Here is a 108,321-nt window from a genome sequence, read left to right as displayed (position 1 = left end):
ATTGCCGCGAGCCTTAAGATGGGGGCGTTGATTGCCAAAGAGTTTAGCAAGACCCCCCACGACTTGGCGCGAATCCTTTTTGATTTAGGGTTGCTTGTGGGGCTGTTTTTCCAAGTACGCGATGACATCATTGACGCGACCCAAAGCCCCGAACAATCGGGCAAAAGCACGCAGGCTGATGGCTTGAAAAACACCTATGTGCGCTTGCTCGGGCTAGAGGGAGCTCAAGGGTATTTGTGCGCCTTGCAAGCGCAATTTTTAGACAGATTAGAAACCCTGCCCCACGCTCTAAGAACTTATTTAACGCATTTGTTGGAGAGTTTGGCATGAAGCCTTATATTTTACTCACAAACGATGATGGCTATGAGGCACGGGGGCTTTTGGTGCTCAAAGAAGCCTTAGAAGCGGTCGCTGAGGTCTTGGTGGTCGCCCCTAAAAATGAAAAATCGGCGTGCGGACACGGCGTTACCACGACCTTGCCCTTGCGTTTGGAGCAAATGGGGGAGGGGTATTACCGCGTGGATGATGGCACACCCACCGATTGCGTGTGTTTGGCCTTATCCATTGCCAAACGCCCCTTTGATTTGTTGGTTTCAGGCATCAACCATGGCTCCAACATGGGCGAAGATGTGCTCTACTCGGGCACAGCCGCCGGGGCCATAGAAGGCACGATCCACAACATCCCCTCCATCGCCCTGTCCCAATACATCAAAGAGCGCAAACTCTTTAGCCAATTTGATTTTGCCCTAGCCAAAGAAATCGCCTTGAAACTTGTGGCGCAGTGCTTAAGGGGCTACCCCTTGAAGGGGCGCAAGTTTTTAAATGTCAATGTCCCCCAAAGTCCGCATTTTAAGGGCGTGAAAATCACGCAACTAGGCAAACGGTTGTATGCCAACAACATCCACTGCAAACAAGACCCCAAGGGCAAGCAGTATTGTTGGATGGGGGTCAATCCCCTGCGCTGGGAGGAGAGAGAGGGGACTATGAGCGATTTTAAAGCCCTAAAAGAGGGGTTTGTGTCCATCAGTCCTATCACGCTCAACATGACAAGTTACGCCGATTTAGAGAGTTTGCAAGGCTGGTTTGTCTAAACTTGTAGTAAAATGGGCTTATGAAAACGAGACACTTTTTTTTGTGGTTGTTGCCTGTGGTCTTTCTCTTCAGTGGTTGCCACCGCTTGAATATGGGCTATTTCTCTGAGGTTAGAGCGGGGTATGTCTTTAATGTCAGCTCGCCCACGGTGGTGGTCTATGACAAAGAGGATATGGTCACCTCCTTTTACATACAGCTCATCATCTACGACTTGCAAGAGTTGGGCTTTTACAATGTCTTTAGCATGCAAGAGTACCCCCCCGCTAAGGCCAAAAATGTCATTTATGCCCAAGTGGTACGCAACATCTCTGCCGTGCCTGTGCTTGCTTACCATTACATTTTGATCGATCGCGCCAAACGCAACCGCTGTTACTGGCATGAGGGGCAGTTTTATTGCGCCAAAGTCCCCACAGACTACTACGCCATCAATGGCTTTTCGGCGTATTCCAAAATGTTGGCTGGGTCGCATTTCATCTTAGATTGGTGGGACAATGTCATCAATAAACGGGTGCTTTACATTGACGGGAGTGTGAGCGGAAACACCTGTGGGTACAACCGCCTGTATGAAGAGCTGATCTCCAACACCATCGGGCGCATAGATTTCACAAGGTCGGAGCATTACCGCTACTACCACCAGCTCCCCATTTACCAGCCCTGTTATAGGCGTTGAATGCAAATCCGCCGTTCGTTTCACTTCTGTGCAAGCCACATCGTGCGTAATTGCACTTCTAGGCGGTGTGCCACCAGCATACACGGGCACAACTACCAAGTGGAGGTGTTTTTAAAGGCACATCGGCTAGACAAGGCGGGCATGACCTTAGATTTTGGGATTTTTAAAAATGAAATCGCCAGCTTCATTGACGCATTTGACCACGCCCACCATTTTTGGGACAAGGAAACCGAAGGTTTCCAAAATTTTATTGTCGGCACCTGTGCCCGTTATGCTAAATTGAGCTTTAATCCGAGTGCCGAGCATTACGCTTTAATGTTCCACCTTTTCATCAGCGCGATTTTAGAGGCGACCGAGCTACACAACAACGAAGCGGTGTCGGTCTGTTCGGTGAGGGTGCATGAAACCTCTTATGGCTACGCCCAAAGCGAGGCAGAGGATTTAGCTAACCCCGACTTAATGGGAGCGATCTCTTTAGAGGGCGTGGTGTTCTCCCCCGAGATTTTAAAGGACATGCCAAACCCCCAACTTTTAGAGCAACTTTTGGCCTACCACAGAGCCAAAGAAAACGCCCTATATCCACTAAAAAAACCCTTTGTAAGTCCCCAGCCTCTAGCCCAAATATGAGCCTGCCCTTAGTAGAAACCTTTTATAGTCTGCAGGGCGAGGGCTCTTGTGTGGGACGACCCAGTGTCTTTATCCGCCTAGGGGGGTGTAATTTTAAATGCGTGGGCTTTGGGGTGAGGGCAAATATTGAGGGGCAAGAGTTTGTGGGCTGTGATAGCATTTATGCCGTGCGTCCTAACGCCAAATGGCAATATCTAAAAAATGCTGAGGATCTTTTAGCCAAACTTCCCCCCCATAACCTAGAGTCCTTGCCTTTAATTGTGCTGACCGGGGGCGAGCCTAGCCTGCACTTCAAAAACCCCATTTTGCTAAAAGCCTTGCAAATCTTGCACGAAAGGGGGCACACCCTATGGGTGGAAAGCAATGGGAGTGTGTTTTTTGACTTTAGCCCTCCCTTAGATTCTCTGCACTTCACCCTAAGCCCCAAGTTGTCCTTTAGTGGCGAGCAAACTCCCCTAAAGCCCTTGCAACATATCTTAGACAATGCCCTAGAGGTGGTGTTTAAATTCGTGCTAAAAAGCCCTACAGACATCCAAGAGGTGCAAGCCCTGTTAAAAAACTTGCGCTTTAAAACCCCCCCCTTGATCTATCTCATGCCCCTAGCCATAGATCAAGAGAGCCTGCAAGAGGGTTTAGAGAGTTTGGCTAGTGTGTGTTTAGCGCATGGCTACTCTTTAGGCCAAAGGCTACACATCCAGCTTTGGGGCAACGCGCCGGGGCGCTAATGTTAGAGGCATTTAGGGCGCACATTGAGAGCATTAGCAAAGAGGATGGCACGCATAAATTTAGTCTAGATAGCGTGCTAGAAATGGGAGAGGGGCACAAGGCCTTAGAGCTTTTAGCCGATGCCATCAAAGAGCAAAGGCAAATCATCATCGGGGGGGATTACGATTGCGATGGTATGAGCGGGACAGCTTTAGCCCTGTACTTCTTTAAAGAGGTGTTGCACTACCCTAACATCAATTACATCATCCCTAGACGCAATATAGACAGCTATGGCATGAGTGAAGAACTCTTACAAGCTTACGCTAGCCAAGAACGCTTAGTGAAAACCCACTACAACTCCAGAGGGGATCTTTTAGGGGGCAAGCCCCTAGACTTTAAAGACAGCCTATTTCTCACCATAGACAATGGGGCAACCATCCCCGATGAGGTGTGCGCCTTTTTGCACGCCCACAACACGCCCCTCATTTTGAGCGACCACCACGAATTTTTAGAGGGGCGCATCCCCGCTTGCGATGCCTTCGTGCACCCGCTTTTAGGTGAAAAGCACCCCTTTAAAGGCATCAGCGGGGCGTGCGTGGGGTATTTACTCTTGCTCGCCTACGCCAAACACACCAAAGTGAAAATGCGCTTAGACCACTTGCACTATTTACAAGTCTTAGCCGGGCTTAGCACCATCGGCGACATGATGGACTTAAGTATGCCCTACAACCGACAACTCGTACAGCGCATGGACCACACTCTAAAAACTGCCATGCCAAATTCGCTCAAAGCCCTATACTTAGCCCAAAAATACCAAAACCCCTATAAACTGAGTGCCCTAGCGTGGGACATCATCCCCTTGATCAACGCCGTGGGGCGACTCGACGGCATTGAGGGCTTTTGCCATTGCAATTTAGTCGTGGATTTACTCGCCACAAGAGAGGCCAACCCCACTTACGCCGCGCTTTTGGTGCAGACCAACCAGAAACGCAAAGAGTGTATCCAAGAGATTAAAAAGAACCTACAACCCACGCAAAAAGGCGCGCTCATCTATGCGGGCGGGCAAATCCCCAGAGGGGTTTTAGGCATGCTGGCCAATCAGTTTTTGGAGAGTGGGGGGGCTGTGGCGCTGTGTTGGCGGTTTGAAAACACAAGCATAGAAGCGTCCTTGCGCTCCAAAGAAGCCGATTTAATGCAAATTTTAAGCCAACTCAAAGAGAGGGGCATTAGCGTGCAAGGCGGGGGACATAAGCAAGCGTGCGGGCTCGTCTTTGAAACCAACAACGACTTCCAGCACGCCCTAAAGATTTTAGGCGCTTACAAATGACCTTTAAAGCCCCCAATTTAGAGGTGTTTTTCAACCCTGAGTTTTTAGAGCTTTATGCTAGGGGCGAACCTTATGGGGTGGGTAACCCCACGCCCTTATTTGAAGTTTGCGCCCCCTTAAAATCATGGCGTTTTTTGGGGCGAACAGAGCAACATATAGAGCTCATCCTCGAGGATGCCACCGCCCTGTTGGTGTGCAAGTGGTGGTTTTGCCCCCAAAAATTGCACCCCCACTTGCGCCCCCCTAATCTCTTAAATCTAGTGGGTGAATTTGACCCCCATAGCAAAGAATTAAAATGCCTAGAGATTAAAGTTTAAACGCTAAAATCCTCCATACAAAAATTTTTAAGGACCAACAAATGTTTTATCTCTTTGCTCTTTTGGCCGGCATGGCCCTAGCCTTGCAAGCCCCCATCAACGCCTCTCTAGCTAGGGACATGGGAGGGGTGAGTGTCTTTGCGGCATTCTTTTCGTTTTTGGTGGGGACTTTATGTCTATTCGTTTTGTCAAGGGTGTTCCACCAAATGGGCAGCGACACCTTAAAACTTTTATCCCATCAAGAGTGGTGGAAGTTTATCGGTGGCCTTTTAGGCTCTTTTGTGGTCTTCACAACCATCATTGGTGCGCCCAAAATCGGGCTAGCCCCCATGCTGGTCTTTTTGCTTGTGGGGCAGTTGTGTATGGGCTTATTCCTAGACTCCATCGGGGCTTTTGGCTTGGCGCAAAAGACCATCAGTCTGTCTAAACTTCTAGGCTTAATGCTTGTCATTTCAGGGATTGTTGTCTTTTTTTATAGGGATATTTTTAAGTAAAGCGTGCAGTGCTTTACTTGAAGCGTGCAGTGCTTTGCCAAAAAACTCTGCACTTTTTAGGTGTCATATTGATGAGACTTATGCAGTGTTTTTACAACCACAAATTGTCTAGAAGCCTTGTGGTGCCGACTTTGATGGCGGTTAAAATGAGGCTGTTGTTGGGTTCAACGCGCTCTAGGGGCTGGAGTTGGCGGTTGACTAGGGCTAAATACTGCACTTCAAGCGGGCTCAACACTTCCTGCCCTAAAGCCAAAAGATTTGTCCCTTGCGTGATGCCCGTCTCATAGGCTTCTTTGATGGTGTTTAGGGCTTTGGGGATTTTTAAGGCAAGTTCGCGCTGCTCGGGGCTTAAATAGGTGTTTCTTGAACTTAAAGCCAAGCCATCACTATCTCTTAAGGTGGGGCAAGCGATGACCTCAACGGGCAAAAATAAATCATTTGCCATGCGCTGGAGGATCAACAGCTGTTGTGCGTCTTTTTGCCCGAAGTAGGCCTTTGTCGGGCGCACGAGGTTAAAGAGTTTTAAGACCACCTGCAAAACCCCGCTAAAATGCCCGGGGCGTAGGTCGGCTTCAAAGCCCAGCAAATCTTTGGGCGGGTTTAGACTAATGGCCTCTTTAAAGGGATAAAGGGTTTGGACTTGTGGGGTGAAGACGGCATTTACGCCCGCTTTGGCGCACAGATCTAGGTCTTTTTCTAAAGGGCGGGGATATTGGCTGAAGTCTTCATTCATGCCAAATTGCGTGGGGTTGACAAAGATAGACACAACAACAAAGGCATTTTCTGCTTTGGCGCGCTCTATCAGGCTCAAATGCCCGGCGTGCAACGCCCCCATTGTGGGGACAAAGCCGATATTTTGTGCGTTTAAGACTTTTAAGTCCGCAGGGGTCTTACAAATTTGCATGCTCTAAACTCTCCATGGTTGCTAGGATTTGGGCGGTGGTGGCTTTGGGGTTTGGGGATTTGTAAATGGGGCGGCCAATCACAATAAAATCCGCTTTGGCCATTTTAGCGTCTTGCAGTGAGCCCACCCGCTTTTGATCCTGCACTTCTTGCAAGTTGGGGCGTATCCCCGGGGTCAAAGTCAAAAAGTGGGGGCTTGTGGCTTGTTTAATGGTTAAACTCTCATGGACGGAACAAACCACGCCATCTAACCCGCTCTCAAAGCACAACATAGCTAGGTGCAGGGCGTGTCGCTCTAAGGGGGCGTTATACAGGCTTTGGCTTTGGGCTTCATCTAGGCTTGTCAGCAGAGTAACGCCTAAAATTTTGGGGCGCTGTTTTAAGCTCTGTATTTGCTCCATGACCGCTAAAAGGGCTGGTTTGCCGCTGCTGGCGTGCAAGGTTAGCATGTCCACGCCCAAATGGGCGCACTCTAAAACGGCACTCGCCATCGTGTTGGGGATGTCGTGCAATTTTAAATCCAAGAAAATTTTAAAGCCCATGTTGTGGATTTCGTGGATCAAACCGGGGCCTTCGCGCACAAACGCCCTCAAGCCCACTTTGACGAGCAACTTTAAGCCCCTTAAGCTTTCAAGCAAATCTAAACACGCCCGCTTGGAGTCCAAGTCCAAAGCCAAACAAAGTTGCATAGCACCCTTTCAGCCAAATATTAAGACAAAACGCTATTATAACACACTCCAAACAAGGGTTATATTTGAAGAAAAGCGTTTTGATTGCCGGTCCATGCGTGATTGAGAGCATGGAAGTCTTAGAAGAGATCGCCTTGAAACTGCGCCCCATCGCCCTAGACCCCAAGGTGGATTTTTATTTTAAAGCCAGCTTTGACAAGGCAAACCGCACAAGTCTAGAGAGTTATAGGGGTCCCGGGCTTGCTAAGGGTTTAGAGATGTTGGCGGGCATTAAATCCAAATTTGGCTATAAAATCCTCACCGACATACACGAGACCCATCAAGCCGCCCCTGTGGCTGAGGTGGCCGATGCTTTGCAAATCCCCGCCTTCTTGTGCCGCCAAACGGATTTGATCGTGGCGGCTGCCAAGACCAAGAGCGCACTGAACATCAAAAAGGGGCAATTCATGCACCCAAAGGACATGCAATACAGTGCCCTAAAAGCCCTAAACACGCGGGCTAAAAGCAAACACGAGAGAGCCACTCACCAAGCGTGTTTGGAACATGGGATTTATTTATGTGAAAGAGGGGCGAGCTTTGGGTATGGCAACTTGGTTGTGGACATGCGCTCTTTGGTGGTGATGCGTGCCTTTGCGCCTGTGGTTTTTGACGCGACCCACAGCGTGCAAATGCCCGGGGCGGCTGGGGGCAAGAGCGGGGGGAGCGGGGCTTTTATACCTTATTTAGCTAAGGCGAGTGCGGTCGTGGGCGTGGATGGGTTTTTCATGGAAACGCACATCAACCCAGAGGAGGCGCTAAGCGATGGGCCCAACATGATACCCATCTCTTCTCTCTTGCCCTTAGTGCAGGATTTATTGGTCTTGCAAGAAATCAACGCTTCACTAAACAACGCATAAAGGACACGAAATGCACCAAATCTTAGAAGGGCAGCTTGTTTTAAGGGGGGGTGAGAGGGTCGCTATTTTAGCCGCCCGTTTTAACCACTTAATCACGGATCGCCTCGTGGAGGGCGCACTAGATAGTTTTAGGCGGCATGGGGGGGATTTAAAGAATCTCACCTTAGTGAAAGTCCCCGGAGCGTATGAGCTGCCCTTTGTGCTAGACAAGCTCTTAAACTCACAAAAATACGATGGGGTCTGTGTGCTAGGAGCGGTGATTAGGGGCAGCACGCCGCATTTTGACTATGTGAGTGCGGAGGCGACCAAGGGCATTGCCAACACAACACTAAAATACGGCTTGCCCGTGAGCTTTGGGTTGCTCACCACAGACAACATAGAGCAAGCACTAGAAAGGGCGGGCACAAAAGCGGGCAATAAAGGGGCAGCGGCGATGGACACACTCATCGAACTCCTCAATCTCTACACTGCATTTTAATGGCAACCAGAAGCCAAGCGAGAGAAGCGGTGGCGGGTTTGCTCTACGCCTTTGATAGCGGCAATACGGATGTCCTCAAAGCCGCTCCCACGCTCTTAGAAGAAAAGAAAATTAGAAACGCCCAACAACGCTTTGCCCTAGAGCTTTTAGGTGGGGTTTTGGATCAGATGCACGCCCTAGATGCTGCCTTGCAACCGCTTTTAAAGGATTGGGATTTAAAGCGCATCGGGTGCATGGAGCGCGCAATTTTGCGCCTAGGGGCGTATGAGATTTTACACACCCAAACAAAGCCGGCGGTGGTGATCAATGAGGCCATTGAGTTGGCTAAAGCCTATGGGGAGGACAATGCCCCAAGATTGGTGAATGCCGTGTTGGATCATTTGTCTAAAAGACAAAGCTAACTCATTTCATCGCGCACAGCACAGGCATACATGCCAAAGAGTAAGAGCAACCACGACACATAAATGTAAGACATTAAAAACCACAGAATCGACACTGAACCATACAGCTCGTGGTAGGTGCGGTTAAACAAGACATAATAGACAAAGCCCCACTTCATCAAGTTCCAACACACACTTGTAATAAAGCTCCAAAATAGGGGGGTGAGGGGGTGTTTAAAGGATTTGTTTGTGGGGATGATGAAAAGCAGGTAAAAGAATAAATAAGTACCTAACCAATGCAACAAAGAGAGCAGCCACCCTTTGGTGAGGTTTTGCACCTGCAGGTCGTAGAATAAAATCAAGGGCAGCACCAAGATAAAAACAATGCCTGTGCCAAAGCCCCAAAAGACAAAGATACGCCGCCCTTTGAAGTTGAAGTAATCTCTAGGTTCGGCGTTGAAAATCTTAGAGGCGATGTAGCGGTAGTTTTCACAGAATAAAAAGAAAGCGATCGCAATGGAGGTGATTTCTATAAAACCTAGAGTGCGGTTATTTTGTGTGAAGGATTTTAAAAACGATCGGGTCATCTTCATAAAGTCTGGACTGTCGGGCAGAAACAACTTTTCTACTGAAAAGGTTTCGGCAAAGGGGCTCACAAACACCAAAGCGACAAATAATAAAATGGGTGAAAGCGATAAAATCGTGTAAAAACTGAGAGAAGAGGCGTAGTAAAAGACCACCGCCATTTCTTCAAAGCGGTGTTTTAGGCGTGGGCTAATGAGATTCTCGCACGCATAGATCAAGCCCAAAACCCCCTCCCATATTTGCGCTAAAACTTCTAAAAACCTTTTAGGCATCGCAACTTGTGGCGATGGCAAACCCATAGTTGGCAAGCATTTCTAAGTCTTTTTTAGGCGCGTCCCCCTTAGCCGTCAAGTAGTCGCCCAGCACAATCGCATCCACCCCGCAATCAAAGATTTCTCTTTGATCTGTGCCAAAGACCACTTCTCTGCCCCCAGCGACCATGAGCTTGGTTTTGGGCAAAAACTCTTTGGCTAGACTCAAGCACTCTAGAGCTTCTTCTGCGCTCATGACTTTTTCTTTAATGGGCAGCGAGGGGCTTGGGATGAAGAAGTTGATGGGCGTGGTGGCAGGGGTCAAGGATTGCAAGGTGCGTAAGAGCTCAATGCGATCGTTAAAACTCTCGCCCAGCCCAAAAATCCCCCCAGAACACAAGAGCAAGCCCGCCTTCAGGGTGTTCTCGCAAGTTTCAAAGCGCTCTTCCCATGTGTGGGTGGTGCAAATTTGGGGGAAGAAGTTTTGCGCAGTTTCTAAATTGTGGTTGTAGCTATCCACCCCGTGTTTTTTGAGGTGCTTTAAACTCTCCACATCTGCGCGCCCACAGCAAGCGATGAGGTGCAAATGGGGGACTTCTTTTTTGATGCTTGCAGCAAGACTAGCGATGTACTCACATTTTTGATCATCAAGCCCCCGCCCGGATGTAACCAAGCAAAAGCCCAAAGCCCCCAAAGAGTGCAAATACTTCGCCTCCTCTAGGACCTCTTCGGGCTTCTTGTACTTGTAACGGCGGATTTTGCCCTGGTGGTGGGCACTTTGCGTGCAGTAGGCGCAATCTTCAGGGCAATCCCCACTGCTGACATTAGAGATGGAACATAAAAAAATTTCTCGCATAGATGACCTTTGTAGTGGCGAGAGAGCCAAAGAATCGAACTTTGCAGCGTCTAGAACACCTAAACGCTCTGTGGGTTTGAAGCCCAAGGCACACACCAGTGTTGCATGCTCTCCACTCATCCCCAAGGGAACCCCCCTACTGGGGGCTTTCTTAAAAGTGATGACCTTTAGAAGCTGATGAGATAACGCCAGTAGAAGACAAAGTTGCGTTGTAAATTGGCCCTGTAAGGCGTACCAGGGTGAACGGAAGAGTAGTAATTTAGAGCGTAGTAGTTCGTGGGGATTGTGGGGACTTTAATCCCAATCTCAAAGCCATTGTGTTTTGTGCCAAAGCGAATCCCGCCATTGAAAAAGAAGTTAAAGCTAGACACCCTAAGATGTCCGCCGTAGTTTTCCACTAAGCTTTGGTAATAGCGGTTCATAGGTCCCCAAGAAGTCCCCCCAATCGCCACGCCCGCAAAAAAGCCAAAGTGGAAGTTCTCTTTATTGAACCTCTTAGGGTTAAAGAGAAAATCCGTACCGACCCCATAGGCGAAAATATTGGTGGGGTTGTAAATGCTTTGCGCCCAATCACCATTGGGATTCAGGGTTTTATAGTAGCGGTAATCCGTACCGGCATAGTCAAAAAACCCGTAGTAACGCAAGCCAACTTCGGGCAATTTTTTAAAGAAGTGTTTGTACCCAACCATGATGCCAAACCCATTGGTTACATGGGAGCGGCTGTTTAAGGCACCCCTAAAGCTCTGGCTACCCATATTGCCCCAGCTAATGCTGGTATCGGTTTCTGAGCGGGCACCATTGCACTGTGCTGAACTTGCACAAGCCTGTTCGTTGGAGGTCATCATACCCAGCTGGTAATCCGCCCCTACAAAAAAGGCGTTCCTTTCCCCATGCTGGGTTGTGCCTACACGCACCCTAGCGGGGATGGTTTTTTGTGCTGTGGGGGTGAGGGGTTTTGCGCCTGCACGGCTTGGGTGGGGGCTGGGGAGGTTGCGGGCTTTTGCATTTGCACCGCTGGGGCGGGTTCGGGGGTGGGGTTTTTGCCGGTTTTGGCTCGTCCGCTGCACTTAACAAAGTTGCCGCTAAAGGGATAGCCACGATCGTTCTTTTCATTTTAGATTCCTCACAATTTTAATTGATTTACAGAGCCACCATTGTAGCATAATGGCGTTAATAAAAAACATAAAAAACAAAGAAATAAGCTGGAAAAAAATAATGTTACAAAAAAAATTTTTATAGCAATGGCAACTTGTGCCATTGCTAGGGCTTGCTAGAGGTGGGCTTTGACCTGTTCGCACAAGGCGGCAAAAGCGGCCACATCGTTCATCGCCATGTCGGCTAGGATTTTGCGGTCCAGCTCGATGTTGGCGCTTTTTAAAGCGTGCATGAAACGGGAGTAGCTCGTGTTGTGTAAGCGGCAGGCGGCGTTGATGCGCACGATCCAAAGGCTTCTAAACTCGCGTTTTTTCTGCTTGCGGTCCCTAAAGGCGTAGCATAAACTGCGCTCGAGTTGCTCTTTGGCTTTTCTAAAATGCTTCCTGCGTCCGCTGTAAAAACCACGGGCTAATTTTAAAATTTTCTTGTGGCGGCGGCGGCGCACCACACCTGTTTTAACTCTCATGAATGTCCTTTTCTCTTTGACCTTTTAGGTGTTTTTGAAACTTGCCCTTTTTGGCATCTAGCCTTGAAGGGGGAAAACTTAAGGGCTACTGGCACAAAAGCCCAGCCACAGAGCGCATATTTGTCGCATGCACATAGTGGGGGGCGTTTAAATTCGCTTTTCTCTGGGGGCTTTTTTTGGTTAAAATGTGGCTTTTAAAAGCACTGCCCCGCTTGATGAGATTTTTTTTCACCTTGAAGCGTTTAGCCGCTCCGCGGTTGGTTTTCATCTTTGGCATGGTTCTCCTTTCTTAAAATTTACTTCTTCTGGGGAACAAAAAGCCACATGACAAAACGCCCCTCAGTTTTAGGCTCTTTGTCAGCGTGGGCGATGTCGCCCATCATCTCGCCCACTTTTTGCAAGACGGCTAGCCCGGCTTTAGGGTCGTTGTTCTCCCGCCCCCTGAGCACGACTTTAAATTTGACATGCTTGCCCGCCTCGATGAACTCTCTAGCGTGCTTGACTTTATAATTGATGTCGTTTTGGGCGATCTGGGTGGAGAGCTTGATCTCTTTGATCTCGATTTGCTTTTGCTTTTTCTTGGCTTCTTTTTGCTTTTTCTCGCTTTGGTAGCAAAACTTGCCATAGTCCATGACTTTGCACACGGGGGGTTTTGCGCCCGCAGAGATCAGCACCAAATCCAACCCTCTGCTGTGGGCGATCTTTAATGCCTCGCTTGAAGAGATGATCCCAAATTGTTCGCCTCCATCGCCCACACAGCGCACTTCTTTAAAGTGGATCGCCTCGTTTAACAGCACATCCTTACTCAAAAACTAACCTCTTGCATTTTAGCCTCCATCTGTTGTTTAAATTCTGCCCTGCTTAGGCTGTATTGTTGCCCTAGGGTGCGATCGCGCACCGCCACGCTCTCTTGTGCCACCTCTTGTTGCCCCAACACCACAATGAAGGGGACTTTCTGTTTTTCAAGGGTGCGGATGCGCTTACTCAAGGTTTCGTTTTTATCAGCCAACTGCACAAAAAAGCCCTTTTCCACCAGCTCGGCTTGCAAGGCTTTAGCATACTCCACTTGCTCGGGCGATACAGGGACTAAGGCGATCTGCACGGGGGCGATGAAGAAGGGGTAATTGCCCCCATAGTGTTCGGTTAAAATGGCGATAAATCGTTCAAAAGAGCCCAAGATCGCCCTGTGGATCATCACGGGCCTCTCCTCTTGGTCTTGCTCGTTTGTGTAGTTTAGGGCAAACCTCTCAGGCAAGTTCATATCCACTTGCACGGTGCCACATTGCCATTTGCGTTTGATCGCATCGGTGATCTTGATGTCGATCTTGGGCCCGTAAAATGCCCCCCCGCCCTCATCGATGCCAAAGGGGATATTCTGCTCCTCTAGGGCTTCTTTTAGGGCGTTTGTGGCTTGCTCCCAAATGTGCGCCTCTCCGATGTGTTTTTCAGGCTTGGTGGAGAGCTCCATTTCATAGCTAAAGCCAAAGACCCCCATGACTTTTTTGGTGAACTCCAAAATCGCCAGCACCTCGGCTTTGATTTGGCTGAAGCGGCAAAAGATATGCGCATCGTCTTGCGTAAATTCCCTCACCCTCAAAAGCCCGTGCAAGACCCCGCTTTTTTCATGGCGGTGCACCACGCCGTATTCATAAAAGCGTAGGGGCAGGTCTTTATAAGAGCGTAGGGCATGCTCGTAGACTTTAATGTGCCCCACGCAGTTCATGGGTTTAATGCCGTACTCCACTTCATCGATCGTGGTGAAGTACATATTTTCTTTGTAGTTTTGGTAATGCCCGCTCGTTTGCCACAAAGAGCTTTTTAAAATCTCGGGCCCACGCACCGGCTCGTAGCCGTATTTTAAAAGGGCTTTAGACAGCAGATTTTCAATCCTCTGGCGTAGGCGCATGCCATTAGGTAGCCAAATAGGTAGCCCTGCCCCCAAATCCTCATTAAAGCAAAACAGCCCCAATTCCTGCCCTAATTTGCGGTGATCGCGTTTTTTCGCCTCTTCTAGCTGGAATAAATATTCTTTTAACGCCTCTTTGGTGGCAAAGGCGATGCCGTAAATCCTTTGCAACATTTCGGCATTTTCATCGCCCCCTAAGTAAGCCCCGGCTAATTTGGTGAGTTTAAAGTGCTGGAGCAATCCCGTGTGGGGCAAGTGTGGGCCTCTGCATAAGTCCTCAAATTCACCCTGAGCATAGACGCTAAAGCTATCCCCCTCAATCCTTGACATGACGGCGTGCTTTAAGGGGTCGTCTTTAAACTTCTCTAAAGCCTCTTTGCGGGTCATGGTGCTCTTGGTGATGGGGTGCTTGTTTTTAGCAATGGTGCGCATACGCTCTTCAATGCGCTCTAAATCCTCTTCGCTGATTTTGCAAGAGGTCTTAAAATCGTAGTAAAAGCCCTCCTGCACCACAGGCCCCACAAAAAACTGCGCATCAGGGTAGAGTTGTTTGATCGCCTGCGCCAACAAGTGGGCGCAAGAGTGCCGAATGATCTCTAGAGCTTGGTCGTTGTCGCCAAAGTAGATCGCCTCGCCCTCGTGGCCTGCCAAACTCTGCAAATCATAAATCTCCCCCTCTTTCCTAACGCCTATCTGTTCTGCCAAATCAATCCTTAACTAGCACCCACTTGAGCCAAAACCGCATTGTACTTGCCGATCCACTTTCTCTGCTTCAGGACCTTTCATGGGTTGCAAACACCCACATAAATACAATGCGAAAATAAAGCTCAAGTAAGCGCGCATACCTGCCTAAAATTTTACAAAAAACTGCCCCGATTCTGCCACATGAAAGTTAAACCTTTGTTTAAAGCCAGCCCCCACTCTAAGTTGACTTTAGCCATTGTTTTGTTAGAATTTGGGCTAAATTTTGGCAAAGGGGTGTTTGTGGACGAGCAAAAACAAAAAGCGATCGAATCTGCCATTAAACAAATTGACAAAGCCTTTGGCAAGGGAGCTTTAATGCGCCTTGGTGATCGGGAGGTCGAGCACATCGAGGGCATTTCTACAGGCTCTTTAGGGCTAGATGTGGCTTTAGGCATCGGGGGCGTGCCTAGAGGGCGCATTGTGGAAATTTATGGGCCTGAATCGAGCGGGAAAACGACCTTAACCTTGCATGTCGTGGCGCAGGCGCAAAAAAATGGGGGGGCTTGCGCTTTCATCGATGCCGAACATGCCTTAGATGTGCAGTACGCCAAAAAATTAGGCGTGGATACTGATAACTTGCTCATCTCTCAGCCCGACACGGGTGAAGAAGCCCTAGAGATTTTAGAAACTTTGGCGCGCACGGGGGCGGTGGATGTGATCGTGGTCGACTCTGTGGCCGCGCTCACGCCCCGTGCTGAGATCGAGGGAGACATGGGCGATCAGCATGTGGGCTTGCAAGCCCGTTTGATGAGCCAAGCTCTGCGTAAAATCACAGGCATTTTGCACAAAATGAACACCACGCTCATTTTCATCAACCAAATCCGCATGAAAATCGGTACGATGGGCTATGGCAGCCCTGAAACCACCACGGGGGGCAATGCTTTAAAATTCTATGCGAGTGTGCGAATCGACATTAGACGGATCGCCACACTCAAACAAAACGAACAGCCCATCGGCAATCGGGTGCGGGTCAAGGTGGTGAAAAACAAGGTCGCCCCGCCTTTTAAAGAAGCCGAATTTGATGTGATGTATGGCAGTGGGATCAGCTTTGAGGGCGAGCTCATCGACTATGGCGTGAAGTTAGACTTTGTGGAAAAATCCGGGGCGTGGTTTAGCTACCAAGATAAAAAGCTAGGGCAAGGCAGAGAGGCGGCCAAACTCACGCTCAAAAACGAGCCCGAACTCGCCCACGAGATCGCCGAAAGGATTAGGGGTAAATTTTTTGAGCGCCCCGCTTTGGCTGAGCCTAGCGTGCCTAGTGCGCCTGAAGAAATAGATTAAGGGTTTTAGTGTGGCGCGTGTGGCAGTGGCTTTATGCGTATCGGGGGCTGTTGGTGATCTTTGGGATCGCTGTGGCTTTGGGGGTGTATGTGGGCTGTTTGCTCTTTGGGGATAATTCTTACGAAGTGTTGACACGCCTAAAAGTACGGCAAGCCAAATTATACGAAAGGGTGCAAAATTTGCAGTACGAAAACGCCAAATTGCAAAAACAACTCTTTGAGCTCAAAGAGTTGGAGCCTTTAAAAAATGGGCGGCCTTGATGTCTAAGTGGTGGGTGTTTTTATTGCTTGGAGCTTTGGTCGCTAGAGAAGACCCCTTTGAGCCACCTAAGAGCATAGAACACATAGGGTTGGGCGATGAAGTGCCCGATTACTTTAGGTATGTGGATGTCAACTTGCCCAGCACCGCTAGGGTGTTGACAAAAGTTACCCTAACTTATGAAAATTTGGACGCTTCCACACACACCCAAAGCATGGACATCAACCAGCGCATAGACTGGCACTACCCCATCAAGGTTACCCAACAGGCGGCGATTTTGGGCCAAGAGGACAAGATTTTCCGCATCGCAGATCGCGATTTTTGGATACACGACAATAAGCTTTATTTGCGCACTTCGGATAAAATCCAACGATCTTTTGTGCTCATCAACCCTTATAGGATCATCATCGACACTGATAGAGATGCAAAGGATTTTAGGCAAAAAATAGAAGTGAATGAAAAATATGTCCATAACATTTCCATAGAGACCCACGATCGTTTTTATCGCTATTTCATTGTCCTAGACGGGCGGTATCAATACAAGATCGAGCAAAAAAATAACTACTTAGTGATCGGCCTACGCTGATTTCACAAAGATTATCAAGGATTAAACATGTCTATTACGACTAAATTTGTTTTCATTACGGGAGGAGTGCTTAGTTCCTTGGGCAAGGGCGTGGCATCCAGCTCTCTGGCGCATTTGCTGAAAATGTGCCATTTTGAAGTGGATATGTTGAAGATCGACCCTTACATCAACATAGATCCGGGTACGCTTAGCCCCTTTGAGCATGGCGAGGTCTTTGTTACAGCTGATGGGAGCGAAACAGACCTAGACATCGGGCACTATGAGCGCTTTTTGAATAAAGACTTCTCTAAGGAAAATAACTTCACCACCGGGCAGATTTACTTAAGCGTGATCGAACAAGAGAGGCAGGGGCAGTATTTAGGCAAAACCATACAGGTCATCCCCCACATTGTGGAGGAGATCAAAGAGCGGATTTTAAAACTCGGACAGGGCAAAGACTTTTTAATCGTGGAAGTGGGGGGCACGGTGGGCGACATTGAGGGCATGGTGTATTTGGAGGCCATAAGAGAGCTGAAAAACGCCCTGGGCTCTAAACAAGTGGCTAATATCCATGTAACTTTAGTCCCCTACATCGCCACTAGCCAGGAGCTTAAAACCAAGCCCACGCAACACTCTATCATTGAGTTGCGCCGCTTGGGCGTGAGTGCCAACATCATTCTTGCCCGCTGCAGCCAAGACTTGGGGGCGGATTTAAAAGCCAAGATCGCCAGCAGTTGTGATGTGCCCGTGCAAAATGTCATCCAAGCCAAAGACGCACCCAGCATTTACGCCTGCCCGGCCAACTACCTACAAGAGGGGCTTTTAGATGCGCTCTTCAAGCACTTCAACATGGAAGCTCAACTCGATCACCGCCAATTTGATTTGTGGGCGGGTTTGGTGCATCACATTTTAAACCCCCAAAGAACTCTAAAAATCGCCTTTGTGGGCAAGTATGTGCATTTGAGCGAATCGTATAAAAGCTTTTTAGAGAGCATGGTTTGCGTGGGGGCGCATTTAAAAGTCAGAGTCGAGCCCGTCTTGATCAACAGCGAGGAATTTGAGTTGCAAGAGGGCGAAAGCGAAACCCAGCTGAAAGAGAGGGTGGCACGCACCTTACAAAGCGTGGATGGACTCTTAGTGCCCGGGGGCTTTGGCTCTAGGGGCATTGAGGGCATGATCAACGCCATCACCTACGCTAGAGAGTCTAAAAAGCCCTTCTTTGGGGTGTGCTTAGGGGCGCAGGTGATGGTGATTGAATTTGCCCGCCATGTGCTAGGCTTAAAAGGGGCACACTCCAGCGAGTTTGACACAAACGCCCCCCATAAGGTCATTGACCTGCTCGAGAGCCAAGCCAACACCACGCATAAAGGCTCGAGCATGCGCCTTGGCACGCATAAAATCAGCTTAAAAGAGGGTTCACTCATCGCCAAGACCTACAACGCTCTAGAGGTCTATGAGCGCCACCGCCACCGCTACACCATCAACCCCGACTATTTAGAGAGCTACGCCAAACATGGCTTAGAGGTCGTGGGGCAGAGCTTTGATCACAGCCAAAATCTCACCGAAGCGATGGCTCTTAAAGACCACCCCTTCTTTTTGGGCGTGCAATACCACCCCGAGTTCACTTCAAGGCTCATCGCTCCTAATCCGCTCTTTAAGGCGTTTGTGCAAGCTTGCATGTAATGCCCTTTGTCGCTGAAGTTTTTGCCCCAACAGCCCCCATCAAGGCGACCAAATTTGTCGCCGAGATTCTTGCCTGTAATTTCAAGCAAGCCCAAAGCTACATCGATCGGGGGCGTTTAACCACTTTGCAAGGCCAAAAGATCCACAAAGCGCAGATCTTAAACGAACCCGTGCGTTTGCTCTTTTTTAAGCCCACTTCTTGCCCAGAATTTGCCCCCATTTTTGCCACCCCCCATTTTGCTCTTTATTTCAAGCCTAAAAACCTTTACAGCCACCCCAAAAACTACACCACGCACAGCCTGTATGAAAGCATTTACGCCAACAACCCACAAGCCCGCTTGATCCACCGCCTAGACTATGAAACCAGCGGGCTTGTTTTAACCAGCCAAGCCAAAGCACACGAAAAGCCTTTAAGGGAGTTGTTTAGCTCTAGGCAAGTCGTGAAGACCTATGCTGCCTTAGTGCAGGGCGATTTAAGGGCATATGCCAGCGGGGCGTTTAGTGTGGTGTTGCCCATTGTGGAACCTGCCAGCATCCGGGGGGATTTGGGCGTGCGCTCAAAAATTGACAAAGCGGGCAAATTCAGCGCCACCACCATAGAGATACAAAGCTACGACCCCCAAACTAACCAAACCCGCTTAAAAGTTATCCCCCTAACGGGGCGTACCCACCAAATCCGCTTGCATTTAAGCTATTTGGGTTACCCCCTTGTGGGCGAACCGCTCTATATAGAGGATATGGACGCTAGGGCGTATTTAGACGCGAAAAAGGCGGATTTTGTCGGGGAGTTTGGGCGTCATAAAACCAAGCTCGCCCTAGAGGCGGTGGGCTTAAGCTTTAGCCTGTATGGCTTACGCTACGCCCTGTATCTAAATTAAGCGCTTTGGGCGCGTTTTTCTAGCCCGCTTAAATGCCAAATGGCAAACGAAATCCCCCACACCAGCACAAACAAGCCCACTAAATAAAAGCCCAAATCCCCAAAATCCAAATGCTGTAAGTAGCCCAAAACCCCCGTAAGCTCCCAGTGGAGTTTTTGGCTAAGCACTTGAAACAACTCAATGAGCCCAATGAGCAACGCCACCAGCACGCCTAAGCTCGTGATGGTGATGTTATAATAAATTTTACGCAAGGGGGTTTTAAACGCCCAGTCATAAGCCTTTACCATAAAGACCCCATCGCAAGTGTCGAACAAACTCATCCCCGCTGCAAACAAGATAGGCAAGGACAGCATCCCCAAAAAGCTCACTTTAATGGCACTGCTAGAGAGGGCGAGCAAAGCAATTTCGCTCGCCGTGTCAAAGCCCAGCCCAAACAACAACCCAATGGGGTAGATGTGCCAGCTTTTGGAGATGAAGGCAAAGAGGGGCTTAAAAAAGCGGTTTAAGAGTCCGCGCTCTTGCAAGAGTTGCTCTAGTGCTTCTTGGTCGTCGTGGGCGTTGTGGCGGGTGCGCTTAAAGACCTTAAACAAGTCGATTAAAATCACGCCATTTAAAATCCCCACCACCAACAAGAAAAAGCCAGACACCAAAGTCCCCACCACACCGCCGATTTGTGCGAGCATGGGCGTGTGCTCTTTTGCCCAATGCAAAGCCAAAGCCGTAACAATCGTCATCACAATCACCACGCTAGAGTGCCCCATTGAGAAGTAAAAGCCCACCCCCATAGGATTTTGCCTTTGTTGTGAGAGTTTACGGATGGTGTTGTCGATGCAAGCGATGTGGTCGGCATCAAAGGCGTGCTTAGTGCCTAAGAAGTAGGCCGTGAGCGCCGCGCCGTAAAAGACGGGGTTGTGTGCCAAGACCAGCAACACCAGCCCCAAAATGTGTAAAAATAAAACTGCCAATGCATAGGGTAGCCACAAACGCATTTTTAAACCTTATTTTTCTAATTTTGGTAATACTGCCATTGTAGCACCAGCCAAATACATTTCAGCTAAATTTTAGAAAATTTAGGATAAAATGCGTGTTTTTAGGTTGAAAGACTTGAGGGCTTATAGCTCAGGTGGTTAGAGCGCACCCCTGATAAGGGTGAGGTCAGAGGTTCAAGTCCTCTTAAGCCCACCATTTTTTAGCTCCACCTTTGGGGGATTAGCTCAGCTGGGAGAGCGCCTGCTTTGCACGCAGGAGGCCAGCGGTTCGAGCCCGCTATCCTCCACCATCAATCAAACAAAAAATGTTTTATCGGTTTTAACTTCAACGCCTCATAAGTCTTTGGCGTGGCGATGCGCCCTTTGGCCGTGCGCTCCAAATAGCCGTTGGCCAACAAAAACGGCTCAATGACTTCTTCAAGCGTGCTTTCATCTTCGTGCATGCTTGCGGCTAAAGTGTTGAGCCCTAAAGGCCGCCCCTTTGCGCCCACCAGCAAATTTAAATAACGCAAATCTAGGCTATCTAGCCCATGCATATCCACGCCCAGGGCTTCTAGGGCGTGCTGTGTGGTCTTTAAATTGATTTGCGCCTCGTTAAAGCTGTCTGCGAAATCGCGCACCCGTTTTAACAAACGCAGGGCAATTCTGGGCGTACCCCGACAGCGTTTGGCGATTTCTAAACTTGCGGGCGGTTCAATGGGTTTTTTGAGTTTTAAACTCGCCTGCGTAATGATGGCTTGCAACTCTTCTATGCTGTAAAACTCCATACGAAAATGCATGCCAAAGCGGTCTCTTAAGGGGTTGCTTAACATCCCCGCCCTTGTGGTCGCCCCGATGAGTGTGAAGGGGGCTAAATCGATCTTGATCGTCTGTGCCGCCGCCTTAGAGCCGATGATGATGTCTAACCTAAAATCCTCCATAGCCGGATAAAGCACCTCTTCAATGGCCGGGCTCAAGCGATGGATTTCATCAATGAATAAAATTTCTTGGGGTTTTAGGTTGGTGAGCAGGGCGGCCAAATCCCCCGTCTTTTCAATCATGGGGGCGGTGGTAACTTTAATGGGGGTGTTTAACTCTTGGGCGATGATGTGGCTTAAAGTGGTTTTGCCAAGGCCCGGGGGTCCAAAGAATAAAATATGGTCTAAGGTGTCGCCCCTTTTCTTTGTGGCGTTGATCGAAACTTGCAAGAGTTTTTTTAAAGGCTCTTGCCCGATGTATTCTTGCCATAAATGCGGTCTTAGGCTGAGGTTCTCTTGCTCTTCAAACTCTAACTTTTCTAAATTGACGACCCGATCCATTTTAGTAACTCTCTTCAGGGCTAGGGAAGTTGCCCCCTTGGATGTCGGCAACATAGCGTTTTAGGGCTTCTTGAATTAAACTAGCCCCCTCTAAGTAGGTACGCACAAATTTGGGCTTAAAGGCACTAAATAGCCCTAGCATGTCGCTAAAAACTAAAATCTGCCCATCGCAACCCGCCCCGCTGCCTATGCCGATGGTGGGGATGTCTAATTTTGCGCTGATCTCTGTGGCTACGCTCGCCACCACACCCTCTAAGACCACTAGGCTTGCCCCCGCTTCTTGCACCGACAAAGCGTCTTCTAGCACCTTTTGCGCACTTTGTGCGTTTTTACCCACGATCTTATAGCCCCCCACGCCCCGCACGCTTTGGGGCAAGAGCCCTACATGCCCTATCACCGCCACGCCCTCACCCACGAGGGCCTTGATGATATGGGCTTTTTGCATCCCGCCTTCTAATTTCACGGCATCGGCTAGGCTCTCTTGGTAAAAACGCATGGCGTTTTTCACGGCTTGTTTGGTTGTGTTGTAGCTACCATAGGGCATGTCCGCCACCACAAACGCCCGCTTTGCCCCTTGACACACTGCTTTGGTGTGGTAAAGCATTAAATCCATATGTGCGCTTAGGGTGTCTGGCTTGCCATTAAAGCTCATGTTCAAGCTATCGCCCACTAAAATGAAGTCAATGATAGGATCAAAAATGGACGCAAACAGGGCATCGTAAGCCGTGATCGCGCTGATCTTTGTGGCTTTATTGCCCTCTTTGGGGTGTTTTTTGGTGTATAAGGTACTCAAGTTGATTTTTTTCACGGATAACCTAGTTTTTAGGACATTTTACCTTTAAAATGCTATGATAGGACTAAAATTGCATGTACGCTTTTGTAGCTGTTTGGAGTGATGATTTGAGGATAAATGGTGGGGCTTTTGCCTCCTTTTTGCTTTTGCCGCTTTTTTTGTGGGGGTCGGAGAGTGTGGATTATGGACATTTAGACCCTAAGTATTACAAATACATTAAGTTTTACGAAACCTACAGCAACAAAGATGTGAAACGACTCATCACCGACATCAAGGATGCTGAGAAAAAGACAGGCCTCATGATCGGGCTTAGCACGGGTTTTTTCTACAACAACCAAATTAGGGAGCGCACGGGCAGTGCGAGCATTACGGGCAATAATCTAAACTACTTATGGGCAATTGGAGTGCGCTTTGGTTACCAGACCTTCCGCCCCTCACTCTTTGCCAAGACCTTCCGCCCTAATGTGGTCGGGCGGCGCATTTACATCGAATACATCGGGGGCGTGCCTAAACAATCGCGTTTTGGGCGCATCGCCTACCAAAGTGCGATGCTCAACGCAGATTTGATGATCGATCCGGTGTTGCCCTTCGTGGGGCGGTATTTGTCTGTGGGTTTTATTTTGGGCGTGGGCGTGGGCGTGATCGCTCAAGGGATCAGCACCAATTCGTTTTTTGGGATGATGGCAAACACGGGGGTGGCGTTTAACTTTTTCGGGCATAACCGCGTGGAGCTGGAGTTTAAATTGCTGGCAAATAAAGACATTTCATGGTGGGGGGGGATTGTGCATGTGGGGTATCAATATGTCTTTTAAGCCCCTTGTTTTATGCATTTGTGTGTGTGCGCTGAGTGCTAGATCAGCCATCCAAGAAAAGCAGTTCATGATTTACATGCTCAAAGGGCAGCTTTACGAAGCCAGACAAGCCAAGTTGGATCAAAAGATGGCAAAAAAAAAGAGCGGGCCGTTTTTGGGCTTTGTGTTGGCAGAAACGAATTTAAAAGTCGATGGAATCACTAATAAGGGCTTTCCCTTGCTCTATGGCGTGCGTGTGGGTTACCAAAAGTATTTGGGCCACAGCGAAGTGGCGGGGTTGCGCTTTTATGGAGAGTATTTGGGCGGGGTGGCGCAAAGTGTGTTGCAAGCGGGTCAAACCAGTACCTACCAAATTGCGACCATGAATTTAGATTTAGTGATGGACAAACCCATAGACAAGTATAAAAAATATGCAGTGGGGGTCTTTGGCGGGCTGGGGGTGGGTTGGAATGGCTATAAGGACTACCCCAACGCTAAGAACAACCCCAATGGTTTTGGTTTGCTCGTCAATTTGGGGGTGGCACTCACCTTAAACACCCGCCATAGAATCGAGCTTGCGCTTAAAATCCCGCCGCTCAAATACAGCCACGCCTTTGCATATTCCTTTGCGGGCGGAAACATCTACTACATCAGCTATAACTTTTTACTCTAAGGGATTTGATGAGAACTTTTTTGGCAATGGGACTTGTGTGGGCTTGGGCGCAAGCCCAACCTTTGCCCGCTTTAGTGGCTGTTTCCGACATGCTTGAAGAAGATCCACACATGGGTGGCCCTGAATACAATTTACAACCCTATCTATTCCCAGAAGGCGAGTTGCAACAACCAGAACAACAGCCCCCACAGCCCCAACAACACCAGCGGCCTAGACAAACCCAGCAACAGGCCATCCAGCCCTCCAAAAGCCCTAAAGCCGTTCCCGTGATTGTCCCCAACAAACCCGCCACACCCCAACAAACCACACAGCCCCCACAGCCCCAGCGCGCCAACAACCAACCTCAAGAAGACCGAGAAAATGCATTGCATGTCTTGCCCTCCAAAGCGCCCGAAAACCCCAACACTGAAAACGCCGAACACTTGGATGCATTAGACAAGCAAATCCAAACCCTCAAAAAGCAAATCACGGACTTGGGTGGCAAACCCCAAACGAAGTTTGAATACGCCAAAGACTATTTGGACAAGCATTTTAAACATGCCAAAAAGGGCGTACGGGCAAAGAAGGCCGCAGGTTATAAAATCGCCAAAGAAAAGAGCGGGTTTTTCTTGGGCGGAGGTTATGGTTGGGGGATCATTGACGAATCCTATCACAGCCAACAAGCCAAAAGTGTGGCGCTGGGAATTCCCGAGCAACAAGAGATTTTTAGCACCTTGCCAAACTTAAGCGGAACGGCGAACATGATGAATGTGGAGCTGGGCTACCAACAATACTTCAACCCCTATTTTGGCACCCGCATTTATGGGGATTTGCTCTTCATCCCCGGGTTTGGCAAATACGCCACTCTCAATGGCAACACCACCTCTCATGGCTTTGGAGGGTTCTTTTATGGGCTGGGTTCTTTAAACATGGACTTGCTCTTTGACGCACCCCTAGAAAAACAAAGAAAGCACTTTTTGGGGGCGTATGCGGGCTTTGGCGTGGGACTTATGGTGTTAAAAGACAAACGCTACAGTGCCTTTAATCAAGTGGTGCAAGCAGGCTTTAGCAGCCCAGACACTCTTTGGCGCACTCTAGTACAGGTGGATTATACGATTAATCTAGGCGTGGCTTTCACCTACAACCGCCATCTGCGTTTTGAAGTGGGGACAAAAATCCCGCTCACTTACTTGCGGCTAGGTTTTGAAACCCCCGCCATTTACACCAGCAAGAGCAATAGCCAGCAACTCATCAGTGAAGACACAGGCTTTAAACGCAGCAGCTTGCTTGTGATGAATGTGTTGTATGCGTTTTAAGGGGGTTTGATGTTGTGGCGTGCAAGTGTAACGGCTTTGTTGGTGGCGGGAGGGTATTTGAGTTATAACTATGCGATCACCAAAAAGGACACTGCCAATATTTCTCTCACCATGCGTGTGGTTGCCCCGCAACCCAGTGTCATAGAAAACCCCACACATTGGAATTTAAAATCCAACATCCAAGTCAATTTAGCCACGCTGGCAAAAATCCGCTCTTACCACATTAAAACCACGACTAGCGACCATTTGGTCGTGTATGAAAAAGACCAAATCGTTTTAGACGAGCCCACAAGCCTAAGCTTTGAGTTGCCTAAGCCCACGATTCAGCTAAACGACCAAACCCACTTGCGCTATGAAGTTAAAGTGGTGGATTGGAGTTATGCCAACTTCTTTAATGGCAATGCCAGCACAAAGGTGTTTGACTTGGTGTTGGACACCACCCCCCCTAAAATCCAAATGATCGCCCAGTCGCACCGCATCACTTATGGCGGGAGCGCACTAGCGATTTTTAAAGTACAAGAGGACGCGTTGGATCGGGTGTGGTTCAACAATGGCTTTGAAGATTTTAAAGTGTTTTCTTTTATGCAAGACGGCTACTACATTGTGATCTTCCCCTGGTCTTTGCGCCACAGAACCTTTAATGGGCAAATTTTGGCTCGAGATAAAGCCTATAATTTCACCAGCTTGCCCCTGAAACTCATCAAAAATACCAAAATCCCCATTCGCGAATACACCACAGACTTAAGCAAGGATTATAAAGACAAACAAGCCGCCCTAGAGAGCCTCAAACACTTGCCCGGCTTGGACCGTTTGAACGCAGAATTGGGAATCCAACAGACAATTCAAGAGGATTTAAAGAAAGTCCTAGCCTATGAGCCCACCACCCTTCAGCCCTTTAAACCTTTAGGCAATAGACCTAGGGTTTTAGCCACTTTTGGTGCGCACAGAACCTACACCTTTGGCAAGCAAAAAATAGGTGAGTTCACGCATTATGGTGTGGATTTCTTTGGCAGACACTCGCCCATTTTAGCGAGCAACCCGGGGCGTGTGGTTTTAGAAGAAGAGATCGAAAGTTATGGCAAGAGCGCCTTGGTCTCGCATGGCTTAGGAATGTATGCGATGTATGGGAGTTTGTCGGACTTTTTAGCCAAAAAAGGGGATACTTTAGAGCCAAACAGCGTTTTAGGCTTTAGTGGCAAAAATAAAACGAGCAAATACGATCATGTGCATTTTAATGTATTGATTCAAGGGGTGCCGGTTTACCCCAATGAATGGATGGATGCCCATTTCATCAATAATTTCAACGACATTATCCAAGAAGCGCAACAAAAAATCCGGGAGAAATGAAGCGATGCTGCGAACAAGACAAAAGCAAATCCGTTGTTTTGAGCTAGAGGGAGCTGAAAGTCAAGACTATTTGAACTTCATTGACAAAAACGCCCCCTTGCTCCAAAATTATTTGCTCTTGTTTAAAAGCCCGATCCCCCCTGAAGTGCAACAAAGCTTGCAAAAACATGAGCTTGCCTACAGCTTCAGCTCCAAGGAGCTCAGGGGCAAGGCGGGTGATCAAGTCGTGTTGTATGAGGCTTTAGGAAAAGAACCCGAATCTTTAAAATCCCCCCAAAGCCCCCAGGTGCAAATCTATGAAAGACATATCCGCAGTGGGGAGGAGATCGACAGCCCTTGTAGCCTGGTGATCCTTGGCAATGTCAATCACGGAGCAAAGATTCACACCGCGCAAAACATCAGCATTTACGGCAAATGTGAGGGGATCATCATTTGCATGGGGGTGTATATGGTGCTTCAAAATATCTACTCTTCCCACCTTGTGTTTCAAGGCGAAATTTTAAGCCAAGCACACTTAGAGCGCATCAATGAAAACACCAAATTAAAACTGATTACCAAAAATGGCGATATAGTCAACATAAAGGATATTGCATGAAACAGCGAACAATTGCTAAACAAATTGACTTGGTCGGGATTGGCTTACACAAGGGTGTGCCGGTCAAAATGGTTTTAGAACCCATGCCAGCGGGCAGCGGGATTGTTTTTAGACGATCAGATTTGGGTGTGGACATCCCTTTAGAGCGGGCCAATGTCATCGACACCACGATGGCGACCACTTTAGGCAACTTGGCTAACCCACAAGCCAAAATCTCCACAGTCGAACACCTCCTATCGGCGATCAGTGCCTATGGGATCGACAATTTAAAAATCTCTGTGGATAATGAGGAGATCCCCATCATGGACGGCTCTGCCATCGCCCATTGCATGCTCTTAGACGAGGCAGGCATTGCCGAACTGGAGGCCCCCAAACCCTTCATGCGAATCACCAAAGAGGTGAAAGTCGAAGAGGGTCCTAAGTTTGTTAAAATCAGCCCCGCCCCTGCATTCTCCCTAGATTTTAACATCGACTTTGCCCATCCAGCGATCGGAAAGCAGCATTATAGTTTCGCCTTCTCCAAACACGCCTACAAGGAACAAATCGCCAAAGCTAGGACCTTTGGCTTTTTGCAAGAGGTGAATTATTTGCGCTCCATAGGATTGGCCAAGGGGGGCAATTTGAACAATTGTATCGTGCTAGACGAGCATGGCATCGTCAATAAAGAAGGTTTGCGCTATGAAGAAGAATTTGTGCGCCACAAAATCCTAGATGCAATGGGCGATTTGGCCTTTTTGGGCATGGGCGTGGTTGGAGCTTACCAAGCGTGCATGGGCAGCCACAAGCTCAACGCTCAGCTTGTGCAAAAGGTGTTGGAGAGCCAAGCTTATGAAATCGTCCATTTGAACTTAACCCCAAGCTTGCAACAAGTCCAATCTTTAGAAATGGTGCGCGCCTACCATTAAACCGCCTAAAAATGCACCCAAAGGGTGTGCTGTGCTCATTCTTTCTTTACAAGAACCTGTTAAAGTTGGGGTTTATGCTCCAAGTGGGGAGTTTCTGCATGCCTTGGTGTCAAACGAGCGCACAAATGTGGCCTTGATTGAAATCTTTGAGAACTTACTAGAGTGGCTGAAAGCGCAAGACTTGGCGATTCAAGTCCTTTACTATGTCAAAGGGCCGGGCAGTTTCATGGCGATGAAGCTCACGCACATTTTCGTGCATGCATGGGTGCTCTTAAACCCCACCCCCCTACACTCCGCCCTAGGCTTTGCCTTCAATGGCGCAAGCCCCATAAAAGCCTTTGGCAAGTCCTTTTATGTGTTCGAAGATGATCAAGTGGTGCTAAAAACCTTTGAAAGCCCGCCCAAATGCCAAGAAATGGCTTTACCCAGCGTTTTAGACCCGCTTTTGTTCACTACAGACAACAAACCGCTGTATTTTTTACCCCCCGTTTAAAGAATTTAGGTTATAATAGAGCCTATATTTGAAAATCAGGAAGTGGATTGGTCGTCAGTGTGCCTGCTACGAGCGCGAATTTAGGTCCGGGCTTTGATTGTTTGGGTTTAAGTTTAGCGTTGAAAAACCGCTTTAGCGTGATCCCTGCTACATTTACCAGCATCCGCATCCAAGGCGAGGGCGAGGGGTTTTCTAAATTCTTAGTGGATAATATTTTTGTCAAAATTTTTAAAGAGTCGCTAGCGCAACAGGGGATTAAGGAGAATTTTGAGTTTTCTTTTTATAACTCTATCCCCATTTCTAGGGGGCTTGGGAGCAGTTCGGCGATCATTGTGGGGGCTTTGAGTGCCCTTAGCCACTACCTACACGGGCAACTTAGGAAAGAAGAGATTTTAGAAGAAAGTTTGGTGTATGAGAACCATCCAGACAATGTTACGCCCGCTGTCTTTGGAGGCTTTAATGTGGCGGTGGTGGAGAAGGTCAATGGGCGACTCAAAGCCTACCATTTGCGTACACAAATCCCCGACTACCTTAAGGCTGTGGTGGTGATCCCCACACATTCGATCTCTACAAAATTTGCCCGCCAAGCCCTGCCCAAGCGCTACAGCAACACGGATGCGATCTACAATCTCTCTCGCTCTAGCTTAATGGCGATGATTTTTATGCAAGAAAAATGGGAGTTGTTGCGGCTAGCTTCTAAGGATCGCTTGCACCAAGATCGGCGTATGCGCCTTTATCCCGTGCTCTATGGGGTGCAAAAGCTCGCTTTAGAGAGTGGGGCACTGATGAGTACGCTCTCAGGCAGTGGGTCGTCTTTTTTTAACCTCTGTTACGCTGGGGATGCGCCCGGTTTACAAGCAAGGTTACAAAAAAAGTATTATAATTTTAAGGTGATGGTTTTAGATTTTGAGAATGAAGGAGTGCAGGTTGAGGGTTAGTGCCTTTTGTTCTAAGAATGCCATGCGTACATGCGTGTGTTGCCGCCAAAGTTTTTCACAAGCGGTGTTGTTGCGCTTTAGCGTGCAGGGGGGGCGCATTCTACCTTTTAGCGGTGTGGGGCGCAGTTTTTATCTATGCCATGCGTGCCTAGATGATAAAAACCTTTTAAAACAGGTGCTTAGGGTTAAAAACACCCCCAAAGACAAAGAATATTTGCAAAGCTGGCTAGAGGAGATTAGGACAAAATGAGCGAAATTACCTTGAAAGACTTTGCCCTAGAGTTAGGGCGCACCGATGTAAAAATGGTGATCGAAGAGGCGAAGGAAATGGGGTTAAGCCTTAAGGCAAACTCTAAATTAGATGAGGAAACCGCAGGCAAGCTCTACGATTTCATCACCAGCAAGAACGCCCCCGTGCGCCCAAAGCCCCCTAAAAAAGAACCAGCCCCCAAAGCCGCGCCTAAAAAAGAGCCCATGCAAGAAGCCCAAGAGAGCACCCCTAAAAAAGAGCCCGCTCCCCAAAAGCCTCAAGTGCAAAAAAAGCGCAGCATTGAGATTGTCAGCACCGGTGAGAAACCCAAACCTGCCCTAAAAAAGAACCAGCCCCCAAAGCCGCGCCTAAAAAGTGGAGGCAAAAGTAGAAAAAAGGTGGAAAAAGTAGAGAAGGTGGACAAGACAAAAGCCCCAGAGCCTAAAGCGCAACCCCAAGTCGCCGCCCCCACGCCCCCACCGCCCCCGCCCACCACAGAACCGCTTTTAAGGCGCACAAGGGGCATTAGAATCGTCAAGCGCACCGACCAAGAAGAAGCCGCTTTGGCTAGAGCCGCCGCCAGAGCGAGTGCCTTAAATGCCGAGCCTAAAGAACAGCTCAAACCCAAAAAATCCACCAAACCCACCAAGAGCACCGCCAAGCCGGGGACAAAGAGCCGTGCACATAAGCTAGACTTCTCCCAAGAGAGGGGCTTTAACGATCTTTACGAGGACGAACAAGATGAGGTCATGCTCTTTGACTTCCATGTCAAAGATCTGGAGGAAGAGGAAGCTCCTGAAGAGATTGCCCCAAAATCTTTAACCGACCGTGTCAAAATCCAGCGCAAAAACCCATGGATGAGCGAGGGGGGGATTCGCCGTTCGACCAAAAAGAAGCGCGTTTATCGCCCCGATAACGCCCAAAAGAGTGTGCAAGGAAGCATCACCATTTCTGAGGAAGTACGGGTGTATGAGTTTGCCGAGAGCGCAAATCTCAATCTAGCCGATGTCATTAAGACCTTGTTTAATCTTGGCATGATGGTCACTAAAAACGACTTCTTAGACAGAGATGCCATTGAGATTTTAGCGGCAGAATTTGGCTTAGAAGTGGTGGTGGAAAGCACACAGGTGTTCGTGGAGGAAGCCACGCAGACCGAGCAAACCGGGCAAGATTTGAGCGAACGCGCCCCTGTTGTAACCATCATGGGGCATGTGGACCATGGCAAAACTTCTTTGCTGGATAAAATCCGCAACCAACGGGTGGCGGGCAGTGAGGCGGGGGGGATCACCCAGCACATCGGAGCTTACATGGTGCAAAGGGGGGGTAAAGAAATCGCCTTCATCGACACCCCCGGGCACGAAGCCTTTAGCCAAATGCGTAAGAGGGGGGCGCAGGTTACCGACATCGCCATCATCGTCATTGCTGCTGATGATGGAGTCAAACCCCAAACGATCGAGGCGTTTAAACAAGCCAAAGAGGCGGGCGTACAAATCATCGTGGCGATGAATAAAATTGACAAAGAAAACGCCAATGTGGATAAACTCAAGGCGGAGTGTGCCGAGCTGGGCTTTAACCCCAGAGATTGGGGCGGAGAGCATGAGTTCATCCCCATTTCGGCTAAAACAGGCGAGGGCATCGATAATCTCTTAGAAACGATCTTGATCCAAGCTGAGATCATGGAACTTAAGGCATCGCCCAGCACCACAGCTAAGGCGGTGGTTTTAGAGGGTAGCGTAGAGAAGGGGCGGGGGGCAGTGGCGACCGTGATCGTGCAAAATGGTACGCTCAAAGTGGGCGATCCGGTGGTGGCTGACATTGCCTTTGGTAAGGTGCGTACCATGACAAGCGATCAGGGCAAGAGCATTAAAGCCCTAGGACCTTCTCAAGTGGCGGTGATCACGGGGCTTAGCGAAGTGCCGATGGCAGGATCGGTTTTGGTGGCGGTGGATAGCGAGAACACCGCAAGAAGTTTGGCGCACAAAAAGGCGACCTATTTACGCCAAAAAGCCCTAAGCAAAAGCACAAAGGTGCATTTAGACGAGCTGGCTTCTATGGTCGCCAATAAAGAGTTGCAAAACATCCCCATTGTGCTCAAAGCCGACACGCAGGGGAGTTTAGAGGCGATCAAACACAGCCTACTTGCCCTAAACAATGCGGAAGTGAGCTTGCAAGTGATCAGCGCTGGGGTGGGCTCGATCAGCGAAAACGATTTGAGTTTGGTGGCAAACAACCCCCACGCTTTGGTGTTGGGCTTTAATATCCGCCCCACAGGCAATGTCCGCATTAAAGCCAAAGAGCTTAGGGTGGAAATCAAAACTTACAGCGTGATTTACGCCTTGCTTGATGACATGAAAGCCCTTGTGGGCGGCTTGATGAGCCCCGTTGTGGAAGAGGAGGACACAGGTCAAGCTGAGGTGAGAGAAACCTTTGTGATCCCCAAAGTCGGCACAATCGCCGGCTGTATGGTGGTCGATGGGGTCATCAACAAGGGCATTAAGGTGCGTTTGATCCGTGAGGGTGTGGTGGTGCATGTGGGTAAAATCGTGTCTTTAAAACGCTTCAAAGACGATGTGAGCGAAGTTTCTAAGGGCTACGAGTGCGGGATCATGCTCGATCACCACAACGATGTACGGGTGGGCGATGTCTTTGAGAGCTTTAAAGAAATCCACAAGACAAGGGTGCTTTAATGGAGAACATCCATGCCAAACGCCTAGATGCGGGACTTTTAGAATATTTACAAGAGGCGTTGAGCGCGCTAGACGACCCCCGCTTGAGTGGGCTAACCTTAACGAAGGTGCATTGCTCTAAGGGCAAATACCACGCCCAAGCCTACATAGATGGGGCGTTTTTGAGCCCAGAGGAAAGGGTGGGGAGTTTAAAAGCCCTCAAAAAGGCGACCCCCTTACTCAAGGCGCATGTCTTGCAGGTGAGTGGCTGGTTTAAATGCCCGAACTTTGCTTTTATGATTGATGAGAGCCTAGAAGAGCAACAAAGGCTCGATGCCCTCTTTGAGCGCATAAGGACCAAGTGATGGACATTTTAGAGCTAGAAAAACTCTTAGAAAAGACTTTGGAGGGCATTAATTGCACCCTTTACGATGTGGCGTTTTTAAAAGAAAACCAAACCGACATTTTGCGTGTCAGCATTAAAGCCTGTGATCGCCCCACGAGCCTAGATGTGTGCCAAGAGGCAAGCCTGCTGATCTCCCCACTTTTAGATGTGAGTGCCCCGAGTCTAAAAGCCTACACCCTAGAGGTGAGCTCTATGGGGCTGGAGCGCACCCTTAGCAAGCCTAGACATTTTGCCCTTTCTATCGGGGATTTAATCGAGTGCAGGCTTAGCGACAACACCCGCATAAGGGGCGTGCTAGAGAGTGCACAAGGGCAGGAGATCGTGCTAAATACTGAGGGGACTTTAACCCCCCTAAGCCTAGACAAAATCAAAAAAGCCAAAACGATCTTTGAATTTGGCAAGGCTAAAAACCCCAAAAAAGCGTAAACTTATCTTGCCCCATTTGGGGCTTTGGCTTCACTTTTTGGTGTTTTGGCGGATTTCTTGTACGCTTTGCCCGCCTATGCCCCAGCTATCGGGGGTGAGTTCTTCAATGAGTACCACCGTTGTGGCGCGGTTTTTATTGAGCACTTTCACCAACAAATCTGTCGCCCCTTCAATGAGAGCTTTCTTTTGCTCGGGGGTTACGGGGGTGTCTTCTTTGGCGAGTTTGATGTTGACAAGAGGCATAGCGATCCTTTATTTTAAATTTGCCCCCTATTTTAGCAAAAACTACCCCTAAAAACTAAGCAAAGATTAGCTATAATCGGCGAAAACTTTGAGGAGAATTTAAGTTGAAAAAAGGTATCCACCCTGAGTATGTGCCATGCAAGGTTACTTGTGTTACTAGCGGCAAAGAGATTGAGGTTTTGAGCACTAAGAGCGAGCTAAGAATCGACATCTCTAGCTTTTGCCACCCCTTTTACACCGGTAGCGACAAAATCGCCGACACCACCGGGCGTGTCGAACGCTTCAAACAAAAATACAAAATACAATAAGTTTTGCTTACGCTCAGCGCAACCCCTATTGGCAATCTAAGGGACATCACCTGGCGGGCTTTAGAAGCCCTTGCTGGCTGTGCCGTGTGCTTGTGTGAGGATGTGCGGGTGGGCAAACGGCTGTTGTTTTTACTCAAGCAACAAGAATGGGCGACTCCCCTAAGAAGTGCCCAAGAAAAGCGGTTTTTGCCCTTCCATTCCCATAATCAAGAGGCTTTTTTACGCCAAACCCCCCCCAACTTCTTCACAGACCAAGAAGTTGTGTTCATCAGCGATGCGGGCATGCCCTGTGTGAGCGACCCGGGGGCTAAATTGGTCGCTTTTGCCCAAGAGCACAATCTCCCTTATGAAATTTTGCCTGGGGCGAGTGCGTGCGTGGGGGCTTACAGCGCAAGCGGGTTTGAAAGTGCGGGGTTTAACTTCGTGGGTTTTTTGCCCCCAAAGGCTAGGGATCGTTGTGCCCTTTTGGCAAACTTAAAGGGGCAAGCGGGGGTGTTTGTGTTTTATGAGAGTCCGCAGCGGCTCTTAGACACGCTTGCAGACTTGAGCGCACTTTTTAGCCACTCTCATTTGTTTGCCATAAAAGAGGTGAGCAAATTACACGAACAGCGCTTTAAAGGCCCTGTGTTAGAAGTCGCCACACAGCTAAGAGCCTTACAGCACTCTAAGGCGTTGCATGGCGAGTGGGTTTTGGTGTTGCAAAACCAAGAGGAGGCTGAGCCTAGCTTGTCCTACACGCAGATTGCCCAAATGTCCTTACCCCCCAAGATCAAGGCAAAGTTACTCGCCCAGCTCACAAACACTGCTCCCAAAGCTCTTTACACCCAAACTTTAGAGGGTTAAATGGTCGTTTTTGGCAAACAAGTGGTCCTACACATGCTTAAAAATCACCCCAATAAATTCCAAGAAATCTATTTAGCTAAAAACATAGATTCCAAGACCTTTAGCCTGCTTAAAAGTGCGCACACCCCCATCGTCTGTTTGGATTTTAAAAAAGCCCAAGCCCTAGCCAAAGGGGGCAACCACCAGGGCTTTTTGGCAAAAGTCGCCCCCCCCACTTTGAGCGAACTAGCCACACTTAAAACCTACGATCGCCTATTAGTGCTGTGTGGTTTAAGCGACATAGGCAATGTGGGGGCGTTGTTTCGGAGCGTGGCAGCACTTGGGTTTGAGGGCGTTGTTTTAGATCGCCCCCTGCCCTATGAGGGTTTGGTTAGAGCGAGTTTGGGTGCGCTCTATGGTGTACCTTTTTGTGTGTGTCCCAATCTTTTGGATGCCATTTGCGAGCTTAAGGGGGCGGGGGTGGTGTGCTATGGGGCGCATTTAGAGGGCGCAGATGTGCGCTTTGTGGACTTTGCGCCCCGTTTGGCGGTGTTTTTAGGGGCTGAGGGGGAGGGCTTAAGCCCAAAAATTCTTAAAAAAATGGATGGCTTGCTGCACATTTGCATGCAAGGGGGTAGCAACTCTTTAAATGTGAGTGTTGCGGGGGCCATTATCATGGATAGGGCAAGGAAATGAACGAAGAAGAAAAAAGCAAGCAATTAAACGAAACTTTGGCGTTTTTGGCCAAAAAGGGTGCAGCAGCGATTGCGCAAGATACCAAGCTGTCAAACCCCAAAATCAAAGCCATTTTGGAAAAAGACTTTGACTCCGTGCAAAGGGTACACGCCGTGGGCTTTGTGCAGATTTTGGAGAAAGAATATGGCGTGGATTTGAGCCAATGGCTTGTGGAGTACGACCAAAACCTTTTTGGGGCTAAAAAAGAAAGTGGACTTTCTAAAGAGCTCCCCAAGCCCCCCAAAGTGCAAGAGTCCTCCAAACAAGAGGGACACCAAGAGGCAATAAAACAAGGGCGGGCTAGAGAAGCAGAGCCGCAAGACAGGCAGGAGAGCCAAGAGTCCCCCAAAGTGCAAGTGCAAGAGCAAGAACAGCCTAAAGGACAACCCAAAGAGCAATGGCAAGAGCAACCCAAAGAGCCTAAAGAGCCCAAAGAATCTAAAAGGGCAGAGAAACCCCAAGAGTCTAAAGAGCCCAAAGAGCAAAAACCTAAAAAAGAGTCTAAAGTTTCTAAAGAGCCCGAGCCCACACAAGAGTACGCGTCTCCCTTTTTAGACAGTAAAAGAGTGGGCGAACCCAAAACCCCCACCCCAGAACCCAAGCAATCCAAAGCATTTTTTGTGCTACCGGTGGTGCTGGTTGTGGGGCTTGGAGTGTTCTTTTATTTAAGCCACCACAAAGCTCCCGACCAAGAGGACACAACCGTCCAAGTGGAAAAACCAAGCCCAGCCCCAGACACCAAAGTCAAAGAGTTTGACACAACCTCAACAAGGGGGAGCAAAGACAATCAAGCTAAAGACTCCCCCACACCCGCTACAAGCGCAAAAGAAACCCAGAAAGACCCCCCTTGCTAAAACAGCGCAAGAGAGTGCCCCCAACCTAAAACCCCTACAACCCCCCACGACCACAGAAACAGCGCAGGCAATAACCCCTCCTGCCAAGGACAACAAACCTAAAGCAACGGAGTACCCCCAAATTGTTATTACCCCCACCAAGGGCGATCTGTGGATGGAGCAAATTGATCTAAAAACCAAGCACAAAAGCCAAACAACCATCACAGAGCCTTTTAGCTTCGACACACAGGGGCACAGCTGGCTCTTGGCCTTTGGCAATGGGCATTTATCCATTGAGGCAGGGGACAAACACCTAGACTTCAACAGAGATCGCCCCGTGCGCTTGCTCTACACCCCTAAAAGGGGCTTTGTCCGTTTGAGCTTAGCCCACTATAAAGAACGCAGCCAGTGAGAATATTTTTCTTAGGCGTTGTTTTATGCGCCCTTTTAAGTGCCGATGCGCTCGATTCTAAAATCAAGAGCCTCATGGATCGCTCGTTCTACCAAACGAACCAAAATTTTATCCACAGGGTTTTTCAAGATCGGGCGGCTTTTTACGATCAAGGGGTGTTGCAAATCCGCAAGGTCCTCACAACCCTTAAAGAAAATGGGCTCTTGCCCTTGAAGTTCAACCATCCTTCTTTGTTGCAGGTGCGTTTTGTGGCCAAAACCTCCCCCTTGCTTTTGCTTAAAACAATCCAAAGCGTGCTCTCTTCTATGGGGTATGCCTATTTTAGTGTGTTGCAAGTGCACCACAAAGGAGACAGCAGCAGCGCAACTTTTAGCTTAAGCACCGAATACGCCCTAGACCCCACGCTCACGGCTAAACTCTTTGCCAAATACGGCTTTGACTTGGTGGATTTGGAGCGCAAGAATTTAAAAGAGTGGAAGTACGCCTTTAGGGTGCAAACCTCCCGCCTAGCCCACGCCACACCTCTAATCCCCACAGGGCACGCCCTAGAGCTCAAAGAGATCAGCGGGGAATATTGGTTAGACATCACCAGTCCGGGGCATTTAGTGGTCTTTGCCCGCAGCACAGAGTGGCAGCCACAAGTGAGCTTGTTCGACTCTTCACTACACATTTTAAAATACATGGCCGCCCCTAACCCCACAGAAAAAATCAGCCTCCACATTGGCGATAAAGTCCGCTTTGTACGGGTGAGCGATGTGAATAATCCCCTCGTACTAAAGGGGGGGATTAAAGTGTTGTTGCAACCCACACAGCGGTGATCCCCCCTTATTTTCTCTTAGGCACTTGTGGGCATGTCGACCATGGCAAAAGCGCGCTCATCAAGGCATTGACAGGTTTTGAGGGCGACACCAGTGTGCATGAAAAAGAGAGAGGGATCACCATTGATTTAAGCTTCAGCCATTTAAAGATTGCAGAACGCACGCTAGGCTTTATTGATGTGCCCGGGCATAAAAGCCTTGTGTCTACCATGGTGGGCGGGAGTTTTGGCTTTGACGCGGGGTTGTTTGTGGTGGATGCACACGAGGGTGTGAAAGAACAGAGCTTAGAGCACGCTTTGGTGCTTTCTTTATTAAAAATCCCCTGTATTTTGGTGCTCTCTAAGGCGGATAAATGCCAAGACATTGAAGCGAGCAAAGAGGCCATTTGCGCCGCCCTAAAGCCCTACCCTTTAGACATTTTAGGGGTGTTGGCATGCAGTGTCTATGATTTAAAAAGCATCCAAGCCTTAAAGAACTTTTTAAGCACCTACCCTTTTAAAAAACGCCAAATGGGCTTAGATTTAGAACAGCTCTTTAGGCTGTATGTGGATCGGGTGTTTGTGTTGCCCGGGCGAGGAGTGGCGGTGAGTGGGAGCGTGTGGGGGGGGATGGTGCGCAAGGGCGATTCGCTTTTGGTGGCTTCCTTAAACCAAGTGGTGGGGGTGAAGACCTTACACCAGCACGGTCAAGAAGTGCAAAAGGCAGGCTTGCACGAGCGAGTCGCTTTGCAACTCCAAGGGGTCAAGGCACAAGATTTAAAAGTGGGCATGCTCTTAAGTTCTAAGGGCTATTTGCGCGGCTTTGACAGATTAGACATCGAGCTTAGCACCTACGATAAAGACCCCTTGAAGCACAACCAAAGCGTGGGCGTGCAAATCGGTACACATAAGCTCAACGCCAAACTTCTCATTTTAGAATACCCCTATGCCACTTTGGTGTTAGACGCACCCGTCTTTGCATGCTATTTAGACACAGCCATCATCAGCATTAACCAGCGGGTGTGGGGGGCGGCAAAAATTTTAAACCCCATTGTAGACTTGCTCAAAAAACCCGTGAAACTGCCCCTATTAAAAGCCCTAGCCCAAAGGGATTTAAAAACAGCCTTTAGCCTACTTGTCAGGGCGCATAAAAAGGGCTTTGGCCTGCTCTCTTCCATGCAACGCTTTGGCTGCACGCACCAGCACGCCCTAGAAATCGCCAACACCTTAGAAGGCGTTTTAGTCGATTCTAAGGACTTTGTGCTTTACCCCAAAGAAACCCTCAAAAGCGTGCTCTACACTCTCAAAAACATTTACGCTAAAAACCCCCAAGCTTTGCTTAGTCCCAAAAGCCTCAACTCCAAGCACAGCTACATCAGCCACCATTTGGCAAATTTAGCCTTCCATGCGCTCGCCAAAGAGGGGTTTTTAAAACAAGAGGGGGGTTTGTGGCTTTTAGCGCATTTAGAGCTAGACAAGCTTCAAGACAAACTACAGGATAAGCTCTACCAAATGCTCTTAGAGGGGGGCTTGACCCCTGAAGCCCCCTACAATCTTTACGACCATTTAGACACCGATCGTCAAATGGGCGATGACGCCCTAAAAGCCTTATGCCAGCAAAAGAAAATTTATAGGCTGTGCCATAATGTCTTCGTCGCTAAGAGTGCCCTAGACAAAGCCATAAATTCGATGCTAGAGATTTTGCGCGTCAGTGGCTACCTAGATGTCCAGCTGCTTAAAGAGAAACTGATTCTTTCGCGTAAATACGCCATCGCCTACTTAGAATACCTAGACAAACGCGGCTACACCCATAACGAACAGGGCAGGCGCACCCTTAAAAATCCTCCCCAAGCCTAAAAACATACAAATTGGAGGCTGAGGTTACAAACAACAAAGCGGGGCTGTCCTCTGCGGCAAAGACTTGGTGTTGTTGCAAGATTTGCAAGGTTTTGGGGCTGAGGCTAAATGCGAGATTACTCACCACTTGGGGCAAAATGATTTCGCCTAGCATTTTGCCCTTGGGGTTAAACACCGAAATTCCATGCCCATTGCCCACCCATAAATTGCCGTGCGGATCAACCTTAATGCCATCGGGAAAGCCCGGCTCGATCATGGCAAAGACACGCGGGTTAGACAAATCCCCATTGGCGTCAATGGTGTAGGCGAGGACTTGGTGTTTGAGGTTTTTGTTTTCAGGGTCGTGCGCCAACTGACTGTCGGCGACATATAAGGTTTGGTTGTCAGGACTTAGGGCGATCCCATTGGGGGTTTTTAAAAGCGGGGTGTTGAGGCGTTTGATCTCATGTGTGGCGGGGTCGTAGCGGTAGACATATTCTTCCCCCTGTTCGCGCATGTCGTGCCAAAATTTGGGATCGGTGAAGTAAATGCGCCCTTTACGGTCGATCGTTAAATCATTGGGGCTGTTGAACTTTTGCCCATTGTAATTGTCCACAAGCACCTTCCAATGCCCCTTTTCCAGCCGCTCGATCCCCCCTTTGCCGTAATTTGTGGCAAGTAGTCGCCCCTGCCAATCTAGGGCATGCCCATTTTGCGGGCCAGAGGGGGTAAACCATGGGCGGACTTTAAAATGCGTGCCATCCCTTTGCACAAGCAAAGCCTCATTAGCCCGTACATCGCTCACCGCCACATCGCCATTTGCCAAGACCTGCGGGCCTTCTAGCCACTTGCCATTGCTGTAGAGCAGTTGGGGCTGTTCTTTGGTGTTGACGAGCCCACTAAAGGCTTTATTATAGACCTTATAAGTGGCTTCTTGTGCTTGCAACAGCCCACACAACAGTCCGACTAGAGGCAAAAACCGCCATTTTTGAAAAGCCATGGTTTTCCTTTATCATTTAAAACCCTTATGATAACACAGATTGCATGAAAGGTGCATGGGCTCTCCTTAGAATCAGGTGTTAAAAGGGCATCGTTTGTTTTGGATCATTCCAACCCCTCTAGAGCTTGCATCGCCTCTTCATTGCCAAACTCCACGGCTTTTTCTAAGAATTTTTTAGCCTTTCCCCGTTTTTTGCCCGTGCCAATCCCCATTTGATAAGCCATCCCAATTTGGTAAAGGGTCTTGCCAGTGTACTCCTTAGCAACCATGTTTTTGTTAAATTTTGTTACTTGTAAGAGTTTAAGATTAATGACATGTTTAAAGGCTGAACCCACGATGAGATTAGAAATTGGATCGATGCCTAAGCCTCCATGATTCAAAAATGTTGCCATCCCATTAGCTCCCGATTCAATAATGATCTGCCTATACATTTTGAAGGCTTTCTTTGGGTCTTTAGGCACACATAGACCTTTTTGAGCCATGGTGGCTAGACCGTAATCAGTGAGCATGTAAGCAGTTGCAGCTTTTACTGGGCTAAGTCCTCCAGCAGCCAGATCTTCTGTATTGCCTTTCTGCTTACGCCAAGCTTCTAGCCTGCGCCATACGGAATCAAAATAGGTTTTAGCCTGATAATAATCCACCTTTGTCCCCCTACCCTCTAAGTAGCAAACTCCTAAAAAGGCCGTGCCTAAAACATTATCGTCTGCATCTGCTTTCTTGAAGTGCTCAAAAGCCTCTTTGTCGCGGTGTTTGTTTAGGGCTTCATATCCCTGATCAATTTGTTGGCCTAGGGAATTATCTACCCAATACCCCCCCACCGCCCTCAAAGGGGTACATACAAGCCAAAAAAATCCAAATAACAATGCCCATTTGCGTAAACTAACCGACATGTTTATCCTTTTATTTAAATTATTTAAAGATCACGCATAGCCTTTAAGGCTTCCTTATTGCCTAAGTCAAAAGCCATGTTTAAACATTCCTTTGCCTTTTTGCGGCTTCTGCCTGTGCCTACCCCCATTTTATAAGCCATGCCCATTTTATAAAGAGTTTGACCCACCAAAATTTTAATAAAAGGGAGTCGGCGTAAAATCGCAACGGGCAATTTTTTCAAATTAAATGTCTTCGAAACTGAGAGGCGGGTTAAATCACCTACATAAGGCAACACATTTGTTAAAAACCATCCATGCCCGTTATTCGCCCCTACATTGGCTAAGATCAGTTTATAAAGCGTGAATCACCCACCCGCTAAAGACGGGTGGGCTTCTTGCTTCAACGATCCATAACTAGCAGTATCCAGTATGTAGCCATACTTGGTTACAGCCCCGTTAGCGGAATCTCCACAAGCGTAACTTCGGGTAATCCCTACCCTAGTTTTATCTACCTTGATAGCGTGTCGCTCATCTAGCATTCCCAAAGCATAGTTTCTGATATTGATGCTAGCGTTTAGGTCTCTGTGGTGGTATGTTTGACAACAAGGGCAGATAAAATTTCTAATAGGCAGTGGCTTTTTACCTGTGTTGCTCCCACAGGTCGAGCAGATTTGAGAGCTAGGGAAGTATTGGTCAATTTTGATAAGGGTTTTACCCTTCCAACCAGCCTTATATTCTAATAGACTAATGAGCCTAGACCAGCTGGCATTGGCAATGCTCTTAGCTAGTTTGTGGTTTTTGACCAAATTCCTAACTTTCAAGGTTTCTACTGCTATCAAATCGTATTGATTGGTTATCTCATTACTGATTTTATGTAGGTAGTCCTCTCTGCTATTCCTGATAGAAGCGTGGATTTGTGCCACTTTCTTGGCTTGTTTTTTTCTATTACTAGAACCTTTTAGTTTCTTAGACAATCTCCTTTGCGCTTTAGTGAGTTTGGTTTGTAGATTCTGGAAAAACTTTTTATAGGGATAGAGCACGCCACTACTGGCTATCACTAAAGACTCTAAACCCATATCTAAACCCACAGCTTTTTTGATAGTTGTGGGTTTAGGTTCAGGCTCATTATCCTCATAGCTTATAGAGAGATAGTATTTATCTGCTACGCAAGAGATAAACCCCTGTTTGACGATAGAGTTTGTAGGCAAATGCCTATGAAACTTGGCTTTAATAGCTTCTTTGAATTTGGGTAGCTTGACTTGGTTGTTGCCTAAATCCATCTCTAAGTGTTGCGGGACACAGAAAGACTGCTTCGCATGCTTTTTAGATTTGAATCTAGGATAATCTGCCAGCTTAGAGAAAAACCTATCAAAGGCTGTTGTCAGCTGTCTTAGTGCCATTTGCAAGCTTTGAGAGTTGCATTCACTTAGGTAAGCGTAAGCCTCTTGTTTTTTGAGAGTAGTGAGCGCCTTTTGCATGCTAAAGTAATTTTCTCTAATGCCTTGTGCGTATTGCTTTTGGCGGTATGCTAAAAAGTAGTTATAGACCACCCTAGCACAGCCAAAGTGCTTGTGTATCAAGGTTTTTTGCTCTATGGTGGGATAAATTCTAAACTTTATTGCTTTAAGCAATTTCTTACGCCTTAACTTTACATCATTATAACATAATTTTATAAAATATTTTTGAGGTAGAGCTATGAAAGAAAACCATTACAAACTCAAAGGCTATTTGTCCACAAACAGGAGCAAACATAATCTAAAAGCCCATTTGATTTTAGTGTGTAAATACAGAAAAAAGTTGCTCGTAGGAGATGTGGCTATTTTTATAAAGTCTGTGCTTGAAGAGATAGAGGAAAGTTCAGATTTTATCATCATAGCAATGGAGACAGATAAAGATCATCTACACCTGATGATTCAATATATCCCTAGGGTGTCTATCAGTTCCATTATCTTGCGGATCAAGCAGATGACTACTTATAGAGTTTGGAGAGAACCAAGATTTATCCCGTTCTTACGCAAGCATTTTTGGAAAGAACAAAAATTTTGGACAGATGGATTTTTTGCCTGTTCCATAGGAGAAGCTAACCCAGAAACCATCAAAAGATACATAGAAAATCAAGGGTAGGGGGCATTCATCCCACCCGCTAAAGACGAGTGGGATTTCTGCCGGAGAGTCTTAAACGCTTTTTTGGGGTCTTTTTTACCCTCCAAGCCCTCTTCATACATGTGGGCTAAACTCAAATTCACCACAATCATGGCAGCACTAAGGTAAGTTGGGATATATGGTTCCCTCCCACCAAAGAGGTCATTAGCAGGGTTACTCCCATCAAGACCATTGTATGTATGTGCTTTAGACACTTCTTTCTTAACTGCAGGATTGTTCAGTACGATATGGAAATAGACTTTGGCTTTATTGGGGTTAGCCTCAACCCCTAAGCCATAGGCATAGAGCCTACCCAAAAGTGCCGTACCCAACACATCGCCTTTTTTATTGGCCTGCTCGTAAATCCCATAGGCTTTTTTGTAATTTTGATTGAATAGATCCGCTTGAATGCCCTCGTATAAAGAAGGGCTGATCTTTTCATCAAAATTCTCATCCCCTCTTAAGGGTGCAAACGCTACCCACAATGCCAAAAAACCTATTAGGATTTTTTCAAGCACAGACCAAAGACTGTGATTGGCTTGTTTTTCGTAACCCATTAATTTTCCTTTCCTTGAGAGAGTTTTTTAACGCTTTGGCAAGCTTTATCTACTGCCAACAGCAAGACCACTTGCCACACACGCTTTTTCAACACAACTAACATTCTTGCTCCTTGCAAGGTTTTATTTTGAAATCCACCTTTGACACTTGGCATCATGAAGTTTTAAACTTCATGATTTAAGGGATTAGGGCTTTAAGATTTTTACAGCCTACTTGCGCTCTTTTAAAACTCTTAAAGCTTCACAACCCCGCTTATCACCTAGTTGGCAAGCCTTTTTATAATATTCTTTGGCTTTAGCTTCTGACGCCCCCTTTGGGAACACACCTGTTGCCGTATCGCACTCACGACTTTCGTATAAACCCCCCAAAGCAGTATAAGCCTCAGCATCCCCCATCTTGGCAGCTTTTTCATAGTATTCTAGAATTTTTGGAAGGGCACTTGTGTTTTGACCATCTGTGTTTTGACCATCAACAAATATGTTTTGATTATCTGGACTTTGATTATCATAAAAATCATGGTCGCAATAGAGATGCCCCAAAGCAGTATAAGCTTTGGCACTTCTCATTTTTGCCGCTTTTTTATAGTATTCCTTGGCTGCTTGGTAATAAGAATCTGCCATGCTGTAATAAGAATCTGACATATCCTTGTATTTCTTTGACTGCTCGTCCGTCAGCTTACGAAAATCTTTACGATTTTCCGGAAGATTTTCCATACCTTTGTCATCGTAAGCTTCGGCTTTTTCAAAATAAAATTTTGCAGCTTTGAGATACGCATCCACATTATGATTTTGAGGCGCATTGCTTAGGATTTTGCTTAGAGTTTCAGCTTTTTGACAAACCTCTTGTTCTCTCCAAATTTGGCAAACTTTTTGGTAATAATGGTGCGCCACTTTGCCATCTTGCTCCACTCCCATGCCATTCTCATACATGATCCCTAACATGCCATATGAGCCAACATCCCCCATTTTTACCCCTTTTTGGAAGTATTGCAGGGCTTTAGAGTAATCTTTAGCAACACCATTGCCATTTTGATACATCCATCCTAAGTTGTTATAAGCATCAGCATCCCCCATATCCCCCGCCTTTTGGTAGTATTGCAGGGCTTTGGAGTAATCTTTGGCAACCCCCTCGCCCGTGGAATATATAATTCCCAAATTTCTATAAGCCAAAGCGTCCCTCGTATCCCCCGCTTTTTGGTAGTATTGCAGGGCTTTAGCATAATCTTTCACAACCCCATGCCCGTATTCATACATGTACCTCATCCCATTATACCCCCTCGCATCCCCCATCTCTATTAGTTTTTTCGAATACAATATAGATTTTTCATAATCCTTGTTGTCGTCATAAGATTTTGTCAGTCTATAGTATTCATCTGCCTGACTATTGGCATAACAAATCCCTAAAGCCACTGCCAATAACAAGGATTCAAATCTAAAAAGCATGCGAAGCAGTCTTTCTGTGTCCCGCAACACTTAGAGATGGATTTAGGCAACAACCAAGTCAAGCTACCCAAATTCAAAGAAGCTATTAAAGCCAAGTTTCATAGGCATTTGCCTACAAACTCTATCGTCAAACAGGGGTTTATCTCTTGCGTAGCAGATAAATACTATCTCTCTATAAGCTATGAGGATAATGAGCCTGAACCTAAACCCACAACTATCAAAAAAGCTGTGGGTTTAGATATGGGTTTAGAGTCTTTAGTGATAGCCAGTAGTGGCGTGCTCTATCCCTATAAAAAGTTTTTCCAGAATCTACAAACCAAACTCACTAAAGCGCAAAGGAGATTGTCTAAGAAACTAAAAGGTTCTAGTAATAGAAAAAAACAAGCCAAGAAAGTGGCACAAATCCACGCTTCTATCAGGAATAGCAGAGAGGACTACCTACATAAAATCAGTAATGAGATAACCAATCAATACGATTTGATAGCAGTAGAAACCTTGAAAGTTAGGAATTTGGTCAAAAACCACAAACTAGCTAAGAGCATTGCCAATGCCAGCTGGTCTAGGCTCATTAGTCTATTAGAATATAAGGCTGGTTGGAAGGGTAAAACCCTTATCAAAATTGACCAATACTTCCCTAGCTCTCAAATCTGCTCGACCTGTGGGAGCAACACAGGTAAAAAGCCACTGCCTATTAGAAATTTTATCTGCCCTTGTTGTCAAACATACCACCACAGAGACCTAAACGCTAGCATCAATATCAGAAACTATGCTTTGGGAATGCTAGATGAGCGACACGCTATCAAGGTAGATAAAACTAGGGTAGGGATTACCCGAAGTTACGCTTGTGGAGATTCCGCTAACGGGGCTGTAACCAAGTATGGCTACATACTGGATACTGCTAGTTATGGATCGTTGAAGCAAGAAGCCCACCCGTCTTTAGCGGGTGGGTGATTCACTTTCTTCTTGGCTTTTTGATTGCCAAACTCTATGGCTTTTTGGAAAAAGGCTTCTGCTTTCTTTAAATCTCTGTTAGGACCCTCTCCTTGGTCATTTTTGCCATCTCTGTAAAAGCAATCCAACTCTTGCAAAACCTGCCCCAATCTTTTCCACTCGCTTTTGGGGTATTCGTTAGGGTTTATTCTGTCTAAATCAATCGCACCTTTTTGTCCCGTTAAATCTAAAAGCGCACTTTGCAGTAAATCAAAAGCTGCACCATACTTTTTGATGGTTCCACTTCCATAAGTATCTAGGTATGCAAGCTTAATCTTGGTGTTAATTTTTGAATCTGTGTCTTGTTCTTTATTCATCTTGAGTGATTTTTCATAGATGAGTTGTGATTGTCGATCACCCATCATTGTGTTCTGTTTGAATAGTAAAAACGGCACTAACACTACAGTCAACACAATTCCAACAAACACCCACTTCTGACTCTTTAAACTTTTAAAATCCATGTTATGCTCCTAAATAAATTGGATTGATGGTTTTGTGGTTAGGGCAAAAAGATAGATATAAAAAGAGACGAAAGGTAGGGGTAGAAAAAGGCGAAGGGTTAGAATAAAATTTTAATTCAGCTGTGCTCAGTGGCTGTGGGGGGGGGGTGGTGAAAAAGGCAAAGACTTTAAAAAGCATGTAATGTCCTAAAGTCAATTTTAAAAGCACATGGGGCTAAAAATAAAGGCGCGTTATAGTATATTTTTTGAAAAAGGGTTAGCCCTTTGGCCGATCCTTTGAGTCAGCCCTTGAATTCCCTTAAGCCAACCACCTTAAGCCCTTAAACCAGACCCTAGATTTTTGCCATCTACCCCACTTGTTTGAGGCTGACAATCCTCAATCTTAATCCCCTTTTTACCTAAATCCTTTATAATGTCTCCTTTTACAAAGAGGATCCATGCCCAGCCAAGAAGAAACCACAGAATACGAAATCAAAAAAGAGTTAGAAAATCTCAACATCGCCTACTACGCCAAAACCGCCCCCATCAACGAGGAAACCCAAAGGGCGTTAGAACAAGCCCCTTCAAAGGGTGGGGGGAGTGGCAAGAATTATCCCGATCTCAAATTGTTTTTAAACACCCCCAGCGTGCGTAAATTGCCCGTGATGATCGAGATCAAGGGGCTTAAAGGGCGTTTAGCCAAATTTGGCAAGGATCACAGCCTAGATTTAAGCACCAATGCCGTTAAAAATTACGCCCTCAATGGGGCACTGCACTACGCCAACGCGATTTTGGATTACAGCCACAGCTACAACGAGGCGATCGCCATAGGGATCAATGGCTATGAAGAGGCGGGCAGGATGTATAAGGAATATGCCCTTTACTACCTCAACACCAAGCACCTAGCCGTGCCCCAAAAGATTGGAGAATTTAACGATTTGGGGATTTTGGCGGATTTAGGGAGGTTAGAGCAAGCTCTAGACAACCTCACCTTAAGCGAAGCAGAACGCAATAAAGCCATTGAGGACTTAGAGAGCGAAACAGAGGCGCAACTCAACAAACTTAACCAGTTCTTGCATGACGACATTTTGAATTTAAAAAATAATAAGCGGGTGGCTTTGTTGGTGGGCATGATCATGGCGGCTACGGGCGTGCCAAAAACAGAGGATCGACCCGGGGTGGGGGCTTTGGGCTTAGAGGATTTAAAAAGCGAGCAAGACAAGGACACCCACGATGGGCAAGAGTTTATTAAAAAAATCAAAGCCTTTTTAAACGCCAAGAAATTACCCAGCGGAAAAATTGCTATGGTTGTTGATGAACTCAAAAGTGTGTTTATCCATGCTGATCTTTGGGTCAGCAAAAATAACACCGCAGAAAGTCAGCTGAAAATCATTTATGGGCGGTTTTTAGAGGGGGTGTATCCACTCGTCAAAAAGCTCACCAAAGCAGACATTGCGGGCAAACTTTTTAACTCTCTCACTAAATGGCTCACTGTAAGCGAAAAAGATGACATCAATAACGATGTCGTTTTAACCCCTCGTGAGGTGGTGGATTTAATGGTGGAACTCGCTGAGGTTAATAAAGATTCTTTTGTGTGGGATCATGCCGCTGGCTCGGGGGCGTTTTTGATCTCTAGCATGAATCAAATGATTAAAGATTGCATGGACAAAATCACTAACCCCAAAGAGAGAGAGGAAAAGATCGCCCATATCCGCGCTTACCAACTCTTGGGCATTGAAAAGCGCGCGGATATTTACTTGCTAGGTGTGCTCAATATGCTCTTGCTGGGTGATGGGAGCGCTAATCTCTTGCATAAAGATAGCCTTATGGATTTTAAACAGGGCGAACCCGTGAAATACGAGCAGGGCAATCGCAAGGACAAACCCTTTAACGCCAATGTGTTTTTACTCAACCCCCCCTACAGCGCCAAGGGCAAGGGCTTTATTTTTGTAGAACGCGCCTTAGAGAGGATGGAGAAGGGGCGTGCGGTGGTGATCATTCAAGAAAACGCGGGCAGCGGCAATGGCGACATTTACACCAAAAAGATTTTAGAGCACAGCAGCCTAGTGGCGAGCATTAAAATGCCCTTGGATTTATTCGTGGGCAAGTCCAGCGTACAGACTGCGATTTATGTGTTTGATGTGGGGGAAGCGCACCGCGCAAGTAAAAAGGTGAAATTCATAGACTTTAGCAATGATGGCTACACCCGCGCGGCGCGCAAAAAGGCGCGGGCGAGCACGAATTTAAGAGACACCGACCACGCCACAGAACGCTACGCCGAGCTGGTCGCTTTAGTGTTAGGCAATAAACGAGAAACGAACTTTTACCAAGACCACTACATAGAGGACACAATCAACACTGAGGGCAAGGACTGGACCTACGCCCAACACCAACAAATCGACACCACGCCCCAAATGGGCGATTTTAAAAGCAGTGTGGCGGAATTCTTGGCTTATGAAGTGTCTTTAGTGCTCAAAGGGATACAGGGAAAGCCCTTAACCCACGCCTAAAAAGCTGGCAAGCTTTACAAGCTTTAGAGTGGCGTAGGGTGTTTTTAGGGGAGATTTTTGAGGTGTTTAAGCCAGCCAAACACAACCACCAAAAACGGCTTTTGCCCACAAACCCACGCCAGGGGTATATCCCCGCAATCACTTGCACCACGCAAAACAACGGCATCGTCTGTTATATGCCAAAAGAGGGGGCTTTGGTGCTGGAAAATATGATTTCTGTAGGGGCTAATGGGGATGCCCCCGCCTTTTACCAACCTAGAGAATTTACGCTTTTACAGGATTGCTACGCTTTAAAATTTAAGGGCAAAGAGCTAAACCGCTTGCAATATTTGTTTTTGGTGGTGTGCCTGAATAAGGTGTTAGCCAAGTTTAATTGGAACAACAAATCCGGCTGGACGAAAGTCAGTCAAGAGAAAATCCTGTTGCCCTTTGCCAAGAGTGGGGAAATTGCTTTTGAGGCAATAGAGGTATTTATAAGGGAACTTCAAGCGTATCTAAAAGTAACAGGATTGGAGGACACTATGCTCACCCTAGAGGAAGAACACGCTTTAGATATTTTCACCAGCTATTTTGAAAATCGGGGGGGGAATAGTGTTACCCCTTGTAACTTAACTTGGCAAGAGTTTAAAATCGGGGCGTTGTTTGACATAAGCACCCCCAAAAGGAAATTTGATGCCAATAAAGTGCGCTTTTGTGCCAGAGGACACCCTTATGTGGCAAGGGGAGCGACCAACAACGGCATTAGGGGTTATATTGAGGCAGACTCCATTTTTTTAAACGACGCCCCAAGCATCAGTTTCGGGCAAGACACAGCGACCATTTTCTACCAAGATCAGCCCTACCTCACGGGGGATAAAATCAAGGTTTTCACCCTAAAAGAGGGCAGGCTAGAACGCCATAGAGCGTTATTTTTCATTGCAAGCATGCGTAAAGCCTTTAGCTCTTTTAGCTGGGGCAGCGCTTCTTTTAAACAATCCCTTTTAGAGAACATAGCCCTTAAACTCCCCACCCACAAAGATGGCGCAATCGCCTACGACTTAATGGAACACTTTATACGGGCTTTGGAGAAACAACAGATTGAGAGAATTAAGGCGTTGTGGGATCAAAGATTAAAGGCGTGTAAGGATATAATTCAAGCAAAAATTTAGAGGATTTGCCAATGACACTTAAAGACAATAACGCCCCCGCGATGACGGGGGGGGGTAATTTGGCGGGAGTTTAAATTAATAGATTTGTTTAACTGCACACGAGGTACACGGCTTACAAAAGAAAATAGGATTAAGGGCAGTATCCCACTTGTTACCGCTGGCGAATCTAATCAGGGTGTTAAGGGGTTTATCAGCAATGAGAACCAACAAGTTTTTAGCCACGCAATCACTATCGATATGTTTTGTAACTCTTTTGTGCATGTCCGCAAGTTTTGTTGCGATGATAATATTTTGGTTTTGACCCCCAAGCAAGAAATGAGCAAATACCACCTTATGTTTATTAGTGTGCTTATCGCCCAAAGTAAAACAAAATACAACTATGGCAAACAATATAGAATCAATAGCCTTGAAAAGCATAGGATCCCCCTACCCACTCACCAAGACGGCACTATCGCTTACGACCTCATGGAGCACTTCATCAAAGCCCTAGAGAAACAACACATGGAGAGGGTAAAAGCCCTATGGGAGACAAAATTAAAGGCGTATGACAAAGTCTTAAGCACGCCTTTAAACCCTCTTTAGGCAAGCCTAGTATTTAAACACATACGCCAGCTCTTCAAAGAGCTTGTTTTGGGCAAAAAAGATGGTTTCAAGCAGGTTGTCTAGCTCGCTGTCGATCTTTAAAAGTCGTCCGCCTTCTTTGGCTTTGAAGTAATGGGGTTTGTTGTGGAGGTAGTTGGACATTTGGGTGTAGCGGTTTAAGAGCAGTTGGGTATTGTTCTCTAGCAAGAGTTGCTTTTCTTCGGGCAAAGACACATTGAGGCAATAATCGTAAAGGCGGTAGCTGCAAGTGTCGAGCATGTCTATGGATTGCAACCCCCTTAAGAGAGCGTTTAGGGTGTTTGCATCCGAAGTTTCCGCCCTTGCGCTCTTTAAGCATAGTCTGAAGGCATCTAGTTGTTTTAAAAAAGTGTTTTGGGTGCTTAGAGCGTGGGTCTTGTGCTGGCTGGCATCTTCTAAAAGACAGCGCAAAGTGGCGACCAAGTGGCGCATGTGTTGGATAAATTCGTCCTTGTCGTATTTAGGCCACACGAACAAGAACACCACATAGACAATCCCAATACCTAAAGCCAAATCCGCCACGCGGAAAGCGACCATATCCACGAAGTCCTGCCTAAGCAAGGAAAAGCACAGCACGAAGGCAAACATGAGCGAAGCCGACCATATGGCGTAGGAATAGACCCTAAGATAAATGAATAAAAACACGCTCAACACCAAAAAGCCATCAAAGACCACGCTTTTGGCAAAGAGCCACACCACCGCTAGACCCACCGCTAGACCCACCGCCGAGCCTAGCACCAAATCCACTTGCACTTCTTTGGTGCTGCCCAAGCTAAAACGAGAAACCAATAAAGTCGCCATGGCGATCCACATGCCATGGTTGAAGCCGAAGTAGCGGGCAATGAAAACCGCAATCCCCATCGCTAGGGCGTATTTAGAGGCGTATTGAAAAATGGGGTTTTTGGTGTTTAAAGCGTCCAAGATGTGTTTAAACGAGGGCTTATGCACGGGGTCTGTTTGCTTGGGTTGCTTTTCGCCACCCATGATAAAAACCTCCATTTTATTGTAAATGATGGCGATGGAGTGCTGCAAAACTTTATCGAGTTTGGGGCTTAAGGCTACTAGGGCTTGTTTTTGGATTTGCAGGTCTTGCTTGGTGAAAATGTTTGAGAGGATTTGTAAGTTTGTGCGGATTTCTTGGCACACAGAGTCCAAAGAGCTTAAGTCTCCATAAATGGAGTGGATGGAGTGGTAGATCTCTTCTAGGGCCTGCAGCTGGAATAGGGCGCGTTGCAGGTTACGCACCGCTAGTGGGTCTTTGATGCGGCTAGAGCGGGAGGTTAAAATGATTTTTGTGTTGTGGATTTGCGCCAACACTTGGGTTTTAATGTGGGTGTAGTCGGCGGGGCTGTTGATGTATTGCAACATTAAATCCATGCTGGAGAGCAGGGTAGAAAAGCGTTTTTTGATGAAGTAGCTGTATTTAGACACCACGATAAAGGATTGCAACAAAATGCTTAGAGTACCTAGCATCAAAATCATTAAAAGGGTTTGTTGCAAGTCTAGGGAGGCGTGTGCATCCACATATAAACAGGTTACCAATCCGTTAGACAGGGCGGCATTGCAGACTTTATGTAGGTCTAGGCTGTAGGCGGTAGACATCCCGACCAAAAAGGTCATGATAAAAATAGGCACGCACAGCCACACCCCAAAATGCGCCATCGGGTAGAACAAGAGTACATTAAGACAACTGATGGCGATGAACACCACAAAATAATAGATTTCGTGTTCTTTGTCGCTAACCACGAGACTCAAAGCGTAGATGAAGACGGTTTGAAAGCCCGCCCAAATCACAATCGCATGCCCAAAGAAAAAAGCCCCTAGCCCCGCACAAAGGAAAGTGGTGAGGGTGGTCTTTAGGGCGAAAATGAGGCTAAAGTAGCCCGGGTCGTAGAGGTGGATGGTGCGTTTGAGCTGGGCTAAGAGGGGCATTTAGCGGATCGTGGGCTGGATGCTTTTGTTGTCGGCAAGGTTTTGCGCCTTCACTTCACTTAAAAAGTCTAAAAGCCTGCTGGCGGCTTGGCTGTAGGCTTGGCTGATGACAGATTGGGGGCTGGCTACACTGATGGGCATGCCACTATCGCCCCCTTCGCGCACCTGCACTTCTAGGGGGATTTGCGCGAGCACTTGGGTTTTATACTGCTTGGCAAGCGTGTTTAAGGTGTCCTTGCCAAAAATGTGGCTCTCATGCGAGCAGTTGGGGCAGATGAACCCGCTCATGTTCTCTACAATCCCGGCAATGGGGATCTGCAGGCGTGAGAACATGTCCAAACTGCGGCTGGCATCGTCTAGGCTCACGGTTTGTGGTGTGGTCACGGTGATGCCCGCACTAATAGGCACGGCTTGGGCTAGGGTGAGCTGGGCATCGCCTGTGCCCGGGGGCATGTCCACAACCAACACATCCAGCTCGCCCCAAATGATGTCGGTGAGCATTTGCTCAATGGCGCGCATGAGCATAGGGCCTCGCCAAATGAGGCTTTGGCCTTCTTCATACAACAGTCCCATGCTCATCACCCGCACCCCAAAGGCTTCTAGGGGGATGAGTTTTTTACCGCTAGGATCGGTCGTGGGGTTGGTTTGCATCAAGCCTAGCATTCTAGGTACATTGGGGCCATAGACATCTGCGTCTAAAAGCCCGACTTTTTGTTTTAAGCCCGCCAAAGCGATGGCTAAGTTCACGCTCGTGGTGCTTTTACCCACGCCTCCCTTGCCCGAGCTTATCATCACCACATGCTTAATGTTGGGGGCAAGATTTTTCGTGGCTTGCTGGGCTTGCTGGGCCCTATCCCTCTTGGCGGGGGTTTTGATGTCAATGTGGCAGGTTAAGCCCAATTCTTGCATTTTGGTGCTGATTTCTGTCCTCAGCGTGTCTGCCACCTGTGGGGAGCTTGAGGGGATGTCTAGCAAAAGGGCGAGTTTGTTTTCGTGCAAAGTGATGTTTTTCACAAAACCAAAACTCACAATGTCCTTTTCAAAATTGGGGTAAATGACCTTTTTCAAGACATCCAACACCGCATCCTGTGTAACCATTTTTATCCTTAAAATAAGATTCGTACAAAAATCACTTATACCTAGTTTTTCTTAATTTTGCCCCAACACGGCATGTCCTAGGGCTTGGATAGGGCTTTTGCAGGGGTGAGGTATTGGTTTTTCACCAACATCTGCACAATCTGTTTAAAAATCGGGGCAGCGGTTTGGGCGGCGTAATACTCCGTGCTGCCCAAAGACCCAAAAACCACCACCCCGATGACAAAGGTGTTTTCTTGATCTCTAGCAAAACCAAAAAACGAGCTGGTGTAGATTTCTGTGTACTTGCCCTTTTTGGCAATACGGGCTGTGCCTGTCTTGCCCCCAATGACAAGCCCCGGCACTTGTGCACTCTTGCCCGTGCCTTTAGTCACGACTTTAATCAACAAATTTTGCATTTCTTGTGCGCTCTTGGGGGCGATGACTCGCTTACTTGGAAGGTATTGTGTGGCGTACATCTCCCCATTGGGGTATTGTATCACCCTTTGCACCAAGTGGGGGGTGGCGAGCTTGCCCCCATTGACAAACACCCCATAGGCCCTTAAGAGTTGCAAAAAGGTGGTGCGCAAGCCATAGCCATAGGATGCCGTGCCCTTGTAAACATCGGTGTTTAAAAGGCGCACACTCGGCAACAAGCCCGTTTTTTCATGGAGCAAGTCGATGCCCGTTTCTTCGGCAAATCCAAAGTCCTTAAGCCCCGTGTAAAGCTCTTGCCCGCTTAGGCGTTTGGAGAGTTTGATCATGCCGATGTTGCTTGAGCGGATCAACACATCTTCGATGGTGGTGTGCTTTGATGGGATGAAATCATCTCTCACAAGATACTTGCCGAGCTTATAAAAGCCATGCCCTAAATCTATGGGTTGGCTGGGGTCAATGCGCTTTTTATCCACAAGCAGGCTGTAAACAATGGGTTTGATCGTGCTGCCCGGCTCGAAAGAGAGCTCAATGGCATCCACATTGAGGGCTGGGTAATCGCTCTTTTGGATGTTGTTGGGGTTAAAGCGGTTTGTCGTGGCTAGGCTCAAGATTTCTCCGTTTTGGGGGAGATACACCCCTGCAATGATTTGGTGCGCCTTGTAGCGGACTTTAGCTGCGTCTAGGATTTGCTCCAACGCCCGTTGGATTTTTAAGGGAATACTCAGCACAATGTCCGAGCCATCGATTCTAGAGACACTTTTAAAACTTCTGTCTTCAATGAGATTAAAACCTAAATCCCGTCTGCCCTGCATTTTGCCATCGTTCTTGGGGGCTAGGGTGTCATTTTTGGACTCTTCAATGCCCTTCACGCCCCTAATGGAGGTGATTTTACCCGTATCCACCTTTTGGATGTAGCCCACAAGGGGTTCGAAATTGTCCTTATAAAGGTAGTTGCGGGCAATCCCGCTCACTTCAATGCTTAGGCCAATTTTGGGCATGACTTTTTTATTCGCATCTTCATACTCTCTAAAGACATTGTAGGCTAGGAATTTGGCGTTTAATTGCCTTAAACTTGCGGCGGTGTTGGCATCGATGTTGTAAGAGAGCGTAACGAACCCGCTTTGCTTGAACTTCTCGGCGATGACGCTTTTGGGGATATTCGTGTAAATAGAGAGTAGGTCTATGAAAAACTCTTGCTTGTGCGGGTCAATGGATAGGGTGTTGAAACTCACCTTAAAGAGCTTTTGGCTGTTGGCGAGGCTAAAGCCGTCTTGGCTGTAGATCTGCCCCCTTGTGGCGATGTCGGTCTTGGTAGCCACCAAAGCGGGCATTTTGCGGGGCAACACGGCTTTAAAAAACATCACCACCAAAAACAGCGCAAAACACCCTGCCACCACAATGAAAATCATCATCAGGCGTTCTGTACGCCTAGGGTCGGTATCGGGTCTAGGATTTTGCGGAGGGGTAGCTAAAGGGTGATCCACACGCCCCCCTAAACTAAAGCCTTGCTACAGAGAGACTAAGAGGGAAACCAAACACAAGCCCAAGAACCTTAGATTTGTGTCCTTAACAATTCCTTGTAGGCGCTGATGGCCTTGTTACGCACTTCCAGCATGAGCTTCATGCTCGTTTCCGCCTTGCCGATGGCGATGGCAGCTTGGTGTAAGTCTTTGACTTGCCCTGTCGCCATGTCGGCCAAAGCGCGGTCGGACTCCATTTGGGTGTTGTTGAGTTCATCAATCGAGTGCTTGAGCATCTGAGAGAACTCCCCCTTCTCCATTAGATTCTCATGCGATTTTGAATCTAAAGGAGTGCTTGTTTTGTTCAACCCTATATCAGTGTATAAAGTCTTCATGTTGACTCCTTGCATCGTGTTCACCTATATCGCCTCTTTTAGACAATCCTTTAGTCTAAAGAAACAATCCTTTCTTTTGTAATCTTTTTATGCTTGCAACATGCTAATAGCGTTTGCCGCCATGTTCTTGGTGCTCTGAAACGCCGCCACATTGGCTTGGTACGCCCTTGTGGCTTCGATCAAATCCGCCATTTCCACGACAGGGTTGACATTGGGGTAGGACACATACCCGTTTGCATCTGCATCGGGGTGGGTGGGGTCGTATTTCAACAGCGGGGCTTTGTCATCACGCACGATTTTATCCACATACACGCCCATGATGGGGGGGTTGGGTTTTTCAATGTCATCGCTCTCGTCTAAAGGGTCTTCATAGTCTAGTAAATTGTTATCTTCGGCGAGTTTTTCGTTTAAAATCTTATTGAAGTCAAAAGACTTAAACACCGCTTCTTGACGGCGGTAGGGCCCGCCCTCATCGGTGCGGGTGGTGTTGGCGTTGGCAATGTTAGAAGAGATAAGATTGGCGCGCACTCTCTGGGCGGACAACCCATAACCGCTAATGTCAAAACTTGATAAAAACATGCACGCTCCTTAAATGTTTTTCGCCGAGTCTATGGCGTAATTGACGATGCCCCTATGCTTTTTTAGGGCAGTGGTTAGGGCGAGGTACATTGTGGAGTTTTTCCCCATTTCGGAAGTTTCGATGTCCAAATCCACACTGTTGCCATCGTTTTTCGCCAAGTGCCCATCCCTAAAAAAGATTGTGGCTTTCTTGCTCTCATCCAAATTAGGCTCTAAATGCCTAGAGTCCGTAACCGCCAATTCCAAAACCTTGTCCTGTTTATGGTCAAACACTTCTGCCTTCTTTTGGGCTAAAACCGATTCAAAGTCCACATCTTTCGGGCGGTAAAAGGGGGTGTCCACATTGGCGACATTGCTTGCGATCAAGTCCTGCCGCAAAGAGCGGTAGTCCATCGCTTGATACACGAGCGGATACGCTTTTGACAAGTCCATGTTTGCCCCTTTGGCTTACGCCTCGCGAGATGCATGGCCTTAAGCAATGAGTATTCCAAAACACCCAGCCCATAAGCCCAAAATCGCAAGTGTTGCGCTTGATAAATGAGTTATAATTATAGCACATTTATAAACACTTTGGGCGGTTTTCATGGCGTATCGGTATCTCTTTACCCTGTCTAGTTTTTTAATGATTTTTAGCGTACTCTTAAGCTACTCCCTTTCCACTTACACCACACTCATCTACCATTACAGCGAGTTTCATTTTTTTATTCGCCAGCTCGTGGCTGTGGCTGTGGGGATTTTTCTCATGTGGGGACTCTCGTGGCTTGATCCAGACAAGTGGTTTAGCAAAATCGGCTTTGCTATCCTACTAGGCTCTTTGTTCTTAATCCTCATCATGAGCTTTTTGCCCGAAAGCATGTCTAGCAGTGCAGGGGGGGCAAAGCGGTGGATTCGCCTGCCCTTTTTCTCCCTCGCCCCCACCGAGTTTTTTAAAGTGGGCTTTGTGTTTTTTCTCTCGTGGAGCTTGTCGAGGACTTTCTTTAACAAGGAAAAATCGGGCGTGCGCGAAGAGTTGACGATTCTCATCCCCTATTTGGTCGTGTTTTTGGCGGTGGCGTTTTTAATCGGGGTTTTACAAAACGACTTGGGGCAGGTGATTTTATTGGCCATCGTGCTGGGCTTTTTGCTCATCTTTTCAGGCGGGAGCTTTAAGCTTTTCCGCATTTTCTTAGGCATTGCGATTGTCATCGGGGTTGTGGCGATCAGCACGAGCGAACACCGCATTTTACGCATGAAGCTTTGGTGGGCAAACATCCAAAGCTCGATTCTCTCCATTTTGCCCCCCAAACTTGCCAGCAGTTTAAAAATCGAACATCTGCCAGAACCCTACCAAATTTACCACGCCACCAACGCCATCAAACACGGCGGGCTTTTTGGGCAGGGTTTAGGGGATGGCTTGATCAAACTCGGCTTTTTAAGCGAAGTACACACCGACATGGTCTTAGCAGGGCTGGCTGAAGAGTTGGGCTTTGTGGCGGTGGCGGTGTGCGTGGGAGTCATCTTGATCATCCTGCACGCCTTGTTTAAAATCACCAACCGCCTAGACAACCCCAAACACATGCTCTTTTGTTTGGGCGTGGCCCTACTCATCGCCTTCTCTTTCATCATCAATGCCTTTGGGGTGAGCGGGATCATCCCTATTAAGGGCATCGCTGTGCCGTTTTTAAGCTATGGGGGCAGCTCACTTCTAGCCAACTCTGTGGCTTTGGGGCTCGTGTTAAGCCTCTCTAAACAGGCACGCTAAGGTTTTGCAAAAACTCTGCATAGATGCTAGGTTCTTGAAACGCGCCGAGCCGACAGCTCGTCTTCAGCACACTCTCTTGTTTTTGCACCCCCTGCATGGCGACACATAAATGCCTAGCCACGCAAAACACCCCCACCCCTTTGGGCTCTAAACACTCTTGCAAACTCTGGGCAATCTGTGCGCCTAAACGCTCTTGGATTTGCAAGCGCCTTGAAAAGCACTCCACAAGGCGTGCAATCGCCCCTAGCCCTACAATCTTGGCATTGGGCAAATACCCCACACTCACCCGCCCAAAAAAGGGCAGTAAATGGTGTTCGCATAGGCTGTAAAACTCAATGTTTTGCAACACCACCAGCCCGCTTGAGGGCGCACACAACGTCGTGTTTAAAATCTCTTTGGGGTCTTGCTTGTAGCCCGCCATCAAATCCGCCCACAAGGCTTTGACCCTTTTAGGCGTGTTTTGTAAGCCTTCTCGCTTAGGATCTTCGCCTACACTGATAAACAACTTCTCTAAACTCTCTTTAAGCATCGGGGCTAAACAACTCTTGGCGAGCGATCTCTTCTAAAAAGATTGTGGCGTACGCCCCCTTGGGTAAGAAAAACTTGAGTTGCCCCTGCGCTTCTTGGGACAGATACAAGAAATCCACTTCTTGAGGATAGACAAGCGCAAAACGCCGATCCCCGCAAGAGTCAATCTCTTGCTTAAAGGGTTTTTCGAACTCCCCAGCCAAGTTTCTAGCTTCTAAGACTTTAAAGCCCGGGAGCAGCCCCGTTGCCACAAGGCTTCTAGCCTGCAATCTTTTTAAGTTTGTGTCTAAATCTTGTGTGCTGTGGTGAAAATACTTACCAAAGGGGTAATGGCACAGCACATCGCCCTCTAAAAGTTTGAAGTCTTGGGGTTGGGCTTTTAGGGCTCTGGCCTGCTCTAGGGAGATTTGGGGGTATTCTTTGGCGATTTCAAGGGGGCTAAAGTTATTGACAAAGGCATTCAAGCGCGCCCTTGCACTCAACCACTGGTTGAAACAAAAGCTTTGCTGGCTGGAGAGCAAAAACTTGTCTAGCTTTTTTTTGCCTGTGTTCACATGTTTGAAGTTGTCCCCCTTGCGTCCAAAGCGTTGTGCCCCAAAGTAATTCAAAAACCCCTTATTTTGCAAAACCTCTAGCACCTCGGCGATTTTTTGGGCATTTAGGGGAGTGAGCTTTTTTAGGCGCATGGCAAAATGGTTGCCCTTTAAATGCCCTAGGCGGATTTTATGCGTGTGGGCGGTGGTGTCTAGGATTTTCACGCCTTGTTCGTAGAGAGTGGAAGCGTGCCCTTCGAGGGCTTTCTCATAGGCTTTAGGCAAAGAGATGTATTGAAAAGTCAAGGCGTTTTTATCCTTAAGCCCGGCGTAGCCAAAGGCAGACATCTTACAACCCAGCACTTGCGAGAGCAGGCTTAACATCTCCCAAGTGGTCTTGTCTTTCTTGCGGACATGCACAATCAAATGCTCCCCGCTTTGGCTGAAGGGATAAAGGGGTTCTTCTTGCACCACAAAATCACGGGCACACTTCTTAAAGTAAAAGTCAATGGGCGCATGGCTTGCGCTGAAAAAGCGGGGAAATTGGTTGTTATTTTGCATGCGGGCATTATACACCATAATTTGGAGCATTTTTTGCTTGTAAGGTTGAAATTGATTGAAAGGGTCTTGTCATGGAAGTTAAAGACATCAAAAACAATCCATCCCTATATGCGTTGTTAGGCTCTGCGAGTCTAGGGCAAGCGCAATCTCTCCAAGCCCCCCAAGCTCCCGCTGGGAGCAAGCCTGAAGTGTTGGTGGAAATCTCTAAAAGCCAAACCGAGCCCAATGGGCTTAAAAGAGAAACCTACGGCTTTTTGGTGCTGGAATTGATGAGCGACAACGAATACGATGCCTTCTTGCGCGCCACAGCGGGCATGAACGAGAATGAAAAGCGCCTAGCCGCCCAATCCCTTTATAGCCTCACAAGCTTTTATGGCGGACAAATCCAAGAGGACAAACAGGCACAAGAAAAAATAGATGGTCTCAAAGCTCTGCAGGAAATGCAAGCCAAGAGAGCCTTTGGCATCAACAACGACTTTGTGCAACGCTACAAAAACGCCTACAACCAAGTCTACCAAGCCATGGACCTGCACCTTTAAAACAAAGTTTAAGCAAAAGTTTTATAAAATGGGCGTTTTTCGTGTCAAGGTAGCTCAGCCGGTTAGAGCGCTGGTCTCATAAGCCGGAGGTCGGGGGTTCAAGTCCCCCCTTTGACACCAACTCCTTTCGGTTTCTTTATACATTAAATGTTAAGAGGTTTTTATGGCACAAATTCTACTGCTCAATGGAGCTAAGGGTTTTGGGCACTCACACGGCCGTTTAAACACCACTTTACACGACCATGCTCTGCGGGTTTTAAAAGATTTGGGGCATGGCGTGGTTGAAACGCAGATCGATCAAGGCTATGACTTTGAAGAAGAAGTTGGCAAAATCCTGAGTGCCGATGCCTTGGTTTGGCAAATGGCGGGATGGTGGATGGGCGAGCCCTGGATTGTGAAAAAATACATGGATGAGGTTTTCACCACCGGGCATGGACGCCTGTGGAAAAACGATGGGCGTAGCCACACCGCCCCCACCAAAAACTATGGCAAGGGCGGGCTGTTGCAGGGCAAAAAATACATGTTTTCACTCACTTGGAACGCCCCCTTAGAAGCTTTCATAGACAAAGAGGAATTTTTTGGGGGCGTGGGCGTGGATGGCGTGTATTTGCACCTACACAAAGCCCATGAGTTTTTAGGCATGCAAGCCTTGCCCACTTTCATCTGCAACGATGTCATCAAAAACCCCCAAGTAGAGCAATACCTGCAAAACTACAGCACCCACTTGCAAAAGGTTTTTACCGCCTTTTAGACTCGACTTTAAGCCACTCTTTTGCCATCCCTGTAATCTCGCTTTGCAGCCGCGCCCTTTTGAGCTCGGTGCTCTTGAAGTGGTCTTTTTGAAAGACGGGGTAAAGGGGTGGGCTCTTTATTAAAGAGATCCGTTGGGGGGCACTGATTCGAAAATCGATTTGATCCCCACTGCAGGCAAAATCTTGAAAGTAGCGCTCTCTGATGGCGTTTTTTAGGGGCTCTTCGGGTAAGCTCAAGAAGTCCATGGGGATCCTTACTTGGAACTTAACAAAAAGTTGGGGAGGGTTTATAAGTTCATATTCGGCAAGAGCGTAGAGGTGTGGGCAACAAACATGGCAAGCTCCACGAGCCACGCCCCCACAAAGATAGAGAAAGCAAGCTTTTCTAGGGCGGGTTTAAAAAGCAAAATCCCCACCACGCTTAAAATAGCTAGAAACCCTAGAAACTCCATTGTTAAACAAAAGCAATTTGGGCGAGCACAGAAGCATCCCCACGGCGAATCGCACTTCTGTGGATGCTGGTATATCCCCCTTTGCGTTCGGCGTATTTGGGAGCAAGCTCGGTAACAAGTTTGTGGGTGGCTTCTTTGTTTTGCAAATAGGCAAAGACATAGCGGTGGGCGTTGAAATCGCCCTTTCTCGCCGCCGTTACCAGCTTTTCAATGTAGCTTTGCAATTCTTTGGCCTTGCAAAGCCCGGTTTCAATCTTGCCATGTTGGATCAGGGCGATGGCTAGGTTTTTTAAAAGTGCCTTCCTGTGGGCACTGGTCCTGCCGAGTTTTCTAAAACGATTTTGGTGGCGCATTAACTTTCCTCGCTTTTTAATTTTTCAATCCGTGCTTTTAAAGAGGCCTTAAACTCAGGGGAGAGCTCTTGACCCACGGGGTATTTAAGTTGTTCTAATTTTTCGGCAATCTCATCGTAGGACTTTTTGCCTAGATTTTTAATCCCTTTAAGCTCGTAAGCGTCCATCAGCACAAGCTCGCCGATGTACTTGATCCCGATTTTATCCAGGCAATTAAAGCAACGGGCGCTTAGGTCCAAGTCCTCAACTTTACGCACGAGATCTTTCACCTCTAGGCTGTCCTCTAGGGTATAAGCACCCTTAGAGTGTGCCATGCTCGTGCTGAAAATATGCATTTGTGCGTGCATGGTTTTCACCGCTTCTTGAAAAGCATGTTGGGGATCGATCTGCCCATCGCTCTCGATGTCAAAGATCACCCGTTCAAAGTTGGGGTTGCCATCCACGAGCATGTTTTCAATGTTATAGACCACTTTTTTAATGGGCGTGAAGTAAGCGTCTAGGGGGATGTAATCGCTAGGGATCAGCCCTCTAATGCTCTCACTAGGTACATAGCCCATGCCCCTTTGGATGATGAGGGTAAAATCTAGTTGCACATCTTCGTTGATGGTGGCTAAATACGCCTCTTTATCCACCACACCCACACCCTCTACTTCTAAGTGTTTGCCACTGAGTTTGGCAGGGCCTTTAAAAGAGTAATGCACCACTAGTTGCTCGTCTGGATTTTTGGCCCGCCCCACTAGGCGGATATTTTTGAGGTTGGCGATGAAAAGAGCGGCATCCTCAGCCATGCCCCGCACGGAGTCAAACTCGTGGGCAACATTTTCAATTTTAATGCCAATGGGCGCATACCCCACAGAACTTTGCAGGAGAAAGCGACGGATGGGGTGCGCTAAAGTGATGGCGTAGCCACTTTCAAAGGCAGACACGCTCACGCGGATCTGCCGGTCGCTGATTTTCTCAACGCTGATGTCCGTGGGGACATGGGGCGCTGTTTTAATCACTTTCATGCGAGCCCCTATTTTGAGTAAAGTTCAACAATCAGGCGTTCTTCAATGGGGATTGCCACTTCATCTCTCTCAGGGTAGCGGGTGAAAATCCCAAATTTTTTATCCTGATCCACATCCATCCAAGCCACCATCCCCGTTTGTTTGCTCAGCTCAATGGAGCGCAAAATTTGGGGATTTTCTTTGCTTTTTTCAATCAATTCGATTTTTTGCCCGTGTTTAATGAAAGCCGAGGGGATGTCCATGCGTTTGCCATCCACCAAGATATGCCCGTGTGTTACAAGCTGCCTTGCAAAGCTGCGGGTGGTGGCAAAGCCCATGCGATAAACCACATTATCCAAGCGGCGTTCCAACAAACGGACTAAATTCTCCCCGGTGTTGCCCTCCATGCGGTTTGCTTCTCTAAAAATGGAGCGGAATTGCTTTTCAGAAATCCCATACATGGCTTTGGCTTTTTGTTTTTCTCTTAATTGCAGGCCGTAATCCGAGATTTTGCCCCGTCTTTGCCCGTGCTGCCCCGGGCCATAGGCGCGCTTGTCTAACGCGCTCTTGCCGCTCAAACGGCGTTCGCCCTTCAAGGCTAAAGAAATCCCAAAACGGCGTTCTAACTTCTCAACTGCACCTCTGTATCTTGCCATGATCGCTCCTTACACTCTTCTTCGTTTAGGGGGGCGGCAACCATTGTGCGCTAGGGGGGTGATGTCCTTGATCCAAAGGACTTTAATGCCCTCCACACTCCCCACGCTTTTAATAGCGGTTTCACGACCACTGCCCGGGCCTTGCACCTTGATCCCCACTTCTTTAAGCCCATGTTCTTTGGCTTTTGCCATCGCGCTTTCTACGGCTTGTTGGGCGGCATAAGGAGTGGATTTTTTAGACCCCCTAAAACCCAAGCCTCCCGCGGTTGCCCAACAAACCACATTGCCCATTTCATCGGTGATCGTGATGTTGGTGTTGTTGAAAGAAGCGCAAATATAGACCACGCCCTTAGCGATGTTTTTCTTAACAACTCTCTTTTTTGTGCCGACTCTCTTTGCCATTTACGCTCCCTTATTTACTGCCCACGGTTTTTTTCTTGCCTTTGCGGGTGCGGGCGTTGTTTTTCGTGGTTTGTCCGCGCACGGGTAGCCCCTTGCGGTGGCGAATCCCCCGATAACTGCCTAAATCCATCAACGCCTTGATGTCCATTTGCACCTTTTTACGCAAATCCCCCTCCACGACATAATGGGCTTGGATTTCTTTGGTGATGCTAGAAATTTCGTCCTCACTCAATTCATGCACCCTTTTATCCAAAGAGATCTGCACTTTGGCAAGAATGTCTCTTGAGCTTTTCAAACCCACGCCGTAAATGTAGGTTAAAGCGTATTCAACCCGTTTCTTTTTGGGTAAATCTACCCCTGCAATCCGCGCCATGTCTATCCTTGTCTTTGTTTATGTTTGGGGGTAACGCAAATCACGCGGATCACGCCCCGCCTTTTAATGACCTTGCATTTGTCGCACATTTTCTTTACAGAAGGTCTAACTTTCATTTAAATCTCCTTAAGCAAAACTTCTATTCTAGCTATCTTTGGTTAGAACTAACTTAATCACTTATAACGGAAAGTGATCCGCCCTTTATCCAAACTATAGGGGGTGAGCTCCAAGCGCACCCGATCGCCTAGGGCAATGCGGATATAGTGCATCCGCATTTTGCCCGAAATCCGGCACAACACGATATGTTTGTTCTCCAACTCCACTTTAAAGGTGGCGTTAGGCAAACACTCGATCACCCGCCCATCCACCTCAATCACATCGTCTTTTGCCACTTCAAACCTCCGTTAAAATTTGCGCTTTTTTGCCCACCATCGCGATGGTGTGTTCGTAATGGCTCGTGTTTAACCCATCTGTGGAAACCACGCTCCATTTGTCTTTTAAGATTTTGGGGTTGCCTTCTTTTTGGCACACCATCGGTTCTAAGCAAAACACCATGCCCTCTTTGATCTTGGGGCCACTCTTGGGGTTTGCCTGTGGGGCTAGGTAGTTGGGGATTTGGGGTTCTTCATGGGGCCTCTTGCCGATCCCATGCCCGCAAAAATCCAGCAAGGGCACAAACCCACGCCCCCGAATTTCTTGCTCTAAAAGCGCGCTCACTTCTTTAAAGTGCATGCCCACTTTGAGCTGAGAAATTGTGGCATATAAACTCTCTTTGGCGCAAGCGATCAAGGCTCTGTCCGTGTCTGCCACCTGCCCTATGGCGAGAGTGATCGCCGCATCTCCAAAAAAACCATTCACCTGTGCGCCCAAGTCTAGCCCCACAATGTCGCCTTCTTGGAGCTTATAATCTGTGGGGATGCCATGAATCACCACTTCATTGAGCGACACACAAAGGCTATTAGGAAAGCCATACAGCCCCTTAAAGGCGGGCTTGCCCCCGAGCTTTAAAATATTCTCTTCAGCCAATGCGTCTAGCTCGAGCAAACTCACCCCGACCTGTGCTCTTTCTTCTAAGAGTTTTAGGGTCTGCCCCACGATCGCCCCCGCCCCCGCCAAAAGGGCGATCTCTTTGGGGCTTCTAGTGGCAATCGCCATTAAAAGCCCACAGCGCTCAGGGTTTTGTATTTACCCATATAGACCTGTGCTTCGATCTTTTTCATGGTGTCGATTGCCACTTGCACCACGATGAGCACTGCTGTACCCCCAAAGTAAAAGGGTACACCCATGGCTTTGACTAAAATCCAAGGCAGGGTAGAAATGAGGGCTAGATACAAAGAGCCCCAAAAGGTGAGTCGGCTTGCCACGGTGTTTAAAAAATTCGCCGTGCCCTCCCCCGGTCTTAAACCAGCGATAAAACCCCCATTGCGTTTTAAATTGTCCGCAATGTCTTTGGCGTTAAACACAATAGACGAATAAAAGTAGGCAAAGAAGATGATGAGCAAGAACATTAAGATGTTGTAAGCGTAGCCATGCGGGTTTAAGAAGTCGGCGATGGCTTGCAAAATCTTATTAGAAGAGGCTTGTAAAATCGTGGAGGGGAAGACCAAGAGAGCGGAGGCAAAAATGGGGGGGATCACCCCGCTTAAGTTTAATTTAATGGGGATGTAGTTCATGATCCGCTTGTTTTGGTTTTGCATGACCACTTTACGGGCGTAAGAGATGGGGATACGCCGTTCGGCGAGCTCCACATAGATGATCACAAAAATTGTGGCGAGTACAATCACCACAATGCCGATCAGCACTAAAACATTGATGACCCCGGTATTGACTAAATTAAAAGTCCCGGCAATGGCGTGCGGGATGCCTGAAACAATCCCGGCAAAGATGATGAGGCTAATGCCATTGCCCACACCTCTTTGCGTGATCTGCTCACCGATCCACATTAAAAGCATGGTGCCTGTGAGCATAGAGAAAGTGGCGATCAGCAAGAAAGTTTGCATAGGCACCATGATCGCCCCATTATGCCCATGCCCGATACTTCGCAGCCCAAAGGACACGCTCACGGCTTGGATCACGGTGATCCCGATCGTGGCGTAACGCACGATTTGCATGTATTTTTGCATGCCATCGCGCTCTTTTTTCATTTTGGCTAGGTTAGGGAAAGTGGCGCTCAAAAGCTCCATGATGATCGAAGAGGTGATGTAGGGCATGATGCCTAGCGAGATGATGCTAAGGCGGCTCACGGCGTTGCCGCTAAACATGTTGAAAAGCCCTAAAGCGTTGCTCGAGTTGCTGTCAAAAAAAGACTTGATGGCTGCCAAATCCACTCCCGGGATAGGGACATAGGCTAAAACCCTGTAAAGGAAGAGATAGCCTAGTGTGATGAAAATCTTAGTGGCAATGGCTTTTGTCATTATTTTTGTCCGCTAGTGGCGATTCTCTCGTCTTGGATTTTAGAGGCTAAGTCCTTCGCCCCCGCGCCGATCAACTTCACTTTTTCAATGTAGCTAGGGAAGGGATGGACTTGTTTAATCAGCTCCAAACTCAAGGTTTCTAGTTTTAAAATCTCGGGGTGTTTGGCAACATTGATGCTATAGGTGAGCCCCTTTGTGCGGCTTTTAAAGCCCACTTTGGGCAAGCGGCGTTGCAAGGGTTGCTGTCCGCCCTCAAAGCCCCGTTTTTGTTTGTAACCGGTGCGGGCGGTTTGCCCCTTGCCCCCACGGGTGGAAGTCTTGCCCATGCCAGAGCCCTGACCCCTGCCGACCCGTTTAATGTTTTTCACACTCCCTTTAGCGGGGCGTAAATTTTCTAATGCCATGAAAACTCCTTAACCCTTGATTCTTGCCAAAGCGTCAAAAGTCGCCCGGACCACATTGTAAGGGTTGTTAGACCCTAAAGACTTCGTCAAAATGTCTTTAATGCCCGCAAGCTCGATCATAGGGCGGGTCGAACCACCGGCGATGATGCCCGTACCTTCGCTTGCGGGTTTTAAAAGGATTTTGCTCGCGTTGTATTTTTGCTCGATGTCATGGGCGATGGTTGTGCCCTTGATTTTCACTTCAATGATGTTTTTAAAAGCGTCATCCACGGCTTTTTTGATCGCATCGGGCACTTCTCTAGCCTTGCCAAGCCCAAAGCCCACAAGCCCGTTTTTATTGCCGACCACTACAAGGGCGTTGAAGCGGAAACGGCGGCCGCCTTTGACAACTTTGGTTACCCGCCCGATATTCACCACGACTTCTTGAAATTCTTCTCTATTGATTTCCATGTCTATCCTTAAAGGGCGATGTTGTTTTCACGCAAAGTTTCAGCAAACGCCGCCACCACGCCGTGGTATAAATACCCATTGCGGTCAAACACAACTTGCGTGATGCCTTTAGCCTGCAAACTCTTGGCAAACTCTGTGGCGATTTTTTTGCTATCTTCCATGTTTTTACCCAAACCCAGCTTTTTGCCATCGACATGGGCTAAAGTCGCGTGGTTGTTGTCGTCTATGGCTTGGGCGTAAAGGTGTTTATTGGATTTAAAGACGCTCACACGGGGGCGTTGCTCTGTGCCAAACACCTTGGAGCGTACCCGCATTTTGCGTTTAGCCCGTTGGGCTTTTTTCTTTTCTAACACATTTTTAGTCATGCTATCCCCTATTTCTTAGCGGTCTTACCGGCTTTGCGGATGATCACTTCGTCTTTGTATTTAATGCCCTTGCCTTTGTAAGGCTCAGGGGGGCGGAAAGCCCGAATGTCGGCGGCAATCTGCCCGATTTGCTGTTTATTGCTCCCCTTGATGGTGATGGTGTTTTTATCCACCACCATATCCACGCCATCGGGGATGGGGTATTTGACCGGGTGGCTAAAGCCTAGACTGAGCTCTAAAACCTTATGCCCTAGTGCCACCTTATAGCCCACGCCATTGACTTCGAGCACCTTGCTAAAGCCCTTGTCTAGCCCGGTTACAATGTTGCTCGCCAAAGCCCCATAAGTCCCCCAAAAGGCTTTGTCTTGGGCGTTTTCACCCACAGGCTCAAAACGGAGAGTATTGCCCTCTAAAAGGATTTTCACCCGTCCGTGCGTTTCGAGCTCTTGGGTGATTTTTTGGTTTTTAAACACAAGTTTTGTGTGCTCAACACTCACTTGCACCCCACTAGGGATATTGATGATTTTTTTACCGATTCTTGACATGCACTCTCCCTACCAAATGCTGCAAAGCACTTCACCGCCCACATTTTGCTTGTAGGCTTCCTCATTGGTGATGACCCCTTTGCTGGTGCTCACCACCACCACGCCATAGCCGTTCTTAAAGCGTTTCAACTCTTTAGATTGGCGATACACCCTGCGCCCGGGCTTGCTTAGGCGTTTGATCTCATTGATGACTGCCTTGCCCTTTTCGTCATAGGCAAGTTCTACAGAGATAAAAGGCTTGCCCGCTTTTTCGATCACATTATAATTTGTGATGAAACCCCTGTTTTTAAAGATTCCTAGGATGGACACCACGATTTTGGCGTAATAAAGCTCTGTAACTTCCAAACGGCGCATGCTCGCATTGCGGATGCGTGTTAGAGAATCTGCTACAATATCATTAACCATGTAACCCCCTTACCAACTAGCTTTTCTAAGGCCGGGGATCAAGCCCTCATTGCCCATTTTGCGCAAACACACCCGGCACAAGCCAAAATCACGATACACAGAGTGGGAGCGCCCGCAGATGTTGCAACGGGTGTAGCCACGCACTTTAAACTTAGGCTTGCGGTGGGTCTTTGCTATGATTGATTTTTTAGCCATTAGCGTCCTTTCGCAAATGGTATTCCAAGTAATTCTAACAACTTAAATGCCTCCTTGTCGCTGTTTGTAGAAGTGATGATGGCGATGTTGAGCCCGTGTGTAACCATGATGTCGTCATAGACCACTTCGGGGAAGATGAGCTGTTCGCTTAAGCCAAAACCATAATTGCCCCGCCCATCAAAACCACTTTTTGACACACCCCTAAAGTCCTTTACCCTAGGCAGAGCGATCACGATCAACTTTTCTAGGAAGTTGTACATGATTTTATTACGTAAAGTCACTTTCACCCCCACTGCCATGCGCTCACGGATTTTAAACCCGGCCACGGATTTTTTCGCCATCGTGATGACCGCTTTTTGCCCGGCGATCAAAGAAAGGGTTTGGGCGATGTTTTGCATGATTTTCATGTCTTTGGCATAAGCCCCCGCCCCTACACTCAAAACGATTTTTTCAATTTTGGGGAGCAACATGGGGTTTTTAATGTTGAGCTCTTCGGCTAATTTACCCTTCACTTCTTTTTCATAGAAGCTCTTCAAGCCATACATGCGCCTACTCCTCTTCTTTTTTCACATTAGAAATATGCATGGGCATTTCTTTAGAGAGATGCCCGCCTTTGGGGTTGTCGTCCGTAGGCTTCATGCTTTTTTTCACAATTTTGCACCCCTCTACAACCACCATCGATTTTTTAGGAAACACCGCCAAAACCTTGCCCACTTTGCCCTTATCGTCCCCGGCAATGACCTTCACCAAGTCGCCTTTTTTGATCCGCATTAAAGCACCTCCGGAGCCAAAGAAATGATTTTCATGAAGTTTGCGTAACGCACCTCACGGCTCACAGGGCCAAAAATGCGGGTCCCGATGGGGTCTTTCTTAGCATCTAAGATCACCGCCGCATTGTCGTCAAAGCGAATCAAAGAGCCATTGGGGCGTTGCACCTCTTTTTTGGTGCGGACAATCACGGCTTTCACCACTTGCCCTTTTTTCACCTTGCCATTGGGGATTGCCTTTTTCACAGAAGCCACGATCACATCGCCCACGCTGGCATAGCGCCTATGGCTACCCCCCAAGACCTTGATACACATGATCTCCTTACCCCCGCTGTTGTCTGCCACCACTAACCTAGTGAAACTTTGGATCATTTACACTCCCTTAAGCATAATTTCTTTGAGCGCAAAGGTTTTGGTTTTAGACACCGGTTTACACTCAATCGCGCTCACAAAATCCCCCACTTCGGCCTTGTTTTGGCAATCGTCAATGGTGTATTTCTTAAAACGCTTCACGATCTTATGGTATTTTTGGTGTACGACCTTGCGCTCCACTAAAATCACCACACTCCGCGCATCGATCCGGCGCACCACCTTACCCTGAATGGTGCGCTTATGGGCTTGCTTCTGTTCCATATTAAGCCTTAGGGGCGTTTAGAGCCGTAGAAATGCGGGCAATGTCTTTACGCACCGCACGGATTTCACTAGGCTTGTTGAGTTGCATGGTTTTCAACTTCACCCGCAATTCAAACAGCTCCAACTTCTTGGACTTCAGCAACTCTTGTAATTGCTTTGTATCCTTGTCTTTCAACTCAGTAAACTTCATTTTCACTCTCTCTAGTAACGATCTTTGTTTTGAAAGGCAACTTCCTTTGCGCTAAGGTCAAAGCCTCTCTAGCCAAGCCCTCTTCAATGCCTAGCATTTCATAGACAATGCGCCCGGGCTTAATGTTCATCACCCATTTTTCCACAGAACCTTTACCCTTACCCATCCTCGTTTCAAGGGGTTTAGCGGTGAGGGGTTTATCGGGGAAGACGCGAATCCACACCTTGCCCGCCCTTTTGGTGTGGCGGGTCATCGCCACCCGTGCGGCTTCAATTTGGCGCGAGTCGATGCGCCCATGTTCAATGGCTTTAATGCCAATGTCGCCAAAGGCAAGGCTCGCGCCCCTATAGGACTTGCCCCGGTTGCGCCCTTTCATTTGTTTGCGGTATTTGGTCTTTTTAGGCATCAACATGGCTATTCTCTCCCTCTTCTAGTGCGCGCTCTAGGAGCGCGTTCTTCGTTTTCTTCGCGTTTTTCGGCTTGGATGCCCTTGTGTAAAACTTCGCCTTTAAAGATCCACACTTTCACGCCTATGTTGCCATACACGGTGAAGGCTTCGGCAAAGCCGTAGTCAATCTTAGCCCTTAGAGTGTGTAGGGGGACGCGTCCCTCCATATACCACTCGGTGCGCGCGATCTCTGCCCCGGCTAAACGCCCAGACACCCGAACTTTAATCCCCCGTGCCCCAGATTTCATGGCGGTTTGCATGACTTTTTTCATGGCGCGTCTAAAGGCGACCCGTTTTTCTAATTGTGTCGCCACATTCTCGGCACAAAGCTGTGCATCCGCTTGGGGGCGTTTGACCTCTTTGATATTGACCGCAATTTCTTTTTTAATCAAATTTTTCAAAGAAGTTTTGATTTTTTCAATATCCACGCCCTTTTTGCCAATGATGAGACCGGGACGGGCAGCCACCACAGTGATGCGCAGCTTCTTAGCGGCGCGCTCAATCAAAATCTCGCTCACGCCGGCGTAGTAAAGCTCTTTTTTAAGGAATTTGCGGATGCGGTAGTCTTCTTCAATGTTGGCCACCGCCACATTGCTGCTAGGAAACCAACGGGAAGTCCAGTTGCGGTTAATGCCTAGTCTCAAGCCGATAGGATTGACCTTTTGTCCCATTTAGTTTTGCCCTCCCTTACCCACTTCGACTAAAATGTGTGCGGTGGGCTTTCTAATGGAAGTGGCGCGCCCCCTAGCTCTTGGCATGTGCCGTCTTAACACAGGACCCGCATCCACACGGCAACTCAAAACCTCCACTTCTTTAGAGTCGTGTCCGCCATTATAAACCGCCGCACTGATCACCCTTGAGAGCATGCGTGCGGCCTTGTTGGGGGTGAACTCTAGCCGTGCAATCGCCACTTCGGCGTTCATCCCTTGCACTTGTCTAGCAAGCAGTCTTGCCTTTGTGGGGGATAGTCTGGTGTATCTTAGGGTTGCCCTACTCATTTGCCATCCTTTGTGTGTTGTCTTGCCATGTTATTTACCTATCTTTTTTTGCACGGTGCCCTTATGCCCCTTAAAAGTCCTTGTGGGGGCAAACTCACCGAGTTTATAGCCCACATGGTTTTCTGTGATATAAACGGGGATGAAAATGCGCCCGTTGTGCACATTGTAGGTGAGCCCGATCATCTCGGGCAAAATGGTGCTTCTTCGAGACCATGTTTTGATAGGTCTATTGTCTTTTTTGGCTTTGTGTTTGAGAGTCTTGTCCATGAGATGCTTATCCACAAAAGGACCTTTTCTAATTGAACGCCCCATTATTTGCCTTTCTTGCGTGAAATGATCAAGCGATCGCTTGCTTTTTTGCGTCTAGTTTTGTAGCCCTTAGCCGGGATGCCCCAAGGCGATACAGGGTGTCCGCTCGAGCCGGTTTTACCCTCACCCCCGCCGTGTGGGTGGTCTACGGGGTTCATGGCAGAGCCCCTGGTTTGTGGACGGATGCCTCTGTAGCGGTTGCGTCCCGCCTTACCAATGTTGGTGTTGATGAAGTCTTCATTGCCCACCACGCCGATGCTCGCCATGCATTCGCTTAAAATGTAACGCATTTCGCCACTGGGCATGCGTAAGATGGTGTATTTGTCCTCCCGCCCCATGATCTGCGCACTCATGCCCGCACTTCTGGCGAGTTGTCCGCCTGCCCCGGGGTGCATTTCAATGTTATGCACGATGGTACCGATGGGGATGCTCCTTAACTTCATGGCAAAGCCGGGCTTAATGTCTAACCCGCCCTCAGCTGCAATCACAATGTCGCCCACCTTCAACCCGCTGGGCTGTAAAATGTAGCGTTTGTCGCCATCGGGGTAAGTGATGAGCGCAATCCGTGAGTTGCGGTAAGGGTCGTATTCAATCGCAGCAACCTTGCCCTCAACGCCGAATTTATTGCGTTTGAAGTCAATGATTCGATAAAGCTTTTTTGCCCCCGCCTCTTTGTGGCGGCTGGTGATGCGCCCTTGGTTGTTGCGCCCAGCATGGGCGGGGAGTTTGACTAAGAGTTTTTTTACACTCGCTTTTGCGGTGATGTCGCTCGAGCTTAAGTTGCTCATGAAGCGGCGGCTGGGGGTGTAGGGTTTGTAGGTTTTAATCGCCATATTCTGTCCTTATGCGCTCAAAGCGGTGATGTTTGCGTCTTTGGGGATTTTGACATAGAACTTTTTATAGCCATTGCGTTGCCCCATTCTGCCCTTAAAGCGTTTCACCTTGCCCTCTTGCCTGAGTGAGTTGATTTTTAAGGGCACGAAGCCAAAGTAATCTTTAAAGATCGCCTTGAGCTGGTTTTTGCTGACACCCATTGTGGTTTGTACCACAATCACCCCATTTTCCTGCATGGACAGGGATTTTTCGGTGTAAAGAATGGATTTAATGTCTGTGATGTCTGCCATTCTCATTCTCCTTCATGTGCTTTGATGAGCGCCTCAAAGGCGGCTTTCTCCACCACCACTGCTCCAAAAGCAGCGATCCAATAGGCGTTCACTTCACTCGTTTCTAGCAAATAGCAATTTTTAAGGTTTCTAAAGGCTAGGTAATTGCCCTCATCCAACGCCCTTGTGATGAGAAGGACATCTCTAAAGCCTAGGTTTTTAACAAAGGCTGACGCATCTTTGGTTTTCTTGCTGGCAATGTCGATTTGATCCACCACCACTAAATTATTGTGTAGGGCTTTTTGGGCTAGGGCGTATTCTAAAGCGAGCCTTTTTTGCTTCTTGTTGATTTTTAAATTGTAATTGCGCTCGTTAGTCGCCCCGTGGCTCACACCCCCACCCACAAACACGGGAGAAGTGATGCTCCCCGCGCGGGCGCGTCCGCCACCTTTTTGACTCCAAGGCTTGCGCCCGCCCCCGCTCACCTCGCCGCGGTTTTTGCTCTTGGCGGTGTTGGCCCGGGCTAGAGCGCGGTAGTGCTTGATGTATAAATAAAGATTGTGTTCTTTAATGTCCTTGAAGCGTTCAGGCAAATCTAATTGCCCGACTTCTTGACACTGCTGGTCTAAGACTCTTGCTTTCATTACTTCCCTTTCTGGATGCTGATCCTGCCATAAGCTCCGCTATAGCCGGCCACAGACCCTTTCAACACCAAAATTTTGCTCTCTTTGTTGAAAGACAGGACTTCGTTGTGGCATGTAACTTTTTCATTGCCATAATGCCCTGCCATTTTCTTGCCCTTTTGCACGCGTCCGGGCCACTCTCTGTTACCGATAGAGCCTAAGCGGCGGTGGAAGCGGCTGCCGTGCGCTGCTGGCCCACCTTGAAAGTTCCACCGTTTCATCGCTCCGCTAAAGCCCCGCCCTTTGGTGTAAAAGGTGGCTTTGATGCGGGCGGCGTTTTCTAGGGGTTCTAAACTCAAATCGCCCAACTCTTGCGCTTGTCCTTGCAAAGTCGCAAAGTGGTTAAACTCTGCGCTCAAGTTGTACTTTTTTTGTTGCCCTGCGATGGCTTTGTTCTTGGTTTTATGCAAGGGGTAGGCGACTAGAAGCTGCCCACCCTCCTTGACCTCGCACACCTTGCTGTCTAAAATTTTTAGCAAGGTTACGGGCGTGCTGTTTGCACCCACAACACGGCTCATCCCAACTTTTCGTACTAAGTATTCCATTTACTCTCCCATAAAATTGCGTTTGAAGCGTTATTTCGACTCCATTGAAGTCACTTCTACATCCACTTCGGGGGCTAAATCAAGTTTCATGAGGCTATCCACGGTTTCTGGGGTGGCGGCCATGATGTCAATGAGGCGGCTGTGTACACGGATTTCAAATTGCTCTCTCGAGTCTTTGTTGATGTGCGGAGAGCGCAACACGGTGTAACGCCTGTTGTGTGTGGGTAGAGGGATTGGTCCCCTGATCTCTGAGCCAGAGCGTTTCACCGCTTCCACAATCGCCACCACCGAACGATCCAAAACCCTATGGTCGTAGGCTTTGAGCTTGAGTCGTATTTTTTCCATTAAAATCCTTAGCAAATTTAAAAGCCCCGATTATAGGCTAAAAAATACCCCAAGTCAAGGCTAAACCCCCCATTTAGCGCAACCTGCACTTTTAATTTTATCCTTTTTATAAGGATAAATTGCCTAAAATACCACTATGGATTTGGGGCTGTTGAACAACATTTTAGAAAACTCTTTAACACAGAGCAAAAATTTAAAACCAAGGAACATGCAGGCCACCCCCTCCACGCTTTTATATGGGGGCGCAAAGGCGGGCAAAAGCTCTATCGCCATTTTAAACGCCGCTGCTTACAAACGCCCGGTGTTCGTGGATTGCACCGATGAACGCTTGCATTTAGCCGAACTCTTTAAAGTCCTGCCGGCATTTTGCCAAGATAAAAGCGTGGATTTACTCATTTTAAAGCACCCTCCAAAAGACTTCCCCCTTTTAAATCTGCCCACCTTCATCACCCAAAGCACGCCTAAAAACGCCCCTAAAGGTTTTAAGACCCAACCCATTTTGCCCTTGAGTTTTGCCGAGTTTATCCGCTTTCATAAAAAAGAGCCCAGCACGCTCTTAGCCCGCTTTTTAAAAGAAGGCAATTTACCCGAACTGCTCTTTTGCCCCGCAAGTGAGATCGCGCTTAAAAAACAAGCCCTCTACGCCCTCACCTTTAAAGACAAAGCCCCGCTTTTTAAAGCCCTGCTGCCCTATCAAACCAGAAGTCTTAGCACCCACCACCTCTACACCCAGCTTAAAAAAACCCTCAAAATTTCCAAAGACAGCCTTTACGCCTTCATTGCCTTTTTGCAAGAGAGCCAAACCCTTTTGAGTCTGCCAAGCCCCAACCGCCCTAAACTCTACTTTTACGCCTTCTCTTTGCCTTACGCCTTTAGCCACACCCACCCCCTGCCCCCCGTGTTTGAAAACATGCTCGCTTTGGAATTGATCCACAACTTTGGCATGTCTAAAATCTCTTGCCACTTTAACGCCTTTTTGGTCGATCACAGACATTTATGCATCCCCAGCCCTTTTCCCACCCTAGAGCAACTCAACCACACTTTGCCTCTACTCTTAAAAGGTGTGGCAACAAATATTGGAGTGTGGATTGTTACCATCAACACCGCCTTAAAGGGCACTTGTGGCAAGCACGCTTGGCAAGCCCACGGTTTTGGCGACTTTTGCCTGCAAGTGCTCCCCACCCTTTAGCTCCATCTCATGCATTTTAGGTTAAACTCGCCCTTTATGCAAAGGACTTGAATGCGCCCACGCGTTGTTACAAAGCAAATTTTTATCAGCTCCACTCCCATAGGGGGCAATGCGCCCATCAGCACACAGAGCATGGCTTACAGCCAAACCTGCGATATACCCGCCACAAAGGCGCAAATCGATCGCTTGAAACTCGCCGGGGCGGACTTTGTCCGGGTGGCGGTGCGTCATAAAAAGGACGCAAACGCCCTCAAAGAGCTTAAAAAAGTCGCCAGCTTGCCCTTAATCGCCGACATACATTTCCACCACCATTTAGCCCTAATCGCCGCTGAAAGCGTGGATGCGATCCGCATCAATCCGGGCAATATCGGCTCTGTGGAGAACATCAAAGCAGTTGCCAAAGCCTGCAATGCCCGCAATTTGCCGATCCGTATAGGGGTCAATGGGGGGAGTTTAGAAAAGCAATTTGAGCTCAAATACGGCGCAACGCCTGAGGGGATGGTGCAATCTGCCCTTTACAACATTAAACTTTTAGAAGATGTGGGCTTTAGCAATATCAAAATCTCTTTGAAAGCCAGTGATGTGGAGCGCACGATCACCGCCTACGAGCAATTACGCCCTTTAACGCCCTACCCCTTCCACTTAGGCGTTACAGAAGCCGGGAGCTTGTTCCACGCAAGCATTAAAAGTGCGATGGCTTTGGGGCATTTATTAAGGGAGGGGATCGGCGACACCATGCGCGTGTCGATCACAGGCGCGCTTGAAGAAGAGATTAAAGTCGCTAAGGCGATTTTGCGCTACAGCGGGCGGCAAAAAGAGGGGATCACTTTTATCTCCTGCCCCACCTGCGGGCGCATTGAGTCTAATTTAGTCGCTTTAATGGCACAAGTGGAGCAAAAGCTCGCCCACATTAAAATCCCCCTAGATGTGAGTGTGATGGGCTGTGTCGTGAATGCCTTAGGTGAGGCTAAGCACGCTGACATCGCCATCGCCTTTGGCAAGAAAAGCGGCCTTATCATCAAAAAAGGGCAAGTGATCCACAAACTTCCCGAAGACCAACTTCTAGAAACCTTTGTGAAAGAAGTGCAAGAATTAGCCACACAACACCAAAACGAGGACACACATGCAAAACTTTAAACGCTTTGTTGATGACTTCCAAAATTCCCCAGACTACAAAAAACCCCTAGCCTTTGGGATCGCCAAAATCCAGCACGGGCAACACACGGGCAAGCCCTTAAGTGCGGCTTATCCCGTGCTCAATTGGGGTGAGGCACTCGGGGCTTATGCAGTTTTCATGCACGCTTTCAAGCACGCCACGCCCTTAAACTCAAGTGCCAGCGAGGCCATCTATGGAGTCGATGCCCGCTTTATCCAGCACGGCCTAGAGCTTTTCAAGCCCTTTTTAGCCGAGAGTTTAGGCGCACACAAGCACCCCAATGTCCAAGTGCTTTTAGAATTGCAACGCGCACAATTATACAGCCAAAGCCCCAAACAAGAACAGCTTTACAACTACCATTTTGTGGTGCTTTATGAGGACAAGCCCTGCCAAAGCCTAGAGAGTGCCTATATGAAACTCTTAGCCCTATCGTTAGGCAAAGCCCCATTAAGAAGTTTAAACTTAGAGGGCATTTTTGGGCTACTGCCTAATGTCGCGTGGAGTGGCAATAGTGCTTACGAGCTAGAATATTTGCGCACGCAAGAAATTGCGCTCAAAGTACATGGGGCATATCCTTGCATTGATTTTATAGACAAATTCCCCCGTTACCTCATGCAAGTTTTGCCTGCGGTGGATAATATCCGCTTGCTAGACAGCGCGAAAGCGCGCTTTGGGGCATATTTAGGCAAGGGCGGCTACACGCAAATGCCCGGGGCCAGCTACATCAATTTTAATGCGGGCGTTGAGGGGGCTTGTATGAATGAGGGGCGGATCAGCTCTTCTGTGGTGGTGGGCGAGGGCACGGACATAGGCGGCGGGGCGAGCGTTTTAGGCGTGCTTAGTGGGGGCAATAAAGAGCCTATCAGCATAGGCAAGAACTGCCTACTTGGGGCTAATAGCGTGCTTGGCATTAGTCTTGGCGATGGCTGTATCTTAGATGCCGGGATTGGGGTTTTAGCCGGGACGATCTTTGAAATTGCGCCCAAAGATTTAGAAAAATTGCAAGAGTTAAACCCCGCCTTTAAAGCCAAAGAGGGCGGGTTTTATAAGGGGGCCGAGCTGTCGGGCTTGCATGGCTTGCACTTTCGGCAAAATAGCCAAAATGGCAAAATGTGCGCGATGGCGAGCAAGCGGCACATTCCGCTGAATACGAATTTACACCACTAGGGGGTTTTATGCGCTTTGGATTGTTTTTTGTGCTTTTTCTCATGGGCTTTTTAGGGGCGGCCCAAAATCCAAATGCCCCACAAAACCAAAACATGCCTGTCCAACAAGGGGCGCAAACGGCGCAACAAGGCGCACAGCAAGGACCTGCCCAGCCACCTACTCGTTTTGCCCCCACCACCCCGGGCGCACAGCCCCGCCAGCAACCGCCCATGAGCGACCACCTAAACCCCCCACTTTAGCTCAAGATGCTTTGAGTGCAGGCATTGCGGCGGTGAAAGCAGCGGATTATAAAACCGCCTTTAGGCTCTTTGTCAAATCTTGCGATCAGGGCAACCCCGCCGGCTGCTTTGCGGTGGGGACCATGTACGCCAATGGCGTGGGGATACAAACAGACCAGCAAAAAGCGACTCGCTATTATGAAATGGGCTGTAGTGGGGGGGATGCGAGCGCGTGTGCGGATTTAGCCCAAACCTACGACTATAAACAAAACCCCACCCCCGATGACAAAGAAAAAGCCGCCCAACTCTACGCAGTGGCTTGCACGGGGGGCAGTGTGTTGGCGTGCAACAATTTAGCGTGGATGTATGCCAATGGCGTGGGTGTGCCTAAGAATTATTACAAAGCCCTCGATTACTACAAATACGCTTGCGAAAATGGGAGCGATTTGGGCTGTTATAACTTAGGGCTGATGAGCAATGTCAAGAATATCTATGGCATTGACAAGGCGAAGTTAAACGATGCCGACTTGAACTATCTTGCCTGCAATGCCGGGGACATTCAAGGCTGTGCGAATTTGGGGTGGATTTACACCAAGGGCGTTGGGGGCGTGCCTAAGAATAATTTTTACGCGGCTAAATACTTCCAAAGGGCTTGTGAGGGGGGCAATCTCTCCAGCTGTAATAATTTGGGCGTGCTTTATCAAAAGGGGCTAGGCGTGCCCCAAAACGACCAGAGGGCTTTAGATTTGTTCTCGTATGTGTGTAGCTATGGTTTGCAGTCCGGGTGCGACAATTACGGGATTTTCAAAGAAAAGCTTTTGCAAACAAACCCCAACTACGGGCGCTTGTTTTTGCCTTTAGACCCAAGTTTGCGTTAAAGGCATTTTAAACCTAGTGGCTCTATAATGGGGGCTTTTTAAATTAAACTTAAAGGATTTTCATGCAAGTTTTGTTGTTGAAAGATGTGAAAAATTTAGGCAAAGCCGGGGAAGTTGTGAGCGTGAAAGATGGCTATGGCAATAACTTTTTACTCGCCAAGGGCTTAGCTAAACTTGCCACCACCGATGTGATCCGCCAGTTTAAGGCCAGTGCTAAAAAACGCGCCGAACAAGAGGCACAAGACTTGGCCGATAAAGAAGCCCTAGCTAAGGCTTTAGAGCAAATCACGCTTAAAATCACCAAAAAAGTTGGGGCTAATGGCGCGCTCTTTGGCTCAATCACCAAAGAAGAAGTGATCGAGGCTCTGCAGGCAAGCCACCCCATTGAGCTAGACAAAAAAACCCTAGAGCTCAAAACCCCCATTAAAAGCACAGGGCTTTATGAGATTGAGGTGAAACTCGGGTATGGCGTGCATGGTGTGTTGAAAGTGGATGTTGTGGCTGAGTAGACAAGATGTTTCACGCCACCACGATTTTAGGCTATAAAACGCATTTTGAGGGCAAGGATTACGCCATCATCGGCGGGGACGGACAGGTGAGCTTCAATAATTGCGTCTTGAAGGGCAACGCCACGAAAATCCGCACCCTGCACCACGGGCAAATCTTAAGCGGATTTGCGGGCAGCACGGCCGATGCCTTCAGTTTATTTGACATGTTCGAGCGCATTTTGGAGGGCAAAAAGGGGGATTTATTTAAGAGTGTCGTGGATTTTAGCAAAGAGTGGCGCAAGGACAAGTTTTTGCGCCGGCTCGAGGCGATGATGATCGTGCTCAACAAGCAATCCATTTTTATTTTGAGCGGGACGGGCGATGTGGTCGAGCCGGAAGATGGCAAGATTGCGGCCATTGGCAGTGGGGGCAATTACGCCTTGAGCGCCGCACGGGCTTTAGATAAATTCGCCAACCTTGAGCCTAAAACTTTAGTGGAAGAGTCGCTCAAAATCGCGGGCAATCTTTGCATTTACACGAACCAAAACATTAAAATCTTGGAGCTTTGATGGACGACCCACAGAAGTTAAACTTAACCCCACAAGAGATTGTGGAGTATTTAGACGGCTACATTATCCAGCAACAAGATGCAAAAAAGATGATCGCCATTGCTCTGCGTAACCGCTGGCGGCGTTTGCAACTGCCTAAAGAGTTGCAAGAAGAGGTTACGCCTAAGAATATTTTAATGATCGGCTCTACGGGCGTGGGTAAGACAGAGATCGCAAGGCGTATGGCTAAGATGATGGGATTGCCCTTTGTCAAGGTGGAGGCGAGCAAATACACCGAAGTGGGCTTTGTGGGGCGCGATGTGGAGTCGATGGTGCGCGACTTGGTCGCCGCGAGCGTGCATTTGATCGAAACTGAAGAGAAGCAGAAAAACCAAAGCAAGATCGAGGACTTGGTGATCGAGCGGATCGCTAAAAAACTCTTGCCCCCTTTGCCTAGCAGTGTGAGTGACACCAAGAAAGAGGAATACGCCCTAAACTTTGAAAAGACCAAAGAAAAGGTGCGCGGCACTGCCCTAGACAACCAAAAGATCGAAATTGAGCTAGACAAGCGTGCTTTAGAGGGAGATTTTAATGTCCCCCCTGAGATCATAAAAGTCCAAGAGAGTTTGACTAAAATTTTAAGCAAGGGCACAGAGAAAGTTACTAAAGAGATGACGATCAAAGAGGCCAAAGATGCCCTGCGCCACGATGTGTCCCAAGCCATTTTAGACATGGAGAAAGTACAACGAGAGGGGCTAGAGAGGGCTAGACAGTGTGGGGTGATCTTCATTGATGAGATCGATAAAATTGCGGTGAGCACCAAAGAGGGCTCAAGACAGGACCCAAGTAAAGAGGGCGTACAAAGGGATTTACTCCCCATTGTAGAGGGTAGTACCATACAGACAAAATACGGGGCAATTAGCACAGACCATATTTTATTCATCGCTGCCGGGGCATTCCATTTAAGCAAGCCTAGCGACTTGATCCCCGAGTTGCAAGGACGCTTCCCCTTAAGGGTGGAGCTTGAGAGTTTGAGCGAAGAGATCATGCATGAGATTTTAACCCGCACCAAAAGCTCGATCATTAAGCAATACCAAGCCTTGCTCAAGGTTGAGGGTGTGGATCTAGTCTTTGAACCCGAAGCACTAAGAGAGTTAGCCCGCCTTTCGTATTTGGCAAATCAAAAGACAGAGGACATCGGGGCACGCCGGCTACACACCACGCTAGAAAAGGTCCTAGAGGACATTAGTTTCAACGCCGCGCGTTATAGCGGGCAGCAGGTCGTGGTGTCTAAAGAACAAGTGAGCGAGAAACTCAAAGGCCTTGTGGAGGATGTGGATTTAGCCCGTTTCATCTTATGAGCAAAGCCGGGTTTATCGCGCTCATTGGCCGGCCAAACGCGGGCAAAAGCACTTTGATCAACGCTTTGCTAGGGGCGCATTTAGCCCTCACTTCGCACAAGGCCAACGCCACCCGTAAAATCTTAAAAGCCATCATCCCCTACACAGACAAAGAAAGCACAGAGTGCCAAATGGTGTTTTTAGACACCCCGGGGTTGTGCCAACAAGAAAAGCTTTTAAATAAAATGATGGTGGCACAAAGCCACCACGCCTTTGAAAGTTGTGATTTGGCGGTGTTTGTGGCGGGAGTACATGACCATTTAAAAGCCTATGAGGGCTTTTTAAAATGGAGTGGTGGCAAGCCACACCTGATCGCCTTAAATAAAACCGACACTGCAACCAACGCCCAAATCTTAGCCAAGCTCAAAGACTACGCCCCCTACAGCCCACACTTTCAAGCCCTAATCCCCATCAGCGCGCAAAAGGGACATCATTTAAATGCCCTGCTCGATGGAGTGGCTAAGCTCTTGCCAAATGCGCCCTTTTACTACGACCCGGACATGCTCGGCGACATCCAAATGCGTGAGATTTATGCCGAGATCATCAGAGAGCAGATTTTTCAATTCTTAAGCGATGAAATCCCCTATGAGAGTGCGGTTTTGGTGCAAAGCGTGCAGGAGCAAGAGCACCTAGAGAAAATCCACGCCCAGATCATTGTCGCCAAAGAGAGCCAACAAAAAATGGTGATCGGCAAGGGCGGGGCGGTGGTAAAAAAGATCGGACAGGAGGCACGCCGTAAAATTGAGGGCTTTATCCAAAAAAAGGTCTTTTTGCGCTTGGAGGTGGTGGTGCAGAAAAACTGGACTTCTGCACAAAATCAGCTCAAAAAAATGGGCTATGTGGTAGAATAGGGACTTCTTATTGTCATTTTTTGATTAGGGGTTAGTTATGTTGAAACAAAAGGCGTTTTTGCACTCTGTTTTTTTGGCGATGGCGTTGGCAGTTACGGCGCAAGCGGACACTTTAATGGGCTTTGTCAAAGCCTATCACGAAAAAGGCATCGAGTCCATTGAAAAGCTCTTGCAATCTTATTTAAGCCAAAGGGAATTTTGGGAGGATTTATTAGAAACCAAGGACACGACCTATGGTTACTATGAGGATTTAAATTATTTATTTTTGATCAACAAGGCCAACCCTAAATTAGAGCTCTACCAAATGGGCGGGGAGAAAATCACTAAGGTGGACTCTACAAAAGCCCTTGTGGGCTCTAAAATCGGGGTGAAAGTGAGTGAGGGGGACAAGGCCACACCCATAGGGGTGTACCAAATTGTGAAGAAAATCGCCTCTCCGAGCACCTACTATGGCCCGCTCGCTCTTGTTACCAACTACCCCAACCCCCTAGATGTGGTCTTAAAACGCACGGGGCATGGGATATGGATCCATGGCATGCCCTTAGATGGCAAACGGGGCAACAACACCAAGGGTTGCATCGCCATCGACAACATGGCTTTACAAAATTACGACAAAATCGTGCGGGGCAAAAAGTCTATTTTGATCGTTTATGAAAACAACCTGCCCCAAGCGAGCAAGGCAGAGCTAGCCACTCTTTTGGGCAGTCTTTACGCATGGCGCTCAGCTTGGGCGAGAAATAACTTGGTGTCCTATTTAGAGTTTTACGCCCCCGATTTCAGGCATGTAAGTGGCATGGACATTAAAAAGTTTGAGAAGTTTAAGACAAAAATCTTTGCCAAAAATGAGGATAAAGTCATCCGCTTTTCGGGTGTGAACATCACCCCTTATCCCACCAACAGCGGGGATAAACTTTTCCGCATTGCTTTTAACCAAGACTATGAAGCCTATAAACACAAAAAGCTCACTTACAGCTCACACGGACTCAAAGAGCTCTATGTGCGCTTGAAGGGGCAAAAAATGCAAATTGTGGTGGAAAAATAACCCCTTGCTGGAATTTGTCTATGTCAAAGACCCCAAGCACCCTTTAGTCGCTCCCCACGAGCACATCGTGGTGCAAGACACTCCCGCGCCAGCTGATTGTGTGGTGAGTAATGTAGCCTTAAAGGGGGCTAAGAGGGTTGCGCCCGAAATCAATTTTCTCATCGCAAACAGCACCCAAAGCCCCCTAGAGTTAGCCGCAAGCCTCTCACTCATTTACGAAGCGCATGGTTTGCAATTTGACTTCGCCCCTACGCAACAGGAGGCGACACAATCTGTTTTAGAAGTCTTCACCTACAATTCCACCATTTGCCAATACCATCAGCGGCGGGTGGAATGTTGTGGCAAATGCACGGAAGTCTGCCCCACGCTTGCCATCACCAAACTAGACCCCGAGATTGCCAAATCTAAGGGGCTAGAGTGCATAGACAACCGCCATTTAGAAATCAACCAACAAGATTGCATCGATTGTGGCAGGTGCATTGCCGTGTGCCCAAGTGGGAGCTTGCACTACAACGCCTTGAGTCTAGAGTGCATGCAAGCCATTGCTAAACTCTATCAAGGCTACATCCCTCTACTCTTAGACAAAAACACAGACCTGCCCACCATCCCCCTTAAAAAAGAGGTGTTGCCCTTAAGCCTCAATGCCAACATCTTAGAGCAAACCTATTTACTCACACTCTTGCAAGAGAGTGGGGCGCAAGTGGTGCTTTACGCCAAAGAGTTGGGCGTAGGCACACTAGAGAGCATTACCCTACTCAATGGCATTTATGAAAAAATCTATCAGAAAAAGGCGGTGTTGTGCGCCTTTAGCCCCGATGAACTCAAAACCTGCCTAGAGCACGCTCAAATTCTAGAGCACACCCGCTTTAGCCCCCCCACAACGCCCACACACACCAAGCGCGATCTCTTTGCTAAACGCCTCGCGCATATGGTGGGCGAGGGCGGTTTTGGACAAGTGCCTTGTGGGGATTTTATCCGCTATGGGCACATTAAAATCTTTGAGAGTTGCACCCTTTGTTTGGCGTGCGTGGGGGCGTGCAACACGAACGCTTTAAGCATCGATGGCAACGACTACCGCCTGCTCTTTAACCCGTCCTTATGCACCACTTGCGGGTATTGTGTGCCGACCTGCCCTGAAAAGTGCCTAGAATTAGAAAGGGATGGCATCCACTTACACCCTAGCTACTTCACGCCACAGGTCATGGCGCAAGACAACCTTTTTGCCTGCCGTATGTGTGGCAAGGCGATGGGGACCACTAAAAGCGTGTTAAAAATCGCCAAGTTCATGGAAGCGCGTTTTCAAGGCGATACACGCCGAATCGCTAGTTTGTATGTGTGTGCCGATTGCAAGGTGAAGGTCATGCTTGAGGACATCGTGGACATTTCTGCCATTTTGCGCTAAGGCTACTTGTGTTTGCCCAGCTTTTAGATGCCTTCATTGAGTCTAGCCACTTGCCCCCACCCCCACCCACTAAAAAGCCTCTCACCATCGGGGTTGCTTTTTGGACTAGTAAAAATGCTTTGGAAAACCTAGCACATTTTCAAGCGTGGCTCTTTTACGGCATTTTGGCCACACAACACGACACCACTCTATCCACCAACCCTAAAGACCCTTGCGCTGTGGTCTTTGGCAGTTCTCTTAGATTGGCTGGCATGTTAAATTCCCCCATTTTGGACTCCCCCAAAAGCGTATAGGCTACACAGGCGAGAACGAACGCATCGATTTTAATGTCTACGATTTTGGCATGGGTTTTGACGACTTAGAATTTGGCGATCGCTATTTGCGCCTACCCCTTTATTACCAAGCCCTGCATTGGTTTTCTCAATTAACCACCAACCCCACCTTCAACACCACGCACCCCCAAATAGACAGCCTTGCTAGAGAGCAGAGCGACCCCCTTAAACGAGGATTTGCCAGCTTTGTCGCCTCTAACCCCAACGCCCCTGCAAGAAACGCTTTTTACAAAGAGCTCAACGCTTATAAGCCGGGGGGGGGGGTGTTTAACACGATTGGGTCTTTGGTGCAAAACAAGCACGAGTTCATCAGTGGGTATAAGTTTAATCTGTGTTTTGAAAACTCTTTAGGTTTGGGTTACACCACAGAAAAAATAGTCGATGCCTACTTTGCCCACACCATCCCGATTTATTGGGGCAACCCCAAAGTGGCTAAGGATTTCAACCCCAAAAGCTTTGTCAATGTCCACGATTTTAAAGACTTTAAAGAAGCTCTGGATTTTATCCGCTATTTAGACACCCATGACAACGCCTATTTAGACATGCTCTATGCCCACCCTTTAAACACTTATAATGGCAAGCCTAGATTTCACCAAGATTTGAGCTTTGCCAAGATTTTAGAGTTTTTGCAAAACGCTATAGAGTGCCCACAACTTTATCACGAGCAAAATAACTTGATGAATCCCATTTACGCTTTAAGAGAGGGGGACTCTATTCATGCATATTCGGGTCGCCAACACCTCGCCATGGCTTTAAAAAAGCTTTTGGGCAAAACCAAAAGGGCGTTTAAACGCCCCCCAAATAAACATTAAATCCACACGCAACAACACCGCTAAAGGCTTTTGCTGGTAGCCAATTCTTGCAACATCGTATAGACAAAATCTGCGCTGATCTGGGCACTTTGGTGTAAGAAAGCGTCAAAGTCTGTGGGGGCGGTGCCATCGGCTGTGTCGCTCACACTTCTTAGCACACAAAAGGGGATGTTAAAATCGCGGCACACAAAGCCCAAACTTGCCCCCTCCATCTCCACGACACTTGCCCCGAAGTGCTGCACGAAGGATTGTTTGCGCACGGGGTCGCTCACGAATTGGTCGCAAGTGGCGATGATGCCCTCTTTTAAAGGGAGGTTGAGTTTTTGCGCCACGCTTTTGGCAAGGGCGTTTAACTTTGGGTCGCTTTCTACAAACACGCTGCTTTCAGGGATAAAGCCTAAAGGGTGGTTAAAGGGGGTGAGGTCAATGTCGGCTTGGCATAATTTCGTGGCTAAAAGCAGGTCGTTGATGGCTAAATTGGGCGCAAGGCCACCAGCCACGCCGCTAAAGAGGATGGCTTGGACTTTGTGGTGCAAAATCAAAGTGCTGGCGGTGGTGGCGGCATGCACCTTGCCTATTTTGCTGTAGGCAAGGACAATGTTTAAGTTTTGTAGTTTTAGGTGGTGGTAGGTGTTGTTGCCGATGTGCTCGCTGGTGTGGTGGGAGAATTTTGCTAAAAGGGGGGCGATCTCTTCAGCCATCGCGCCCATGACCCCGATTGTGGTTAAATTCAGCATTTTTATGTCCTTTGTTTAGAATTTGTTTATTTTAACACATTAAGCTAGGCTTTAGTTGTTTTGGATTAACATTAACTTTTGTGCTTATGGACAGGTGGGTGAGTTGGCTGAAACCACATCCCTGCTAAGGATGCGTAGCTGCAAGGTTACCGAGGGTTCGAATCCCTCCCTGTCCGCCACCTTACCCTTTCTTGAGTCCGTTTCTTCCTTTCTTATTCGTGGTGGCTACTTGGTTTGCGCTTTTTAAGTGCGCTTAGTGGGTGTTGAGAATCTGTGCTCTTGTTCCGTTTAAGTCTGCTCCAGTGCACTAGAGAACCATCAGTGCAAACCAAACCCCAAAATTTGCAAGACACCCTAATGCACCCAAGCGGTGGAGGGCACGGGCCGCCCCAAATAGAGCGCTGGGAGTTTAGAGGGTTGTGGGGAAAGTGCCAAACTCTTTTAGAAACACTGAATGCCCATGAATGGGGGTATCTTTTTGTCTGGAAAATTTGGGAGCTCAAACCTTGAGCTTATGCTTAAAAAATGGGGGATTGTACCCCAAGCTGTGCTAAAATGGGTCCTTAATCCAAATAAAAATAAGGACAATGATGGCTGGCATTCGGGTTTTTTTGTGCGATTGCGATGGTACTTTGACGGATGGGGGGATGTATTGTTTAGAAAGTGGGCAACAATTCAAAAAGTTCAGCGTGGCCGATGGAATCGGTTTTGAGCTCTTAAAAGAGGCGGGGATCAAAACGGGCATTTTAACGGGCGAGGTTACGCCCATAGTCGAGCACCGCGCCAAGAGGCTTAAAATCGACTACTTGTATCAAGGGTGCAGACCTCAAGGCAAACTAGAAGCTGTGAAAGAGATCTGCACCAAAGAGCACATCGGTTTAGAAAATGTGGCTTATGTGGGCGATGACCTCAACGACTTGCCCGTGCTAGAGTGTGTGGGCTTTAAGGGCTGCGTGGCCAATGCCCACGCCCACTTGAAGGCTTTACCCGGCATTGCTGTGTCGCCTAAAAATGGGGGCGAGGGGGGCGTGCGCGCGCTCATTGATCTGTGGCTGGGCAACCCTAGAGAGCTAAAGAGTTAGGCATGCGCCAAACCTTAAAGGAAAGTCTAAAATCTTTGGCCATGTTTTTGTCTAACAACCCCCTAGCCAAGAGCTATTATAAGGGGCAGGGGGTGATTTTCATGTTGCACGACATTTTGCAAGACACCCCCAAAACCCCAGACCCCTACCGCAACCCAAGCGTGCCCTTTTTAGATCGCTTTTTAACCCACCTTAAACAAGTGGGCTATGCCTTTGTGGATTTAGACGAGATTTGCGCTTTATTAGAACAAAACAAGCCCTTTAAAAACATCGCGCATTTCACCTTAGACGATGGCTTTGCCTCCACTTACACCAATGCCATGCCCGTTTTTAAAGCCCACAACGCCCCCTTCACGGTCTACATCACCGCCGATTACATAAACAAGCCAGGCATGCTAAACCTAGATCAAGCCAAAGCCCTAGCTAAAGAACCTCTATGCACGATCGGTGGGCACACAAAGACCCATCCAAGGCTTGCTAAATTAAGAGAGAGAGAGAGAGAGTGCTAGAGGAAATCAAAACGGGCAATGCACTTTTAAAGGAACTCTTAGGCGTTGAGGTCAAGCACTTTGCCTACCCCTTTGGGCGCGTGGGGGACGCTGGTCTAAGAGAAGTTGAAGCCATTAAAGCATTGGGCTTAAGGAGTGCCGTTACAACAAGACGGGGCACGCTCTTTAATGCCCATAAGGATTCTTTGGCTTGCTTGCCCCGCATCATGCTCACCCAAAACATGCCCTTGCATGGCATTTGGCGCATCCGTGAGCACAGGGTGGCGAGGCTGTGAAGGTCTTACACATCAACGCCACGCTCACGGGGGGGGCGGCTAGGGCAGCTCTGCGTTTACACAGCGCACTTTTAAAAGAAGGGGTAGAAAGCTATATATGGGTGCAAGATAGGCGGGGGGTGGGATTAGAGCCACATATTTTAAGCCCTGAGAGCGGGCTAGCCAAAGCGTGGGCGTTCGTGCGCCCCTACTTAGACAAAGCCCCGATTTTGCTTTATCCCAAGCGCAAAAAAGGGGTGTTTAATCTGGGCTACTTGCCCTTTAGTCTGCCCTTAAGCACCATTAAAGAGCTCAAGCCCGACATCGTGCATTTGCACTGGATCGGGCGGGGGGCCCTGGCTTTAAGGGATTTGGCGAAAATCAAAGCCCCCCTTGTGTGGAGTTTGCACGACATGTGGGCTTTTACGGGAGGCGATCACAACTACCCCGATAAGAGCGAGCACACCTATAAGCACTCTTGTATTTTAAATAGCCCCTTTGAGCGCGATTTGGCCACTTGGGGTTTTAAGATGAAACAACGCGCGTATGCCAAAACCCCTAATCTTAATATTGTGGGGGTGAGTTCGTGGATTTGCCATTTATCCAAACAAAGCGCACTGTTGAAAGACAAGCCCCATCACAACATCCCCAACCCCATAGACACAGACAGCTACCAACCCCTAGACAAAGTCTCTTGTCGGCAATTACTGGGCTTAAACACTTCTAAAAAGCTTGTGGGCTTTGGGGCCCTTGACACCAACGACCCCATCAAGGGTTACGACCTGCTCTTGCAAGCCCTGCGCCCCTGCACCCTAGACATGGAGTTGGTCGTGGTGGGGAGGACTAAATCCTCGCATTTGCCCTTTAAAACCCACCATTTAGGTGCACTGCACGACACGGCAAGCCTCGTGGCGTTTTACAACGCCCTAGATGCGCTCATTGTGCCCAGCCGCCAAGAAAACTTGAGCAATATGGCCCTAGAAAGCCTCTCTTGCGGCACGCCTGTGTTGGCGTTTAAAGTGGGGGGTTTTGCGGATTTAATCCAACATCGAGAAAACGGCTACATCGCCCCATCTTTTGACACCACCAACTTGAGGGAAGGGTTAGAGTGGGTGTTAGAAAATAACGCAGATTTAAGTGCAAAGGCGCGGGCGTTCGTGCTCGAGCATTTTAGCGAGCACAAGGTGGCAGAGCAGATGATCGCGCTGTATGAGAGTTTGAAGGGGGGGGCGTGCTAGATTATCTCATTGTAACCCCCCTGCCCGTTTTTTACAAGGTCAATCTTTACAATGCCCTAGCCACACACTTAAAAATTTTCGTGGTGTTTTTGGCTAAGGACACTAAGGAGGTGCGCGCCAAAGATTTTAACGCCCTAGAGAATGCCAAGTTTGGCCATGAAGTGCTCTTTTGCGGGGCGTTGCAAGAGCGCCACACTCTTGCCAATGCGCTCAAACTCTTGAAAATCTTAAAACAACACCCCTATCGATGCTTATTGCTAGGGGGGTGGGATTGTGTGGAGTTTTGGGCGGGGTGGACGCTAAGCCCTAAGTCTAAAAATGCCCTAGTGGTGGAGTCTAGCATTATAGAGAGCCAAACAAGGGGCCTAAAGGCGCTCTTAAAAAGGTTGTTTTTAAAGCGGATTTTTAAAGCCTTTGTGTGTGGGGATTTGCACGCCAAACTTGTAGAGGCTCTGGGCTTTAAGGGGGTGGTGAAAACCATGCACGGGGTGGGGATCATCAACCCCCCTAAGCGACAACGAGAGCCCCGCCCCTACGCCAAGAAGTTCATTTGCATCGCCCGCTTAACGGCGGTGAAAAATTTAGAGTTTTTATTAGAAGTTTTTAAAGAATTGCCCCATTTGAGTTTAAGCCTTGTGGGCACGGGGGAGCTAGAATCTCGGTTAAAACAAATGGCTAGTGCCAATGTGTCTTTTTTAGGGGCGGTGCCCAACACGCAGTTGAACGCCCTTTTATGTGCCCACGATGCACTGATCTTGCCAAGTACAGCAGAAACTTGGGGCTTGGTGGTGGAGGAGGCTTTGGCGGTGGGTTTGGTCGTCTTGGTGAGTAGGGCGTGTGGGGCGCAAGTACTTGTAGAAAATGGGGTGAATGGCTTTGTGTTTGAGTCCACAGATCAAGGGGCTTTAAAGGGGCTTTTAGAGGGCATGGAAAGCACTTACCCCACACTTTCAAAGGGGGCTTTGGGCTGGGATTTAAAAGCCAAAGACAACGCCCAAGTGGGGGCGTATTTGTGATGTTGCTAATCCTAATTTAGGAGGTTACCATGAGGCCCCTATGAAATGATTAATGGTAGAGTTTTGGAGTTTAGGTCTATGTTTTGAATATTAGGAGAAACCATGCCTTTTATGGAACAAACAAAATTGATTGTGTTTGTGGATTGGGAGTGTTTGCGTGGGGATTTTGAGTATTTGCAAAAGTTTTGCCCCGATTTTAAACCCCCCCGTTTCAACTACAACAATATGTACCAGCTCATGGCGTTTTTTAAAGCCTTTGTCCGTCCCGATGAGGTGCTTTATCGCATGTATATTTATGTGTCCGAGCCCTTTGTGGAGGCGGCCGCAAGAGCTAGAGATGAGCTGAAGGCGCAAATCGAAGCCTATAAGCACGATTACCCTAAAGACTACGAGAGCAAGATACGCAGGTCCAACAATGTGCAAGAGTTTAACCGCAATTTGACACTATTTACGGACATGCCCAAAGAAGTGCGGGTGGGCAGGGCAAAAATCCTCTTTGAGTATGTACCTCGCATTGAAGAGGTGGATAAAATTAAAATAGAGAGCGTGCGTAAGCAAATGTTTGTGCGCCAAAAACAGGTGGATTTGCTCTTAGGGCTGGACATGGCGCATTTGGTGGATAATTTTTACCAAACCAACCAACACGGGCACATTTTGCTCTTTAGTCGTGATAGCGATTTTGTGCCCGCCCTAGAGTTTGCCAGAGGCCAGCATGTCTTTAAGGCCTTCATTGGGCGCATGGAGAAGTTTCCCCCCTTCCCCGATGAGCTAAAAGGGGCATGCGATGGGGTGCGGACACTAAGCGTGGCGCAAGTTTTAGAAACCATCCCCCAACCCAAAGCCAAAGCCCACAAGCCCTACACCCCCCTAAATAACCCCTTTGAGAGTCTAAAGGGGGGGGATTATTAATATCTCCCTCATCACCCCCGTTTTAAACGGGGCAAAAACGATAGAAAAGAGCGTTGAGTCTGTCGCCATGCAAAGCACGCCCCCAATGGAGCATTTAATCATAGACGGGGGGAGCACGGACAACACCCTAGAGCTTTTAAAAGCCTACCCCCATTTGCAAGTCTCTAGCGGTCCAGACAAGGGGCTTTACGATGCGATGAACAAGGGCATCGCCTTGTCTAAGGGCGAGATCGTAGGGATACTCAATAGCGATGATTGTTACGCAGATTCTAGCGTGCTGGCGCAAGTGCGCGAGGCGTTTCAAGCGCACCCACAAGCGGACATGGTGTATGCGGATTTGGTGTATGTCAAAGGCTCTAAGATCGTGCGCCACTATGTGAGCGGGCATTTCAGCAAAAAGGGGTTTTTTTACGGCAAAGTCCCGGCACACCCGACCCTTTTTGTGCGTAGGGAAATTTATACCCGCTTTGGGGGCTATAAAATAGATTATAAAATCGCCGCCGATTATGAGTTCTTGCTAAGGACTTTGGTTGTGGCGGGCTTAAGGGCGGTGTATGTGCCTTGCGTGTGGGTGCAAATGGGCGTGGGGGGGGTGAGCACGCAGGGGCTAAAGAGTCTGTGGCAAGCCAACAAGGAAAACTTAAGGGCATGCAGGGAAAATGGAATTAAAGCCAACATGGCCACCATGCTTTTGAGGTATCCGTATAAAATTTGGGGGGTGTTAAAAAGCCGTTTAGGGATTTAAAAACACCTTTGAAAGCCGCTGCCCTCTCACTTTTTGCTGGTCTAAAAGGTGCTTGTGGTGCGCATCGTTCTTTTTCATCTTTCAGGACTTTGTAGGCGTTGGCGAGGTTTGCTGAAATCCCCCTGTTTTGACAAGCGTGTCCTGATGGTAGTTATGCGGACTTAAAACTAGATGCTACTATTTTCAACTTCTGCAAGACAAAAATGTGGTCCAAGTCTTCTTTTTAAGCAAATTCTACCCCCACTTGGTTTTTAATTTTTGAACTTAAACAATGAAAAGGGGTATTTGATGATTAGATGGCTGGTCGTGTTATTGCAAAATTACTTTCCTTCTCCCTTTATCTTTGCGATTTTATTGACGGCTATTGCAATAGTAGGGGCCGTTGTAACTACAGGTTTAGGGGTGGCATCTATTTTAGGCAAGTGGGGGGAGAGTTTATTTTTATTGCTCAAATTCTCCATGCAGATGCTCTTATTGCTAGCCACTGGCATTGCGCTTGCCCAATCCAATGGGGTGAAACAATTTTTTAACACCCTAGCCTCTAGGGTTAAGACCCCAAAAATGGCAGTTTGGACCATCACCTTTATATCCCTCATTTGTTGTTGGCTTAGTTGGGGTTTTGGGTTAGTGGTAGGGGCGGTTTTATCCAAAGTCTTGGCGCGTCAAGTTAAGGGAGTGGATTACCCCTTACTTGTGGCTAGTGCCTATTCGGGATTTTTGATTTGGCATGGCGGACTATCTGGGAGCATTCCACTAAAAATCGCCACTAATGATGGGGACTTAGGTAAGCTAAGTGGCGGGGTGATCACCACCCCCATTCCTCTAAGCCACACCCTCTTTACGCCCCTTAATTTAAGCATGGTGGGTTTATTGCTCGCGGGGTTGCCTCTGATCAATATGCTTTTGCATCCTAAAAATCCAACCACCATTGATTCTAGTGTGTTGAAAGAAGATCCGTCGCCCACATCCTCTTTAGATTGCTTTGCTAACCGCCTAGATAACAGCCAAATCTTGGGCTCTTTCTTAGGCTTTTTGGGGATAATTTATCTTGCCATTACTTTTATTTACAAAGGGTTCACCCTCAATCTAAATACCTTGATTTTAATATTTTTATTTCTGGGATTGTTGGCCCACAGAAGTCCGCAAAAATATTTTAAGACTATGGAACAGGACCTTAAAAGCACTACAGGCATTGTTTTGCTCTTTCCTCTCTATGCGGGAATTATTGGGGTAATGGGTCTTAAGAATGCAGATGGGATTAGTTTTGCAACCACGCTGGCTAATTTGTTTTCCCACATTGCCTCTAAAGACAATTTTGCCCTCTTGAGCTATTTGAGTGCAGGGGTACTTAACATTTTTATTCCCAGTGGAGGCGGACAGTTTGCTGTGCAAGGCCCGGTTTTAATCCCCAGTGGGGTGGCCTTGGGGGTTAATCCGGCTGTTACAAGCATGGCCATTGCGTGGGGAGATGCCTGGACGAATATGATCCAGCCTTTTTTTGCCTTGCCCTTGCTTGGAATTGTAGGCCTAGATGCGCGCAGTATCATTGGTTATTTGTTGGTAGGATTTGCGTATGCGGGGGCGGTGAGCATGGGTTGTCTATACTTTTTAGCATAGAACGCATGGGCTGGATTCAAGTTTGTTTGTGCAAGAATCGCGCAACTTTTTAGGTAGGCTTGCACGCACTGGGCTGTGTTCTTGTTGCCCATCTTGGGCACAAGATGTACTCTTCTTTGGCATGTGTTTTGGCTCTGTTGGCTGGGGTGTCCTCTACCCCTAAGTGTAAAAAGATTCTACACTCCCACCGGACATCAGCACGAACCCACAATCGGCCCTGCACCCAAAGCCCTATATTGAAACATTTCTATCGTGGCTAGCTGTATTCGATCGATGATTTCACCACCAAGGTCCATACATCATGGGCATGCCCCCCATCATAGGATACATGCCCATAGGATACATGCCCATAGGATACATGCCCATAGGATAGCCATAGGGGGACATGCCCATGAAAGATGGGTACATCATCGGGTTGTAGGGGATGTAGCCCGCACCTGTGGGGGGCAGGGCAGACAGGGCAAACTTTCCACCATGCGCAAGTTTGACTCCCGCTAAAAAGATGTCGTGGAAAGCACCATAATGCACGGGCTTAGACTCTTTGGCAATGTCGCCATTTTTATTGCCCACACATTCATTTTTCATCTCGCCACATTCGTTTAAGGTGTCTATGTCGGGGAGTTTGGCATCCACATCTTTAGGTACGCCCACCCAACAGCCTCCAAAAAAGGCAACCATGCTTAGGCACTGAAAGGTCTTGACGGCAGTCATTATTTAGAATTGGTCTTCGTCTTGTTGGTCTTGGTTAAATCCTTCACCCCCACATCCACCACATCCATAAAATCCGAGCGAAACTCCAGCTTTTTATTGCTAAACACGGGTCTGAAGTTGTTTTTCACCAACGGGGCGGCATTGGCTTGGGGGGCGTGGCACTGGGTGCAGTTAAAGCGGGCATCGCTCACGCTGTTGTTGGGCGTGGGGCGGTTGTGCCTAAAGTCGTATAAGTGTGAAGCGGGCACGGGAGTCGCGCCCACCGTGGGGGCGACATCGGGCATGTGGCAACCTAGACACTGGTTATTGTCCTTGGTGATGGGGAGCAGTCCTGTGGTGTCGTGCGGGATCATGGGCGGGGCGTTCTCATAGGCGCGCTCAAAGCGTTGGCTCTCGCCGGGAGGGTTTTTATGGAAGCTGTAATCTTGCAACTCTAGCGCGTGTTCATTCTCTAGAGGGGCTTTTCTCAGCCCGATTTGCGTGTCGCTAAGCAGAGCCTCCTTGGTTTCCTCTTTGGGTTTGTGGTTAGTGTGTTCTAAAGCGTAAAGCCCACCAACGAGAGCCACCGCCACTAACAAGGCGCGTATTTTCATGAAGCATCCTTAAATTTCTTGAGATTATACCATACATAAGGTAACCTTAGGAGTGGTAATAAAAATGCATTTGCCCCACCTGCTTGGTTTGCAAAGCCCCCACCTCTTGCAACTCTTGCAGTTGGCCTGCGCCCAAATAACAACGCGCCTCTTCCACGCTCAAAGGGCGGCATCTCAATAACTCCAAAAACGCTTCTTTACTGCTGGGGATTTGGGCTTGCTCCAACACCCGTTGTGGCAAACTGAGGGGCAAACCTTGAAAATGGGCAGTCAATTCCTGCAACTTGGCAAGCTCTAGGGGCTTGGCTCTGTGTGCGGGGGGACGATCGATTGTGCTTAGGTCTATGCGTCCTAAATGGGGCACTTGCCTTAAAAAATCCGCTAGGTCCTTGATGTGCGCGGGGTTGTCATTCACCCCCGCCACCAAGAGCACCTCCGCCACCAAAAAGCCTTGATACTTCGGAGCGAAGTCCAAAATCCCCTTTAAAATCTGCCCTATAGACAAGCCCTTATGCGGGCGATCCACACGGCTAAAAACCTTTGGCCAAATGGCATCTAAAGAAAACTTCACAATGTCATAGTGCATCAACGCCTCTTGTACCTCTAGAATGCCTAGCCTTGAGCCATTGCTTAAAATCAAGGTCTGCACCCCTTGAGGGATCAAGCCCTGCATACCCACAATCAGCTCTTTTAAATGCGGGTATAAAGTCGGCTCGCCATTGGCGGTGGTGGTGCAAACGCTTAAGGGGGTGTTGAGATTGTCTAGGGCGGCTTTTAGGGCGTTTAAAATGAAAGTAGGGGGCATGGTGTCTTGCATGCGCTCTAGAGGTTTTTTGGCGGCAAGTTCGCAATACAAACAATCAAAATTGCACTGCTTGGTTTGCCCCGATACATCAATGCCTAAGGACCACCCAAAGCGGCGGGACTTGAGTGGGCCAAAGATGGGATTAAACAACTTGCGCCACTTCTTCGCTGAACTTGCACTTTAAACAAGTGTTGACACTGGGCTTTTTCTTGTAGGCTTTATGGACCATGAGATACCCACACTCAGGGCAGGGCTTGTCAACAGGCGGGTAGCTGGTTAAAAAGCGGCAAGTGGGGTAGTTGTTGCAGCCATAAAACCCCCCCTTCTTACCCCTTTTTTGCACAATCTGCCCCCCACATTCGGGGCATTTAACGAGCGTGTCCTCTTGTTTGGGGGTTTCTTGGCGGATATTCTTGCATTTAGGATAAGCACTACACGCTAAAAACTGCCCAAAGCGCCCCCTTTTAAACACCATGGGTGCGCCGCATTTCTCACAAGGGGAGTGTTCTCCTGTGCTTTCTTGGGGGACTTGGATGAACTTGCACTTTGGGTACGCACTGCACGCCACAAACGCCCCAAAGCGACTCTTGCGTTCCACAAGCTGGGCCCCGCATTGTGGGCAAAACTGCCCTGTCGGCACGCTCACCTTTTGGGAGACAATTTGTTCCTTGCCCTCTTGGATTTGGTGCATGAAGGGGGTGTAAAACTCCAACAGCATTTGTTGCCACGAAGTTTTGGAGCTGGCGATCGCGTCTAATTTGTCCTCTAGACTAGCACTAAAAGCTGCGTCTACGATGTTGGTGAAGTACTTTTCTAAAATACCCACCACCACAAAGGCGCTCTCTGTGGGGGCGAGTTGCTTTTTCTCGAGCACAACATAGTCGCGGTTGATGAGAAGGGCGATGGTGGGGGCATAGGTGCTGGGCCTGCCGATGCCTAAACTCTCTAGGGTTTTGATTAAGGATGCCTCCGAGTAACGGGGGGGGGCCTCGGTGCTGCATTCTTTGGCGTTGATGTGGCTTAAAGCTAACGGCTGTTGCACCTGCAGGGGGGGCAAGAGTTTGTCCTCGCTTTTTTCTTGCAACGCCTTTAAATAGCCCTCAAAGACCAATTTACGCCCGCTGGCTTTAAAAGTTGCGTCTGCACAGCCCACACACACACTTTGCTGCTCAAAGAGCGCATCCGCCATTTGCGAAGCTAAAAAGCGTTGGTAAATCAAAGTGTAGAGCTTATGCTCTTCGGGCTTTAAGTAGTCCTTAGCCACTTGGGGGGTGAAATTCAAATTCGTGGGGCGGATCGCCTCGTGCGCCTCTTGGGCAGCCTTGTTTTTGGAAGTGTAGACCTTGGAGGTTTTGGGCAGATACTTGTCCCCATAAGTGGCTTTGATGTAGTTTTTGGCCGCATCTTTGGCTTCTTTGGCGATGTTTAGGCTGTCTGTGCGCATGTAGGTGATGACCCCACTCACCCCCTCGGGGGTCGCCACGCCCTCGTAGAGTTTTTGGGCGATTCCCATCGTTTTAGAGGGCCCATAGCCTAGATTTGTAGAGGCACTTTGTTGCAAGGTGGAGGTCATGAAGGGAGGTGGACTTGGAGAAGTCTTGTTTTTCTGTACCACTTCTTGCACGCGGTAGCTCTGCTCTTTAAGGAAGGCGCATATGTTTAGGGCTTCTTCTTTATCTCTAAGGCTTTGGTTTTTCACCTTCGCGCCCTTGTAGGTGTCTAGGCTGGCGTGGATGCCTTCAAAATCACCCTCAATGTTGTAGTAAGTGATGGGCTCAAACGCCCTAATTTCGCGCTCCCGATCCACCACAATTTTAAGTGCTGCACTTTGTACCCGCCCTGCGCTCATGCCCCTTGAGATTTTATGCGCCAAGAGAGAACTTAAACTAAAACCCACGATGCGATCCAAAAGCCGCCTTGCTAATTGGGCGTTGATTTTATAGATGTCTAGGGTTTTGGGGTTCTCTAGGGCGTGCAAAATAGCGGATTTGGTGATCTCGTGAAACACGATGCGCGGGAGGGTGAAAACGGGGTTATCGGTAGGGTGGTCAGTTTGGCTCTCTAGCTCGGCGATCTCTTGGGTGGCACTGGATTTTTTTGTTTTGTTGTTCTGTTCTTTGATCAAGTAGGCGATGTGATAACCGATCGCCTCGCCCTCTCTGTCCTCATCGGTGGCGATGTAAATTTGCGCCGCACTTTTGGCGAGGCTTAAAATTTGGGCGACAATGTCTTCGTGGTCTTTACACACGGCGTACTTGGGGTAGAATTTGTCCTCTTGGATGCTGATCCCCATGGCGTATTTACTTAAATCCCGCACATGCCCTTTGGACGCGATGACTTGGTAGCTGGAGTCCAGAAAGTTAGCGATGGTCTTGGCTTTGGTGGGGGATTCTACAACGATGAGCTTTTTTTGCATGCAAAACTCTTTATGTGGAATTTCTAACTATCCCTAGCATTATAGAACATGTTTAAGGGATTTATTGCTTAAAATCCGCACTCTCAAAAGTGGAACAACCCTTGCTTAGTTGTGGGCATAACAATTAGCAAAGGATGCAAAGATGAGTTTTCGGATCAACACTAATGTCGCGGCTTTAAACGCGCACACCATCGGGGTGCGTAACAACAGAGATTTGGCGAGCTCTTTAGAGAAGTTGAGCTCTGGGTTACGCATCAACAAAGCAGCGGATGACGCTTCAGGGATGGCGATTGCCGATAGTTTGCGCAGCCAAAGCGCAAGTTTGGGACAAGCCATCAAAAATGCAAACGATGCGATCGGGATCGTCCAAACTGCCGACAAGGCGATGGACGAGCAGATCAAAATCCTAGACACGGTGAAAACCAAGGCCGTACAAGCCGCACAAGATGGCCAAACTACAGAAACAAGAAAAGCATTGCAAAGCGACATTTTGCGACTCTTAGAAGAGCTAGACAACATCGCCAACACGACCAGCTTTAACGGGCAACAACTCTTGGCAGGCAGTTTCTCCAACAAAGAGTTCCAAATCGGGGCGTATTCCAACACCACGATCAAAGCCTCCATTGGTCCCACAGGCTCGGATAAAATCGGACATGTGCGCTTTGAAACCTCAGGGATGGATCGCGATGGCATGGAGGTGAGCGCGGGGGCGCACAACCTGCAAGAAGTTACCCTGAACTTTAAACAGGCCAATGGTGTGAATGACTTTAAATTAGAATCGGTTAAGATTTCAACAAGTGCAGGCACGGGACTTGGGGCATTGGTTGAGGTGATCAACAAGAACTCCAACACTCTAGGCGTGCGCGCCACGGCCACAGTGATAGGTACAGGGGGGGTGGCAGTACAATCGGGCACAGTGAGAGGACTCACCATCAATGGAGTGCTCATCGGCAATATTAATGATGTAAAGAGAAACGACCGCGATGGGCGACTCATCAACGCCATAAACTCTGTAAGGGAGCGCACGGGTGTAGAAGCCTACATCGACATTTCAGGGCGCATTAATTTAAAATCCACAGATGGGCGCGCCATTTCTGTACATGCCCTCAGCGCTTCCGGCCATGTTTTTGGGGGAGGGAATTTTGTAGGCATTTCAGGCAATGCGCACGCCATCGTGGGACGCTTGACCTTGATCAAACAAGACGCTAGGGACATTGCCATCAGTGGGATCAACTACAGCCACATCGGACTACACTCTGCGCAGGGGATTGCCGAGTACACCGTGAATTTGCGCGCCATTCGGGGGGTCTTTGATGCCAATGTGGCGAGTGCCAGCGGGGGCAACGCCAATGCCGCCCAAGCCAAGTTAAACTTTAAGGGCATCGGGGCGGGTGTAACGAGCTTGCGTGGGGCGATGGTGGTGATGGACATGGCCGAGAGCGCACGCACACAATTAGATAAGATCCGCTCGGATTTAGGTTCGGTGCAAATGGAGCTGGTGACCACCATCAACAACATCTCTGTTACACAGGTTAATGTGAAGGCTGCCGAATCGCAAATTAGAGATGTGGACTTTGCCGAAGAGAGTGCGAGCTTCTCCAAATACAACATCTTGGCACAATCGGGCAGTTTTGCGATGGCCCAGGCCAATGCAGTGCAACAAAATGTCCTACGACTCTTGCAATAGTGGGCATGCCATCGCTATATGAGCGCAACCTAGAGGTTCTTAAGCTAAAAGACCCCCTTTTAGCCGCACGCCTTTTAAGGGTGCAGGGCAATCACAAGTATGAAGTCTTCATGCAACAAGATGACTTCAACATCATAGACACCGACACCAACACCCCGATTTTCGCCCACAAACCCCTAGAGGAAAACCTACAAAAATTTAAAGACCTAAGCCCTTATGCTTACACTCCCTATTTGTATTTTTACGGGGCGGGTAATGGTGTGTTGTTTCGACTCTTGCTCGCTTACGAACAAATCAAACGCATCGTCATCATTGAGCCCGAGATTGAAATTTTATTCATCATCTTCAATCTCTTAGACTTTGCCGAAGAGATCAAAACCGACCGCTTGATCTTTCTCTTGCAAAGTGCGTGTTCTTACCAAATGCTCGCGTCTTTACTCAACATGGATAAAAAGGCGTGTTTGTATGCTAAGGTCTTTGAGCTGCACATCACCTACCCCTACTACGAGCGCTATTTAGAGGACATCCAGCGCATTCATTTGGACTTCACCAAAGCCCTAGAAAACGCCGCCATCGGCGTGGGTAATGACGCAAGGGATGCGATCATCGGCATCAAGCACCATGTGCAAAATTTGCCTTTCGTGCTAAAAAGCCCGACCTTGCTAAACTTGCTAAGCAGTCTAAAACAGCGCAATGCCACACACAACACGGCGATCATTATTTCCACAGGGCCTAGTTTAAACAAACAACTTCCCCTACTTAAAGAAATCGCCCCCTACGCCACACTTTTTTGCATAGATGCGTCTTTTCCCATTTTAGCTAAAGAAGGCATCAAGCCCGATTTGGTCTTTTCCTTAGAGAGGGTGGAGGCGACTGCTAAGTTTTACACCGACACCCCCAAGGAGGCGCAGGAAGGGGTGATTTTTGCCATCACTTCCATTGTGCACCCCAAATTACACCAAGCCATCACCAAAGGCACAAAGCAATTTAGCCTACGCCCCTTTGGCTACACAAGTTTGTTTGGCTTGCACGAGTATGGCTATTTAGGCATTGGCATGAGCGCGGCAAACATGGCTTACGAGCTTGTGGTGCATGCCCGTTTTGAGCGTTGCATTTTCATCGGGCAGGATTTGAGCTTTGGGGCAAATGGACACAGCCACGCCGATGGGGCTTTGTATGGGGCTGAAGAGATTTCCCCTAAAGAAACAGGGGCTAAGGTCTTCACACCCGCTTATGGGGGGCGGGGGGTCGTGGAAACCACAAGGATATGGAAGCTCTTTTTAGATTTCTTTGAAAAGGACATTTACCACACCCCCTACAAGCTGGAGGTCATCAATGCCACAGAAGGGGGGGCGCGCATACAGGGCACGCTGGAATTGCCCTTTAAAGAGGCGATCGAGCGGGTGCGCTCTGATTGCAAACTTGTGGTTAAAACCCCCCTAAAACTCACCCCCCCAAGCCCCGAAGTCAGCGCAAAGAACTTAAAAGAGGCGCACGAAATGTGCCTAGATGTGCTGGACTACTCCAAGCGGTGCAAAGAACGCATTGAAGAGCTGTTTTTAGAAGTCGCCCCCTTCTTAGAGCATGTGGAAAAGTTGAACGCTAAAGGGGAATTAGAGAGTTTGGATTTAGAGAAATTGGAGGACTTGAGTCAAAAAATCAACGACATTAAAAGCTTGTTTGACGAACCTGAATTTAATTATTGCTTCAACGATGCGATCCAATCCTATATTTTTCACCAAGAATTAGACATTGCCAAAATCGTGGTGAAGCCCACACCCACAAAAGAAGAATTGCAAGCCAAACAGCTAGATTGGATTTACGCCCACAAATACTGGCTCTTCTCTTTGGCTGGGGGGATTGACTGCGTGATGGAGGTGATTAAGCAGGCTTTGCAAACATGGCCGCCAAGTCGTTAAACAGCCCGAGTCCCAAGAGTGCGCCCAAAAAGGCAAAGCCTAGCGCATTGAGTAGGCGTATTTGGGATTCTTTAAAGGTGTAGCGGCTAAGCTTCTCCACCCACAGCAATACAAGCTGTCCGCCATCAAGCAGGGGGATGGGTAGTAGGTTTAATATCCCTAGATTGATAGAGATAAAACCCACGCTAAGTAACCACATTTCTAGCCCGCTTTGTTTGGCTAAAAAGCCCACAATCCCCACCACCGAGCTGACATTAGACAGGGGAACAATGCCCTCCACAAGCTTTAAAAGTCCCTGATAAGTAAGGGCAATTAAATGGGCGCATTGTGCAAGGGCGTGCTCTAGGGCTTGCAGGGGGGTGTAGTGAAAATAAAAAGTCTTGTCCTGTGGTTTAATGCCGAGCACTTTGATAGAAGTGGGTTGGTTGAACACATCTTTAGTGGGTATTTTTTTAAGCTTCAGGGGGAGGCTTAGGGTTTTATCCCCCCTTTGTAGCCTCAGCACCACAGACAAGCCCTTAGAGTTTTTCACCGCTTTTTGCAAGTCTTCAAAGCTGTTTATGGGTGTGTGGTTAAGGGCTAGAATGCGATCGCCCACCTGAAGCGCATTTGTGGCGGGCATGTTGGGTAGAACTTGCCCCACGATGGGCTCTAGCCGTTCTTGAGGCAAGAGGGCTAAAAAGACGCATAAAATGAGCGCAAGCAAAAAATTAAAGAGCGGACCACCTAGCAAGACCAAACTCTTTTGCCAAATGGGCTTAGAGAGATACCCCCTATCGCCTTCTTGTTGTAGGCTCACATACCCTCCAAGCGGGATTAAAGAAAAAGCGTATTCAGTGCCGCCATAGGTTTTTTTAAAGAGTTTTGTTCCAAAGCCAAGGCTAAAGACTTCTACCCTAATCTTGCAAGCCTTTGCCACACTAAAATGCCCGAGTTCGTGAAACAGCACCACAAAGCCCAAAGCCACAAGGGCTTCAAATATCCCCATTTTGTACCATTTTATAATACTTTTGGGTGTAATCTAGTCCCGAGTAAAGGGTCGCAAACACCGCCACCGCCATTAAGTAATCCCCCACAACCACCCTGCCCAAGTGGATGTTTAAGAACAACACGATGATGGCGCATATTTGTAAAAAGGTCTTGTACTTGCCCCACTGGCTCACGGGAATGCTCTGCCCATGGCTTGACACCGACACCCTAAGCCCCGCGATGAAAAACTCTCTGCCTAAAATCACAAACACCACCCACGCATTGACCCGCCCGAGTGCCAAAAGCCCTAAAAAAGCCGCGAGGATTAAAATTTTATCGGCAAGGGGATCAAAGATTTCGCCAAAGAGAGTTTTAAATTGGTAGTTACGGGCAATGTAGCCGTCCAAAAAGTCCGTGCAACCGGCGAAAGCGAACAAACACGCGCTGGCATAATTTAGCCCTGTGGGTGAGATTTTAAACCACTGGCTGGCGTGCAAAATCAAAAAAAGCAAGCACACTGAGAGCAAAATGCGCAAAATCGTTAAGGTGTTGGGGATTTGTTTAGCCCATTTCATGGGGTGTTGATTTGTTTGAGCCTAAAAAATCCCGTAAAGATCATGCCCCACCCCACGAGCATCCCCACCAAAAACAAAAAACTAAAGAGCAATAAAGCCCCCCGGCTGATTCCCACAATAAACAGCAAAAGGGTTAGGCAAAAGCCCAAGAGTAAAATCCCTTGTCTAAAAAATTTCTCTTCAGTAACACGGCTCAATTCATAAAAAAGTTTATAAGAGTAGTAGGCGTAAAGGAAAAATGTTACGATTTTAAAGTTGAAAAGCTGGACTACGCTGGCCTTTGGCATGGCCAATAAGAGAAACAAAGAGAGCAGGGCATCGGCAATGTAGGGGAAGGCAACACAACGGAAAATCAAAAGATTGCGTCCCACTTTGGCGAGTTTGTAGTAGCCAAAAATTTGGCAAACAAACATGGCAAGCCACAAGAGAAAATAAAGCCCCACCGCACTGGGGTTTAGAGCTTTAAAATCGGGGATCGCGCTCTTTTGCAAGAGAACAACCGCCCCAAAGGCGGTCAGTCCCAAGAGCAAGACTAAGAGAGCGTGGGCGGACAAAATGGCTTTTCTTGCCACCTGTAATTCAGCATTTTCGTGGAGATAAATGGTCATTAGATTTCATTTAAAAGTGGTGCCCCCATCTACAACGATGGTTTGCCCGGTCAGCCACGCGCTCTGTTCGGGGTCGCATAAGAAATACACCGCCCCGGCTAGGTCTGTGGGATCGCCCATGCGTTTTAGGGGGGATTGCTCTTCCACCTTGGCTTTGATCTCGGCGTAGTCGGGGAAGGCTTTGAGCGCGTCTGTGTCGATGGGCCCGCCACTCACGGCATTGACTCTAATGCCAAATTCGCCCAAATCCACGGCGGCGTATTTCACCATCGTTTCTACGGCGTTTTTGGAGTTGCCATGCCCGGCGTAATTGGGCATATAGACCAAATTGCCCGTAGAGCTCAAAGACACGATCGAACCCCCGCCAACTAACTTCATCCGTTTGGCTGCCTCTTGGGCCCCCACGACAAAGGCCAACACGGTGGCGGTGTAGATATTGTTAAGCCCTTTGGGTTTTAAACGCATGAAGGGGGCAAAGCCACCCACCACAGAACGCCCATAAATGATCGCATTAGATACGAAACAATCCACCCTCTCAAAGTCTGTGTCGATTTGTTTGAACAACTCAATGTATTGTTCGGGTTCTAAAATGTCTAGGCGGTAGTATTTGGCTTTCACGCGGCAGTTTGCCTCAAGGTCTGCGGCGATTTTGGCGGCTTCTTCTTCGTTTTTGTTGTAGGTGAACGCCACATTGACCCCGTTTTGGGCGAATCGGTATAAAATCGCTTTGCCTATGCCCCTGGTCGCTCCGCTGATGACTAAAGTCTTGCCCTGCATACTCATTTCAATACCTCATAATTTTCTAAGATCGTTTCTAAAAAGTGCATGTTCTCTTGGCTTGGCGGCACTAAAGGCAAGCGATAAACTAAGTGTTCTAGCAAGCCCGCCATGTGCATGCAAGCTTTAATGGGAATGGGGTTGCTCTCGCAAAAAAGCGCGCCATTGATGGCGTACAGCTCGTCATGGATTTTCTGCCCGCCGGCTAGATCGCCTTGTAAATTTGCCTTCACAAGAGCAGAGATTTTATCAGGCAAGAGATTGCCCGTAACCGAGATCACCCCCACACCGCCACTTGCCATGATGATGTGGTTTAACTTATCCTCTCCGCTGTAAATCTGCATCTTGGGGGCAAAGTGGGCAAAATCCACTAACCTTTGGGCTTGCCCTGACGCTTCTTTAATGCCGACAACATTAGGCACTTCGTTAAAGAGTTTCACGGCGGTTTCTATGGCGATTTGGGTGCCTGTGCGGGCGGGAACATCGTATAAGATCAAGGGGATGTCTACAGAGTGCGCGATCGCCTTGTAATGTGCGAACAAGCCCTGTTGTGTGGGGCGGTTGTAATAAGGGCTCACGCATAAAATCCCATCGGCCCCTGCTTTTTGGGCGAACTTAGCCAACATGATCGACTCGCTCGTGGCGTTGCTACCCACTCCGGCCAAGACTTTCACGCCTTTGGGCTTACAGATTTGTGTGGCGATTTCAATGCAACGCATGTGCTCCTCGTGGCTCAAGGTTGCTGACTCGCCCGTGGTGCCTGTGGGCACACAAGCATCCATGCCTAACCTGATTTGCCTTTCTATGAGGGAAGCAAAAGTCGCCTCATCGACCTTTAAATCCGGCTTAAAAGGGGTGATTAGAGCACTTAAGGCGTGCATGTTAGGGCTTTAGCGTTACAACGCTGTAAGCTTCATCTCTAAAGTACTCATTTGCCACCCGTACGAGGTCTTTGACCTCTAGGGCTTCAAATTCCTCTTCATAGCGGGCAATGTCCTCGATCTTGCCCTGAGTCAAGTACTCGGCAAACATCTCGGCGACATCGGAGGAATCTTCCAAGCCTGCAATGAAATCCACGCGGTTGTTGATTTTCACCTTGTCTAATTGCTGTTGCGTGATCCCGCCATGCTTGATGTTGTCTAGGATCGCCAAAATCTCCTTTTTGATTTGGGCGGCTTCGACATTTTGGTTCGCTCCTGTAATGAATAAAAACACGCTCGCATCTTTGAGCTCCATATTTTGGGCGAAGACTTGGGAGGCTAGGCGTTTTTGATCCACCAAAGTTTTACGCAACAAACTGCTATCCCCTTCGGCCAAAAGCTTGGCTAGGGCATTCAGGGCAACTTGGTCCTTATGGGCAAAGGGGGGGACTTTCCAGCCGATCGCCAGCCACTCTAAGGACAGGTCTTTTTTGTGAATCACGGTTTCTCTCAAGCCATTTTGGATAGGCTCTTGCATGTAAACCTCGGGGATGGGGGTTTGGCTCTTGTTGGGGATACTTGCAAAGTGTTTTTTAGCTTGCTCGAAGACTTTTTTAGGGTCTAAATCCCCCACCACCAATAAAATGGCGTTCTTGGGTTGGTAGTAGGTGTCGTGAAACTCTCGAATGTCTTGGATTGTCCAATGCTGTATGTCTTGCATAAAGCCGATGGGAGTCCAGTGGTAGGGGTGGTAGACAAAGGCGGTGTTGAAAAAGCGGAAGTAGAGATAGCCTAGTGGGGAGTTATCAGTGCGCCACAATCTCTCTTCGGCCACGACCTGTCTTTCGGGCAAAAACTCGTCCTCTTTGAGCTGTAAAGAGCCTAGCATTTCGGCAAACAACTCCAAAGACTTGTCTAAATTGGCGTTGCTCGCTTTAATAAAATAACGGGTGTTGTCAAAGCTCGTGGAGGCGTTGCTGACCCCACCAAAGCCCTTAACGATGGTGTCAAATTCCCCATCTTTGAGGTGTTTGGTGCTTTTAAAGCTCATGTGTTCGAGCATATGGGCGATCCCACTCTTGCCCATGCGCTCGTTTCTTGAGCCAACTTTGTAGAGCAAATCCACCTCAATCACCCCGCTTTTATTCGCCAAAGGCACGGCAACCACTTGCAACCCATTGTCAAGAGTGATGCTCTCGTAGTGGGGCAAGTAGGTACGCATACTCAGTTTTTCTGTCGCTTGCGCTGCTTGCATGAAACCACCTAGTATTAAAATTAAAACAAAAAAACGACCCAAGCCCTTCATCTTTTTTGTCCAATCCCAACAGCCTCATGGATTGAGCTCAACCCATCTTGTTGGAGCAATTTTACTATATCTTGGTTTATTTGTCTACAAATTGTTGGGCCTTGGTAGATAAAAGC

The 108,321-nt window shown here is 48.1% G+C and carries 132 protein-coding genes, 5 tRNA genes and 4 pseudogenes (2 of these 141 running past the window's edge); 70 read left to right on the top strand and 71 right to left on the bottom strand.

Annotated elements, in window-relative coordinates; genetic code table 11:
- The 8 genes in view from K6J72_RS00975 to K6J72_RS00940 are tightly spaced (at most 41 nt apart) and all read left to right on the top strand, a layout consistent with a single transcriptional unit that may run on beyond the window.
- Positions 1–330: the final stretch of a polyprenyl synthetase family protein gene (locus tag K6J72_RS00975; protein ID WP_221280994.1), read on the top strand. Its footprint begins 561 nt before the window's first position; only the last 330 of its 891 coding nucleotides appear in the window; its start codon lies off the left edge, out of view; its stop codon occupies positions 328–330.
- Positions 327–1,091, top strand: coding sequence for a 5'/3'-nucleotidase SurE (surE, locus tag K6J72_RS00970; RefSeq protein WP_221279818.1), 765 nt, complete (start codon positions 327–329; stop codon positions 1,089–1,091). The genes K6J72_RS00975 and surE overlap by 4 nt, the downstream gene beginning before the upstream one ends.
- Before the next feature lie 20 nt (positions 1,092–1,111).
- Complete coding sequence (locus K6J72_RS00965) at positions 1,112–1,762, top strand: hypothetical protein (protein ID WP_221279816.1); 651 nt, start codon at positions 1,112–1,114, stop codon at positions 1,760–1,762.
- Positions 1,763–2,389 carry a 6-pyruvoyl trahydropterin synthase family protein gene (locus K6J72_RS00960; protein ID WP_221279813.1) on the top strand — a complete coding sequence of 209 codons (627 nt, stop codon included), beginning with the start codon at positions 1,763–1,765 and terminating at the stop codon, positions 2,387–2,389. It abuts the gene before it with no gap.
- Positions 2,386–3,114, top strand: coding sequence for a 7-carboxy-7-deazaguanine synthase QueE (locus tag K6J72_RS00955; RefSeq protein WP_221279810.1), 729 nt, complete (start codon positions 2,386–2,388; stop codon positions 3,112–3,114). Before K6J72_RS00960 ends, K6J72_RS00955 begins: the two co-directional genes overlap by 4 nt.
- The gene (locus K6J72_RS00950; RefSeq protein WP_221279808.1) at positions 3,114–4,421 is read left to right on the top strand and encodes a DHH family phosphoesterase; all 1,308 of its coding nucleotides are present in this window, start codon (positions 3,114–3,116) and stop codon (positions 4,419–4,421) included. The genes K6J72_RS00955 and K6J72_RS00950 overlap by 1 nt, the downstream gene beginning before the upstream one ends.
- Positions 4,418–4,738, top strand: coding sequence for a single-stranded-DNA-specific exonuclease (locus K6J72_RS00945; RefSeq protein ID WP_221279806.1), 321 nt, complete (start codon positions 4,418–4,420; stop codon positions 4,736–4,738). Before K6J72_RS00950 ends, K6J72_RS00945 begins: the two co-directional genes overlap by 4 nt.
- A 41-nt stretch (positions 4,739–4,779) precedes the next feature.
- Positions 4,780–5,232: a DMT family transporter gene (locus K6J72_RS00940; protein ID WP_221279804.1), complete on the top strand. Its 453-nt coding sequence runs from the start codon at positions 4,780–4,782 to the stop codon at positions 5,230–5,232.
- 91 nt (positions 5,233–5,323) lie between these two features.
- Here the strand turns inward: K6J72_RS00940 and panC are convergent, their stop codons facing one another.
- Together panC and pyrF are read right to left on the bottom strand one after the other, a co-directional pair.
- Positions 5,324–6,136, bottom strand: a complete 813-nt coding sequence (panC, locus tag K6J72_RS00935; RefSeq protein ID WP_221279803.1) for a pantoate--beta-alanine ligase — start codon at positions 6,134–6,136, stop codon at positions 5,324–5,326.
- A complete protein-coding gene (gene pyrF, locus K6J72_RS00930) occupies positions 6,123–6,824 on the bottom strand; it encodes an orotidine-5'-phosphate decarboxylase (RefSeq protein WP_221279801.1) in 702 nt (233 codons plus the stop codon). The genes panC and pyrF overlap by 14 nt, the downstream gene beginning before the upstream one ends.
- A 110-nt stretch (positions 6,825–6,934) precedes the next feature.
- Between pyrF and kdsA the strand changes: the two genes are divergently transcribed.
- From kdsA to nusB, 3 genes are read left to right on the top strand one after another with little or no spacing between them, the layout of a single operon-like run.
- Positions 6,935–7,720 carry a 3-deoxy-8-phosphooctulonate synthase gene (gene kdsA, locus K6J72_RS00925; protein ID WP_260320714.1) on the top strand — a complete coding sequence of 262 codons (786 nt, stop codon included), beginning with the start codon at positions 6,935–6,937 and terminating at the stop codon, positions 7,718–7,720.
- 10 nt (positions 7,721–7,730) lie between these two features.
- Positions 7,731–8,198, top strand: a complete 468-nt coding sequence (gene ribH, locus K6J72_RS00920) for a 6,7-dimethyl-8-ribityllumazine synthase (RefSeq protein WP_221279798.1) — start codon at positions 7,731–7,733, stop codon at positions 8,196–8,198.
- Positions 8,198–8,599 carry a transcription antitermination factor NusB gene (gene nusB / locus K6J72_RS00915; RefSeq protein WP_221279795.1) on the top strand — a complete coding sequence of 134 codons (402 nt, stop codon included), beginning with the start codon at positions 8,198–8,200 and terminating at the stop codon, positions 8,597–8,599. Before ribH ends, nusB begins: the two co-directional genes overlap by 1 nt.
- On the opposite strand, the gene K6J72_RS00910 is transcribed toward nusB, so the two are convergent.
- From K6J72_RS00910 to thrS, 8 genes are all read right to left on the bottom strand, one after another.
- Positions 8,596–9,435, bottom strand: coding sequence for a YihY family inner membrane protein (locus K6J72_RS00910; protein WP_221279793.1), 840 nt, complete (start codon positions 9,433–9,435; stop codon positions 8,596–8,598). The genes nusB and K6J72_RS00910 overlap by 4 nt on opposite strands.
- Entirely contained in the window at positions 9,428–10,270 is an 843-nt protein-coding gene (locus tag K6J72_RS00905) for a biotin synthase (RefSeq protein ID WP_221279790.1), read from the bottom strand. The genes K6J72_RS00910 and K6J72_RS00905 overlap by 8 nt, the downstream gene beginning before the upstream one ends.
- A gap of 15 nt (positions 10,271–10,285) precedes the next feature.
- Positions 10,286–10,384 (bottom strand) — tRNA-Sec (locus tag K6J72_RS00900).
- Between the two features lie 53 nt (positions 10,385–10,437).
- A complete protein-coding gene (locus tag K6J72_RS00895; RefSeq protein WP_260320606.1) occupies positions 10,438–11,337 on the bottom strand; it encodes an outer membrane protein in 900 nt (299 codons plus the stop codon).
- Between the two features lie 203 nt (positions 11,338–11,540).
- Positions 11,541–11,891 (bottom strand): 50S ribosomal protein L20, encoded by a 351-nt coding sequence (gene rplT, locus K6J72_RS00890; protein ID WP_221279789.1) that lies wholly within the window; start codon positions 11,889–11,891, stop codon positions 11,541–11,543.
- An 85-nt stretch (positions 11,892–11,976) separates the two neighbouring features.
- On the bottom strand, positions 11,977–12,168 hold the full coding sequence (rpmI, locus tag K6J72_RS00885; RefSeq protein ID WP_221279787.1) for a 50S ribosomal protein L35: 192 nt from the start codon (positions 12,166–12,168) through the stop codon (positions 11,977–11,979).
- A gap of 19 nt (positions 12,169–12,187) precedes the next feature.
- Positions 12,188–12,700 (bottom strand): translation initiation factor IF-3, encoded by a 513-nt coding sequence (gene infC / locus K6J72_RS00880; RefSeq protein ID WP_221279785.1) that lies wholly within the window; start codon positions 12,698–12,700, stop codon positions 12,188–12,190.
- Positions 12,697–14,502, bottom strand: a complete 1,806-nt coding sequence (thrS, locus tag K6J72_RS00875) for a threonine--tRNA ligase (protein ID WP_221279783.1) — start codon at positions 14,500–14,502, stop codon at positions 12,697–12,699. The genes infC and thrS overlap by 4 nt, the downstream gene beginning before the upstream one ends.
- A 273-nt stretch (positions 14,503–14,775) precedes the next feature.
- Here thrS and recA point away from each other — a divergent pair, with 273 nt between their 5' ends.
- Genes recA through K6J72_RS00850 form a run of 5 tightly spaced genes read left to right on the top strand, consistent with a single transcriptional unit; the run spans position 14,776 to position 19,206 of the window.
- Complete coding sequence (gene recA / locus K6J72_RS00870; protein ID WP_260320713.1) at positions 14,776–15,822, top strand: recombinase RecA; 1,047 nt, start codon at positions 14,776–14,778, stop codon at positions 15,820–15,822.
- A gap of 8 nt (positions 15,823–15,830) precedes the next feature.
- Positions 15,831–16,082, top strand: a complete 252-nt coding sequence (locus K6J72_RS00865) for a hypothetical protein (protein WP_221279781.1) — start codon at positions 15,831–15,833, stop codon at positions 16,080–16,082.
- A complete protein-coding gene (locus tag K6J72_RS00860; protein ID WP_221279779.1) occupies positions 16,082–16,666 on the top strand; it encodes an AMIN domain-containing protein in 585 nt (194 codons plus the stop codon). The genes K6J72_RS00865 and K6J72_RS00860 overlap by 1 nt, the downstream gene beginning before the upstream one ends.
- A 27-nt stretch (positions 16,667–16,693) precedes the next feature.
- Positions 16,694–18,328: a CTP synthase gene (pyrG, locus tag K6J72_RS00855; protein ID WP_221279776.1), complete on the top strand. Its 1,635-nt coding sequence runs from the start codon at positions 16,694–16,696 to the stop codon at positions 18,326–18,328.
- The gene (locus K6J72_RS00850) at positions 18,328–19,206 is read left to right on the top strand and encodes a pseudouridine synthase family protein (RefSeq protein WP_221280989.1); all 879 of its coding nucleotides are present in this window, start codon (positions 18,328–18,330) and stop codon (positions 19,204–19,206) included. Before pyrG ends, K6J72_RS00850 begins: the two co-directional genes overlap by 1 nt.
- Here the strand turns inward: K6J72_RS00850 and K6J72_RS00845 are convergent.
- Positions 19,203–20,195 carry a HoxN/HupN/NixA family nickel/cobalt transporter gene (locus tag K6J72_RS00845; RefSeq protein WP_221279773.1) on the bottom strand — a complete coding sequence of 331 codons (993 nt, stop codon included), beginning with the start codon at positions 20,193–20,195 and terminating at the stop codon, positions 19,203–19,205. The two genes, K6J72_RS00850 and K6J72_RS00845, sit on opposite strands and share 4 nt — an antisense overlap.
- Positions 20,196–20,314: 119 nt before the next feature.
- Between K6J72_RS00845 and K6J72_RS00840 the strand changes: the two genes are divergently transcribed.
- Both K6J72_RS00840 and K6J72_RS00835 read left to right on the top strand, forming a co-directional pair.
- Positions 20,315–20,391: transfer RNA gene (locus K6J72_RS00840), tRNA-Ile, on the top strand.
- An 18-nt stretch (positions 20,392–20,409) separates the two neighbouring features.
- Positions 20,410–20,485, top strand: a tRNA-Ala gene (locus K6J72_RS00835).
- Here the strand turns inward: K6J72_RS00835 and ruvB are convergent.
- Positions 20,486–21,493, bottom strand: a complete 1,008-nt coding sequence (ruvB, locus tag K6J72_RS00830; protein WP_221279771.1) for a Holliday junction branch migration DNA helicase RuvB — start codon at positions 21,491–21,493, stop codon at positions 20,486–20,488.
- A 1-nt stretch (position 21,494) separates the two neighbouring features.
- Entirely contained in the window at positions 21,495–22,301 is an 807-nt protein-coding gene (gene panB, locus K6J72_RS00825) for a 3-methyl-2-oxobutanoate hydroxymethyltransferase (RefSeq protein WP_221279767.1), read from the bottom strand.
- 92 nt (positions 22,302–22,393) lie between these two features.
- On the opposite strand from panB, the gene K6J72_RS00820 reads away from it, so the two are divergent.
- Genes K6J72_RS00820 through K6J72_RS00765 form a run of 12 tightly spaced genes read left to right on the top strand, consistent with a single transcriptional unit; the run spans position 22,394 to position 33,071 of the window.
- The gene (locus K6J72_RS00820; RefSeq protein ID WP_260320712.1) at positions 22,394–23,098 is read left to right on the top strand and encodes a hypothetical protein; all 705 of its coding nucleotides are present in this window, start codon (positions 22,394–22,396) and stop codon (positions 23,096–23,098) included.
- Complete coding sequence (locus tag K6J72_RS00815; protein WP_221279764.1) at positions 23,088–23,750, top strand: outer membrane beta-barrel protein; 663 nt, start codon at positions 23,088–23,090, stop codon at positions 23,748–23,750. Before K6J72_RS00820 ends, K6J72_RS00815 begins: the two co-directional genes overlap by 11 nt.
- 8 nt (positions 23,751–23,758) lie before the next feature.
- Positions 23,759–25,045 carry an outer membrane protein gene (locus K6J72_RS00810; protein WP_260320604.1) on the top strand — a complete coding sequence of 429 codons (1,287 nt, stop codon included), beginning with the start codon at positions 23,759–23,761 and terminating at the stop codon, positions 25,043–25,045.
- Between the two features lie 9 nt (positions 25,046–25,054).
- Positions 25,055–26,392 (top strand): M23 family metallopeptidase, encoded by a 1,338-nt coding sequence (locus K6J72_RS00805; protein WP_221279759.1) that lies wholly within the window; start codon positions 25,055–25,057, stop codon positions 26,390–26,392.
- A 4-nt stretch (positions 26,393–26,396) separates the two neighbouring features.
- Positions 26,397–26,987, top strand: coding sequence for a septum site-determining protein MinC (minC, locus tag K6J72_RS00800; RefSeq protein ID WP_221279758.1), 591 nt, complete (start codon positions 26,397–26,399; stop codon positions 26,985–26,987).
- Positions 26,984–27,892 carry a UDP-3-O-acyl-N-acetylglucosamine deacetylase gene (lpxC, locus tag K6J72_RS00795; protein ID WP_221279756.1) on the top strand — a complete coding sequence of 303 codons (909 nt, stop codon included), beginning with the start codon at positions 26,984–26,986 and terminating at the stop codon, positions 27,890–27,892. Before minC ends, lpxC begins: the two co-directional genes overlap by 4 nt.
- Positions 27,893–27,923: 31 nt before the next feature.
- Positions 27,924–28,385, top strand: coding sequence for a hypothetical protein (locus tag K6J72_RS00790; protein WP_221279753.1), 462 nt, complete (start codon positions 27,924–27,926; stop codon positions 28,383–28,385).
- A 47-nt stretch (positions 28,386–28,432) separates the two neighbouring features.
- Positions 28,433–29,323: a homoserine kinase gene (gene thrB, locus K6J72_RS00785; RefSeq protein ID WP_221279750.1), complete on the top strand. Its 891-nt coding sequence runs from the start codon at positions 28,433–28,435 to the stop codon at positions 29,321–29,323.
- Positions 29,313–29,573, top strand: coding sequence for a YlxR family protein (locus tag K6J72_RS00780; RefSeq protein ID WP_221279748.1), 261 nt, complete (start codon positions 29,313–29,315; stop codon positions 29,571–29,573). The genes thrB and K6J72_RS00780 overlap by 11 nt, the downstream gene beginning before the upstream one ends.
- Positions 29,570–32,260 (top strand): translation initiation factor IF-2, encoded by a 2,691-nt coding sequence (gene infB, locus K6J72_RS00775; protein ID WP_221279745.1) that lies wholly within the window; start codon positions 29,570–29,572, stop codon positions 32,258–32,260. Before K6J72_RS00780 ends, infB begins: the two co-directional genes overlap by 4 nt.
- A complete protein-coding gene (rbfA, locus tag K6J72_RS00770; RefSeq protein WP_221279742.1) occupies positions 32,260–32,604 on the top strand; it encodes a 30S ribosome-binding factor RbfA in 345 nt (114 codons plus the stop codon). Before infB ends, rbfA begins: the two co-directional genes overlap by 1 nt.
- On the top strand, positions 32,604–33,071 hold the full coding sequence (locus tag K6J72_RS00765; RefSeq protein ID WP_221279739.1) for a ribosome maturation factor RimP: 468 nt from the start codon (positions 32,604–32,606) through the stop codon (positions 33,069–33,071). The genes rbfA and K6J72_RS00765 overlap by 1 nt, the downstream gene beginning before the upstream one ends.
- A 30-nt stretch (positions 33,072–33,101) precedes the next feature.
- On the opposite strand, the gene K6J72_RS00760 is transcribed toward K6J72_RS00765, so the two are convergent.
- Positions 33,102–33,314, bottom strand: a complete 213-nt coding sequence (locus tag K6J72_RS00760) for a tautomerase family protein (protein ID WP_221279736.1) — start codon at positions 33,312–33,314, stop codon at positions 33,102–33,104.
- A gap of 104 nt (positions 33,315–33,418) precedes the next feature.
- On the opposite strand from K6J72_RS00760, the gene rpmE reads away from it, so the two are divergent.
- The 7 genes from rpmE to selB all read left to right on the top strand — a co-directional run bounded on the left by rpmE (position 33,419) and on the right by selB (position 39,077).
- Positions 33,419–33,622 (top strand): 50S ribosomal protein L31, encoded by a 204-nt coding sequence (gene rpmE / locus K6J72_RS00755; RefSeq protein WP_221279733.1) that lies wholly within the window; start codon positions 33,419–33,421, stop codon positions 33,620–33,622.
- A 3-nt stretch (positions 33,623–33,625) separates the two neighbouring features.
- Entirely contained in the window at positions 33,626–34,465 is an 840-nt protein-coding gene (rsmI, locus tag K6J72_RS00750; RefSeq protein WP_221279730.1) for a 16S rRNA (cytidine(1402)-2'-O)-methyltransferase, read from the top strand.
- Positions 34,466–35,140, top strand: coding sequence for a TrmH family RNA methyltransferase (locus K6J72_RS00745; RefSeq protein WP_221279727.1), 675 nt, complete (start codon positions 34,466–34,468; stop codon positions 35,138–35,140).
- A complete protein-coding gene (locus K6J72_RS00740; protein ID WP_221279725.1) occupies positions 35,137–36,033 on the top strand; it encodes a hypothetical protein in 897 nt (298 codons plus the stop codon). Before K6J72_RS00745 ends, K6J72_RS00740 begins: the two co-directional genes overlap by 4 nt.
- A 154-nt stretch (positions 36,034–36,187) precedes the next feature.
- Positions 36,188–36,424 carry a hypothetical protein gene (locus K6J72_RS00735; RefSeq protein ID WP_221279723.1) on the top strand — a complete coding sequence of 79 codons (237 nt, stop codon included), beginning with the start codon at positions 36,188–36,190 and terminating at the stop codon, positions 36,422–36,424.
- Complete coding sequence (locus K6J72_RS00730; RefSeq protein WP_260320603.1) at positions 36,421–37,242, top strand: hypothetical protein; 822 nt, start codon at positions 36,421–36,423, stop codon at positions 37,240–37,242. The genes K6J72_RS00735 and K6J72_RS00730 overlap by 4 nt, the downstream gene beginning before the upstream one ends.
- A complete protein-coding gene (selB, locus tag K6J72_RS00725) occupies positions 37,239–39,077 on the top strand; it encodes a selenocysteine-specific translation elongation factor (protein ID WP_260320602.1) in 1,839 nt (612 codons plus the stop codon). Before K6J72_RS00730 ends, selB begins: the two co-directional genes overlap by 4 nt.
- Here selB and K6J72_RS00720 read toward each other — a convergent pair.
- The 3 genes from K6J72_RS00720 to K6J72_RS00710 all read right to left on the bottom strand — a co-directional run bounded on the left by K6J72_RS00720 (position 39,055) and on the right by K6J72_RS00710 (position 42,556).
- Positions 39,055–40,056: an SMP-30/gluconolactonase/LRE family protein gene (locus K6J72_RS00720; RefSeq protein WP_221279720.1), complete on the bottom strand. Its 1,002-nt coding sequence runs from the start codon at positions 40,054–40,056 to the stop codon at positions 39,055–39,057. The genes selB and K6J72_RS00720 overlap by 23 nt on opposite strands.
- Positions 40,057–40,160: 104 nt before the next feature.
- Positions 40,161–40,697, bottom strand: a complete 537-nt coding sequence (locus K6J72_RS00715; RefSeq protein WP_221279717.1) for an SEL1-like repeat protein — start codon at positions 40,695–40,697, stop codon at positions 40,161–40,163.
- Between the two features lie 593 nt (positions 40,698–41,290).
- A complete protein-coding gene (locus tag K6J72_RS00710) occupies positions 41,291–42,556 on the bottom strand; it encodes an RNA-guided endonuclease InsQ/TnpB family protein (protein WP_221279308.1) in 1,266 nt (421 codons plus the stop codon).
- A gap of 64 nt (positions 42,557–42,620) precedes the next feature.
- On the opposite strand from K6J72_RS00710, the gene tnpA reads away from it, so the two are divergent.
- Positions 42,621–43,049: an IS200/IS605 family transposase gene (gene tnpA, locus K6J72_RS00705; protein WP_034376438.1), complete on the top strand. Its 429-nt coding sequence runs from the start codon at positions 42,621–42,623 to the stop codon at positions 43,047–43,049.
- Here tnpA and K6J72_RS00700 read toward each other — a convergent pair.
- Positions 43,040–43,624, bottom strand: a complete 585-nt coding sequence (locus tag K6J72_RS00700; protein ID WP_221279714.1) for an SEL1-like repeat protein — start codon at positions 43,622–43,624, stop codon at positions 43,040–43,042. The genes tnpA and K6J72_RS00700 overlap by 10 nt on opposite strands.
- A 210-nt stretch (positions 43,625–43,834) precedes the next feature.
- The gene (locus tag K6J72_RS00695; RefSeq protein ID WP_260320711.1) at positions 43,835–44,878 is read right to left on the bottom strand and encodes a tetratricopeptide repeat protein; all 1,044 of its coding nucleotides are present in this window, start codon (positions 44,876–44,878) and stop codon (positions 43,835–43,837) included.
- 171 nt (positions 44,879–45,049) lie between these two features.
- Here K6J72_RS00695 and K6J72_RS00690 point away from each other — a divergent pair.
- A pseudogene (locus tag K6J72_RS00690) lies at positions 45,050–46,018 on the top strand (RNA-guided endonuclease InsQ/TnpB family protein); the annotation flags it as partial.
- Here K6J72_RS00690 and K6J72_RS00685 read toward each other — a convergent pair.
- A complete protein-coding gene (locus K6J72_RS00685) occupies positions 45,970–46,518 on the bottom strand; it encodes a hypothetical protein (protein ID WP_221279709.1) in 549 nt (182 codons plus the stop codon). The pseudogene K6J72_RS00690 and the gene K6J72_RS00685 overlap by 49 nt on opposite strands.
- Before the next feature lie 437 nt (positions 46,519–46,955).
- On the opposite strand from K6J72_RS00685, the gene K6J72_RS00680 reads away from it, so the two are divergent.
- The 3 genes from K6J72_RS00680 to K6J72_RS00670 all read left to right on the top strand — a co-directional run bounded on the left by K6J72_RS00680 (position 46,956) and on the right by K6J72_RS00670 (position 50,737).
- Positions 46,956–49,007: an HsdM family class I SAM-dependent methyltransferase gene (locus K6J72_RS00680; protein WP_221279707.1), complete on the top strand. Its 2,052-nt coding sequence runs from the start codon at positions 46,956–46,958 to the stop codon at positions 49,005–49,007.
- Between the two features lie 38 nt (positions 49,008–49,045).
- Complete coding sequence (locus K6J72_RS00675) at positions 49,046–50,155, top strand: restriction endonuclease subunit S (RefSeq protein ID WP_221279704.1); 1,110 nt, start codon at positions 49,046–49,048, stop codon at positions 50,153–50,155.
- Positions 50,156–50,239: 84 nt separating this feature from the next.
- Positions 50,240–50,737 carry a restriction endonuclease subunit S gene (locus K6J72_RS00670; RefSeq protein WP_221279701.1) on the top strand — a complete coding sequence of 166 codons (498 nt, stop codon included), beginning with the start codon at positions 50,240–50,242 and terminating at the stop codon, positions 50,735–50,737.
- Positions 50,738–50,743: 6 nt separating this feature from the next.
- On the opposite strand, the gene K6J72_RS00665 is transcribed toward K6J72_RS00670, so the two are convergent.
- The 6 genes and pseudogenes from K6J72_RS00665 to flgB all read right to left on the bottom strand — a co-directional run bounded on the left by K6J72_RS00665 (position 50,744) and on the right by flgB (position 57,086).
- Complete coding sequence (locus K6J72_RS00665; RefSeq protein WP_260320601.1) at positions 50,744–52,708, bottom strand: FUSC family protein; 1,965 nt, start codon at positions 52,706–52,708, stop codon at positions 50,744–50,746.
- A pseudogene (locus K6J72_RS00660) lies at positions 52,709–53,909 on the bottom strand (Mrp/NBP35 family ATP-binding protein). It lies immediately after the preceding gene.
- Positions 53,884–55,704 (bottom strand): peptidoglycan D,D-transpeptidase FtsI family protein, encoded by a 1,821-nt coding sequence (locus K6J72_RS00655; RefSeq protein ID WP_430886735.1) that lies wholly within the window; start codon positions 55,702–55,704, stop codon positions 53,884–53,886. The pseudogene K6J72_RS00660 and the gene K6J72_RS00655 overlap by 26 nt, the downstream one beginning before the upstream one ends.
- Positions 55,705–55,772: 68 nt before the next feature.
- Positions 55,773–56,075, bottom strand: a complete 303-nt coding sequence (gene fliE / locus K6J72_RS00650) for a flagellar hook-basal body complex protein FliE (protein ID WP_082346373.1) — start codon at positions 56,073–56,075, stop codon at positions 55,773–55,775.
- A gap of 87 nt (positions 56,076–56,162) precedes the next feature.
- On the bottom strand, positions 56,163–56,654 hold the full coding sequence (gene flgC, locus K6J72_RS00645; RefSeq protein WP_221279695.1) for a flagellar basal body rod protein FlgC: 492 nt from the start codon (positions 56,652–56,654) through the stop codon (positions 56,163–56,165).
- A 9-nt stretch (positions 56,655–56,663) separates the two neighbouring features.
- Positions 56,664–57,086, bottom strand: a complete 423-nt coding sequence (flgB, locus tag K6J72_RS00640) for a flagellar basal body rod protein FlgB (protein ID WP_221279693.1) — start codon at positions 57,084–57,086, stop codon at positions 56,664–56,666.
- Positions 57,087–57,237: 151 nt separating this feature from the next.
- Here flgB and K6J72_RS00635 point away from each other — a divergent pair, with 151 nt between their 5' ends.
- Complete coding sequence (locus tag K6J72_RS00635) at positions 57,238–58,395, top strand: FtsW/RodA/SpoVE family cell cycle protein (protein ID WP_221279691.1); 1,158 nt, start codon at positions 57,238–57,240, stop codon at positions 58,393–58,395.
- Here K6J72_RS00635 and folE read toward each other — a convergent pair.
- Positions 58,379–58,924: a GTP cyclohydrolase I FolE gene (gene folE / locus K6J72_RS00630; protein ID WP_221279690.1), complete on the bottom strand. Its 546-nt coding sequence runs from the start codon at positions 58,922–58,924 to the stop codon at positions 58,379–58,381. The two genes, K6J72_RS00635 and folE, sit on opposite strands and share 17 nt — an antisense overlap.
- Entirely contained in the window at positions 58,917–60,035 is a 1,119-nt protein-coding gene (gene truD / locus K6J72_RS00625) for a tRNA pseudouridine(13) synthase TruD (protein ID WP_260320600.1), read from the bottom strand. The genes folE and truD overlap by 8 nt, the downstream gene beginning before the upstream one ends.
- A 53-nt stretch (positions 60,036–60,088) precedes the next feature.
- Between truD and K6J72_RS00620 the strand changes: the two genes are divergently transcribed.
- The 3 genes from K6J72_RS00620 to K6J72_RS00610 all read left to right on the top strand — a co-directional run bounded on the left by K6J72_RS00620 (position 60,089) and on the right by K6J72_RS00610 (position 61,307).
- Positions 60,089–60,556, top strand: coding sequence for an HP1233 family protein (locus K6J72_RS00620; protein WP_221279686.1), 468 nt, complete (start codon positions 60,089–60,091; stop codon positions 60,554–60,556).
- A 43-nt stretch (positions 60,557–60,599) separates the two neighbouring features.
- A tRNA-Met gene (locus K6J72_RS00615) sits at positions 60,600–60,676 on the top strand.
- A 43-nt stretch (positions 60,677–60,719) separates the two neighbouring features.
- Positions 60,720–61,307: an NAD(P)H-dependent oxidoreductase gene (locus K6J72_RS00610; protein ID WP_221279684.1), complete on the top strand. Its 588-nt coding sequence runs from the start codon at positions 60,720–60,722 to the stop codon at positions 61,305–61,307.
- Here the strand turns inward: K6J72_RS00610 and K6J72_RS00605 are convergent.
- Genes K6J72_RS00605 through rpsJ form a run of 31 tightly spaced genes read right to left on the bottom strand, consistent with a single transcriptional unit; the run spans position 61,294 to position 75,329 of the window.
- The gene (locus tag K6J72_RS00605; protein ID WP_221279682.1) at positions 61,294–61,554 is read right to left on the bottom strand and encodes a hypothetical protein; all 261 of its coding nucleotides are present in this window, start codon (positions 61,552–61,554) and stop codon (positions 61,294–61,296) included. The genes K6J72_RS00610 and K6J72_RS00605 overlap by 14 nt on opposite strands.
- A gap of 41 nt (positions 61,555–61,595) precedes the next feature.
- Positions 61,596–61,760, bottom strand: coding sequence for a hypothetical protein (locus K6J72_RS00600; protein WP_221279680.1), 165 nt, complete (start codon positions 61,758–61,760; stop codon positions 61,596–61,598).
- 2 nt (positions 61,761–61,762) lie between these two features.
- Positions 61,763–62,113, bottom strand: a complete 351-nt coding sequence (gene rplQ, locus K6J72_RS00595; RefSeq protein WP_221279678.1) for a 50S ribosomal protein L17 — start codon at positions 62,111–62,113, stop codon at positions 61,763–61,765.
- Positions 62,113–63,120 (bottom strand): DNA-directed RNA polymerase subunit alpha, encoded by a 1,008-nt coding sequence (locus K6J72_RS00590; protein ID WP_221279676.1) that lies wholly within the window; start codon positions 63,118–63,120, stop codon positions 62,113–62,115. The genes rplQ and K6J72_RS00590 overlap by 1 nt, the downstream gene beginning before the upstream one ends.
- A gap of 8 nt (positions 63,121–63,128) precedes the next feature.
- On the bottom strand, positions 63,129–63,755 hold the full coding sequence (rpsD, locus tag K6J72_RS00585) for a 30S ribosomal protein S4 (protein ID WP_221279674.1): 627 nt from the start codon (positions 63,753–63,755) through the stop codon (positions 63,129–63,131).
- 9 nt (positions 63,756–63,764) lie between these two features.
- Positions 63,765–64,157 carry a 30S ribosomal protein S11 gene (gene rpsK, locus K6J72_RS00580; RefSeq protein ID WP_221279672.1) on the bottom strand — a complete coding sequence of 131 codons (393 nt, stop codon included), beginning with the start codon at positions 64,155–64,157 and terminating at the stop codon, positions 63,765–63,767.
- A 10-nt stretch (positions 64,158–64,167) separates the two neighbouring features.
- Complete coding sequence (gene rpsM, locus K6J72_RS00575) at positions 64,168–64,530, bottom strand: 30S ribosomal protein S13 (protein WP_221279670.1); 363 nt, start codon at positions 64,528–64,530, stop codon at positions 64,168–64,170.
- Between the two features lie 2 nt (positions 64,531–64,532).
- Positions 64,533–64,646, bottom strand: a complete 114-nt coding sequence (gene rpmJ, locus K6J72_RS00570; protein ID WP_006016749.1) for a 50S ribosomal protein L36 — start codon at positions 64,644–64,646, stop codon at positions 64,533–64,535.
- Positions 64,647–64,703: 57 nt separating this feature from the next.
- A complete protein-coding gene (gene infA, locus K6J72_RS00565; protein WP_013890401.1) occupies positions 64,704–64,922 on the bottom strand; it encodes a translation initiation factor IF-1 in 219 nt (72 codons plus the stop codon).
- Between the two features lies 1 nt (position 64,923).
- A complete protein-coding gene (gene map / locus K6J72_RS00560; RefSeq protein WP_221279668.1) occupies positions 64,924–65,685 on the bottom strand; it encodes a type I methionyl aminopeptidase in 762 nt (253 codons plus the stop codon).
- Positions 65,685–66,944: a preprotein translocase subunit SecY gene (gene secY, locus K6J72_RS00555; protein ID WP_221279666.1), complete on the bottom strand. Its 1,260-nt coding sequence runs from the start codon at positions 66,942–66,944 to the stop codon at positions 65,685–65,687. Before secY ends, map begins: the two co-directional genes overlap by 1 nt.
- Positions 66,944–67,348, bottom strand: a complete 405-nt coding sequence (rplO, locus tag K6J72_RS00550; RefSeq protein ID WP_221279664.1) for a 50S ribosomal protein L15 — start codon at positions 67,346–67,348, stop codon at positions 66,944–66,946. The genes secY and rplO overlap by 1 nt, the downstream gene beginning before the upstream one ends.
- A 9-nt stretch (positions 67,349–67,357) precedes the next feature.
- A complete protein-coding gene (rpsE, locus tag K6J72_RS00545) occupies positions 67,358–67,798 on the bottom strand; it encodes a 30S ribosomal protein S5 (RefSeq protein WP_015106535.1) in 441 nt (146 codons plus the stop codon).
- A gap of 8 nt (positions 67,799–67,806) precedes the next feature.
- Positions 67,807–68,163 (bottom strand): 50S ribosomal protein L18, encoded by a 357-nt coding sequence (rplR, locus tag K6J72_RS00540; RefSeq protein ID WP_221279662.1) that lies wholly within the window; start codon positions 68,161–68,163, stop codon positions 67,807–67,809.
- Positions 68,164–68,171: 8 nt separating this feature from the next.
- Entirely contained in the window at positions 68,172–68,708 is a 537-nt protein-coding gene (gene rplF / locus K6J72_RS00535) for a 50S ribosomal protein L6 (protein WP_221279659.1), read from the bottom strand.
- Positions 68,709–68,717: 9 nt separating this feature from the next.
- Positions 68,718–69,113 carry a 30S ribosomal protein S8 gene (gene rpsH / locus K6J72_RS00530; RefSeq protein WP_221279656.1) on the bottom strand — a complete coding sequence of 132 codons (396 nt, stop codon included), beginning with the start codon at positions 69,111–69,113 and terminating at the stop codon, positions 68,718–68,720.
- A 9-nt stretch (positions 69,114–69,122) separates the two neighbouring features.
- A complete protein-coding gene (locus tag K6J72_RS00525; RefSeq protein WP_221279653.1) occupies positions 69,123–69,308 on the bottom strand; it encodes a type Z 30S ribosomal protein S14 in 186 nt (61 codons plus the stop codon).
- Positions 69,308–69,853, bottom strand: coding sequence for a 50S ribosomal protein L5 (gene rplE / locus K6J72_RS00520; RefSeq protein WP_221279651.1), 546 nt, complete (start codon positions 69,851–69,853; stop codon positions 69,308–69,310). Before rplE ends, K6J72_RS00525 begins: the two co-directional genes overlap by 1 nt.
- 4 nt (positions 69,854–69,857) lie before the next feature.
- Positions 69,858–70,079, bottom strand: coding sequence for a 50S ribosomal protein L24 (gene rplX, locus K6J72_RS00515; protein ID WP_221279649.1), 222 nt, complete (start codon positions 70,077–70,079; stop codon positions 69,858–69,860).
- The gene (gene rplN / locus K6J72_RS00510; RefSeq protein ID WP_015106543.1) at positions 70,079–70,447 is read right to left on the bottom strand and encodes a 50S ribosomal protein L14; all 369 of its coding nucleotides are present in this window, start codon (positions 70,445–70,447) and stop codon (positions 70,079–70,081) included. Before rplN ends, rplX begins: the two co-directional genes overlap by 1 nt.
- The gene (rpsQ, locus tag K6J72_RS00505) at positions 70,448–70,708 is read right to left on the bottom strand and encodes a 30S ribosomal protein S17 (protein WP_221279648.1); all 261 of its coding nucleotides are present in this window, start codon (positions 70,706–70,708) and stop codon (positions 70,448–70,450) included.
- Between the two features lies 1 nt (position 70,709).
- Positions 70,710–70,898, bottom strand: coding sequence for a 50S ribosomal protein L29 (gene rpmC / locus K6J72_RS00500; RefSeq protein ID WP_221279646.1), 189 nt, complete (start codon positions 70,896–70,898; stop codon positions 70,710–70,712).
- Positions 70,885–71,310: a 50S ribosomal protein L16 gene (gene rplP / locus K6J72_RS00495; protein WP_053827986.1), complete on the bottom strand. Its 426-nt coding sequence runs from the start codon at positions 71,308–71,310 to the stop codon at positions 70,885–70,887. The genes rpmC and rplP overlap by 14 nt, the downstream gene beginning before the upstream one ends.
- Before the next feature lie 2 nt (positions 71,311–71,312).
- Positions 71,313–72,017, bottom strand: coding sequence for a 30S ribosomal protein S3 (rpsC, locus tag K6J72_RS00490; protein WP_053830719.1), 705 nt, complete (start codon positions 72,015–72,017; stop codon positions 71,313–71,315).
- Entirely contained in the window at positions 72,018–72,344 is a 327-nt protein-coding gene (gene rplV / locus K6J72_RS00485; RefSeq protein ID WP_053830718.1) for a 50S ribosomal protein L22, read from the bottom strand. It lies immediately after the preceding gene.
- 30 nt (positions 72,345–72,374) lie between these two features.
- The gene (gene rpsS / locus K6J72_RS00480; RefSeq protein WP_221279644.1) at positions 72,375–72,656 is read right to left on the bottom strand and encodes a 30S ribosomal protein S19; all 282 of its coding nucleotides are present in this window, start codon (positions 72,654–72,656) and stop codon (positions 72,375–72,377) included.
- Entirely contained in the window at positions 72,656–73,486 is an 831-nt protein-coding gene (rplB, locus tag K6J72_RS00475; RefSeq protein WP_221279641.1) for a 50S ribosomal protein L2, read from the bottom strand. Before rplB ends, rpsS begins: the two co-directional genes overlap by 1 nt.
- A gap of 9 nt (positions 73,487–73,495) precedes the next feature.
- Positions 73,496–73,777 carry a 50S ribosomal protein L23 gene (locus K6J72_RS00470; protein ID WP_221279639.1) on the bottom strand — a complete coding sequence of 94 codons (282 nt, stop codon included), beginning with the start codon at positions 73,775–73,777 and terminating at the stop codon, positions 73,496–73,498.
- 2 nt (positions 73,778–73,779) lie between these two features.
- Positions 73,780–74,400, bottom strand: a complete 621-nt coding sequence (rplD, locus tag K6J72_RS00465) for a 50S ribosomal protein L4 (protein ID WP_221279637.1) — start codon at positions 74,398–74,400, stop codon at positions 73,780–73,782.
- Positions 74,400–74,984: a 50S ribosomal protein L3 gene (gene rplC / locus K6J72_RS00460; protein WP_221279636.1), complete on the bottom strand. Its 585-nt coding sequence runs from the start codon at positions 74,982–74,984 to the stop codon at positions 74,400–74,402. The genes rplD and rplC overlap by 1 nt, the downstream gene beginning before the upstream one ends.
- Before the next feature lie 30 nt (positions 74,985–75,014).
- On the bottom strand, positions 75,015–75,329 hold the full coding sequence (gene rpsJ, locus K6J72_RS00455) for a 30S ribosomal protein S10 (protein WP_221279634.1): 315 nt from the start codon (positions 75,327–75,329) through the stop codon (positions 75,015–75,017).
- Positions 75,330–75,465: 136 nt separating this feature from the next.
- Between rpsJ and K6J72_RS00450 the strand changes: the two genes are divergently transcribed.
- The 13 genes and pseudogenes from K6J72_RS00450 to K6J72_RS00395 all read left to right on the top strand — a co-directional run.
- Complete coding sequence (locus K6J72_RS00450; RefSeq protein WP_221279632.1) at positions 75,466–76,518, top strand: ATP-binding protein; 1,053 nt, start codon at positions 75,466–75,468, stop codon at positions 76,516–76,518.
- A gap of 51 nt (positions 76,519–76,569) precedes the next feature.
- Positions 76,570–77,655 (top strand): flavodoxin-dependent (E)-4-hydroxy-3-methylbut-2-enyl-diphosphate synthase, encoded by a 1,086-nt coding sequence (ispG, locus tag K6J72_RS00445; protein ID WP_221279630.1) that lies wholly within the window; start codon positions 76,570–76,572, stop codon positions 77,653–77,655.
- Entirely contained in the window at positions 77,642–78,841 is a 1,200-nt protein-coding gene (locus tag K6J72_RS00440; RefSeq protein WP_221279629.1) for a 2,3,4,5-tetrahydropyridine-2,6-carboxylate N-succinyltransferase, read from the top strand. The genes ispG and K6J72_RS00440 overlap by 14 nt, the downstream gene beginning before the upstream one ends.
- A gap of 8 nt (positions 78,842–78,849) precedes the next feature.
- Positions 78,850–79,080, top strand: a complete 231-nt coding sequence (locus tag K6J72_RS08685; RefSeq protein ID WP_221279627.1) for a hypothetical protein — start codon at positions 78,850–78,852, stop codon at positions 79,078–79,080.
- A pseudogene (locus K6J72_RS00430) lies at positions 79,071–79,937 on the top strand (tetratricopeptide repeat protein); the annotation flags it as partial. The gene K6J72_RS08685 and the pseudogene K6J72_RS00430, both read left to right, overlap by 10 nt.
- 62 nt (positions 79,938–79,999) lie before the next feature.
- Positions 80,000–80,446 carry a 50S ribosomal protein L9 gene (gene rplI / locus K6J72_RS00425; RefSeq protein WP_221279626.1) on the top strand — a complete coding sequence of 149 codons (447 nt, stop codon included), beginning with the start codon at positions 80,000–80,002 and terminating at the stop codon, positions 80,444–80,446.
- Positions 80,447–80,451: 5 nt separating this feature from the next.
- Positions 80,452–80,994: an ATP-dependent protease subunit HslV gene (hslV, locus tag K6J72_RS00420; RefSeq protein WP_221279624.1), complete on the top strand. Its 543-nt coding sequence runs from the start codon at positions 80,452–80,454 to the stop codon at positions 80,992–80,994.
- Positions 80,994–82,334, top strand: a complete 1,341-nt coding sequence (hslU, locus tag K6J72_RS00415) for an ATP-dependent protease ATPase subunit HslU (RefSeq protein WP_221279622.1) — start codon at positions 80,994–80,996, stop codon at positions 82,332–82,334. The genes hslV and hslU overlap by 1 nt, the downstream gene beginning before the upstream one ends.
- The gene (gene era / locus K6J72_RS00410) at positions 82,331–83,224 is read left to right on the top strand and encodes a GTPase Era (RefSeq protein ID WP_221279620.1); all 894 of its coding nucleotides are present in this window, start codon (positions 82,331–82,333) and stop codon (positions 83,222–83,224) included. Before hslU ends, era begins: the two co-directional genes overlap by 4 nt.
- A 37-nt stretch (positions 83,225–83,261) precedes the next feature.
- Complete coding sequence (locus K6J72_RS00405; RefSeq protein ID WP_221279618.1) at positions 83,262–84,266, top strand: L,D-transpeptidase family protein; 1,005 nt, start codon at positions 83,262–83,264, stop codon at positions 84,264–84,266.
- Positions 84,250–85,668, top strand: coding sequence for a 4Fe-4S binding protein (locus K6J72_RS00400; RefSeq protein WP_260320596.1), 1,419 nt, complete (start codon positions 84,250–84,252; stop codon positions 85,666–85,668). Before K6J72_RS00405 ends, K6J72_RS00400 begins: the two co-directional genes overlap by 17 nt.
- 8 nt (positions 85,669–85,676) lie before the next feature.
- Positions 85,677–85,961, top strand: coding sequence for a hypothetical protein (locus tag K6J72_RS08175; RefSeq protein WP_260320595.1), 285 nt, complete (start codon positions 85,677–85,679; stop codon positions 85,959–85,961).
- Positions 85,952–86,662 (top strand): annotated as a pseudogene (locus K6J72_RS00395) (glycosyltransferase family 10 domain-containing protein); the annotation flags it as partial. The gene K6J72_RS08175 and the pseudogene K6J72_RS00395, both read left to right, overlap by 10 nt.
- Before the next feature lie 170 nt (positions 86,663–86,832).
- On the opposite strand, the gene K6J72_RS00390 reads toward K6J72_RS00395, so the two are convergent.
- Positions 86,833–87,549 carry a 5'-methylthioadenosine/adenosylhomocysteine nucleosidase gene (locus tag K6J72_RS00390; protein ID WP_221279615.1) on the bottom strand — a complete coding sequence of 239 codons (717 nt, stop codon included), beginning with the start codon at positions 87,547–87,549 and terminating at the stop codon, positions 86,833–86,835.
- Between the two features lie 88 nt (positions 87,550–87,637).
- Between K6J72_RS00390 and K6J72_RS00385 the strand changes: the two genes are divergently transcribed.
- From K6J72_RS00385 to K6J72_RS00345, 9 genes are all read left to right on the top strand, one after another.
- Positions 87,638–87,728, top strand: a tRNA-Ser gene (locus K6J72_RS00385).
- A gap of 411 nt (positions 87,729–88,139) precedes the next feature.
- On the top strand, positions 88,140–88,631 hold the full coding sequence (locus K6J72_RS00380; protein WP_221279613.1) for a KdsC family phosphatase: 492 nt from the start codon (positions 88,140–88,142) through the stop codon (positions 88,629–88,631).
- A 2-nt stretch (positions 88,632–88,633) separates the two neighbouring features.
- Positions 88,634–89,140, top strand: coding sequence for a polysaccharide deacetylase family protein (locus tag K6J72_RS00375; RefSeq protein WP_221279611.1), 507 nt, complete (start codon positions 88,634–88,636; stop codon positions 89,138–89,140).
- A complete protein-coding gene (locus K6J72_RS00370) occupies positions 89,134–89,415 on the top strand; it encodes a polysaccharide deacetylase family protein (protein ID WP_221279608.1) in 282 nt (93 codons plus the stop codon). Before K6J72_RS00375 ends, K6J72_RS00370 begins: the two co-directional genes overlap by 7 nt.
- Positions 89,412–90,632: a glycosyltransferase gene (locus tag K6J72_RS00365; RefSeq protein WP_221279606.1), complete on the top strand. Its 1,221-nt coding sequence runs from the start codon at positions 89,412–89,414 to the stop codon at positions 90,630–90,632. Before K6J72_RS00370 ends, K6J72_RS00365 begins: the two co-directional genes overlap by 4 nt.
- The gene (locus K6J72_RS00360) at positions 90,626–91,648 is read left to right on the top strand and encodes a glycosyltransferase family 4 protein (protein WP_221279604.1); all 1,023 of its coding nucleotides are present in this window, start codon (positions 90,626–90,628) and stop codon (positions 91,646–91,648) included. Before K6J72_RS00365 ends, K6J72_RS00360 begins: the two co-directional genes overlap by 7 nt.
- 111 nt (positions 91,649–91,759) lie before the next feature.
- Positions 91,760–92,557: a PIN domain-containing protein gene (locus tag K6J72_RS00355; RefSeq protein ID WP_221279602.1), complete on the top strand. Its 798-nt coding sequence runs from the start codon at positions 91,760–91,762 to the stop codon at positions 92,555–92,557.
- Positions 92,553–93,302, top strand: coding sequence for a glycosyltransferase family 2 protein (locus K6J72_RS00350; RefSeq protein ID WP_221280963.1), 750 nt, complete (start codon positions 92,553–92,555; stop codon positions 93,300–93,302). The genes K6J72_RS00355 and K6J72_RS00350 overlap by 5 nt, the downstream gene beginning before the upstream one ends.
- A 288-nt stretch (positions 93,303–93,590) precedes the next feature.
- On the top strand, positions 93,591–94,919 hold the full coding sequence (locus K6J72_RS00345; protein WP_221279600.1) for a short-chain fatty acid transporter: 1,329 nt from the start codon (positions 93,591–93,593) through the stop codon (positions 94,917–94,919).
- Between the two features lie 279 nt (positions 94,920–95,198).
- Here the strand turns inward: K6J72_RS00345 and K6J72_RS00340 are convergent, their stop codons facing one another.
- The 4 genes from K6J72_RS00340 to topA are packed head-to-tail and all read right to left on the bottom strand — an operon-like array spanning position 95,199 to position 99,444.
- Positions 95,199–95,630, bottom strand: a complete 432-nt coding sequence (locus K6J72_RS00340; protein WP_221279598.1) for a U1 small nuclear ribonucleoprotein — start codon at positions 95,628–95,630, stop codon at positions 95,199–95,201.
- Positions 95,630–96,223, bottom strand: a complete 594-nt coding sequence (locus tag K6J72_RS00335; RefSeq protein ID WP_221279596.1) for a nitrate reductase cytochrome c-type subunit — start codon at positions 96,221–96,223, stop codon at positions 95,630–95,632. Before K6J72_RS00335 ends, K6J72_RS00340 begins: the two co-directional genes overlap by 1 nt.
- Positions 96,224–96,269: 46 nt before the next feature.
- The gene (locus K6J72_RS00330) at positions 96,270–97,178 is read right to left on the bottom strand and encodes a radical SAM protein (protein ID WP_221279594.1); all 909 of its coding nucleotides are present in this window, start codon (positions 97,176–97,178) and stop codon (positions 96,270–96,272) included.
- Positions 97,171–99,444, bottom strand: coding sequence for a type I DNA topoisomerase (gene topA / locus K6J72_RS00325; RefSeq protein WP_221279592.1), 2,274 nt, complete (start codon positions 99,442–99,444; stop codon positions 97,171–97,173). The genes K6J72_RS00330 and topA overlap by 8 nt, the downstream gene beginning before the upstream one ends.
- Positions 99,445–99,586: 142 nt before the next feature.
- Between topA and K6J72_RS00320 the strand changes: the two genes are divergently transcribed.
- Together K6J72_RS00320 and K6J72_RS00315 are read left to right on the top strand one after the other, a co-directional pair.
- Complete coding sequence (locus K6J72_RS00320) at positions 99,587–101,131, top strand: flagellin B (RefSeq protein ID WP_221279590.1); 1,545 nt, start codon at positions 99,587–99,589, stop codon at positions 101,129–101,131.
- Positions 101,132–101,136: 5 nt separating this feature from the next.
- Positions 101,137–103,050, top strand: a complete 1,914-nt coding sequence (locus tag K6J72_RS00315; RefSeq protein WP_221279588.1) for a motility associated factor glycosyltransferase family protein — start codon at positions 101,137–101,139, stop codon at positions 103,048–103,050.
- Here the strand turns inward: K6J72_RS00315 and rseP are convergent.
- The 7 genes in view from rseP to pyrD are tightly spaced (at most 6 nt apart) and all read right to left on the bottom strand, a layout consistent with a single transcriptional unit that may run on beyond the window.
- A complete protein-coding gene (rseP, locus tag K6J72_RS00310) occupies positions 103,013–104,038 on the bottom strand; it encodes an RIP metalloprotease RseP (RefSeq protein ID WP_221279586.1) in 1,026 nt (341 codons plus the stop codon). The two genes, K6J72_RS00315 and rseP, sit on opposite strands and share 38 nt — an antisense overlap.
- Complete coding sequence (gene pgsA / locus K6J72_RS00305; RefSeq protein WP_221279584.1) at positions 104,025–104,594, bottom strand: CDP-diacylglycerol--glycerol-3-phosphate 3-phosphatidyltransferase; 570 nt, start codon at positions 104,592–104,594, stop codon at positions 104,025–104,027. Before pgsA ends, rseP begins: the two co-directional genes overlap by 14 nt.
- The gene (locus tag K6J72_RS00300) at positions 104,591–105,202 is read right to left on the bottom strand and encodes a phosphatidylglycerophosphate synthase (RefSeq protein WP_221279582.1); all 612 of its coding nucleotides are present in this window, start codon (positions 105,200–105,202) and stop codon (positions 104,591–104,593) included. Before K6J72_RS00300 ends, pgsA begins: the two co-directional genes overlap by 4 nt.
- A 6-nt stretch (positions 105,203–105,208) precedes the next feature.
- Positions 105,209–105,985, bottom strand: a complete 777-nt coding sequence (locus K6J72_RS00295) for an enoyl-ACP reductase (RefSeq protein WP_221279580.1) — start codon at positions 105,983–105,985, stop codon at positions 105,209–105,211.
- Positions 105,982–106,860: a 4-hydroxy-tetrahydrodipicolinate synthase gene (dapA, locus tag K6J72_RS00290; protein ID WP_221279578.1), complete on the bottom strand. Its 879-nt coding sequence runs from the start codon at positions 106,858–106,860 to the stop codon at positions 105,982–105,984. Before dapA ends, K6J72_RS00295 begins: the two co-directional genes overlap by 4 nt.
- 1 nt (position 106,861) lies before the next feature.
- On the bottom strand, positions 106,862–108,205 hold the full coding sequence (locus K6J72_RS00285; protein WP_221279576.1) for a M16 family metallopeptidase: 1,344 nt from the start codon (positions 108,203–108,205) through the stop codon (positions 106,862–106,864).
- On the bottom strand, positions 108,202–108,321 hold the 3' end of the coding sequence (pyrD, locus tag K6J72_RS00280) for a dihydroorotate dehydrogenase (quinone) (protein WP_221279573.1). 906 nt of this gene lie beyond the right edge of the window; 120 of the gene's 1,026 nt are visible here — the last part of the coding sequence; its start codon lies off the right edge, out of view; it ends in the stop codon at positions 108,202–108,204. Before pyrD ends, K6J72_RS00285 begins: the two co-directional genes overlap by 4 nt.

The sequence above is a fragment of the Helicobacter sp. NHP19-003 genome (genome assembly GCF_019703305.1).
GTDB classification, from domain to species: Bacteria; Campylobacterota; Campylobacteria; order Campylobacterales; family Helicobacteraceae; genus Helicobacter; species Helicobacter gastrocanis.
This window is presented reverse-complemented; position numbering and strand designations above follow the sequence as displayed.

What these genes read in the sequence shown, in the direction of transcription:
- K6J72_RS00340 (WP_221279598.1), bottom strand. Translation starts at nt 95,630, where the DNA reads ATGACTGCCGTCAAGACCTTTCAGTGCCTAAGCATGGTTGCCTTTTTT.
- K6J72_RS00960 (WP_221279813.1), top strand. Translation starts at nt 1,763, where the DNA reads ATGCAAATCCGCCGTTCGTTTCACTTCTGTGCAAGCCACATCGTGCGT.
- rpsH (WP_221279656.1), bottom strand. Translation starts at nt 69,113, where the DNA reads ATGGTTAATGATATTGTAGCAGATTCTCTAACACGCATCCGCAATGCG.
- K6J72_RS00600 (WP_221279680.1), bottom strand. Translation starts at nt 61,760, where the DNA reads ATGGAGTTTCTAGGGTTTCTAGCTATTTTAAGCGTGGTGGGGATTTTG.
- K6J72_RS00760 (WP_221279736.1), bottom strand. Translation starts at nt 33,314, where the DNA reads ATGCCTCTTGTCAACATCAAACTCGCCAAAGAAGACACCCCCGTAACC.
- rpsM (WP_221279670.1), bottom strand. Translation starts at nt 64,530, where the DNA reads ATGGCGCGGATTGCAGGGGTAGATTTACCCAAAAAGAAACGGGTTGAA.
- K6J72_RS00765 (WP_221279739.1), top strand. Translation starts at nt 32,604, where the DNA reads ATGGACATTTTAGAGCTAGAAAAACTCTTAGAAAAGACTTTGGAGGGC.
- map (WP_221279668.1), bottom strand. Translation starts at nt 65,685, where the DNA reads ATGGCGATTGCCACTAGAAGCCCCAAAGAGATCGCCCTTTTGGCGGGG.
- rbfA (WP_221279742.1), top strand. Translation starts at nt 32,260, where the DNA reads ATGGAGAACATCCATGCCAAACGCCTAGATGCGGGACTTTTAGAATAT.
- rplF (WP_221279659.1), bottom strand. Translation starts at nt 68,708, where the DNA reads ATGTCAAGAATCGGTAAAAAAATCATCAATATCCCTAGTGGGGTGCAA.
- flgC (WP_221279695.1), bottom strand. Translation starts at nt 56,654, where the DNA reads ATGTTTTTATCAAGTTTTGACATTAGCGGTTATGGGTTGTCCGCCCAG.
- K6J72_RS00450 (WP_221279632.1), top strand. Translation starts at nt 75,466, where the DNA reads ATGGATTTGGGGCTGTTGAACAACATTTTAGAAAACTCTTTAACACAG.
- dapA (WP_221279578.1), bottom strand. Translation starts at nt 106,860, where the DNA reads ATGCACGCCTTAAGTGCTCTAATCACCCCTTTTAAGCCGGATTTAAAG.
- K6J72_RS00345 (WP_221279600.1), top strand. Translation starts at nt 93,591, where the DNA reads ATGATTAGATGGCTGGTCGTGTTATTGCAAAATTACTTTCCTTCTCCC.
- fliE (WP_082346373.1), bottom strand. Translation starts at nt 56,075, where the DNA reads ATGAAGACTTTATACACTGATATAGGGTTGAACAAAACAAGCACTCCT.
- lpxC (WP_221279756.1), top strand. Translation starts at nt 26,984, where the DNA reads ATGAAACAGCGAACAATTGCTAAACAAATTGACTTGGTCGGGATTGGC.
- hslU (WP_221279622.1), top strand. Translation starts at nt 80,994, where the DNA reads ATGGACGACCCACAGAAGTTAAACTTAACCCCACAAGAGATTGTGGAG.
- K6J72_RS00695 (WP_260320711.1), bottom strand. Translation starts at nt 44,878, where the DNA reads ATGTATGAATACGGGCATGGGGTTGTGAAAGATTATGCTAAAGCCCTG.
- hslV (WP_221279624.1), top strand. Translation starts at nt 80,452, where the DNA reads ATGTTTCACGCCACCACGATTTTAGGCTATAAAACGCATTTTGAGGGC.
- truD (WP_260320600.1), bottom strand. Translation starts at nt 60,035, where the DNA reads ATGGTGTATAATGCCCGCATGCAAAATAACAACCAATTTCCCCGCTTT.
- tnpA (WP_034376438.1), top strand. Translation starts at nt 42,621, where the DNA reads ATGAAAGAAAACCATTACAAACTCAAAGGCTATTTGTCCACAAACAGG.
- rpsQ (WP_221279648.1), bottom strand. Translation starts at nt 70,708, where the DNA reads ATGGAACAGAAGCAAGCCCATAAGCGCACCATTCAGGGTAAGGTGGTG.
- K6J72_RS00845 (WP_221279773.1), bottom strand. Translation starts at nt 20,195, where the DNA reads ATGCGTTTGTGGCTACCCTATGCATTGGCAGTTTTATTTTTACACATT.
- K6J72_RS00300 (WP_221279582.1), bottom strand. Translation starts at nt 105,202, where the DNA reads ATGACCATTTATCTCCACGAAAATGCTGAATTACAGGTGGCAAGAAAA.
- rseP (WP_221279586.1), bottom strand. Translation starts at nt 104,038, where the DNA reads ATGGGGATATTTGAAGCCCTTGTGGCTTTGGGCTTTGTGGTGCTGTTT.
- rplE (WP_221279651.1), bottom strand. Translation starts at nt 69,853, where the DNA reads ATGTATGGCTTGAAGAGCTTCTATGAAAAAGAAGTGAAGGGTAAATTA.
- K6J72_RS00735 (WP_221279723.1), top strand. Translation starts at nt 36,188, where the DNA reads ATGGAGCAAATTGATCTAAAAACCAAGCACAAAAGCCAAACAACCATC.
- K6J72_RS00950 (WP_221279808.1), top strand. Translation starts at nt 3,114, where the DNA reads ATGTTAGAGGCATTTAGGGCGCACATTGAGAGCATTAGCAAAGAGGAT.
- K6J72_RS00635 (WP_221279691.1), top strand. Translation starts at nt 57,238, where the DNA reads ATGGCGTATCGGTATCTCTTTACCCTGTCTAGTTTTTTAATGATTTTT.
- ispG (WP_221279630.1), top strand. Translation starts at nt 76,570, where the DNA reads ATGCGCCCACGCGTTGTTACAAAGCAAATTTTTATCAGCTCCACTCCC.
- infB (WP_221279745.1), top strand. Translation starts at nt 29,570, where the DNA reads ATGAGCGAAATTACCTTGAAAGACTTTGCCCTAGAGTTAGGGCGCACC.
- folE (WP_221279690.1), bottom strand. Translation starts at nt 58,924, where the DNA reads ATGCTTAAAGAGAGTTTAGAGAAGTTGTTTATCAGTGTAGGCGAAGAT.
- rpsD (WP_221279674.1), bottom strand. Translation starts at nt 63,755, where the DNA reads ATGGCAAGATACAGAGGTGCAGTTGAGAAGTTAGAACGCCGTTTTGGG.
- rpmC (WP_221279646.1), bottom strand. Translation starts at nt 70,898, where the DNA reads ATGAAGTTTACTGAGTTGAAAGACAAGGATACAAAGCAATTACAAGAG.
- rplR (WP_221279662.1), bottom strand. Translation starts at nt 68,163, where the DNA reads ATGACTAAAAATGTGTTAGAAAAGAAAAAAGCCCAACGGGCTAAACGC.
- K6J72_RS00745 (WP_221279727.1), top strand. Translation starts at nt 34,466, where the DNA reads ATGGTCGTTTTTGGCAAACAAGTGGTCCTACACATGCTTAAAAATCAC.
- K6J72_RS00850 (WP_221280989.1), top strand. Translation starts at nt 18,328, where the DNA reads ATGCCCTTTGTCGCTGAAGTTTTTGCCCCAACAGCCCCCATCAAGGCG.
- K6J72_RS00375 (WP_221279611.1), top strand. Translation starts at nt 88,634, where the DNA reads ATGCGCCAAACCTTAAAGGAAAGTCTAAAATCTTTGGCCATGTTTTTG.
- ruvB (WP_221279771.1), bottom strand. Translation starts at nt 21,493, where the DNA reads ATGGATCGGGTCGTCAATTTAGAAAAGTTAGAGTTTGAAGAGCAAGAG.
- K6J72_RS00320 (WP_221279590.1), top strand. Translation starts at nt 99,587, where the DNA reads ATGAGTTTTCGGATCAACACTAATGTCGCGGCTTTAAACGCGCACACC.
- pgsA (WP_221279584.1), bottom strand. Translation starts at nt 104,594, where the DNA reads ATGAAATGGGCTAAACAAATCCCCAACACCTTAACGATTTTGCGCATT.
- rpsJ (WP_221279634.1), bottom strand. Translation starts at nt 75,329, where the DNA reads ATGGAAAAAATACGACTCAAGCTCAAAGCCTACGACCATAGGGTTTTG.
- rplN (WP_015106543.1), bottom strand. Translation starts at nt 70,447, where the DNA reads ATGATCCAAAGTTTCACTAGGTTAGTGGTGGCAGACAACAGCGGGGGT.
- flgB (WP_221279693.1), bottom strand. Translation starts at nt 57,086, where the DNA reads ATGGACTTGTCAAAAGCGTATCCGCTCGTGTATCAAGCGATGGACTAC.
- rplO (WP_221279664.1), bottom strand. Translation starts at nt 67,348, where the DNA reads ATGGCATTAGAAAATTTACGCCCCGCTAAAGGGAGTGTGAAAAACATT.
- K6J72_RS00810 (WP_260320604.1), top strand. Translation starts at nt 23,759, where the DNA reads ATGAGAACTTTTTTGGCAATGGGACTTGTGTGGGCTTGGGCGCAAGCC.
- K6J72_RS00285 (WP_221279576.1), bottom strand. Translation starts at nt 108,205, where the DNA reads ATGAAGGGCTTGGGTCGTTTTTTTGTTTTAATTTTAATACTAGGTGGT.
- rplI (WP_221279626.1), top strand. Translation starts at nt 80,000, where the DNA reads ATGCAAGTTTTGTTGTTGAAAGATGTGAAAAATTTAGGCAAAGCCGGG.
- rplQ (WP_221279678.1), bottom strand. Translation starts at nt 62,113, where the DNA reads ATGCGCCACCAAAATCGTTTTAGAAAACTCGGCAGGACCAGTGCCCAC.
- K6J72_RS00665 (WP_260320601.1), bottom strand. Translation starts at nt 52,708, where the DNA reads ATGCCCCTCTTAGCCCAGCTCAAACGCACCATCCACCTCTACGACCCG.
- K6J72_RS00470 (WP_221279639.1), bottom strand. Translation starts at nt 73,777, where the DNA reads ATGGCAGACATCACAGACATTAAATCCATTCTTTACACCGAAAAATCC.
- K6J72_RS08685 (WP_221279627.1), top strand. Translation starts at nt 78,850, where the DNA reads ATGCGCTTTGGATTGTTTTTTGTGCTTTTTCTCATGGGCTTTTTAGGG.
- panC (WP_221279803.1), bottom strand. Translation starts at nt 6,136, where the DNA reads ATGCAAATTTGTAAGACCCCTGCGGACTTAAAAGTCTTAAACGCACAA.
- K6J72_RS00390 (WP_221279615.1), bottom strand. Translation starts at nt 87,549, where the DNA reads ATGCTGAATTTAACCACAATCGGGGTCATGGGCGCGATGGCTGAAGAG.
- rpmI (WP_221279787.1), bottom strand. Translation starts at nt 12,168, where the DNA reads ATGCCAAAGATGAAAACCAACCGCGGAGCGGCTAAACGCTTCAAGGTG.
- topA (WP_221279592.1), bottom strand. Translation starts at nt 99,444, where the DNA reads ATGCAAAAAAAGCTCATCGTTGTAGAATCCCCCACCAAAGCCAAGACC.
- K6J72_RS00955 (WP_221279810.1), top strand. Translation starts at nt 2,386, where the DNA reads ATGAGCCTGCCCTTAGTAGAAACCTTTTATAGTCTGCAGGGCGAGGGC.
- K6J72_RS00605 (WP_221279682.1), bottom strand. Translation starts at nt 61,554, where the DNA reads ATGGACTTCTTGAGCTTACCCGAAGAGCCCCTAAAAAACGCCATCAGA.
- K6J72_RS00740 (WP_221279725.1), top strand. Translation starts at nt 35,137, where the DNA reads ATGAACGAAGAAGAAAAAAGCAAGCAATTAAACGAAACTTTGGCGTTT.
- K6J72_RS00315 (WP_221279588.1), top strand. Translation starts at nt 101,137, where the DNA reads ATGCCATCGCTATATGAGCGCAACCTAGAGGTTCTTAAGCTAAAAGAC.
- era (WP_221279620.1), top strand. Translation starts at nt 82,331, where the DNA reads ATGAGCAAAGCCGGGTTTATCGCGCTCATTGGCCGGCCAAACGCGGGC.
- rplD (WP_221279637.1), bottom strand. Translation starts at nt 74,400, where the DNA reads ATGAAAGCAAGAGTCTTAGACCAGCAGTGTCAAGAAGTCGGGCAATTA.
- rplT (WP_221279789.1), bottom strand. Translation starts at nt 11,891, where the DNA reads ATGAGAGTTAAAACAGGTGTGGTGCGCCGCCGCCGCCACAAGAAAATT.
- K6J72_RS00905 (WP_221279790.1), bottom strand. Translation starts at nt 10,270, where the DNA reads ATGCGAGAAATTTTTTTATGTTCCATCTCTAATGTCAGCAGTGGGGAT.
- K6J72_RS00355 (WP_221279602.1), top strand. Translation starts at nt 91,760, where the DNA reads ATGGAACAAACAAAATTGATTGTGTTTGTGGATTGGGAGTGTTTGCGT.
- K6J72_RS00440 (WP_221279629.1), top strand. Translation starts at nt 77,642, where the DNA reads ATGCAAAACTTTAAACGCTTTGTTGATGACTTCCAAAATTCCCCAGAC.
- ribH (WP_221279798.1), top strand. Translation starts at nt 7,731, where the DNA reads ATGCACCAAATCTTAGAAGGGCAGCTTGTTTTAAGGGGGGGTGAGAGG.
- pyrF (WP_221279801.1), bottom strand. Translation starts at nt 6,824, where the DNA reads ATGCAACTTTGTTTGGCTTTGGACTTGGACTCCAAGCGGGCGTGTTTA.
- K6J72_RS00720 (WP_221279720.1), bottom strand. Translation starts at nt 40,056, where the DNA reads ATGGCTTTTCAAAAATGGCGGTTTTTGCCTCTAGTCGGACTGTTGTGT.
- K6J72_RS00685 (WP_221279709.1), bottom strand. Translation starts at nt 46,518, where the DNA reads ATGGATTTTAAAAGTTTAAAGAGTCAGAAGTGGGTGTTTGTTGGAATT.
- K6J72_RS00610 (WP_221279684.1), top strand. Translation starts at nt 60,720, where the DNA reads ATGGCACAAATTCTACTGCTCAATGGAGCTAAGGGTTTTGGGCACTCA.
- K6J72_RS00590 (WP_221279676.1), bottom strand. Translation starts at nt 63,120, where the DNA reads ATGAAAGTGATTAAAACAGCGCCCCATGTCCCCACGGACATCAGCGTT.
- K6J72_RS00860 (WP_221279779.1), top strand. Translation starts at nt 16,082, where the DNA reads ATGTCTAAGTGGTGGGTGTTTTTATTGCTTGGAGCTTTGGTCGCTAGA.
- K6J72_RS00405 (WP_221279618.1), top strand. Translation starts at nt 83,262, where the DNA reads ATGTTGAAACAAAAGGCGTTTTTGCACTCTGTTTTTTTGGCGATGGCG.
- pyrG (WP_221279776.1), top strand. Translation starts at nt 16,694, where the DNA reads ATGTCTATTACGACTAAATTTGTTTTCATTACGGGAGGAGTGCTTAGT.
- minC (WP_221279758.1), top strand. Translation starts at nt 26,397, where the DNA reads ATGCTGCGAACAAGACAAAAGCAAATCCGTTGTTTTGAGCTAGAGGGA.
- K6J72_RS00380 (WP_221279613.1), top strand. Translation starts at nt 88,140, where the DNA reads ATGGCTGGCATTCGGGTTTTTTTGTGCGATTGCGATGGTACTTTGACG.
- rplP (WP_053827986.1), bottom strand. Translation starts at nt 71,310, where the DNA reads ATGTTGATGCCTAAAAAGACCAAATACCGCAAACAAATGAAAGGGCGC.
- rpmJ (WP_006016749.1), bottom strand. Translation starts at nt 64,646, where the DNA reads ATGAAAGTTAGACCTTCTGTAAAGAAAATGTGCGACAAATGCAAGGTC.
- secY (WP_221279666.1), bottom strand. Translation starts at nt 66,944, where the DNA reads ATGACAAAAGCCATTGCCACTAAGATTTTCATCACACTAGGCTATCTC.
- rpsE (WP_015106535.1), bottom strand. Translation starts at nt 67,798, where the DNA reads ATGGAAATCAATAGAGAAGAATTTCAAGAAGTCGTGGTGAATATCGGG.
- rplX (WP_221279649.1), bottom strand. Translation starts at nt 70,079, where the DNA reads ATGCGGATCAAAAAAGGCGACTTGGTGAAGGTCATTGCCGGGGACGAT.
- K6J72_RS00805 (WP_221279759.1), top strand. Translation starts at nt 25,055, where the DNA reads ATGTTGTGGCGTGCAAGTGTAACGGCTTTGTTGGTGGCGGGAGGGTAT.
- K6J72_RS00525 (WP_221279653.1), bottom strand. Translation starts at nt 69,308, where the DNA reads ATGGCTAAAAAATCAATCATAGCAAAGACCCACCGCAAGCCTAAGTTT.
- kdsA (WP_260320714.1), top strand. Translation starts at nt 6,935, where the DNA reads ATGGAAGTCTTAGAAGAGATCGCCTTGAAACTGCGCCCCATCGCCCTA.
- K6J72_RS00945 (WP_221279806.1), top strand. Translation starts at nt 4,418, where the DNA reads ATGACCTTTAAAGCCCCCAATTTAGAGGTGTTTTTCAACCCTGAGTTT.
- K6J72_RS00815 (WP_221279764.1), top strand. Translation starts at nt 23,088, where the DNA reads ATGTCTTTTAAGCCCCTTGTTTTATGCATTTGTGTGTGTGCGCTGAGT.
- K6J72_RS00965 (WP_221279816.1), top strand. Translation starts at nt 1,112, where the DNA reads ATGAAAACGAGACACTTTTTTTTGTGGTTGTTGCCTGTGGTCTTTCTC.
- K6J72_RS00680 (WP_221279707.1), top strand. Translation starts at nt 46,956, where the DNA reads ATGCCCAGCCAAGAAGAAACCACAGAATACGAAATCAAAAAAGAGTTA.
- K6J72_RS00295 (WP_221279580.1), bottom strand. Translation starts at nt 105,985, where the DNA reads ATGAGTATGCAGGGCAAGACTTTAGTCATCAGCGGAGCGACCAGGGGC.
- rplB (WP_221279641.1), bottom strand. Translation starts at nt 73,486, where the DNA reads ATGGCGATTAAAACCTACAAACCCTACACCCCCAGCCGCCGCTTCATG.
- rpsS (WP_221279644.1), bottom strand. Translation starts at nt 72,656, where the DNA reads ATGGGGCGTTCAATTAGAAAAGGTCCTTTTGTGGATAAGCATCTCATG.
- K6J72_RS00700 (WP_221279714.1), bottom strand. Translation starts at nt 43,624, where the DNA reads ATGGGTTACGAAAAACAAGCCAATCACAGTCTTTGGTCTGTGCTTGAA.
- rpsC (WP_053830719.1), bottom strand. Translation starts at nt 72,017, where the DNA reads ATGGGACAAAAGGTCAATCCTATCGGCTTGAGACTAGGCATTAACCGC.
- K6J72_RS00940 (WP_221279804.1), top strand. Translation starts at nt 4,780, where the DNA reads ATGTTTTATCTCTTTGCTCTTTTGGCCGGCATGGCCCTAGCCTTGCAA.
- nusB (WP_221279795.1), top strand. Translation starts at nt 8,198, where the DNA reads ATGGCAACCAGAAGCCAAGCGAGAGAAGCGGTGGCGGGTTTGCTCTAC.
- rplC (WP_221279636.1), bottom strand. Translation starts at nt 74,984, where the DNA reads ATGGAATACTTAGTACGAAAAGTTGGGATGAGCCGTGTTGTGGGTGCA.
- rplV (WP_053830718.1), bottom strand. Translation starts at nt 72,344, where the DNA reads ATGAGTAGGGCAACCCTAAGATACACCAGACTATCCCCCACAAAGGCA.
- K6J72_RS00620 (WP_221279686.1), top strand. Translation starts at nt 60,089, where the DNA reads ATGGAAGTTAAAGACATCAAAAACAATCCATCCCTATATGCGTTGTTA.
- K6J72_RS00910 (WP_221279793.1), bottom strand. Translation starts at nt 9,435, where the DNA reads ATGCCTAAAAGGTTTTTAGAAGTTTTAGCGCAAATATGGGAGGGGGTT.
- K6J72_RS00335 (WP_221279596.1), bottom strand. Translation starts at nt 96,223, where the DNA reads ATGAAAATACGCGCCTTGTTAGTGGCGGTGGCTCTCGTTGGTGGGCTT.
- rpsK (WP_221279672.1), bottom strand. Translation starts at nt 64,157, where the DNA reads ATGGCAAAGAGAGTCGGCACAAAAAAGAGAGTTGTTAAGAAAAACATC.
- surE (WP_221279818.1), top strand. Translation starts at nt 327, where the DNA reads ATGAAGCCTTATATTTTACTCACAAACGATGATGGCTATGAGGCACGG.